Origin of the sequence: Streptomyces natalensis ATCC 27448 (assembly GCF_000935125.1) — a bacterium.
GTDB classification, from domain to species: domain Bacteria; phylum Actinomycetota; class Actinomycetes; order Streptomycetales; family Streptomycetaceae; genus Streptomyces; species Streptomyces natalensis.
The window spans coordinates 173,015-288,357 of the sequence record NZ_JRKI01000045.1; the positions used below are offsets into that span (position 1 = coordinate 173,015).

Annotated in this window: 77 protein-coding genes and 1 pseudogene (2 of these 78 running past the window's edge); 28 read left to right on the top strand and 50 right to left on the bottom strand. The window is 68.9% G+C overall.

The features are described from left to right. Positions 1–1,090, bottom strand: partial view of an aconitate hydratase AcnA gene (acnA, locus tag SNA_RS29445; RefSeq protein ID WP_030065994.1) — the start only. It extends 1,625 nt beyond the left edge of the window; the window shows 1,090 of its 2,715 coding nt (coding positions 1–1,090); it begins with the start codon at positions 1,088–1,090; its stop codon lies off the left edge, out of view. A 342-nt stretch (positions 1,091–1,432) separates the two neighbouring features. Between acnA and SNA_RS29450 the strand changes: the two genes are divergently transcribed. The 3 genes from SNA_RS29450 to SNA_RS29460 all read left to right on the top strand — a co-directional run bounded on the left by SNA_RS29450 (position 1,433) and on the right by SNA_RS29460 (position 4,551). Beyond that, the gene (locus SNA_RS29450; protein ID WP_063894109.1) at positions 1,433–1,828 is read left to right on the top strand and encodes a PASTA domain-containing protein; all 396 of its coding nucleotides are present in this window, start codon (positions 1,433–1,435) and stop codon (positions 1,826–1,828) included. Positions 1,829–1,936: 108 nt separating this feature from the next. Next, positions 1,937–2,824: an RNA polymerase sigma factor SigJ gene (sigJ, locus tag SNA_RS29455; RefSeq protein ID WP_030065996.1), complete on the top strand. Its 888-nt coding sequence runs from the start codon at positions 1,937–1,939 to the stop codon at positions 2,822–2,824. Positions 2,825–3,021: 197 nt separating this feature from the next. After that, positions 3,022–4,551, top strand: coding sequence for a helix-turn-helix domain-containing protein (locus SNA_RS29460; RefSeq protein ID WP_030065997.1), 1,530 nt, complete (start codon positions 3,022–3,024; stop codon positions 4,549–4,551). A gap of 151 nt (positions 4,552–4,702) precedes the next feature. On the opposite strand, the gene SNA_RS29465 is transcribed toward SNA_RS29460, so the two are convergent. From SNA_RS29465 to SNA_RS29480, 4 genes are all read right to left on the bottom strand, one after another. After that, the gene (locus SNA_RS29465; protein WP_338059833.1) at positions 4,703–5,875 is read right to left on the bottom strand and encodes a tyrosine-type recombinase/integrase; all 1,173 of its coding nucleotides are present in this window, start codon (positions 5,873–5,875) and stop codon (positions 4,703–4,705) included. A 358-nt stretch (positions 5,876–6,233) separates the two neighbouring features. Beyond that, on the bottom strand, positions 6,234–7,325 hold the full coding sequence (locus tag SNA_RS29470; protein ID WP_044367613.1) for an IS630 family transposase: 1,092 nt from the start codon (positions 7,323–7,325) through the stop codon (positions 6,234–6,236). Between the two features lie 153 nt (positions 7,326–7,478). Further along, entirely contained in the window at positions 7,479–8,057 is a 579-nt protein-coding gene (locus SNA_RS29475; RefSeq protein ID WP_030066001.1) for a GNAT family N-acetyltransferase, read from the bottom strand. A 10-nt stretch (positions 8,058–8,067) separates the two neighbouring features. After that, positions 8,068–9,498 (bottom strand): NsdA family TPR-like regulatory protein, encoded by a 1,431-nt coding sequence (locus tag SNA_RS29480; RefSeq protein ID WP_198535157.1) that lies wholly within the window; start codon positions 9,496–9,498, stop codon positions 8,068–8,070. A 347-nt stretch (positions 9,499–9,845) separates the two neighbouring features. Here SNA_RS29480 and SNA_RS29485 point away from each other — a divergent pair, with 347 nt between their 5' ends. Both SNA_RS29485 and SNA_RS44470 read left to right on the top strand, forming a co-directional pair. Continuing rightward, positions 9,846–10,295 (top strand): ATP-binding protein, encoded by a 450-nt coding sequence (locus SNA_RS29485; RefSeq protein WP_241779888.1) that lies wholly within the window; start codon positions 9,846–9,848, stop codon positions 10,293–10,295. An 87-nt stretch (positions 10,296–10,382) separates the two neighbouring features. Next, positions 10,383–10,616: pseudogene (locus SNA_RS44470) on the top strand (NAD(P)-binding protein); the annotation flags it as partial. Here SNA_RS44470 and SNA_RS44475 read toward each other — a convergent pair. Beyond that, on the bottom strand, positions 10,533–10,769 hold the full coding sequence (locus tag SNA_RS44475; protein ID WP_241779889.1) for a hypothetical protein: 237 nt from the start codon (positions 10,767–10,769) through the stop codon (positions 10,533–10,535). The pseudogene SNA_RS44470 and the gene SNA_RS44475 overlap by 84 nt on opposite strands. Positions 10,770–10,803: 34 nt before the next feature. Here SNA_RS44475 and SNA_RS29490 point away from each other — a divergent pair, with 34 nt between their 5' ends. Both SNA_RS29490 and SNA_RS29495 read left to right on the top strand, forming a co-directional pair. Next, positions 10,804–11,193 carry an NUDIX domain-containing protein gene (locus SNA_RS29490; protein ID WP_157880142.1) on the top strand — a complete coding sequence of 130 codons (390 nt, stop codon included), beginning with the start codon at positions 10,804–10,806 and terminating at the stop codon, positions 11,191–11,193. Then, positions 11,183–11,578, top strand: a complete 396-nt coding sequence (locus SNA_RS29495; RefSeq protein WP_030066005.1) for a phosphotransferase — start codon at positions 11,183–11,185, stop codon at positions 11,576–11,578. Before SNA_RS29490 ends, SNA_RS29495 begins: the two co-directional genes overlap by 11 nt. Before the next feature lie 366 nt (positions 11,579–11,944). Here the strand turns inward: SNA_RS29495 and ddaH are convergent, their stop codons facing one another. The 3 genes from ddaH to SNA_RS40660 all read right to left on the bottom strand — a co-directional run bounded on the left by ddaH (position 11,945) and on the right by SNA_RS40660 (position 14,321). Then, entirely contained in the window at positions 11,945–12,784 is an 840-nt protein-coding gene (gene ddaH / locus SNA_RS29500) for a dimethylargininase (RefSeq protein ID WP_030066006.1), read from the bottom strand. 256 nt (positions 12,785–13,040) lie between these two features. Beyond that, positions 13,041–13,685, bottom strand: a complete 645-nt coding sequence (locus tag SNA_RS29505; RefSeq protein ID WP_030066007.1) for an FMN-binding negative transcriptional regulator — start codon at positions 13,683–13,685, stop codon at positions 13,041–13,043. Positions 13,686–13,763: 78 nt separating this feature from the next. Then, positions 13,764–14,321, bottom strand: coding sequence for an LmbU family transcriptional regulator (locus tag SNA_RS40660; protein WP_241779891.1), 558 nt, complete (start codon positions 14,319–14,321; stop codon positions 13,764–13,766). Between the two features lie 608 nt (positions 14,322–14,929). Here SNA_RS40660 and SNA_RS29510 point away from each other — a divergent pair. Then, positions 14,930–16,108 (top strand): IS701 family transposase, encoded by a 1,179-nt coding sequence (locus SNA_RS29510; RefSeq protein WP_078970291.1) that lies wholly within the window; start codon positions 14,930–14,932, stop codon positions 16,106–16,108. Positions 16,109–16,281: 173 nt separating this feature from the next. On the opposite strand, the gene SNA_RS29515 is transcribed toward SNA_RS29510, so the two are convergent. From SNA_RS29515 to SNA_RS29575, 14 genes are all read right to left on the bottom strand, one after another. Next, a complete protein-coding gene (locus SNA_RS29515) occupies positions 16,282–17,571 on the bottom strand; it encodes a cation:proton antiporter (RefSeq protein WP_044367618.1) in 1,290 nt (429 codons plus the stop codon). 179 nt (positions 17,572–17,750) lie between these two features. Beyond that, complete coding sequence (locus tag SNA_RS29520) at positions 17,751–18,965, bottom strand: alpha/beta fold hydrolase (RefSeq protein ID WP_044367621.1); 1,215 nt, start codon at positions 18,963–18,965, stop codon at positions 17,751–17,753. A gap of 38 nt (positions 18,966–19,003) precedes the next feature. Then, positions 19,004–19,951, bottom strand: a complete 948-nt coding sequence (locus tag SNA_RS29525) for a chlorinating enzyme (protein WP_104532101.1) — start codon at positions 19,949–19,951, stop codon at positions 19,004–19,006. A gap of 2 nt (positions 19,952–19,953) precedes the next feature. Further along, on the bottom strand, positions 19,954–20,235 hold the full coding sequence (locus SNA_RS43460) for an acyl carrier protein (RefSeq protein ID WP_051877293.1): 282 nt from the start codon (positions 20,233–20,235) through the stop codon (positions 19,954–19,956). Between the two features lie 27 nt (positions 20,236–20,262). Next, positions 20,263–21,825: an amino acid adenylation domain-containing protein gene (locus SNA_RS29530; RefSeq protein WP_051877294.1), complete on the bottom strand. Its 1,563-nt coding sequence runs from the start codon at positions 21,823–21,825 to the stop codon at positions 20,263–20,265. Between the two features lie 145 nt (positions 21,826–21,970). After that, positions 21,971–22,672 carry a thioesterase II family protein gene (locus SNA_RS29535; RefSeq protein WP_051877295.1) on the bottom strand — a complete coding sequence of 234 codons (702 nt, stop codon included), beginning with the start codon at positions 22,670–22,672 and terminating at the stop codon, positions 21,971–21,973. Between the two features lie 95 nt (positions 22,673–22,767). Beyond that, positions 22,768–25,059, bottom strand: coding sequence for a S9 family peptidase (locus SNA_RS29540; protein ID WP_030066013.1), 2,292 nt, complete (start codon positions 25,057–25,059; stop codon positions 22,768–22,770). Positions 25,060–25,077: 18 nt separating this feature from the next. Continuing rightward, the gene (locus SNA_RS29545) at positions 25,078–26,271 is read right to left on the bottom strand and encodes a cytochrome P450 (protein WP_030066014.1); all 1,194 of its coding nucleotides are present in this window, start codon (positions 26,269–26,271) and stop codon (positions 25,078–25,080) included. A gap of 429 nt (positions 26,272–26,700) precedes the next feature. Continuing rightward, positions 26,701–26,904 carry a ferredoxin gene (locus SNA_RS29550; protein WP_030066015.1) on the bottom strand — a complete coding sequence of 68 codons (204 nt, stop codon included), beginning with the start codon at positions 26,902–26,904 and terminating at the stop codon, positions 26,701–26,703. A gap of 3 nt (positions 26,905–26,907) precedes the next feature. Then, positions 26,908–28,110 carry a cytochrome P450 gene (locus SNA_RS29555; protein WP_030066016.1) on the bottom strand — a complete coding sequence of 401 codons (1,203 nt, stop codon included), beginning with the start codon at positions 28,108–28,110 and terminating at the stop codon, positions 26,908–26,910. 383 nt (positions 28,111–28,493) lie between these two features. Next, on the bottom strand, positions 28,494–29,285 hold the full coding sequence (locus SNA_RS29560) for an ABC transporter permease (protein ID WP_030066017.1): 792 nt from the start codon (positions 29,283–29,285) through the stop codon (positions 28,494–28,496). Further along, a complete protein-coding gene (locus SNA_RS29565; RefSeq protein WP_241779892.1) occupies positions 29,285–30,262 on the bottom strand; it encodes an ATP-binding cassette domain-containing protein in 978 nt (325 codons plus the stop codon). The genes SNA_RS29560 and SNA_RS29565 overlap by 1 nt, the downstream gene beginning before the upstream one ends. Before the next feature lie 166 nt (positions 30,263–30,428). After that, on the bottom strand, positions 30,429–31,304 hold the full coding sequence (locus tag SNA_RS29570) for a DUF4097 family beta strand repeat-containing protein (RefSeq protein ID WP_030066019.1): 876 nt from the start codon (positions 31,302–31,304) through the stop codon (positions 30,429–30,431). Between the two features lie 51 nt (positions 31,305–31,355). Beyond that, on the bottom strand, positions 31,356–31,880 hold the full coding sequence (locus SNA_RS29575; protein ID WP_030066020.1) for a hypothetical protein: 525 nt from the start codon (positions 31,878–31,880) through the stop codon (positions 31,356–31,358). Between the two features lie 419 nt (positions 31,881–32,299). On the opposite strand from SNA_RS29575, the gene SNA_RS29580 reads away from it, so the two are divergent. Beyond that, positions 32,300–33,436: an acyltransferase family protein gene (locus SNA_RS29580; RefSeq protein ID WP_241779893.1), complete on the top strand. Its 1,137-nt coding sequence runs from the start codon at positions 32,300–32,302 to the stop codon at positions 33,434–33,436. A gap of 107 nt (positions 33,437–33,543) precedes the next feature. On the opposite strand, the gene SNA_RS29585 is transcribed toward SNA_RS29580, so the two are convergent. From SNA_RS29585 to SNA_RS29595, 4 genes are read right to left on the bottom strand one after another with little or no spacing between them, the layout of a single operon-like run. Further along, entirely contained in the window at positions 33,544–33,771 is a 228-nt protein-coding gene (locus SNA_RS29585) for an MbtH family protein (RefSeq protein WP_030065796.1), read from the bottom strand. A gap of 54 nt (positions 33,772–33,825) precedes the next feature. Continuing rightward, entirely contained in the window at positions 33,826–35,175 is a 1,350-nt protein-coding gene (locus SNA_RS29590; RefSeq protein WP_044367628.1) for a lysine N(6)-hydroxylase/L-ornithine N(5)-oxygenase family protein, read from the bottom strand. Between the two features lie 10 nt (positions 35,176–35,185). Then, positions 35,186–43,333, bottom strand: coding sequence for an amino acid adenylation domain-containing protein (locus SNA_RS38720; protein WP_052809011.1), 8,148 nt, complete (start codon positions 43,331–43,333; stop codon positions 35,186–35,188). Between the two features lie 3 nt (positions 43,334–43,336). Then, positions 43,337–62,377, bottom strand: a complete 19,041-nt coding sequence (locus SNA_RS29595) for a non-ribosomal peptide synthetase (protein WP_338059834.1) — start codon at positions 62,375–62,377, stop codon at positions 43,337–43,339. 317 nt (positions 62,378–62,694) lie between these two features. On the opposite strand from SNA_RS29595, the gene SNA_RS29600 reads away from it, so the two are divergent. The 6 genes from SNA_RS29600 (at position 62,695) to SNA_RS29625 (ending at position 69,251) form a co-directional block, all read left to right on the top strand. Beyond that, positions 62,695–63,885 (top strand): LeuA family protein, encoded by a 1,191-nt coding sequence (locus tag SNA_RS29600; protein ID WP_051877259.1) that lies wholly within the window; start codon positions 62,695–62,697, stop codon positions 63,883–63,885. Continuing rightward, the gene (gene leuC / locus SNA_RS29605; protein ID WP_241779894.1) at positions 63,882–65,327 is read left to right on the top strand and encodes a 3-isopropylmalate dehydratase large subunit; all 1,446 of its coding nucleotides are present in this window, start codon (positions 63,882–63,884) and stop codon (positions 65,325–65,327) included. The genes SNA_RS29600 and leuC overlap by 4 nt, the downstream gene beginning before the upstream one ends. Continuing rightward, on the top strand, positions 65,324–65,962 hold the full coding sequence (leuD, locus tag SNA_RS29610) for a 3-isopropylmalate dehydratase small subunit (RefSeq protein ID WP_030065784.1): 639 nt from the start codon (positions 65,324–65,326) through the stop codon (positions 65,960–65,962). The genes leuC and leuD overlap by 4 nt, the downstream gene beginning before the upstream one ends. Beyond that, positions 65,959–67,131: a pyridoxal phosphate-dependent aminotransferase gene (locus SNA_RS29615; protein WP_044367630.1), complete on the top strand. Its 1,173-nt coding sequence runs from the start codon at positions 65,959–65,961 to the stop codon at positions 67,129–67,131. Before leuD ends, SNA_RS29615 begins: the two co-directional genes overlap by 4 nt. A 38-nt stretch (positions 67,132–67,169) precedes the next feature. Next, positions 67,170–68,369: a cytochrome P450 gene (locus tag SNA_RS29620; protein ID WP_044367632.1), complete on the top strand. Its 1,200-nt coding sequence runs from the start codon at positions 67,170–67,172 to the stop codon at positions 68,367–68,369. Positions 68,370–68,543: 174 nt separating this feature from the next. After that, complete coding sequence (locus SNA_RS29625) at positions 68,544–69,251, top strand: TetR/AcrR family transcriptional regulator (RefSeq protein WP_030065781.1); 708 nt, start codon at positions 68,544–68,546, stop codon at positions 69,249–69,251. 689 nt (positions 69,252–69,940) lie between these two features. Here SNA_RS29625 and SNA_RS29630 read toward each other — a convergent pair. Continuing rightward, positions 69,941–70,759, bottom strand: a complete 819-nt coding sequence (locus SNA_RS29630; RefSeq protein ID WP_030065780.1) for a hypothetical protein — start codon at positions 70,757–70,759, stop codon at positions 69,941–69,943. A gap of 112 nt (positions 70,760–70,871) precedes the next feature. Beyond that, complete coding sequence (locus tag SNA_RS29635; RefSeq protein ID WP_241779895.1) at positions 70,872–72,215, bottom strand: hypothetical protein; 1,344 nt, start codon at positions 72,213–72,215, stop codon at positions 70,872–70,874. A gap of 535 nt (positions 72,216–72,750) precedes the next feature. Here SNA_RS29635 and SNA_RS29640 point away from each other — a divergent pair. Further along, the gene (locus tag SNA_RS29640; protein ID WP_030065778.1) at positions 72,751–74,151 is read left to right on the top strand and encodes an MGMT family protein; all 1,401 of its coding nucleotides are present in this window, start codon (positions 72,751–72,753) and stop codon (positions 74,149–74,151) included. Positions 74,152–74,257: 106 nt separating this feature from the next. Beyond that, positions 74,258–75,247, top strand: a complete 990-nt coding sequence (locus SNA_RS29645) for an IS481 family transposase (protein ID WP_030065777.1) — start codon at positions 74,258–74,260, stop codon at positions 75,245–75,247. Between the two features lie 314 nt (positions 75,248–75,561). Here SNA_RS29645 and SNA_RS40670 read toward each other — a convergent pair whose 3' ends face one another. Further along, the gene (locus SNA_RS40670) at positions 75,562–76,314 is read right to left on the bottom strand and encodes a tyrosine-type recombinase/integrase (protein WP_420823523.1); all 753 of its coding nucleotides are present in this window, start codon (positions 76,312–76,314) and stop codon (positions 75,562–75,564) included. A gap of 122 nt (positions 76,315–76,436) precedes the next feature. On the opposite strand from SNA_RS40670, the gene SNA_RS29655 reads away from it, so the two are divergent. Together SNA_RS29655 and SNA_RS29660 are read left to right on the top strand one after the other, a co-directional pair. After that, positions 76,437–77,375, top strand: coding sequence for a MerR family transcriptional regulator (locus tag SNA_RS29655; protein ID WP_030065775.1), 939 nt, complete (start codon positions 76,437–76,439; stop codon positions 77,373–77,375). A gap of 72 nt (positions 77,376–77,447) precedes the next feature. Further along, on the top strand, positions 77,448–78,362 hold the full coding sequence (locus tag SNA_RS29660; protein ID WP_030065774.1) for an IS982 family transposase: 915 nt from the start codon (positions 77,448–77,450) through the stop codon (positions 78,360–78,362). 29 nt (positions 78,363–78,391) lie between these two features. Here SNA_RS29660 and SNA_RS40675 read toward each other — a convergent pair whose 3' ends face one another. The 4 genes from SNA_RS40675 to SNA_RS29680 all read right to left on the bottom strand — a co-directional run bounded on the left by SNA_RS40675 (position 78,392) and on the right by SNA_RS29680 (position 81,796). Next, the gene (locus SNA_RS40675; protein WP_051877256.1) at positions 78,392–78,907 is read right to left on the bottom strand and encodes a secondary thiamine-phosphate synthase enzyme YjbQ; all 516 of its coding nucleotides are present in this window, start codon (positions 78,905–78,907) and stop codon (positions 78,392–78,394) included. Between the two features lie 234 nt (positions 78,908–79,141). Then, on the bottom strand, positions 79,142–79,633 hold the full coding sequence (locus SNA_RS29670) for an imine reductase family protein (protein WP_157880144.1): 492 nt from the start codon (positions 79,631–79,633) through the stop codon (positions 79,142–79,144). Between the two features lie 195 nt (positions 79,634–79,828). Next, positions 79,829–80,908, bottom strand: a complete 1,080-nt coding sequence (locus SNA_RS29675; RefSeq protein ID WP_078970294.1) for a methyltransferase — start codon at positions 80,906–80,908, stop codon at positions 79,829–79,831. A 90-nt stretch (positions 80,909–80,998) separates the two neighbouring features. Then, on the bottom strand, positions 80,999–81,796 hold the full coding sequence (locus SNA_RS29680) for a hypothetical protein (protein WP_078970295.1): 798 nt from the start codon (positions 81,794–81,796) through the stop codon (positions 80,999–81,001). A gap of 314 nt (positions 81,797–82,110) precedes the next feature. Here SNA_RS29680 and SNA_RS29685 point away from each other — a divergent pair, with 314 nt between their 5' ends. Both SNA_RS29685 and SNA_RS29690 read left to right on the top strand, forming a co-directional pair. After that, positions 82,111–83,544 (top strand): pyridoxal-dependent decarboxylase, encoded by a 1,434-nt coding sequence (locus SNA_RS29685; protein ID WP_030065769.1) that lies wholly within the window; start codon positions 82,111–82,113, stop codon positions 83,542–83,544. 75 nt (positions 83,545–83,619) lie between these two features. Continuing rightward, the gene (locus SNA_RS29690) at positions 83,620–84,936 is read left to right on the top strand and encodes a flavin monoamine oxidase family protein (protein ID WP_030065768.1); all 1,317 of its coding nucleotides are present in this window, start codon (positions 83,620–83,622) and stop codon (positions 84,934–84,936) included. A gap of 63 nt (positions 84,937–84,999) precedes the next feature. Here the strand turns inward: SNA_RS29690 and SNA_RS29695 are convergent, their stop codons facing one another. Further along, on the bottom strand, positions 85,000–86,013 hold the full coding sequence (locus tag SNA_RS29695) for a class I SAM-dependent methyltransferase (RefSeq protein ID WP_037789546.1): 1,014 nt from the start codon (positions 86,011–86,013) through the stop codon (positions 85,000–85,002). A gap of 519 nt (positions 86,014–86,532) precedes the next feature. Between SNA_RS29695 and SNA_RS29700 the strand changes: the two genes are divergently transcribed. After that, positions 86,533–88,221 carry a carbamoyltransferase N-terminal domain-containing protein gene (locus SNA_RS29700; protein WP_044367634.1) on the top strand — a complete coding sequence of 563 codons (1,689 nt, stop codon included), beginning with the start codon at positions 86,533–86,535 and terminating at the stop codon, positions 88,219–88,221. Between the two features lie 235 nt (positions 88,222–88,456). On the opposite strand, the gene SNA_RS29705 is transcribed toward SNA_RS29700, so the two are convergent. From SNA_RS29705 to SNA_RS29715, 3 genes are all read right to left on the bottom strand, one after another. Further along, complete coding sequence (locus SNA_RS29705) at positions 88,457–89,218, bottom strand: DeoR/GlpR family DNA-binding transcription regulator (RefSeq protein WP_030065766.1); 762 nt, start codon at positions 89,216–89,218, stop codon at positions 88,457–88,459. A gap of 158 nt (positions 89,219–89,376) precedes the next feature. Continuing rightward, on the bottom strand, positions 89,377–90,192 hold the full coding sequence (locus SNA_RS29710) for a VOC family protein (protein ID WP_030065765.1): 816 nt from the start codon (positions 90,190–90,192) through the stop codon (positions 89,377–89,379). A gap of 245 nt (positions 90,193–90,437) precedes the next feature. After that, positions 90,438–91,571, bottom strand: coding sequence for an acyl-CoA dehydrogenase family protein (locus SNA_RS29715; protein ID WP_030065764.1), 1,134 nt, complete (start codon positions 91,569–91,571; stop codon positions 90,438–90,440). 336 nt (positions 91,572–91,907) lie between these two features. On the opposite strand from SNA_RS29715, the gene SNA_RS29720 reads away from it, so the two are divergent. Next, positions 91,908–93,515, top strand: coding sequence for an AMP-binding protein (locus tag SNA_RS29720; RefSeq protein ID WP_044367636.1), 1,608 nt, complete (start codon positions 91,908–91,910; stop codon positions 93,513–93,515). A 4-nt stretch (positions 93,516–93,519) separates the two neighbouring features. Beyond that, positions 93,520–94,365 (top strand): PaaX family transcriptional regulator, encoded by an 846-nt coding sequence (locus SNA_RS29725; protein ID WP_044367638.1) that lies wholly within the window; start codon positions 93,520–93,522, stop codon positions 94,363–94,365. Positions 94,366–94,377: 12 nt separating this feature from the next. Here SNA_RS29725 and SNA_RS29730 read toward each other — a convergent pair whose 3' ends face one another. Next, positions 94,378–95,103, bottom strand: a complete 726-nt coding sequence (locus SNA_RS29730) for an HAD family hydrolase (protein WP_237289569.1) — start codon at positions 95,101–95,103, stop codon at positions 94,378–94,380. Between the two features lie 489 nt (positions 95,104–95,592). Here SNA_RS29730 and SNA_RS29735 point away from each other — a divergent pair, with 489 nt between their 5' ends. Next, complete coding sequence (locus SNA_RS29735) at positions 95,593–96,360, top strand: TetR/AcrR family transcriptional regulator (protein WP_078970296.1); 768 nt, start codon at positions 95,593–95,595, stop codon at positions 96,358–96,360. On the opposite strand, the gene SNA_RS29740 is transcribed toward SNA_RS29735, so the two are convergent. Beyond that, positions 96,317–97,336 (bottom strand): MDR family NADP-dependent oxidoreductase, encoded by a 1,020-nt coding sequence (locus SNA_RS29740; protein WP_044367640.1) that lies wholly within the window; start codon positions 97,334–97,336, stop codon positions 96,317–96,319. The genes SNA_RS29735 and SNA_RS29740 overlap by 44 nt on opposite strands. A gap of 170 nt (positions 97,337–97,506) precedes the next feature. Here SNA_RS29740 and SNA_RS29745 point away from each other — a divergent pair, with 170 nt between their 5' ends. Next, positions 97,507–98,124: a ScbR family autoregulator-binding transcription factor gene (locus SNA_RS29745; protein WP_030065758.1), complete on the top strand. Its 618-nt coding sequence runs from the start codon at positions 97,507–97,509 to the stop codon at positions 98,122–98,124. 3 nt (positions 98,125–98,127) lie between these two features. On the opposite strand, the gene SNA_RS29750 is transcribed toward SNA_RS29745, so the two are convergent. Both SNA_RS29750 and SNA_RS29755 read right to left on the bottom strand, forming a co-directional pair. Continuing rightward, positions 98,128–100,410 (bottom strand): bifunctional salicylyl-CoA 5-hydroxylase/oxidoreductase, encoded by a 2,283-nt coding sequence (locus tag SNA_RS29750; RefSeq protein WP_044367642.1) that lies wholly within the window; start codon positions 100,408–100,410, stop codon positions 98,128–98,130. Next, positions 100,395–101,222 carry an enoyl-CoA hydratase family protein gene (locus SNA_RS29755; RefSeq protein WP_030065757.1) on the bottom strand — a complete coding sequence of 276 codons (828 nt, stop codon included), beginning with the start codon at positions 101,220–101,222 and terminating at the stop codon, positions 100,395–100,397. The genes SNA_RS29750 and SNA_RS29755 overlap by 16 nt, the downstream gene beginning before the upstream one ends. 414 nt (positions 101,223–101,636) lie before the next feature. Here SNA_RS29755 and SNA_RS29760 point away from each other — a divergent pair, with 414 nt between their 5' ends. Then, positions 101,637–102,083, top strand: a complete 447-nt coding sequence (locus SNA_RS29760; protein WP_030065756.1) for an ATP-binding protein — start codon at positions 101,637–101,639, stop codon at positions 102,081–102,083. Here the strand turns inward: SNA_RS29760 and SNA_RS29765 are convergent. The 4 genes from SNA_RS29765 to SNA_RS29780 all read right to left on the bottom strand — a co-directional run bounded on the left by SNA_RS29765 (position 102,061) and on the right by SNA_RS29780 (position 108,177). Continuing rightward, positions 102,061–103,554, bottom strand: coding sequence for an amino acid permease (locus SNA_RS29765; RefSeq protein ID WP_044367644.1), 1,494 nt, complete (start codon positions 103,552–103,554; stop codon positions 102,061–102,063). The genes SNA_RS29760 and SNA_RS29765 overlap by 23 nt on opposite strands. A 182-nt stretch (positions 103,555–103,736) precedes the next feature. Continuing rightward, positions 103,737–104,741: an ornithine carbamoyltransferase gene (gene argF / locus SNA_RS29770; RefSeq protein WP_030065754.1), complete on the bottom strand. Its 1,005-nt coding sequence runs from the start codon at positions 104,739–104,741 to the stop codon at positions 103,737–103,739. A 267-nt stretch (positions 104,742–105,008) separates the two neighbouring features. Further along, positions 105,009–106,244: an arginine deiminase gene (locus tag SNA_RS29775; RefSeq protein WP_030065753.1), complete on the bottom strand. Its 1,236-nt coding sequence runs from the start codon at positions 106,242–106,244 to the stop codon at positions 105,009–105,011. Positions 106,245–106,533: 289 nt separating this feature from the next. After that, the gene (locus tag SNA_RS29780; RefSeq protein WP_078970297.1) at positions 106,534–108,177 is read right to left on the bottom strand and encodes an MFS transporter; all 1,644 of its coding nucleotides are present in this window, start codon (positions 108,175–108,177) and stop codon (positions 106,534–106,536) included. 95 nt (positions 108,178–108,272) lie between these two features. Between SNA_RS29780 and SNA_RS29785 the strand changes: the two genes are divergently transcribed. Beyond that, positions 108,273–109,295, top strand: coding sequence for a GlxA family transcriptional regulator (locus SNA_RS29785; RefSeq protein ID WP_044367646.1), 1,023 nt, complete (start codon positions 108,273–108,275; stop codon positions 109,293–109,295). Positions 109,296–109,324: 29 nt separating this feature from the next. Here SNA_RS29785 and SNA_RS29790 read toward each other — a convergent pair whose 3' ends face one another. The 4 genes from SNA_RS29790 to SNA_RS29805 form a co-directional block, all read right to left on the bottom strand. Next, a complete protein-coding gene (locus SNA_RS29790; protein ID WP_241779897.1) occupies positions 109,325–112,252 on the bottom strand; it encodes a polynucleotide kinase-phosphatase in 2,928 nt (975 codons plus the stop codon). Further along, positions 112,249–113,793: a 3' terminal RNA ribose 2'-O-methyltransferase Hen1 gene (locus tag SNA_RS29795; RefSeq protein ID WP_044367648.1), complete on the bottom strand. Its 1,545-nt coding sequence runs from the start codon at positions 113,791–113,793 to the stop codon at positions 112,249–112,251. The genes SNA_RS29790 and SNA_RS29795 overlap by 4 nt, the downstream gene beginning before the upstream one ends. Before the next feature lie 83 nt (positions 113,794–113,876). Next, a complete protein-coding gene (locus SNA_RS29800) occupies positions 113,877–114,800 on the bottom strand; it encodes an LLM class F420-dependent oxidoreductase (RefSeq protein ID WP_030073133.1) in 924 nt (307 codons plus the stop codon). 240 nt (positions 114,801–115,040) lie between these two features. Continuing rightward, positions 115,041–115,343: the 3' portion of a DUF6099 family protein gene (locus SNA_RS29805; protein ID WP_030073135.1), read on the bottom strand. 153 nt of this gene lie beyond the right edge of the window; 303 of the gene's 456 nt are visible here — the last part of the coding sequence; the start codon falls outside the window, past its right edge — the gene reads right to left on this strand; its stop codon occupies positions 115,041–115,043.

Below are 115,343 nucleotides of genomic sequence, written 5' to 3' on the forward strand. Positions count from 1 at the left end.
AGGGGACGACCGTCGACAGGTCCAGCTCCAGCTTCTCGGAGAAGTCGGGCTCGGCGGCCGGGTCGAGCCAGAGGCCCTGCTCCTTGGCGTACGCCTCGACGAGCGCGACCTGCTGGGCGTCGCGGCCGGTCAGGCGCAGGTAGTTCAGCGTCTCGTCGTCGATCGGGAAGATCGCGGCGGTGGAGCCGAACTCCGGCGACATGTTGCCGATGGTGGCGCGGTTGGCCAGCGAGGTCGCGGCCACACCCTCGCCGTAGAACTCGACGAACTTGCCGACGACGCCGTGCTTGCGCAGCATCTCGGTGATGGTGAGCACGAGGTCCGTGGCGGTCGTACCCGGCTTCAGCTCACCGGTCAGCTTGAAGCCGACCACGCGCGGGATCAGCATGGAGACCGGCTGGCCGAGCATCGCGGCCTCGGCCTCGATGCCGCCGACGCCCCAGCCCAGCACGCCCAGGCCGTTGACCATGGTGGTGTGCGAGTCGGTGCCGACGAGGGTGTCGGGGTAGGCCTGGCCGTTGCGCACCATGACCGTACGAGCGAGGTGCTCGATGTTGACCTGGTGGACGATGCCGGTGCCCGGGGGGACGACCTTGAACTCGTCGAAGGCGGTCTGGCCCCAGCGCAGGAACTGGTAGCGCTCCTTGTTGCGGCCGTACTCCAGCTCGACGTTCTGGCCGAAGGCGTCCTTCGTGCCGAACTTGTCGGCGATGACGGAGTGGTCGATGACCAGCTCGGCCGGCGCCAGCGGGTTGATCTTCGCCGGGTCGCCGCCCAGCTCCTTGACGGCCTCACGCATGGTGGCGAGGTCCACGACGCACGGCACGCCGGTGAAGTCCTGCATGATCACGCGGGCCGGCGTGAACTGGATCTCCTGCGACGGCTGCGCCTGGGAGTCCCAGTTGCCGAGCGCGCGGATGTGGTCGGCGGTGATGTTCGCGCCGTCCTCGGTGCGGAGCAGGTTCTCCAGCAGCACCTTCAGGCTGTAGGGAAGGCGAGCGGAGCCCTCGACCTTGTCCAGCTTGAAGATCTCGTACGACTCGTCGCCCACGCGCAGCGTGCTGCGGGCGTCGAAGCTGTTCGCCGACACGACAGTCTCCTTCATGCATGAATTCGCGCGTACCACCGCGCTGTGCACCCTATGCGACTGCCGTCGCGGGGTGCCGTCACAGGTGCTTGCCAATCCGCTGAGGTATGCCTAAGTTAGGTATGCCTCACTAGCGCGACAGCGGTACGTCTTTCGGCAGATATCTCGATGTCGAGATAACTCTAGTACATCGGTGCGTCGAGGTCATGCCCTGGCCACTGTGACCTGTCACCGCGCGAGGGCGAGCGAGCGTCCGGGCCCCGCGCCCGGTCCGTCGGCGCCGGCGCTGGGCCGATCGGGTCGGCGGGGGCGTGAGGGGAGCGCGGAACGGTCATTTCTTGCGGCATGAAGAAGACCGTTGTCACCGCAGCCCTCGCCCTGGCCGCGGGCGTCACCCTGGCCGTTCCCGCCCAGGCCCACGCCGGCCTCGACACCCACACCGGCACGATGCCGGATGTGAAGGGCAAGGACCTGGTCACCGCGTACCAGGCCCTGCACTACGACCTGCGCGTCCGGTTCTCGGACGGACTCGGCAAGGGCCGCCATGTGCTGTGGCCCGCCGCGTGGAAGGTGTGCGACCAGCAGCCGGCCGCGGGGGCCCAGATGGCGGGGCCCCATATGGACGAGCTGAAGATCACGCTGACCGTGGTGAAGGAGGAAGAGCGGTGCAGCACCCCCAGGGACGCCAACCGCCACCGGGGCAGCGGCAGCCGCCGGGCGATCGGCAGAGAATGGGCATAGTGGGGCGGGGTGGGGGACGGCCGGGACCTGGTGTCGCGGGCGTGGTGTCACATCCGCCGGAGCTCGTCCGTCACAGAGGTGAGGGACCGTAACGGAGGAATGTGCGCGATGGACGAGTCGGGTGGGCAGCAGCAGTGGCTGGCGGAGCGGTTCGAGGAGCACCGCGGCCATCTGCGGGCGGTCGCCTACCGGATGCTCGGCTCCCTGACCGAGGCCGAGGACGCCGTACAGGAGACCTGGCTACGGCTGAGCCGCTCGGGTGCGGACGGGGTGCAGAACCTGGGCGGCTGGCTGACGACCGTCGTCGGGCGGGTGTGCCTGGACATACTGCGCAGCCGCAAGGCGCTGCGCGAGGACCCGCTGGAGACCCACGTTCCCGAGCCGGTCATCAGCCGCGAGGAGGGCATCGACCCCGAACAGGAGGTGCTGCTGGCCGACGCGGTCGGGCTGGCGCTGCTGGTCGTCCTCGAAACGCTCGCCCCGGCGGAACGGCTGGCGTTCGTGCTGCACGACATGTTCGCGGTGCCCTTCGACGACATCGCGCCCATCGTGGAACGCAGCCCCGCCGCCACCCGCCAGCTCGCCAGCCGCGCCCGCCGCCGGGTCCAGGGCACCGCGGCCCCCGACGCCGATCTGCCCCGCCAGCGCAAGGTCGTGCACGCCTTCCTCGCCGCCTCCCGCGACGGCGATTTCGATGCGCTGCTGGCGGTCCTCGACCCGGATGTGCTGCTTCGCGCGGACGGCGGTGCGGTGTCGCCGAACCTGTCGAAGGTGGTGCGCGGGGCGCGCGCCGTGGTGGAACAGGCGCTGTTGTTCTCGCGGTTCGCCCTCACCTCGCGGCCCGCCCTGGTGAACGGCGTGCCGGGTGTCGTGGCGGTCCGCGAGGGGCGGGCGTTCTCGGTGCTGGGCCTGACGATCGCCGACGGCAGGATCGTCGAGATCAACATCCTCGCGGATCCGGAGCGGCTGGCGGGGGTCGATGTGGCGGCTCTGTGACGGCGGCGCCACCCCGAGGTCACCCGTACGGCGGCACGCGCGAACACCCCATCGGCCATGGCACCTCCCCTCGCTCGGCCAGCAAAACACCAGAACAACGGGCGAACACGGCACAGATCGACAAGACAGGAAAAAACACGACAATCCGACAAACGTCAATGCAGGCATCCATCTCATATCTGAGATACGGTCACTCCATGGCAGACGACTACCTCGTACGCATCGGCAGGCTCATCCGTGACGCCCGACAGCACCGGGGCTGGACACAGACGCAGCTCGCCGAAGCGCTCGGCACCAGTCAGAGCGCAGTGAACCGCATTGAACGTGGCAACCAGAACATCAGCCTTGAGATGATCGCCCGTATCGGCGAAGCCCTGGACAGCGAGATCATCTCGCTCGGTTATGCCGGGCCGATGCATCTCCGAGTGGTCGGCGGCCGCCGGCTGTCCGGCAGCATCGACGTCAAGACGAGCAAGAACGCCTGTGTCGCGCTGCTTTGCGCCACGCTGCTGAACGCCGGAAAGACAACTCTGCGCCGGGTGGCGCGCATTGAGGAGGTCTACCGCATCCTGGAGGTGCTGGGCAGCATCGGCGTCCGCACCCGCTGGATCAACAACGGCAGCGACCTGGAGATCGTCCCGCCCGCCGAGCTCAACCTAGAGGCGATGGACACCGAGGCCGCGCGCCGTACCCGAAGCGTCATCATGTTCCTCGGGCCGCTGCTGCACCGGATGGACCACTTCAAGCTTCCCTACGCGGGCGGTTGTGACCTGGGGACCCGTACGGTGACGCCGCATATGACGGCGCTGCGCCACTTCGGGCTGGAGATCACCGCGACCGACGGTACGTATCTGGCCGAGGTCGACCGCAGCGTCGAGCCCAAGCGCGCGATCGTGCTGACCGAGCGCGGGGACACCGTCACCGAGAACGCCCTGCTGGCCGCCGCCCGGCACGATGGCATCACCGTCATCCGTAACGCCTCCTCCAACTACATGGTCCAGGACCTCTGCTTCTTCCTGGAGGAGTTGGGCGTCAAGGTCGAGGGCGTCGGCACGACCACGCTCACCGTCCACGGCGTCACACACATCGACCGGGACGTGGACTACGCACCGTCCGAGGACCCCGTCGAGGCGATGAGCCTGCTGGCGGCGGCAGTGGTCACCGAGTCGGAACTGACGATCCGCCGGGTGCCGGTGGAATTCCTGGAGATCGAGCTGGCGGTCCTGGAGGAGATGGGCCTCGACCACGAGCGCAGCACGGAGTACGCCGCCGACAACGGCCGCACCCGGCTGATCGATCTGACCGTCCGCCCCTCCAAGCTCCAGGCCCCGATCGACAAGATCCACCCGATGCCGTTCCCGGGCCTGAACATCGACAACGTCCCCTTCTTCGCGGCCATCGCGGCCAGCGCCCAGGGCCAGACCCTCATCCACGACTGGGTCTACGACAACCGCGCCATCTACCTGACCGACCTCAACCGTCTGGGCGCCCAGGTCAAACTGCTCGACCCGCACCGGGTGCTGGTCGACGGCCCCACCCGCTGGCGCTCCTCGGAGATGATGTGCCCGCCCGCACTGCGCCCGGCCGTCGTCGTCCTCCTCGCGATGATGGCCGCCGAGGGCACGTCCGTTCTGCGCAACGTCTATGTCATCAACCGGGGTTACGAGGATCTGGCGGAGCGGCTGAACTCCATCGGCGCGCAGATCGAGATCTTCCGGGACATTTGACATGAGAATGCCGCCGCACCCTATCTGACCTGTGCTGATGTGGGTCCGGAGGGGGTGCGGCGGCATCTGTGGGATTTCTCTGGGACTTTGCGGCTGAGCCGGGGCTCCTACGGACCTCATCAGTCCGGGCCCGACGCCATCCTGCCCGCGGCTACGCGAAGATCGCATCGATGGCGGTGCTGCCCCGTGCTCCCGCGCGGGGCAGGAAGTGGGAGTACTTCCGCAGCGTGAACCCGGGGTCGGAGTGGCCCAGCCAGCGTGCCAGGGAGACGACCGATTCGCCGGCCTCAAGTTCCTCGGAGGCGTAGAAGTGGCGCAGGGCGTGGAAGCCGTGCTCCCGGGACGGCTCCCACACACGGGACCCATCCGCGTCGCTCTTCTCCAGCGACGCAATCACGCCCGCCTTGGCCAGAGCGGGCTTCCACACGTGGGAGTTGAAGTAGTTCCGGTTGATCGCCTTCCGCTCGCGCCCCGTCACCAGGAGGCTGTACGTCCTCGGCCGCCGGTGCTTGGCTTCCACTGGTGTCTCCGGAGGGCGCGGGTCGTCCCAGGGCAGCGTGACCGGCACCGGCACGAAGTCCGCCATGTGCTGCCGCACAGCTCTGGCCACGCTTGAGGGCAGGGGAACGTCTCGGACCTTGCGTCCCTTGGGCAGCGCAAAGCACAGCTTCGTCCGCACCATCTTGATCTGGCGCCGGACATGGACGACTTCCTCCTCGAAGTCGATGTCGTCCAAGCAGAGGCCGAACGCTTCTCCTGGCCGGAGTCCCAGGCCGGCACCAATCTCGACGAGGACCTGGTAGCGCTCCGATAGAGCTGCGCGTACGGCCAGTACCCGCTCTGGCGGCCACGCTTCGACCCTGCCCGGTGCGGCGGCTGGGGGCCGGACCGTAGTCGCGCGGCATGGGTTGCGTGCGAGGCGACGGTCCTCGACAGCGGCCTGGAGCACGCCGGAGAGCGTCGCCCAGACGAGACGGATCGACGTGGGCCCGAGATCCTTCTCCAGTCGCTTCTTCCAGCTTCTCAGGACTTCCGTACCCACGCCGTTCAGCGGCAGAGCGCCAAGGTGCGGGAGGATGTGCCGACGCACACGCTGCTCGATGCGCTCAAGGGTGGACGGGTCGCCGCTCTGTGTGGGCCACCAGTGGGTCTCGATGTAGTCCTTGAGAGAGATGGCCCCATCGCGCGGATCGACGAACTCGCCTCGCCGCGCATCGGTCTGAGCCTGGGCGAGCCAGGTCTTGGCGTCCTGGACCGTGTCGAATGAACGGTCCTTGACGCCCGGGATGCCCTTGACGCGATAGCGCGTGCACTTGCCGTACATCGCTGTGCGCTCACGCTTACCGGTTTCGGGGTTGGGGCGCTTCTTCAGCCACCGGTCCTCTATGTAGCCAGCCAGAAGGAACTCCTTGACGAAGGGGATGGAAACTGCGGTCTACGGCGTGTGCCGCATCAGGTGCTGGAAACGCGACCGGACCGATGCTGAGGAACCGCACTCAGGGGGCTCAACGCAGTGTTGGAGCGCGAGTCGGCCTGTTCACAACGAAGTCAGTCCGGCGCTGACCTGCACGGATTGACTTCATTGGCAACGGACATCGTTCCTTGAGGGAACGCACCGTCCGTTCCTTGGGGGAACGCCCGGTCTGTTCCCTCGAGGGAACACCTGTGACGTGCTTACGCCCCTAGTGTCCTGAGTCGGAGATTCGTCGGCAGTAAGCGGCGACTTTGTCGAGGATCTCGTCGGCGGTCTTCGTCCAGATGAACGGTCGTGGGTGGTCGTTCCAGTCGGCGAGCCAGGTGCGGATGTCGCGTTCGAGGGCCTGGACGGAGCGGTGAACTCCCCGGCGGAGCTTCTTCGTGGTGAGTTCGGCGAACCACCGCTCCACCAGGTTCAGCCACGATGAACCGGTCGGGGTGAAATGCAGGTGGAACCGCGGGTGGGCGGCCAGCCAGCGCTTGATCACCGGCACTTTGTGCGTGATGTAGTTGTCCAGGACCAGATGGACCTCGAGGTCGTCGGGCACCTCACGGTCGAGCTTGACCAGAAACTTCCTGAACTCCGTTGCCCGGTGCCGGCGGTGGAGCGAGCCGATGACTTTGCCGGTCGCGGTGTCCAGAGCCGCGAACAGGGTGGTGGTGCCCGCGCGGACGTAGTCGTGGCTGCGGCGCTCGGGCACCCCGGGCATCATCGGCGGCACCGGCTGGGACCGGTCCAGGGCCTGGATCTGCGATTTCTCGTCCACACACAGCACCAGAGCCCTCTCCGGCGGATCGAGATACAGGCCGACCACGTCACGGACCTTGTCGATGAACAAGGGGTCCTTCGACAGCTTGAACGCCTCGGCCCGGTGCGGCTGGAGGGCAAAGGCCCGCCAGATCCGTGAGACCGCTGACTGTGACATCCCGGTCGCCGCGGCCATCGAGCGGGTCGACCAGTGGGTGGCGTTCTTCGGTGTCTCCTCCAGCGTTTTCACGATGACGCGTTCGACGTCGGCATCGGTGATCTTCCGTGGGACGCCGGGCCGCGGCTCGTCGCACAAGCCATCCAGCCGCCGTTCCAGGAAGCGCCGGCGCCAGAGGCGGACCGTGTCCGCGGTGATGCCCAGCCGTCGGGCGACCCCCGCGATCGCATGCCCGTCCGCGCTCTCCAGCACGATCCGCGACCGCAACGCCAACGACTGGGCGCTCGAACGACGACGCACCCACGACTGCAACACCGCCCGCTCGGCATCCGACAACACCACCGGCGGGATCTTCGGTCCAGGACGACTCACACCAGACCAACGACAAATCTCCGACTCAGGACACTAGCTCGTTCCCCTCGTACGGCTAGGTTCGCTGTCAAACGCGATGAGATGGCGGCGGACAGTTGAAGTGGCCACTGTCGCGGCCCTCGGGTCCAGCTCGGGCATACGCGATGAGCACCGCTACCCGCGATCCCCAATCGCTGCGAAGGCTCCTGCCGCCCGCCATTCGTGATCGAGGATGGAGTAGGTGACCGAGTCCCTCCAAGCTCCCCGCACGAAGACATGCTCGCGAATGCGGCCTTCCTCGGTCATCCCCGCACGCAGAAGCGTCTTGGCGGAGGCGGCGTTCAAAGGGGCACGTGCGGCCCAGATGCGGTGCAGATCAAGGTGGTTGAAGGCGAGGGCGCACATCAAATGGACGGTTTCGGCGCCGAGGGCCGCGCCCCAGGTGTCGGGGCGCAGGGCGAAGCCGATGGTGGCGGCATTCTGGGCATGCGGATCGAGTGCCAGGCGGGAGAATCCCACCAGGTCACCCTCGTCTGGACGCACCACGGCAAGGGCGTATTCGGTGCGGGGTTGCTCGTCGGCCGAGGCCATGGAGCGGGAGACGATCTCTTCGACCTGCTCGCGGGTGCGGGGCTCGAAGCTCAGATGGCGTGTGGCTTCGGCGTCGCCGTAGATGGCGTGGACGGCGTCCACGTCGTCGCGGGTGAGTTCGCGCAGCTTGAGCCGGGGACCGGCGATGTCGACCGGGTGCATGGCCCGGACCCTACCCGCAGGCGGTGCTACCTGGGCAGGGCGGCGACGGGGGCTGCCGTGAATGCCTCGATCTCCTCACGGGCCCCGTGCGGGCTTCGGGTGTGGTGAGCCAGCGGGGATCGCGCAGCGCGGTGTGGACCTGCCGCACCGAGGCGACAATGCCGTTGATGCGCTGTTCGGTGGGCAGGTCGAAAACGGGCCGGAGGGCTTCGTCCACGCCGTCAAGGGTTCCGGCGTGGACGCGGGCGAGAGCGAGGTCGGTGTGTGCGCCGGCCTGGTCGCCGAACGCCCAGTCCTCGAGGTCTGCTTGGCGGTATGCGGCGACGGCTGCTTCGGCCTGCTGCTCGGCCTCTGGAGCGTCGGAGAGCCAGGCGGTGGCGTCGGCGGCGTAGTAGAGCTGGCGTGGTACGGGGAAGGTCATGATGCCGCCGAATTCGTCGAGGTCATCGGCGGTCGCCGCGTCGCGTGCTCGTTCGGCCTGCGTGAGGGACTCCCGTACGGTCGCCACGTCACCCAGTGCGGCGCCGGCGCGGGCGTGGAGGCAGGACAGCCATACGACGCTGGTGCCGGTGACGCCTTGCGCCTGGGAGGTGCCGAGGGCGGCGTACTTGGACGCTTCCTGGTGCCGGCCGTCCCAGTAGGCGATCAGGGATTGCGGGCCGCGGACCCAGGCTCGCATGGCGTGGTGGTCGGCGTTGTCCGCACATACGTAGGCGGTACGGGCCTGCATCATCGCCGAGCGCGGGTCGCCGAGGTCGTGGCTGGCCTTCGCCAGCATTCCGGAGGTGACGGCGGAGAGCAGATACAGCTCGCGGGCCTGGGTGGGGCGGACACGGCCGTGTTCGAGGAAGTGGAAGGAGAGGTCCTGTACCTCGACAAGGTCGCCGAGGAGGGTGGCCAGCGGCAGTCGCGGATAGGCGACGGAGAGCCGTCGCACCTCCTGCTGGAGCTCATCGAGGGTCTCGGGACCTATGCTGCTGCCTTCTGCCATCGCACTGAAGCGGAATGCACGACGAGCCGCCATGGCGACCTGCCTCTCTAACATGTCCCGGCCGGCGCTGTCGCGTGAACCGGGGCGGCTGGTGAACTCGACGCCGTCGAAGCCTCGTTCCTCGCTGGTGAGTTCCAGGGAGGGCGAAGACGGCTGCGTCGGCATGACGAGCCCGAGCCGGGGGCTGGCATCGGGGGCCGCGCCACTGTCGTCGGCCGGGCTGAGCAGAGCATCGACGGGGTATCGGAACATCGCCTCCAGCACCCGGCACAGGGCCGGGTAGAGGCGGGTCTTCACCTCGCCGCCGTACCACCGCTCGAACTGCCTCTTGGAGACCGTCAAGCCAACCAGTGCCGGATCCCTCTCCTGTTCGGCGAGTTCATTGGCCGTGCGCTCGAAGTGGAGCTTGAAGGTCTCGAACACCTGCCAGTGGCGGCTGGTCACCAACACCCTTAGCAACGTGGGCGTTTGAGCCATCTATCCCCCCGATGGGTTCCGGTCGGCTCGTCGGTTCGACCGTAGTCCCGCAAGGCCGTCATCCGGCGCGAAAGGTGCCTTGCGCAAGGAGATGACGGTGAAGACGACGGCATCGTGACGGTACCCATGTCACCCGCCGCCTCAAGCGCGCATCAGACGTCGGCACCCGCGTCGTGGTGATGCGTGCTGCTTCACCGCCAGGCTCGGTGCCCGCCCTGGACATGAGCGATGAGGTGGTGATCCACCGTGCCAGCAGCAGGAGACAACAGACGCAGCAGGAGATCGATTCCCGTACGGAGGCACACAGCACGGAGGCCAGCGTGAGCGGAACCGATGTGCACCCGTGCCGGGAGCGGACCTTCCCTCACCACGGCTCATCCGTAGGTGAGGCACGGAAGTTCGCCGTCGAAGCCCTCTCCTCGTGGGGAGTGCGCCACCGGCTGGATGACGTGTGCCTGTGTCTGTCGGAAGTTGCCACCAACGCGCTCGTGCATGCGGCGCCACCCAGCTCAGGATTTCAGGCGCGGCTGAGCATCGATGCCGCCGGGATACGACTGGAAGTCCATGACCAAGGCGCCGGCCGGCCCCATCGACGGAACCCGAGTCCCGATGATCCGCGCGGCCGTGGCCTTCTCCTGGTCGAGGAGCTCTCCGATGCATGGGGAGTGGCCGACCACCAGATCGGCAAGACGGTCTGGCTGACCTTCAAGATCGCCACCGGGGGCCCGCGCGTCCCAGAGCCCCCGGTCCTGACGGGACCGCCCCTCTGAATGGCTTCGCCGATCCGCAGCACCTGCACAGCCGGACGTCTCGCAGGACAGGCCGAGCACGAACTTCCCTCCCAGAAAGAGAAAATCATGCCCCAAACCCGACAGCCATTACGACCAGGCCACATCGTCATTCTCGGTGCCGGCCCCTGCGGACTGGCCTGTGCGGACGAACTCGACCGGCTCGGCCACCGCAACTGGACCGTGCTGGAGGTAGCCCCCACCGTCGGAGGACTGGCGTCATCGGTGGTGGACCGGGCGGGCTTCACCTGGGACCTCGGCGGCCATGTGGTCTTCTCCCACCTCGGCGAATTCGACCGGCTGCTGGACGAACTCTTCGCCCCTCACGAACTGCTGCACCACGACCGGTCCTCGTACATCCGATTCCGCGACCGCTGGGTGCCCTACCCCTTCCAGCAGCATCTCCACTGCCTGCCGCGCGCCGACGCCGAGGAGTGCCTGCGAACGCTGACCCACGCCTGCCAGCAGCGTGAACAGAGCCTGCCGGACGGTGCGGACTTCGCGATTCCTCCCCGGGGGCGGCCAACACCCCGGCGAAAACCTCAGCCACGCCGTCCGCCGCGAAGTCGACGAGGAAACCGGCCTGACCGTCACCGTCGACCGGCTGCTGTGGCTGCGCGAATACATCGGCGCCAACCACGACCATCCTGTGCAGGAAGCCAAGACCCATCGCATCGAAGCGATCTTCCTGTGCACCCCCACCAGCGACCCTCACCAACTCGGCGGCCACAACCAAGACGACGTGCAGACCGGCCTGGAATGGGTGCCGCTGCACAAAGTCCCGGACCTCAACCTGCTGCCGCACACCATCCGGCAGCCCGTCGCCGACCTCTCAAAGACCCCCACGGCTCCCGATGCCTACCTCGGCGATGTCGCCTGACGCCTCCATTCACGGCATAGACGGCCGCGTACCGCCCGGCGCCCGCGAAATCACCACCGGCCAGGCCAACCGCGTCTGGTCGGTGGACGCACCCACCCCGTACATCCTCAAGCAGTACGGTGACCCCGCCCGCGCCGCCAACGAAGCCGCCGCACTCCGCCTACTCGCCGAGCACGGAGTAACCGGACCCCAGCTGCTCGCTGCCGAGGCGGAGGCCACACCGTCGTGGACCGCCCAGTCCCTGGTCATCGCACAGCCCAAGCCGTACGCCTCGGCCTCGACGACCCCACACCCGTCCTCGCCATCGCCGAAGAGTCCGATCCCGCCGCCGAAGGACGGCTCCACCTCTACTGGCACATCCACCTACTCGCCGATGCCACGCTGAGCACCGACCCAGCCGTATGAGAGCGAGCCGCAGCGAGGCTGCCGAAGACCGCCTGAAAGCGGCGCCATCAAAATGGCTACGCGTGAGCCGCGTTGGAGATTGCCGTGCGCGGCAAGGTACCCGCGTGCGGCGGCAAGGCCGGCCTGCCCGGCGGCTTCATGCGGTGAAGGCTGGGCCCAGAGCATGGCTAGAGGACAGCCGTTCCAAGGTAGATTGCCGTAGCGCGCTGTACGACTTCATGGGCGCGTTCATCCGCACCCGTCGCTGGCCCAAGTCTCCTGGGGCGAGTGGGTGGATCGCCCGGCAGGAACCGGACCCTCGGCGGCCGTCTGGATGAGGTCCCTGAATTTCTTGCGCGTATTGGCCTCAGTCCCGAAGTTCGAGCGTGCAGCACTTCACGCTGCCACCGGCCTTGAGCAGTTCGGTCAGGTCCACGCCGATCGGCTCGAAGCCTCGCCCAGCGAGTTGCCGTGCGAGTCCCGTGGCTGTCGTCGGCAGCAGCACATGCCGGCCATCAGAGAGCATGTTCAGGCCGAAGACCGCCGCGTCTTCGTCGGTGGCGACGATCGCGTCTGGGAACATCGCGCGCAGCACTGCCTGGCTCCCCTCGGAGAATGCCTTCGGGTAGTACGCCACTTCGTCCGCAGACAGCACCGACAGCACAGTGTCCAGGTGGTAGTACGACGGGTTCACGAGCTGGAGGCTGGTGACCGGCAGCCCGAAAAACTCCTGCGCCTCGAAGTGCGAGCGCTGGTCGGTGCGGAAGCCCGTACCGGCCAGCAACCTGCCGCCAACGACCAGGTAGTCACCCTCGCCCTCGTTGATGTACTCGGGCCAGTAAAGCTCCTCGTAGCCCTGCCGCTGGAACCATTCCAAATAGGCAGGGCCCTCCGCAGTACGCTCGACGTGGCGAAAGCGGGCGCCAAGCACCTTGCCGTCGATGACGGTCGCGCCGTTGGCGGCAAAGACCATGTCGGGTAACCCGAGGACCGGGTCTATCTCCAGCACGGTGTGGCCAAGCTCCTTGTACAAGGCGCGCAGCCCCTCCCACTGCCGGAGTGCGAGCCTGCCGTCCACAGGCTTGCCCGGGTGCATCCACGGGTTGATGGAGTAGGTGACATCGAAGTGGCGCGGGGGGCACATCAGGAATCGGCGTGGGGTTGCCGTGCGGGTCCTGGGGGGTATGGCGGACTGGTTCGCAGTCATGTGCGCTGCTCTCCTGACTAGAGGAAGCGGGGGGAATGTCGTCATTGCCACCGGCTCTGACGGGCAGGTGCGGAAGCCGACGAGGCTGCCGTCCGGGCTGTTCCAGTCGAGAAGCCATCATCCGGACAGCGCATCCGGTCCCGTGAGGCCGGGTTCGCGTAGTCTTCTGAGCGTTGTGCCCTCAGGGGCAGCGTCCGCGTCCACCAGCGGTGTCGGCACCATCACCGCCGACGGCCAGCTCGGCACCGACCGGCGATCAGGGAAGCTCGCTCATGAGCTCGGCTGTCTCACGGTGGCGGCCACACTCCCGCCGGGCGAAGGCATCCCGCACACGGTCACGAATATCGGGCTCCTGCTCCTGGCTGAGCTTGAACATCCCCTCACCCTTGGACACCGTGATCCTGAACGCCCCCACACCGGACACAATTTTGCGGAAGTAGTCCACGGATTCGGACATGTCCCAACCAGTTCCGAGTTCTTCCTCATAAGCTCTTACCGTGGATTTCACTACGCCCAGTGTCTCTTCGAGTGAATCAATTTTCTCTACGACACCATGCACATGCACTGCTGTGAAGTTCCAGGTAGGAGCAGCCGGCGTCTTGTCGTAAATCGTCGGAGAGACGTAAGCGTGAGGGCCAGTGAACGCAAGCAGCACGACATCACCTGTTTCAAGCGCCGCCCAATGAGGATTCTTCCTGTTCATATGCCCAAGGAGTTTTATCCCTGACATATCGACCGCGCATTCGTGGACTGTCTGCGGGTCCTCAATAACGGGCAGATGCGTCGCAAACGGCCTGTCACTCACATTGCCATTACTTACGAGTAGCGCCAAAGGATTACGGCGAACCAGGTCGATCATCCACGAACAATTTGGTTCTCGGTATATATCAGGGACGAACATAAGGAATGCAACCTTTCGACTCTCAGTCCTACAACCCCGGAGCTGTCCGGCGGCGCGAGCGCTAACCTGCCGTTCCCGTCAGGCCCTCACTCCCGGCTGCTCTTCCAAATCATCCAGAGCCCGACTGGCCTCGTTGTCAAGTGTCGCCCACACCCATTTTTCGAATTCGATTCCCGCATGCAGTGCGGCCTTACGCCAACTCTCAATCCGATGACTTGGCACCACCAGCCGACGGGTCACGGCGGGACGCGGTTGGCCACCGGAGCCACCATCGCTGGCGTCACGGATGGAGTTCCGGAGTTGCTTGGTGGTCCACTTCATTTCTTCGGCACGGTCGAGCCACCATTCCTGCTCGTCGACCGTAAGCGAAGCAACCTCAGCATGATGCTGGAAACTCAACTTGGCCCGCCGCCGACTGAGTACGAACCGACGTGCAACCCAGGCATAATTGCGCAACGTCTGGTACTTAAGGCCAGCGGCACGAATGCCACGTTGATACCGGTCGACGTAGTGGTCCTTCCCGTATACGAGCCAGTCGCCGAGCCACCACGAGGACGAGTCCAGGACCCCCGAGAGCCGACATCCGGCCTGCTCCCAGTCCTCGAAGCTCAAGTCGGGCGGCATCTGCAGACCCACTCGCGTCGTCAGCACCTTTGTATTCCACGCTGCCTCGCCACCCGACCTTTGACGGCCGGGCCCTAGTACAGGACTGGGGCGCTGCACATCTCTCGACGGGTGCACGTCGCTGCTCGCATTCATCACGCCTCCACACTGAAAGAAGAATCGCGCGGACGAATTTCCCTAGCTCTTTGAGCGGGCGCGCATATGCGAAATTGCGACTTGCGCAAGGCGTCGAACACCTCAGCGGCCATCGCGTTCAGCGGCAACACTGAGACATAAAGATTGACAAAGTCGAGCGCACAGCAGCATAGCAATAGACATCACTGACTCGCCGCGTTAACGACAGTGCCCCGTCCATCGTTGACCGATGCGCGCCCCATCGATTCGAGTAGAACCCAACAGGCACTGCAACGGCAAGGAAGAAAGCGTCCGGCACTGCAACTTGCAAATGTTAGCTACTTTAAGCATTCACCTGATTTCGGAGTGCAATGTTGCTCCAGATCTCGCCAATTGCCACGATGCGCCACTTCTCGTCGTTAATAACTCATCAAGATGCCGAGACGTTGATCGGAAGCGGGATACCCTGCCCGCCGACCGCAATCACAGGGGAAACACGGGGAAACATGTCGTTCAGCGCAGCTGACTGGATAGATTCAGCCAATGAGTCAGCGACCTCAGAAGCCGAGGCAGCCTCGCTCGGAAATTTCACCTCGCAGATTTTCAGACATCTAACGAGAGTCGACCAGCACAGATTGGCCAAAATGTACCTGGCCGCCCTCCTCGCCACTCCTGGCAAGAAGTCCATTCGCCGATTAGCCGATACTGTCTCGGCCTCGCCGGCCACCGCGCAGTCGATGCGCCAGTTCGTGAATCTCAGCCCGTGGGACTGGAACCCGGTCCTGCGCGAGCTCACCACATGGGCCGAAAGACACGGTTCAGTCCCCGCATGGACGATCGGCCGCGCGCTGCTGCCCAAGCGCGGCGAGCAGACCGTCGGCGTACACCGCTACTTCGACCCGGTCTCCGGCCGCACCCTCAATTGTCAAGTGGGGCTTGGCCTGTTCTTGCGCGTCGGCACGACACACGTGCCCGTTGAATGGCGATTGCTCCTGCCCCAACCCTGGGCCGACAACCGCCAGTTACGGCAACGCGCGCGCATTCCGGACACCGAGTACTACCGCCCGCTGTGGGCACATGCCCTCAGCCTGGTGGACGCGCTGGCCGAGCGCACCGCTCCCGCTCCCCTCGTGGCCGACATGAGGGACGACCCCCACGTTCGGCCGCTGATCCGCGCGCTCGCCCAACGCGGCCACCACCTAGTCATCGCGGTACCACAGCACCTCGAGATACTTCCCGGCGAACGCGGCCTGAGCGACTCTCCGCCCCTAAGCGCCCGGGCCTATCTCTCCTCCGGGACCACCCGGGACGTCATCACGCGGGGCGTGGATGCAGGGCGGCGCGTCCGTATCGTCTGCGCGCCGGCCCGCCTGCCGGATGCCACCGGTCTCCCCGTTGACCCGACGTACCAACTCTTCGCCGAGTGCGGCCCGGACAACCGCCCTGGCTCGGTATGGATCACCACGTTCCCCGAGCGGTCCCTGGCTCAGGCAACCTCGCTCAGAGCTCTGGCAGATGAGACAGCCTCGACGGTCTCTCTCATGGAACGCTCCGTCGGCCTCCTCGACTTCGAAGGCCGTTCCTTCCCGGGCTGGCACCACCACATGACCCTGGCGTCCGCCGCCTATGCCTACCATCGCCTAGGCAGGCATGCGGCAGCACCCGGTCTCCAGGCCCTCGCTTAGCGGGGCACGCGATGTGTGCCGGGCGGGCACCGCATGTAAAACCACCCGCCCGGCACCCAGTGTGCGACTACAGCTCCAGAGGCGATTGTTCGCACTGGGGTGGCCAGGGTGGTTTACCAAAAAGCATGGACCAAGGCGATCGGTCAGACGGCAGTCGGCCACCGAGGAAGGGCCTACGCTCCCACTGTGACGGTCTCCCGGCGCGGGCGGGGGCGTACACCACGGCCACGGTGCTGTGTCCAATCGAGTAGTGACAGCAGGGGGCCGGTAAGGGCGGTGGTGACGAGTGCCATCACCACCAGCGCCAGGAACATCGGTGCTGTCACGATCCCAGCGCTGTAGCCGACTTGAAGGGCGATCAGCTCGGTGAGCCCGCGAGTGTTCAGGAGGATGCCGACGCGCGCAGCCGTTACGGGGGACTCCCCTCCCAGGCGCGCTCCGAGATAGCCGCCGCCGATCTTGCCAATGATGCCCAGCACCGTGCTCAGGACCAGCAGCGCCCAGGGCGCCGAGCCGAGCGCGGTGGTGAGCACGGTGATCCCCGTGACCACGAAGAACACCGGCACGAACAGTCGGCCGACCCGGGTCACACGGGACACCACCGCGGACCCGTCCGGCGACGTGCCGGCGGGTATCGCGAGGCCGAAGAGCGCGGCACCGAAGATCATCGACAGGCCGAGCCACTCCGTCGTTAGCGCCGCCGCGATCGCGGCGGCGCCGACCGCCACGGCCGCCAGGCGCGGGAAACGGACCATCGCCACGCGGGCGAACTCGGTGCGCAGCACACCCCTGATAAGCAGCACCACGACCAGCGCCGCGGCCATGACCGCCAGCACCCGCAGCGAACCGACCGCGCTGCCCGCGCCCAGCCCGATCACGATGGACAGCAGCACCCAGCCCACGGCGTCCAGGATGATGGCGCCGGTGAGGGCCAGCCGCCCCGCAGGGGAGGCCGTCAGGCCACGGTCCTCCATGATGCGCGCCAGCACCGGCACCGCGGTGATCGACAGCGCGACTGCGATGAACAGCACGAACGCGGGCAGCGGCGACGTGCCGCGCAGCGTCGGATCGTCGATGAGCAGCACCCACCCAGCAAGCAGACTCCCCGCCAGCAGCGAGGGCACCAGCGCGCCGAACACGATCCAGGACACCGTACGACGGCCGAACCCCAGTGGCCCGGCACGCAGTTCGTGTGTGAGCCCCACCAGGATCAGCGCCAGCCCGCCCTCGCCCAGCAATTTCAGCGCGCCCCTTATATCGTCAGGTAGCAGCAGACCGAACGCGTCCGCCCCAGCCAGTGCGTGCAGGGCGGGCCCGGCGAGCAGGCCCCCGGTGATCTCGCCGATCACCTCCGGCTGGCGCAGACACCGGGCCAGGGCGCGGCCGAGCCAGGCCAACACGAGAACGGCCACCAGGCACACGGCCACATGGGACAGGAACAGGGCGGCCTCGCCCACACTCATCAACAACGTCCCTTTCTGCGCTCAAGATGGCGGAAGCAACTTGGGTAGACGCCAGCCCGGTCCTGGCCCGCGTCATGGGCCCAGGGCGGTGATGCCACGCCAGCGTCCTGTGGATATACGGGCGTTGACCGCCATCGCCTGGTGCGGTCGCCGCGTCCGGTCCCAGTCAGGCGGTCCGGTCAGGGCGTACCGGGCCGGTGCTGCGCCATGAAGTCCGCCGCGACGCGCAGCAGCGCGTCCTCGGCGCTGAACAGCGAGATGTGGTCCCCGTGCGCCTCCACCCGAAGCTCACCGTTCGGCAGGCCCGCGGCCACCCGTTCCGAACCGGCCGGGTGGGCGATGTCGTCGTCCCGGCTGGTGACCACCAGCGCGGGCTGCTTCACCCTGGCGAGATACGGTCCGACATCGGTGCTGGTGATCCCGGTGTTGAGGCGGCAGTACCGGTAGAGGAGTTCCGGGCTCGCGTACGGATACAGCACGAGATGGGCCACGTCGGCGGGGGTGCTGGTGAGCATGGCCTGGCAGAAGGCGGCGTGCACCGCCCGCGCGGCGGCGCGGCTGCGGGCGGCGGAGGTCATCAGCTCGATCAGCCCTTCCTGGTGCTTGGTCTTCGCGCCGCCGTCGGTGAATTCATACGCTCCGTGCCACAGGCTCAGCGAGGAGATCCTCCCTGGCTGGTCGGCCGCCGCCGCCAGTGCGATCACCGCGCCACCACACAGGCCGACCACATGGGCGCTGGTCACGCCGTAGTGATCCATCACCGCGAACAGGTCGGCTGCCTGCGCCCCGATGTCGACGCCGTAGTCGCCGTCGTGGTCGGCCGCGCCGAACAGCCCCCGGCTCTCCCAGGTCAGCACACGGCGGTCGCGGGCGAGGAAGCGGACCCAGGATTCCGACAACGCGGCCGGCATGCCGCAGGCGGGTACGAGGACAACGGTCTCGGCGCCCTGGCCCGCGGCGTAGACGTGCAGTGGCACCCCGTCGATGGAGGTGATGGCCTCCTTGTGGGAGAACTCCTCGAAGCTGTCCGACAGGGTCGGGGCGAGCACCTGGTCCACCTCGCCGAGGCGGTCCACTGGCACCGCCGGGGCGGAGCGCATCCACTCCGCGAGCGCCAACCGCTTGCTGACCACGCGCTCGAACAGCTGGAGGTCGTCGAACGCCGTGTCGCGGACGAGTGTCAGCCCCGCGACCCCGGCACGACGGGCGACCCGATCCAGCAGTCCGCGCAGCGCCCGCCACTCCCCGGCCGACAAGTCGGCCGGGGAGACCGTGGCATCGCGGGCGGCCGTAACGACCCGGACTGGTGCAGCCAAGCCCTCGACGAGGGGCTTCACCGACAGTACGGACTCCGCGAGCCGCGCGATGGCCCTTCTCGTGTCGCGTCCCAGCATTCGACGACCTCCTCTTGCCTACCCTTATGTCAACAAAGTCACCGGACGGGGAACTTGTGACCCCTCGTGGTCGTGGTCACCTTCCGGTTGTGCGTGTAGGTGTCTTCGCCCGACACGAGCACCGCGCCGTACTCGCTCAAGCTCACTCGGCCGCCGTACTCGTCGACGTCGTCGGTGTCCGGGTAGACCGCCACCGAGGTCGGTACGTACCGGCCGGCGAAGCCCAGCCGCATTTCCTTGTCCATCGCGGAGTGCGGCTTGGAGGCGTGCATCATCGTGGACCAGAACATGACTGCCTCACCCGGCTTCATGACCATGGACACCGCCCGGTCTTCATCGGGCCGCCAGTTGGGGTCCTTTTGCAGTTCGCGATAGTCGTAGCCGTAGAAGCCGCGCGAGACGCCGTCCTTTGCCTGGTCGTTGATCTTGTCCGGCTGGTAGTGCATCTTCTTTGTCTCGTCGTAGAACATGGTGCGCTGCGTCCCGGGTATGAACTGCAGGCAGCCCGTCTCCTCGGAGGCTTCGGAAAACGCCGTCCACACCGTGATCGTGCCGCCGAATTCCTTCTCGGACTCCGGCCATACGATCTGCGGCTTGCCCGAGGCGAAGGCGAAGGTGTCGGCCTGGTGCCAGTCCGTTCCCTCATCTCCGGGGTATTTCGGGAAGAACTCCGAGCGCCAGCACAGCGCGTTCGGCCCGAGGACCGCCGTCACCCGGTCCACGATCTCCGGCCGGCAGATGTGGTCGGCCAGGAACGTGGAATCCAGATGGCGGTCGTAGTTGGCAATGTTGGTGTTTCCGGCCTGCGCGTCGTCCTCTTCGTAGACGGCTTTGCTCCGGTCCATCAGCTGGAGCCGCTCGCGTCGCCAGAGCCGCTTCATCTCCTCGACTTCGTATACCTTGAACGGTCCCAGGTAGCCGAGCTGGTGGAACCGGGCGACTTCTTCGGGGGTGGGGGTGAAGCTCTGCTGCACCGTGTTCGTCATCGTCAGTCCCTTACCGTGAGCAGCTCTTGGCTTGTGATCTGCGCCTCTACAAGCGCCGACAATGAGTCGATGCTCGCTTCCTCCAGCGCCGTGACATCAACAGTGATTCCATACTTCTCGTTCACCTGGGCCACGATCCGGATAAACGCCAGCGAGGTGGCGCCCTGGTCGAACAGGTCGACGGCCGAATCGACCGCCTCCCTTTCCAGTACAGTCCGGACGATGACGCCGATCGACTTCCGGATGCCGGAGGCGGATTCGCCGGTCCTGGGCAGTGCGGTCATGTTGTCGACTCCCGTTGTGCGACGGAGTTACTTTCCCAGCACATCACGATTCACCTTTCCTTGTAGCGTCATTGGAATCTGCGCCACAATTTTGTATGCGGAAGGCCGAAGATGCCGCGGCAACGATGTTCGCGCATGCTTCTCTGCCGCAGCGACAAGGAGGGAAGTGCTCCGCTCACTGAGATTCGAGGTGTGAGCGGGCAACAGATAGGCGATCAGCCGGATATCACCATCCCCGAAGTCCCGGGACGTGACAACAGCTCCCGCGATATCCGGTACGTGTGAGAGGGATTCTTCTATCTCACCGGGCTCAATCCGGTATCCACGGACCTTCAGTTGGCTGTCCATCCGCCCGAGGTAGACCAGTTCGCCGTCGGGCCGCCGCATGGCCCGGTCGCCGGATCGGTAGATCCGCTCCTCGCCGAGTTCCGCCGCGGGGGACACGAAGCGCTCGGCGGTGAGCTCCGGTCGGTTCAAGTAACCGCGAGCCAGCCCGGCCCCGGCGATGTACATCTCGCCGGGCACTCCGTCCGGCACCAACCGCCCGTCGCCGTCCACAACATAGACCCGCAGATCGGGCAGGGGCACACCGATGGGGCTCTCGCCACCCTCGCCCAGGTCCGCGGCGGCAATCCTCCGATAGGTGCAGTGCACCGTGGTCTCGGTGATCCCGTACATGTTGACCAGGGCCGGCCGTCTATCCCCATGCCGCTCGATCCACGGGGCCAGCATTCGCAGGTCCAGCCGTTCCCCGCCGAAGATCACCAGCCGCAGGGCCAGACTGGACGTGCTGTTCTCGCCCGAGGGCAGGACGGTGAGCAGTTGGTGGAACGCTGAGGGCGTCTGGTTCAGGACGGTCACCCGCTCGGAGCGCAGCAACGAGACCAGCTGCGCGGGCGAGCGCGAGACCGTCTCGGGCGCCAGAACCAGCCGTCCGCCGTACAAGAGCGCGCCCCAGATTTCCCACACCGAGAAGTCGAAGCTGATGGAGTGGAAGAGCGTCCAGGTATCGCGGTGGTCGAACGCGAACCAGGGCTGGGTCTGTTCGAAGAGCCGTACCGCGTTGCGGTGTTCGACGGCGACACCTTTGGGTGCTCCGGTCGAACCGGATGTGTAGATGACGTAGGCGAGATCGTGCCCGGCCGCCTCCGTCCGCTTCCCGCCGCATTCCGGCGCGGCGGCGCCGGCTTCGCCGGTGACGCGGTCCCCTTCGATCCATACGATCGCCGGATGGCGCCCGGTCATCAACTCCGCGGTGTCCGCCGCGGCCACCACGATCGGTGCCGCGCAGTCGGCCAAGAGGTAGTCGATGCGTTCCGGCGGATAGCTGGGATCGATGGGCACATAGGCGCCGCCCGCTTTCAGAATGCCGAGCATTCCGGCGATGGCCTCTGGACTTCGACGCGCGCACAGCGCGACAAGGACATTGGGCCGTACGCCCAGCTCAGTGAGCCGAGCGGCCAGGAGGTCGCTTCGCTCATCGAGCTCCCGGTAGGAAATCGGCCCGTTTCCCGTGGACAGCGCGATCCGTTCCGGAGCCGCGCGAGCGCGTTCCTGGAAGATGCTGTGCAGACAACTGCCCGGCAACATCACGGATTCCCTTCAAAGTTGATGGGTGACAGTGGGAGGTGATGCGTCGCGGCGGCACGTGACCGGATCCCTTCACCGGCGCGCTCCCGCTCACGGCCGTCCTGTCGCCAGGACATCTACTCCCGAACGCAGCAACTCCGGGTGACTACCTGCCGTTTGACCAGTGCGGCGCGCCCGGCAGGTGCGCGGCGAGTGCCGCAGTCACGTCGGCTTCGCCGTCGAAGAGGTAGAAGTGGCCGCCCTGCAGCACGATCACGTCGAAGCGGCTGTTGGCGAACGCAGACCACGCCTCCAGGCCACTGCGGTCGACCTCGGGGTCGGCGTTACCGCTGAGGGCAACCAACGGCGCTTTCACCGGGAGCGGGTCATGGCGTTCGTATCGCTCGCTCAGCCGGTAGTCGGCACGGATCATCGGCAGCAGCACTTTGACGAGCTCCGGCTGTGCGAGCAGATCGGCAAGAGACGCATTGACCCGTTTGAGGTCCGCAATCAGCTCGGTGTCGCTCAGCTCGTGGATCCGTCCCCGCCTTTTGCGGTGGGGCGGGGCAGCCCCGGAGACCGCGAGGAGATCGATCACCTGGCCGTGGCGGCGCTCCAGTTCGGCCGCCACCTCGTAGGCAATGTAGGCGCCCATGCTGTGACCGAAGAGCATCAGCGGTTCACCGATCCACGGCTCCAGCACCTCCACGATCCGCTCAACCATCGTCCCCATGTCGTCCACGAGCGGTTCAACGAAGCGGTCCTGCCGTCCGGGGTACTGCACGGCATACACGGCAACGTCGGACGACAGCCGCGCGCCCCAGGAACGGAACTCATGGGCCGTTCCTCCCGCGTGCGGCAGGCACACCAGCCGTAACCGTGGCTGCTGTACGGGGGTGTTGCACAGGCGCAACCAGCGTTCGGGCGAAGTCGGATTCGCAGTTCTCAAGGGACTCTCTCCCGTCATCCGAAGAGCTCGTCGACGGTGTCCATGTCCAGGGACACAGGCGTGAGCCGATAGCCGGCGGGCGGTTCGACGCCCATGAGGTGACGGACCAGGAAGTCCCATCGACGCCGGTTGAGGTAGTGGTCATAGCCGACGTAGACATGGTCCGCGCCGGGAATGACGAGCAGTTCGAAGTCCTTGTCCGCCGCGATGAGGCGTTCGGCCAGGCGCAGGGTCAGCTGCGGCGAAACGCTGTCATCCAGACCCCCGTGCACCAGCAGCAGCTTGCCCATGAGCCGGTCCGCGATGTCCACATTGGACGCCTCGGCGTAGGCCGCCGCGTCGAACGGGCCGTTGTACGCCTCCGCCACACCGAGCTCGGCGTAGCGGATGTCGTGCATGCCGCCTTCGGCGACCCCGGCCTTGAACACATCGGGGTAGTCCAGCATCGCCCGCACGGTGGCAAATCCGCCGGCGGAGGTGCCGAATGCCCCGACGCGGTCAAGGTCCATCCACGGGCGAGTTAGGGCCAGTTCACGCAACGCCGCCACATGGTCGGCCAGTCCCACGGCGTCGGCGATCCGGCCGTAGGAGGCATCGTGGAATGCCTTGTCACGTCCGGGAGAACCCCTCCCATCGACGGCGATCACAACGAACCCGAGGGCAGCGAGGACCTCTGCGTCATAGCCGTAGAAGCCTGGGTCGAAAGACGGGCTGACACGGTTCGCGTTCGGGAAGCAATAGGGATGGTCAAGCACGGGGTATCGCTTAGCCGGGTCGAAGCCATGGGGCCGGTAGAGCATGCCGTAGATGTCGGTTTCGCCGTCGGCCGCAGTGATACGGAACCGCTCCGGAGGGCTCCAGCCGGTCTCCACCAGTCCCGATATATCGGCCCGTTCCAGCTCGACCAGCACGCGGCCATCCCAGCCGCGCACGGTGGTGACCGGCTCGATGTCATTGGTGGACGCCGAGTCGATGAAGTACGCCGCACCCGGCGGCACGGTAACCTCATGATCGAGGTCGTCGTCGCTCACCCTGGCGAACCCAGAGCCGTCCAACCCCACCCGGCACACCGTTCGGCGATAGGGGTCCTCCTCGACCAGCCCCGACGCCAGGAAGTACACCATCCGCCGCTCTTCGTCGACGTGCAGGATCTGCCGCACCGCCCAGGACCCCGACGTCACCTGCGCCCGCAGCTCGCCGTCCTGTGTCCCGTATAGATAGAGGTGGCCCCAGCCGTCGCGCTGGGAGTACCACAGCACCTCCTGTCCCGCCGACAGCACCTCGACCATGGGTGCCTGCGCGAAGTACTGCCCCGGTTCCACCCGCGTCGGGCCCGACTCCGAGAGCACGGTGCGTACCTCGCCGGAATCCGGGTCCAGCCGCCGCAGGCTCAAGACCTTCGTGTCTCGCTGCTGGTCGAGGTAGTACACGGCCGAGCCGTCCTTGGCCCACCACGCCCACTGCCGGGCAATCGGCGACATCATCGACATCGCGACGGGCTCGGCCTGCGCGGGTACGGCCTTTCCGCTCGCGATGTCCAGCACCACCAACTCGGCCATCGGCAGCCGCTCGTCGCCGGGGAAGGCGAAGCGCTGGGTCAGCAACTGTGGCGCACCACCGTCCGGGGGCAGGGCCTGTACCAGATGGGTCCGGCGGACGCCGCGCTGGTCGCTGCGATGGGTGAGGACGCGGGTGGAGTCCGGCGACCATGCGAGAGCGGGCGGCAGATGCGGGATACCAATCTTCGGCAGCAGCGTGGAGTACATGTAGTAGTCCGGGTTGGCGCCGTAGTCGCGGTCGTGCGTGCCGTCGTCGGTCAGCGCCCAGTCCTTGGAACCGTCCAGCGACCGAGCCCGAAGGTCGTTTCCGTCGCGGAACACCGCGTGCCGGCCGTCTGGTGCGACGACCTCCAGCACATTGCGGGCCGGTGAACTCTCGGTCCTGGCAGAGGCGTAGTCGCCGAGTGCGCAGGTCCACCGCTCGCCGAACGCATGGAATGCGATGGCGTCGGCAGTCGGCTCGAACGCAGCGAACGGCAGCGCGACCGGGTCGACCTCTCGGCCGGATGCCGCAGCCAGCGCGCTAGCGAGCCGTTGGTGGTCGAACGCGGGGTGACGGGTGCCTTCGACCGGGTCGACGAGGATAAACCGCCGTCCTGCGGCAGAGTCGACCGTGTACCAAAAGCGCGCCCCGCCGTCGATCCACCTCGGCCGGATCTTCCCACCGAGGACGAGCTTGCTTCGGTTGTGCCGCAGCAACTGCTCCGCCGTCCGATAGGCATGGGGGTCGAGTCTGGTCGGGTGCATCGTGCTCTCCTCGGGCGATCAGCCGACGATGACCGGGAGCCTGGTCACGCCGTTGAGATTGGGGCTGGTCATGAACGTGGGCGGGTCCTGCGGGTCGCAGCGCAGCTGGGGGAAGCGGTCGAAGAGCGCGTTCATCGCGACCCTGCTCTCCCGCCTGGCCAGGGCCGCGCCGATGCAGAAGTGGACGCCTCGGCCGAAGGAGAGGTGCGGGTTGGGCTCGCGAGCCGGATCGAAGGTGTATGGGTCAGTGAAGACCTGCTCATCGCGGTTGGCCGTGGGGATCCACACTGCCACCATCTGGTCGGGCCCGATGGTGGCGCCGCCCAGTTCGGTCTCGGTGTTGGTCACCCGCACCATCGATGCGATCGGCGCGAAGTAGCGCAGCGACTCCTCAAGCAAGGTAGGAACCAGGGCGCGGTCCGTGCGCACCGCCCGGTCGACTTCCGGGTAGGCGTCCAGGCACAGCACGGTGCTGCCGATAAGCAGGGTGGTCGTGACGTGCCCGGCGACGAGCATGGCGTTGGCGAAGTTGGCGATCTCGTTCTCGGTCAACCGCTCCCCATCGACCTCGGCCTCCACTAGCCCGGTGACCAGATCGTTCCGTGGGTTGGTACGGCGCTCCTTCGCCAAGTCCCTCAGATAGTCGGTGAGATGGCGCGCCTGCTCCATAACAGTTTCGATCTCGCTGTCGAGGCCGTCGCGTTCGAGCAACGAGAACTCTGTGGTGCCGCTCAGCATCCTGTCCACCCACCCGTTGATCAGGGCGTGGTCGCTGGCCGGCACACCGAGCAGTTCGGTGATGACTGTGATCGGCAGGGGGTAAGCGAAATCGGCGACCAGGTCGAAACTCTGCTGTCCCTCGACCTTGGTCAGCAGGGTGTCCACGATGGCGTGGATACGGGGCTCCAGCGCATTGATCGCCCCGGGTGTGAAGGCGTGGCTGACGAGCTTGCGCAGCGCCGTGTGCCGCGGCGGATCCAGCTGGGTGATCGTGCCCTCGTCGAACTCACTCCGCTCGGGGATGAGGCGGCCGGTCTCGGAGGAGAAGAGCTGCGGATTGTTCAGTACATGCAGGGCCTCGGAATATCCATGGACGTTCCACAAGCCGGTTGTGTCGTCGTACGCGACTCGCTCGGGCACGAGGTCCTTGTCGCCGTACAGCCAGAAGAAGCGCTTTGCGTCTAAGTTCCATCGTTCGGCAAGTGCGGACATGCTTTCCCCTGTCGTCACCAATTCCGCTGCGCACGCAGCTGAATTCATTGAGCATTTCTTACGACGTCACCCCAGTAACGCTGGAGGCTAACGCTCAGGAATTCCGCCGGAGGAAGTCTCTCAAACCGTAGCTGCCCGTGTCGATATTCCAGCTATCCGAAGACAGCGTATCGGAAAAGGAGACCGCTGCCGGTCGTGGCTCGTCCGCGGCGTGGGCACACGGGAATCCAGCGAAAATGAGCGCGATGGGCCAGAATACGGCTAAGGCCGTCGAGTCCGTGAGGGTCTTCGCGCCAGACTCAGCTTCCGCCGTCCAGTCGGCGGGGCGCAAGGCATTCGCTACTCGGGGCGGATGTCCTGTCGGCGGGACAACCTTAGGGACACCGGAAATCCGGGGCGCCATGGCGACGTGACATGGCGCCAGTTCCGTCAGCCGGGCCCGATCTCCTCGGTGATCACCCCGCACGGGCATACCTCGATGGCTTGACGGACCGCCTCATGGAGGGCAGGTGACGGCGTGGGATCCAGCAGCAGCACCCGCCCGTCCTCGTCGTCCTGATCGAACACCTCAGGCGCCGTGATGACGCACATACCCGAACTGCAGCAGCGTGCCCGGTCCGTGCTGAGGCGCATCGGTTACGCCTCGTCCCAGGTGACCGGGAGCCGCTGCACACCGTAAACGCTGCCGGTGTAGACCTGCACGTCCTCTGGCCGAACCGCCAGGCGCAGGGTAGGAAACCGGGTCAGCAGCGCGGGGTAGGCGACACGCATTTCGACGCGGGCCAGCTGCTGGCCGAGGCACTGGTGGATGCCGTGGCCGAAGGCCATGTGCCCGATGGCGCGGCGCCGCAGGTCGAGGCAGTCAGGGTCGGCGAACCGTGCCGGGTCCCGGTTGGCGGCGTGCAGCGAGACGGTGACCGTGTCGCCCGCCTTGATCAGCTGCCCGCCCAACTCGACGTCTTCGAGCGCCGCCTTCGCCTCAGTGTGGATGACGGTGAGATAGCGCAGCAGTTCCTCGACGGCGCTGTCGGCGAGGTCCGGGTCGGCAGACAGGGCGGAGAACTGGTCGCGGTGGCTCAGCATGGCGAAGACGCCGAGCGCGATCATGTTCGCGGTGGTGTCCAGGCCCGCACCCAGCAGGACAGTTCCGATCGCCGCGAGTTCCTCGTCGGTAAGATCCGTCGTGGTCAGGTCGCTCAGCAGGTCATCGGCCGGCTTGGCACGCTTTGCGGCGACCAGCTCGTGCATGTACTCATCCATCGCGGTTACCGCGGCGTACACCTCGTCTTCCGTGGCATCGAGCGAGTTCATGATCCTCGCGTCACGCTGGAACGCATCGCTGTCCGCAGCGGGCACACCGAGCAGTTCGCAGATGGTCAGCGCGGGTATGGGGTATGCGTAGGCACTCACCAGATCGACCGACGGCCCCTGCTTCTCCATAGCGTCCAGGTGCTCGGCGGTGATCTGCTCGATGCGGGCAGTGAGCTGCTTCATCCGGCGAACGGTGAACTGACCGGTCAGCAGCTGCCGATAGCGGGTGTGCTCGGGCGGGTCCATCGCATGGAAGTGCCCCACCGGGGCGGGGGGCAAGACGATGTCCGCCCCGCCGGGAAAGGGGAAGTGAATGAGCTCCCGCCGCGTACTGAACCGTGTGTCGGCCAATACTTCGCGGGCGAGCGCATAACCGGTCACTAGCCAGCCCACATGCCCGTCAGAATAGGACATTCGACTGATCGGGTGTTGCTCGCGTAGCGGGGCGAGCTCTTCCGGCGGATCGAAGGGGCAGCCAGAGGGGCGCGTAAACGGTAACGGCGCTGCCTCGGGGAGGGTTTCGCTCACGTTGATTCCTTACTACCTAATGAATCGGGTCGGCACGGCGTTACGTGAATCTGCATTTGCCGTGTGCCGACTTGCTGACCGCGCTGATGCTATCGACACGGAGATCGTCATGTAAACGGTCCGCTATTCCTGATCCATATTCCCGATGCCGGGATAATCGAATGGGTCGGTCACCGTCGGGGTGCGGCGCAGGTCATCAGGATGGGATCTGAGCTGGCCGCTGGTGATTGGGTTCCAGCGTGGACAGCACGTGCGGGCAGCGCGTCGCAGCGTGTCCTGTCACCGGGACAACCGGGTGGGTGCCCGACCGGAGCGGAGCTCTGCAGCAATACGCCGGTAGGCCGCCCGCTCTTGGAGCGGACGGCTCACCGGCAACCGGTCGGTCAGGTCATCTGGGGATCGCGCTTGAACAGCCTCGCCGACCACAAGTAGCCGACCAGCGCGATACCGAGGCACCAGGCGATCGCGATGATCCAGTCGTTACCGATCGGCCGGCCCAGGAACAGACCGCGGAGCGTGTCGGCGATCGGCGTGAACGGCTGGTACTCGGTGAACCAACGCAGGCCCGAGGCCATCGATTCGGCCGGGACGAACGCGCTGGACAGGAAGGGCAGGAGCTGCAGAAGCATAGGGGTGTTGCTCGCGCTTTCGACGGTCTTGGCGGCCAAGCCGAATGCGACCGCGATCCAGGTGAGCGCGAAGCTGAGCAGCGCCACTAGGCCGAGCGCGGCGAGCCACCCGCCGATGCCTGCTGAGGGCCGGAACCCGGCGACCAGCGCAACCGCGAGCATGATGACGACGCTGACCAGCGCCTGAACCACACTTCCGACGACATGTCCGACGAGGACGGACGTGCGGGCGATCGCCATGGTGCGGAACCGATTGATGATCCCCTTGGTCATATCCATGGCCACCGAGACCGACGTCGACATGGCCGCCATGACCAGTGCCAGCAGAATGATCCCCGGCGAGAGGTAGTCCACGTAGTCAGTGCCCGCGTCCTTGCCGACAAGGCCCTTGCCCATCACGCCGCCGAAGGCGAAGACGAAGAGCAGGAACATCAGCGCCGGGATCACCACGGTGGCGAGCAGCATCGACGGATAGCGCGTGATGTGCCGCACGTTGCGGCGCACCATCGTCCACGAGTCGCTCATGGCGTACGACATCAAAGCCATCAGACCGTCTCCTTCTCTGCGTTCTCCGCTTCGTTCTCCGCCGCGGGGCGGCCAGTGAGGGTGAGGAAGACGTCGTCAAGGTCGGGAGTGTGGATGGAGAGGTTTTTCGCCACCACCGAGGCCGCGTCGAGCCGATCGAGCAGGCTGCGCATCTCCCCCAGGTCACCGTTGCTGGGCACCCGCAGCGTGAGCGCCTGGTCGTCGCGGGCGGACTCGCCCAGGACGCGGACGGCTGCGTCGAGTTCAGTGATGTCGCCGAACGTGAGAAGGATGTGGCTGCCGGGAACCAGGCTTTTGAGCTCGTCGGGTGTGCCCTGGGCGACCAGCTTGCCGTGGTCGAGCACCGCGATTCGGTCGGCGAGTTCGTCGGCCTCTTCGAGGTACTGCGTGGTCAGGAAGATGGTGATGCCCTCGTTGGCGACCAAGCCACGGATGATCTCCCACATGGTGTGCCGACTGCGGGGGTCAAGACCGGTAGTCGGCTCGTCGAGGAAGATGATGCGCGGGTTGCCGACCAGGGTCATCGCCAAGTCGAGCTTGCGGCGCATACCGCCGGAGTAGGTGCTGGCGACCTTCTTCCCGGCGTCTTCGAGGTCGAACTGCTTGAGGAGTTCGTTGGCGCGGCGTCGGCTCGCCCGACGGTCGAGATGGTGGAGGTCGCCCATCAAAAGAAGGTTTTCCTCCCCGGTGAGCATTTCATCCACCGCTGCGAACTGTCCGGTCACACCGATGGACCGGCGCACCGCATCGGGGTCTTTGGCCAGGTCGTGGCCGGCGACATGCACAGTCCCGGCGTCGGGCCGGATGAGCGTGGACAGAATCTGCACCATGGTGGTCTTGCCCGCGCCGTTCGGGCCTAGCAGCGACCAGATCCGCCCGGAGGGCACATCGAGGTCGATTCCGTTGAGAACAATTTTGTCACCGTACGACTTCCGTAAGCCGAGCGCGGTAATCGCCGGTGGAGGGGTGGTTACCAATTCTCTCTCCTTTCGCATTGCTGAGCTGGTGAAATATGCTCTTTGGGGCAGAAGCGTTGTGCTCTTCGCGGCCGGAGCTAGCGCAGCGGCGCGGTGGCGGGGCAGGCCCGTGGGTCGCTGGCGCCACATGGCGCCATCACGCAAGGCTTGGCGACGCTGTGGCGCCTTACTCGTGTGCTGACGGGCTGCGCTGTGGCGCGCGGCGGATGACGACGTCGCCGGAGCGGGTATGGGCGCGCACCTTGACCTTCTCCGCGAACTGCTCGGGACCATCTTGCTGGGCAAGGGAATTGCGTACGCTTCCGGTCCTGCTGCGCGCGTCGATCCAGGCGGCGGAGCCCTCTCGAATGCCGACGTCGAGCTGTCCCTCCGCGGTCATCAGCTCTGCCCGGCCGCGCGCCACCTCGCCGATCCGGATGCTGCCGCCGGAGGTCTGGGCGGTGACGTTCGCGTCAGCACGGTCGACGGCGATGTCTCCATTGGCCGTACCGATTTCCAGGTCCTGGGTGGCATAGCCGACCCAGATGTCGCCGTTACCGCTGTCGATCGCAGCGGTGCCGTCGATCTCGCCGATCCGCACCCGACCCGACGCCACGCTGACCGTGGCGTGCCCGCTTACGTGCTCGACCGTGAGCGGACCGTCCGCGCTGTCTGCGTGCAGCGCGCCGGTCCGGTCAAGCCGGACGTGGCCCGACGCGGTGTGAACGCGGCACTCGCCGAGCGAGCCCTCGGCGCGGATCTCCGCCTTCGCCGTCGTGGCCTCCAGGCTGGAGCCGGCCGGCAGCTCAATCGTCACATCGACCGAGCTCTCCGTCCCGATGATGCTCTTCAGCCCGCTCGGCTCCGGAGCGATGACCACCAGCCTGCCACCGGAAAAATCGACCTGGGTTTGCTCAGCCACCTTGGCATCGGATGCGCTGGCCTTGTTGCCGGGGTTGATCTGTACGGCGGTGTCGGCGCGGTCGCTGGCGACAATCCTCACCTGACCACTGGTGACACCGAGGACGACCGTGATGGGGTCGGGTGTCGGGAAGGTAGGCACTGTGTGGTCCCTCTCTGTGGATGGTTTGCTCTGCGGGGTGGCCGGCCAGGTTCAGCCGACCCAGCCGGTGAAGCGCTTGTCACGTCCGGCCGCGCGACGCGCCCGCCGGTGATTTTGGGTATCAGCCAGGGCCGCGGTGGTCACACCGACCAGGTAGGCGTTGACGGACAGCCCCTCCTCGGCAGCGGCCTCCTCGATGCGCTGCTTCAGCGGCTCCGGCGGCCGGAAGTTGATCCGGGATACGGGGCCTTCCAGACCGCTGGGGACCAGTGGCTGGCTCTCGGCCACAGGGCGACCCGGCGGCGCGGTGATGCCGTCGCCCGCGAACTCCTCATGGGCGTCGGGGAGCGTGACCACGAAATCCGGATCGCGCCCACGCAGCCGGACCTCCACTGAACCGGGCACCAGGTCCTGGGTGATCTCGTCCGCCGCGGCCGACAAAACCTCGAGCATGGTGAGCCGGGTCGCTGCCGCGACCGAGGCGACCAGCCGCTCGGCCAGGGCCGTGGCTTCATCCGACTTCGCAGCGGCCATGAGCTCGCTGCGGAGGTTGTCGATGTATGGCGTGAGGTCCATGGCGCCATCATGCGCTCGCCATGGCGCCATGTCAAGGCGCCATGGCGCCACGGCGAGAGGAGTGCCGTGGCGCCACTCGGCTCCGTCTGACCGTCAGGGCAGCAGCCGACGGCGAGCGGCGAGCACCTTCCCGCTTGTCCTGGCGACAGGACGCTTGCGAGCGCCTTGGGCAGCCGATTGCAGACACTGCCAAATTGGCCGCGACGCCATTTCCCCTTGGCCGAGTCGAATAGCGGGTTGTGCGCTGGCTCGGCTGATAAGTAGTTTGGAGATTTCCCGCTGGTACGGGCGCCCTGCCCACCCGGCGTCACTATTGTCGAAATACGCGACCCTCGCCTTCCCTGCCGACGGGCCGGGTCCCTCAAAATCTGAGGTCGAATCCAGTGCCAAATTCACCAAGACATCCATTCGCCGCCAGGTTGCCGTCTCTGACCGGATTACGATTTATCGCGGCTCTGCTCGTATTCGCCTTCCACGCTACGTGGCGGAGCAACTACATCACTGGCTCTGCCGGGGAGGTACTGGGGAAAGTATTCGCCAATGCCGGTTCCTACGGGGTCACATTTTTCTTTGTCCTCAGTGGTTTTGTGCTGACCTGGTCGGCGCGGCCGAACGACACCGCGCCACGCGTCTGGCGACGCCGGTTCGTGAAGATATTTCCCAACCATCTCGTGACGTTCGCTATGGCCGCGGCACTGATGCTCATCACGGCACAGCACTTCGTCCATCTGGATACCTTCGCGGGTCTTTTCCTCGTGCAGGCATGGGTCCCCGACATGACGGTTCCGACCGCCATGAACCCCGTCAGTTGGTCGCTATCCTGTGAGCTGTTCTTCTACCTGTGCTTCCCGGCACTGCTGTGGGCACTGAACCGGGTGCCGGTGCGCGCGCTGTGGGCGCTGGCGGGGTCGCTGGCCGCGCTGACTGTGCTGGCGCCGGTAGCCGCGCAGCATCTGATCGGCGGCGTCCCCCTGCCGCCCATCGCGGATGGCTCACTCTCCTTCGAGCAGATCTGGTTCGTGTACTTCTTCCCGCCGGTCAGGGCACTCGAATTCGTCCTGGGCATGGTGACCGCGCGGCTGATGTGCGAAGGCGTCTGGCCACGGCTGGCCCTGCTGCCGGCACTGCTGATCGCCGTAGGCGGCTATGCGATCAACTCCAACGTCCCCTACCTGTACGGCACTGGCGGCATGGCGGCGGTCTGGCTCACACCGCTGGTGGCGGCTGCCGCCGACACCGATCGGCACGGAACGAAATCACCCTTCCGGGGAAAGACGCTGGTAAGGCTCGGCGAACTCTCCTTCGCCTTTTACATGGTGCACGGGCTGGTCATCACGTACGCGCACACGTGGTTTGTCGCGAGCGGCCAGCCGTCAGCGGGTGCCCGGGGCGGGATCCTGCTCGCCGCGTTCACGGTCTCCCTGCTGCTCGCCCATCTCCTCTTCACCTTGGTTGAGTCACCAGCCGTCCGCAGATTCAGCACGGCACGACTGCGGCGCCCGGGCCTCACCCCCGTCATTCCCGACCCACAGAAGGCCCTTGAGGTCAAGGAATAGCCCTTGGCCTCAGACTCAAGCGACACAAGACCGCTCGGATCACGTCGGGCGGTGAAAAGGAATCGGGGCGGGTGCGCCATGGCGCACCCGCCCCGAGGTCTATTGGGCTAGGACGCGGCCGCGTCGGCGGCCATCGCCTGGCGCAGCCCAGCCGGACGCATGTCCGTCCAGTTCTCCTCGATGTGGTCAAGGCACTGCTGGCGGCTCTCGGGCCCCAGGACCACCCGCCACCCCGCGGGCACCTCGGCAAAGGCCGGCCACAGCGAGTGCTGGTCCTCATCGTTGACCAGGACGAAGAACGTGCCGTCCTCGTTGTCGAAGGGGTTGGTGCTCATGGTTGTTCTCTCCCTCTGGTTCGATCTCGTTCGGTGCAAAAACGTGCTGCCGGGTTACGGACGACTGCTCAGCGCGGCGGGCCCGCCTGAGGTCGAGTCGGTCTCGCGCGGCAGCCGCTCGACGATGGAATCGGCAATCTCGCCGCCGCGCACGGCCACGTTGGACAGCAGCGAGGACGAGAGCCCGTGAGTGTGCTCGGTGCCTCCCTGCACATAGAGGCCGCAGTTCAGGGGGGTCGAGGTCGCCAGCCTGTAGTCGCGCTCGACAACGTAGCTGCCGTCCTGGTCGCGGGCACAGTAGGCATCGAGATCGCCTAGCAGGTCGCCCGGGGCCATCGCGTCGTACCCGGTGGCAAAGACCACCAGGTCGACGGTGAACTCGGCGGCCTGGTCGCTGGCCAGTGAGTGGACGGTGACCTGGGTCGAGTCCCCGATGTCCTTGACGCCAGTCACCCTAGAGAGGTTGATGAACTCCAGCCTGCGGTTGCCGCTGACTTCGTCGTCGTACGCCCGCTGGTACAGGTCGTTGATCACCTCGTCGTCCACCACGGAGTAGTTCGTGTTGCGGTGGTAGCGCCAGATGGCGTCCTTGGCCCGCTGCGACCCGCCGTGGAAGTCATCGATGGCGGACGCGTCGAAGACCTCGTTGGCGAACGGGGTGTTCTCGGCGATCGAATATCCGTACGACGGCAGGATCGCGTACACGGCTGCGCCGGGCAGCGTGTCGTAGAGGAAGCGGACGACCTCGGCGGCGCTCTGCCCCGCGCCGACGACGGCGACCCGCCGGAGCGCCGCGCGGTCGCAGGTGCCGAACCGGCCGAGGAACTCCGAGCTGTGCCATACGCGCTGGTCGCGTTCGATGCCGACGGGCATCCGTGGGACCAGGCCCGTGGAGATGACCACGTTGCGGGCCGCGACGGTCGACACCGCGCCGCCGCTGCCCGCCTCGCGCACATCGACGTATACATGGTCGACCGGGGCGGCCGGGTCGGCGCGCGGTGGCAGTCTGAGTGCGATTGCCTCCGCGCCATAGGTGACCCGGTCCGTGAACGCCGACTCCGCCCACTGGAGGTAGTCGTGGAACTCCCGCCGCGTGGGGAAGAAGTCCTGTCGGTTCACAAACCGCGCCAGCCTCTCCTTTGCGTGTAGGTAGGACACGAAGCTGAATCGCGAGGTGGGATTGCGGAACGTCGCGAGGTCCTTCATGAAGGCGACCTGCATCTTGGCGGAGGGCAGGAGCATGTCGCGGTGCCAGCCGAGCGTGGTCTGGCGCTCGAAGAAGGCGGCGGTCACCGGGCGCTGGTGCTCTTCCAGCGCAATGGCCAAGGCCAGGTTGGCCGGGCCGAACCCCAGCCCCACCACGTCATAGCTGCCAGAACAGCGGCCGGACTCAGAACTTCTCATAAAGGCCCCCTCACAGTGGGTTGTCGATGTCGGCGAGCACCCGGTCGATCACCGCGCAGATCGCGGCCGCGTGCTGGGGCCGGGACATGTCGCGGTGCTCGCAGGGGATCTCGTGCTCGTGGATGTCGCGTACGTACGGCGCCCATTGGGCGGCGAAGCCGTGGTTGCCCACCGTCGCGGTAAAGAACAGCAAGTCGCCGTCGAACACGGGGGTGGTGAAGGCGTCGAGGAGCGCCGCGTGCTCAACGGTGACACTGGCCATGGTCCTGAAGAGCGAGCGGAAATCGACCCCGCCCGCCGCGCTGCCCAGGTAGTCATGCACCAGTTCCTGCGTGCGTGCGTCCTGGAGGATGTCGTCCTCGTCGAAGGCGCTGTCGGCCCCGCGCCCGCCGGAGGCGGCACTGTCCAGCATCGCCAGCAGGCCCACCTCGTGCCCCCGCCGCCGCAGTTCCACGGCCATCGCGTGCGCGAGGGTGCCGCCACTGGACCAGCCCATCAGGTAGTACGGGCCCTCGGACTGGACCGTGGCCATGTGGTCCAGATAGGTGTCAACCATCTCCTCAACGGAGCGCGCCCTCGACCGCGTCGGATCGTACTCGGGCGCCTGGAGACCGTAGAGCTGCCGGTCCGGCAGGTAGTCGACGAAGCCCATGTATGCCCAGCACAGCCCGCCACCGGGGTGGATCATCCACAGCGGTGGCCGGCGCCCCTCCGTTGTGATCGGCAGCACCGCGGCGAACGGGTCTTCTGGCGTGTCCGGCGCGGTGCCGGACCGCAGCCGCAGGGCGAGGTCGGCCACCACCGAGTGCTGGAACACCTCCCGGACCGGCACTGACACCCCCATGACCGCGGCGATCCGGCTGACCAGACGGGTCACCAGCAGCGAGTGGCCGCCCAGAGAGAAGAAGTCGTCGTCGACGCCGACCCGGTCCGCCCCGAGCACCTCGCCGAACAGCCCGGCCAGGGCTTCCTCATCGAGTGTGCGCGGCGCCCGGTACTCAGCGGCCGCGAAGACCGGCTCGGGCAGGGCCGCGCGGTCCAGCTTCCGGTTGGGCGTCAGCGGAAGCCGGTCAAGGAGGACGACCGCCGAGGGCACCATGAAGTTCGGCAGCGTCCCCGCCAGGTACTTCCGCAGGTCGCCGGGTTCGGGCTCGGCGGCCACCACATAGGCGACCAGGTGCGTTCCGGTGTCCCGGACCCTGCGAGCGATCACGGCCGCCTGGGTCACCGACGGGTGCGCCAGCAGCGCTGCTTCCACCTCACCGGGCTCGATGCGGAACCCGCGGACCTTCACCTGGTTGTCCGCGCGACCTCGGAACACCAGCTCCCCGGCAGCGGTCCATGCCGCCAAGTCCCCGGTCCGGTACATCCGCTCGCCCGGCCCGCCAAATGGGCAGGCCACAAACCTGCCGGCCGTCAGACCAGCCCTGCCCGGATAGCCGCGCGCCAAGCGGGCACCGGTGACGTACAACTCGCCCACCACACCGGGCGGAACCGGCCGCAGCCCCGCATCCAGCACGAACACCCGCATGTTGTCCATCGGCCGCCCGATCGGCACCTCCGCGCCCACCTGCTCTGGCGACAGCTCATGCACGCTTGAGCAAACGGTGACCTCGGTCGGCCCGTAGGCGTTCAGGAACACCGTGTCCGGGCAGCTCTTCGCGGCCCGCTCGACCACAGCGGGCGAGAGCCGTTCACCGCCAATCCACACCTCGCGCAGCCCGGCCAGGCACGCGGGGTCCTGGTCGACCAGGTGGTGGAAGACCGAGGTGATCAGCAAGGTCGTGGTGATCCGCTGCTCGGCCACCAGGGCCGCGAAGACGCCGGCGTCGTCGATGTCACCGGGCGGCGCCACCACGAGCCGGGCGCCGCGCAGCAGCGTCGGCCACAGCTCCCAGGTCATGGCGTCGAAGGTGTGGGGGGAGCGCAGCAGGACGCTCTCCTCCGCCGGACGCCGCCAGCGCCGGTCCGCCGCGAGCTGGACCACGCCGCGGTGGGTGATCCCGGTGCCCTTGGGCAGTCCGGTAGATCCCGAGGTGTACAGCACATAGGCAAGGCGGTCGCAGTGGCTGACGCGGTCCACCCGCGGGCCGGGCGCACCGGTGACCGCGGCGAGGTCGTCGAAGACCACGCGCGGGCAGTCGTCCTGGGCCGGGCGGGCGGCGAACTCGGCGGTGGATACGACGAACAGCGGCCGTGCATCACGCAGCATGAACGCCTGCCGCTCCGCCGGGTATTCGGGGTCGATCGGCAGGTAGGCGGCGCCGGACTTGACCACCGCCAGCAGGGCAACGATCAGGTCCAGCGACCGTGGCAGGGCCACGGCTACCACGGACTCAGCGGCGGCGCCTCGTCGGACCAGCTCAGCAGCCACCGTCTCGGCCCTGCTGTCGAGCTCGCGGTAGGTCAGGGACTCCCCGCCCGCCGTAACCGCAACCGCGTCCGGGGTGGCGTCCACCTGCCGCGCGAACAACGCCGGGATCGTGCCGCCGGGCTCCGGTACGGATGTGTCGTTTAGCTCCCTTACATGCCGCAGGAGTTCGCCGGGCTCGAGCACGTCGACCGAGCCAGCGGGGCGGGCCGGGTCTGCGGTGACCTGCTCAAGGACGTGGAGGAACCGGTTGACGAGCTTGGCGACGGTGTTCCGGTCGAAGAGGTCGGTGTCGTACTCCAGAAGGCCGAGGGCGCCGCCCCGCACGTCGGGGCTCAGGAGGAAGGACAGGTCGAACTTGGCGGTAGCGGTGCCGGGGACCGGTTCGATGCTGACCGCGAGGCCGGGCAGGCGAAGTTCGGCCCGCGGGTTGTTCTGCCAGGCCAGGACGACCTGGAAGAGCGGGTGGTAGGCGGCAGAGCGGTCGGGGTTCAGCAGCTCGACCAGGCGGTCGAAGGGCGCTTCCTGGTTGTCGTACGCGGCCAGGGCCTTACCCCTGACCTGATCGAGTATCTGCTCGAACGTCGGGTCGCCGGTCAACCGCACCCGTAGCACCCAGCTGTTGACGAAGAACCCGACCAGATCGGTCAGCGCCTGGTCTGTTCGGCCCGCGATCGGCGAGCCGATGGTTATGTCGTCGCCGCTGCCCAGCCGATGTAGCAGGGTGGCCAGGGCGGCTTGCAGCACCATCGAGGCCGTCACACTGCGGCCGCGGGACAGCTCTTCCACAGCGGCGAGCAGGTCCGGCCCGACCTCGAACTCGATCTGGTCCGCGCGACGGGCTCCCATGGCCGGGCGCGGACGGTCCACCGGCAACGGAAGCGGCTGGGGCGTTCCAGTCAACTCCCTTTGCCAATAGCCCTCTTGGGCGGCCATCACACTGCCGTCCTCGGAGTCCTGGCCGAGCATCGCCCGCTGCCAGATGGCGTAGTCCGCATATTGCACGGGCAGCGGGCTCCATTCCGGCGCCTGACCGTCCCGGCGCGCGGTGTACGCCGCCGTAAGGTCGTTGACCAGCGGGGCTGCCGAGCCTCCGTCGCCGGCGATGTGATGGAGCACCAGCGCGAGGACGTGGTCGTCCTCGGCACAGCGCAGCACTGTGGCTCGTAAGGGCATGTCAGTGGAGAGGTCGAACCGGTGCCCGGCCGCAGCCCGCATGGCGTCGGCGAGGCCGTCGGACGCGACCGGCGTGACCGGCACGTCCAGCGGCACCTCTTCTGCCGGGATGATCCGCTGATACGGCATGCCGTCCTCGTCCTCAGCGATCAGCGTGCGCAGGCTCTCGTGCCGCACGACCAGGTCGAGGAGCGCCGCCCGCAGCGCCGCCACGTCAAGCGCGCCGCGCAGCCGCAGCATGGTGGGCATGTTGTAACTGGTGGAAGGCCCTTCGAGTCGGTGCAGGAACCACATCCGCTGCTGTGCGAAGGACAGCGGCACCCGCTCCGGGCGAGTCTGCCGCACCAGGGGCTGGCGCGCGCCCGGCCCCGCGGCCAGGTGCGCGGCCAGCCCGGCCACCGTGCCGGACTCGAACACGGCCCGGACCGGCACCTCGACGCCCAATTCGGCGCGGATCCGACCGACGAGCCGTGTCGCCAGCAGGGAGTGGCCGCCCATCACGAAGAAGTCGTCGTCGACGCCGACGCGGTCGAGTCCCAGCACCTCGGCGAACAGGCCCGCCAGGATCTCCTCCTGCGGGGTTCGGGGTGCTCGCCCGTCCGTCGTACCCGCGTAGTCCGGGGCGGGCAGAGACCGCCGGTCCAGCTTGCCGCTCGGTGTCAGCGGAATGCTGCCGATGGCCACGACGGCCGAGGGCACCATGTAGTCGGGCAGCCGCTCGCGCGCGTATCCGCGCAGGGCAGTGAGCAGGGAGCCGACTTCGCGCACCCCGGCCGGGTCGTTCGACAGCGCCCTGCCGGTGTGACCACCCGGGAGATAGCTGCCGGTGAACACCCGCCCGGGCGCGGGGCCGCCCGGCCACACAACGGCGTCGAACCGGTCGACCGCGTGGGACCAGGTCACCAGCGACCCCCAGCCCTGGGCGGCGGCCCAGTCCTGGACCTCCTGCGGGTCGATACCGGTTTCCCCGTCGGTGACCTGTCCTCCCTCGCCGATTAAGCGGGCGTTGGGGATGCCCGTGATGCGTACGGGGGTGTCGTGCTTGAAGCGGCACCGTCGGCCCACGCCTGCGAGGTCCCCGACCTCGGTGCCCCACTCAAGCGTCGGCAGCTCGCCGAGGGGGACCGGACGCGCCGGGGCCTTGTGCAGGACGACTTCGTAGCGGTGCCGGGTCAGTTCGTTGTGGGCAGTGCCGGACTTCAGCCGGACATCGACGGCGGCAGCGCCATTGCGCTCGCCCCACCGTGTGAACCACTCGGGAGCCAGTACCAGTTCCTTCTCCACGAACACCGCGTGCTCCACCGCGGCCCGGAGCGCGCTGGTGGTGGCGCCGGGGTACCTGGCCTGCTGCACGGCGCGGTGCAGCAGGCCCAGCGAGCCCGCGTACCGCACATCGCCGATGACGACCCGGCCTCCTGGGGCCAGCAGCTCCATCGCCTGGCTCAGCACCCGATCGAGGTAGTCCGCGTCCGGGAAGTACTGCACCACCGAGTTCAGGACGACCGTGTCAAACCGTCCCGCCGGAAGGCCCGAGACATCGTCCGCGGCCTGGTGGCGCAGGTGTACCCGGTCCGCCCACGCAGCCGCGTTCACCTGGCTGCGCAGCCCGTCGACCGCGGCGGCGGAGAAGTCCGTGCCCCAGTACTCCTCGACGTGCGGGGAGATATGGGCAAGCAACAGGCCCGATCCAGTGCCCAGTTCGAGTACCCGGCGCGGGGACCAGCACAGGATCCGCTCGACGGCGGCGTCCCTCCACTGCCGCATCTCTGCCAGAGGGATGGCCTTGCCGGTGTAGCTGGAGTTCCAGCCGGTGAAGTCCTCGCCCAGGCCACCGTCTCCGGCGGCGTACATACGCTCGTAGACCTGCTGCCACTCTCCGACCTGTTCGTCGGCGGCCGAGCCGGCCCCGGTCACGTCCGGGACGACATAGGCCACTAGGCGCTGATCGCCTGCCTGGTCCTCGCGGGAGACCACGACCGCCTGATCCACAGCTGGGTGTCCGGTCAGGACGGTCTCGACCTCCCCCGGTTCGATGCGGAACCCGCGGACCTTGACCTGGGTGTCCGCACGGCCCCGAAATGCCAGCTCGCCCGTGGGGGTCCACGCCGCCAGGTCCCCGGTCCGGTACATCCGCTCGCCCGGCCCGCCAAATGGGCAGGCCACGAACCTCCCGGCGGTCAGACCGGGTTGGCGCAAATAGCCGCGGGCCAGGCCGGCGCCCGCCACGTACAACTCGCCCACGACACCGGGCGGAACGGGCCGCAGCCCCGCATCCAGCACGAACACCCGCATGTTGTCCATCGGCCGCCCGATCGGCACCTCTGCGCCCACCGGCTCCGAGGAAACCGGGTGGCAGGTGGCGAACACCGTCGTCTCGGTGGGGCCGTATCCGTTGACCACCGTCAGTCCCGGACAGGCGGCCAGGACGCGCTCCACCGCGGCCGGGGAGACCGCGTCGCCGCCCACCCAGACCTCGCGCAGCCCAGCCAGGCACGTCGGGTCCTGATCGACGATCACCGAGAACAGCCCGGCGGTCAGCCACAGCGCGGTGAGCCGCCGCTCAGCCACCAGCGCGGCCACGGTGGCGGCGTGGAGGTCTTCCGGGGGGCTGATCACCACCCGGCCGCCGCCGAGGAGGGGCGCCCACAGTTCGTAGGTGGAGGCGTCGAAAGTGTGCGGGGAGTGCAGCAGTACGCGGGCGTGGGCGCCGCCGCTCCAGCGCCGGTCAGCGGCCAGGCTCACCACGTTGTGGTGGGTCACCGCGATGCCTTTGGGTACCCCTGTCGAGCCCGAGGTGTACATGACGTAGGCGAGGAGGTCGCTGCGGTCCGCCGGGTGCGGTGCCTGGTCCACGGCGGTGCGCAGCGCGTCGACCGGCATGCTGGGCAGGCCATCCGGCACGGCGAGTTCCCCGTCAGTGATCACGACCGTGGGGTCCGCGTCGCGCAGCATGAACGTCACGCGCTCCGCCGGGTAGCCGGGATCGATCGGGAGGTAAGCGCCGCCTGCCTTGAGCACCGCCAGCATGCTCACCACGAGGTCGGGTGAGCGCTTGAGAGCGACCGCCACGAGGGACTCCGGGCCCACCCCTCTGCAGATGAGGTGGTGCGCGAAGGTATCGGAGAGCTGGTCGAGTTCCCGGTAGGTCAGCGTGGTCTCACCGGCCTCCAGCGCGATGGCATCGGGGGTGGCGGCCACCTGGCGCCGGAACCGTCCATGGATCGATCTGTCCGGCACGGGCACGGCGGTGTCGTTGAGCCCGTGCAGCAGCCGTTCCCCTTCGCCGGGCTCGAGGACACCGACGGAGCCGATGCTTCGGCCGGGGTCGGACACCACCTGGCGCAATACGCTCCGCAGCCGCTCGGCGATCCGCTCGACTGTGCCGCGGTCGAACAGGTCGGTGGCGTACTCGATCACTCCGTATACGCCCCGTCCCGTCGCGTCAGGGGCGAAGTTGAAGAACAGGTCGAACTTCGCGGTGGTGGTGGGCACGGGCTCAGCGATGACCTGCAGGTGCGGCAGTTCCAGGTCGAGCCGGGTGAAGTTCTGCCAGGCGAACATCACCTGGAAGAAGGGGTGGTAGGACAGCGAGCGGTCCGGGTTGAGCAGTTCGACCAGCCGCTCGAAGGGTGCGTCCTGGTTCTCGTACGCGGCCAGCGCCTTGTCCCGCACCTGCTCAAGGACACGTCCGAACGACGGGTTGTCGGCCAGGCCCACCCGCAACACCCAGGTGTTGACGAAGAACCCGACCATGTCGGCCAGGGCCTCGTCCATGCGGCCCGCGATCGGCGAGCCGATGGTGAGGTCCTCGCCACCACCAAGCCGGTGCAGCAGGACCGCGAGCGCGGCCTGGAACACCATCGACACGGTCATTCCGCGGCCGCGGGCTAGTGCCTCGATTCCGGCGAACAGCTCTGGCTCGACGGTGAAGTCGACGACGTCGCCCTGGTATCCCGCCAGCGCAGGCCGTGGCCGGTCCAGCGGCAGCGGCAGCGGCTGCGGTACATCCTCGAGCTCCTGCCGCCAGTACCTGACCTGTCTGGCCAGCACGCTGTCCTCGTCGGACTCCTCACCGAGCAACTCGCGCTGCCACAGCGTGTAGTCGACATACCGGACCGGGAGCGGCGTCCAGTCCGGCGCGCCGCCGCTCAGCCGTGCGGTGTATGCGGTGGTGAGGTCGCGGATGAACGGGGCGACCGAGCCGCCGTCGGCCGCGATGTGCTGGATCACCAGCGCGAGTACGTGCTCCTCGTCGGAGCGGCGCAGTACGCGCGCCCGTACGGGGATCTCGGTGCCCAGGTCGAAGGGGTGCTCGATCACCTCGGCGATGGCGGCGGCCTCATCCTCCGGCCGCACGCGCACCAGGGGTATGTCCAACGTCACCTCGCCGGGCGGCAGCACGCGCTGAAATGCGGTGCCGCTCTCGTCCTCGCCGATCAACGTGCGCAGGCAATCGTGCCGGAGCACGACGTCCCGTATCGCCGCGCCGAGCGCCTCGACGCCGAGGCTGCCGCGCAGCCGCAGCACCACGGGGATGTTGTAGGTGGCCGACGGGCCGGTGAAGCGGTACAGGAACCACAACCGGCGCTGAGCGAAAGACAGCGGAACCATTCGTCACTCCTCAGTCATCTTGCGCAGGCGCGGCCTGCGGGAGGCAGCCATGTCCGTCCACTTGGCCGCCAGCCCGGCGACCGTTGGGGACTCGAACACCAGCCGGATCGGCACTTCTACGCCCAGTGCGGCACGGATCCGGGCGATCAGCCGGGTAGCGAGCAGCGAGTGCCCGCCCAGAAGGAAGAAGTCGTCGTCGATGCCGACCCGATCGACCCCGAGCACCTCGGCGAACAGCTCCGCCAGGGCCTGTTCCCGTGCGGTGCGCGGCGGGCGGTACTCGTTCACCGCGTCGAACTCCGGGTCCGGCAGCGCTTGCCGGTCCAGCTTCCCGTTGGGCGTCAGCGGCACTGCGTCGATCACCGTCACCACCGCGGGCACCATGAAGTCCGGCAGCCGCTCTCCGGCGAAGCGGCGCACCGCGGCGCCGTCCAGTGGCTCCATGCCTTCGGCGGGTGTACCGGGCCGGACCGGTACGACGTACCCGGCCAGCTGCTTGCCGCCGCCCATCTGAAGGTCACGGGCAACCACCACCGCCTGCGACACCCCCGGATGGGATGCCAGGACGGCCTCGATCTCGCCCGGCTCGATACGGAAGCCGCGCACCTTCACCTGGTCGTCGGCGCGCCCCAGGTACTCAAGCACCCCGGCCGGGGTCCACCGCACCACGTCACCGGTGCGGTAGAGCCGGCTGCCGCCCCGTTCCGCGTCGAAGGGGTCCGGCACGAACCGCGTCGCGGTCAGCGCCGGTTGGCCGAGATACCCCCGAGCCAGTCCCGCGCCCGCGATGTACAACTCGCCCGCCACACCGGGCGGAACCGGTCGTAGCCACTCGTCCAGCACGTACATCCGAACGTTCCCCAGCGGGCCGCCGATCGGCACCGAGCCGGGGCCTGGCGCGCCGCCGGCACCCGTGTCGGGGACGGCACTCGCGTCGGGAACGGTGTACGTCGACGCGTAGAACGTCTCGGTGGGCCCGTATCCGTTGACGATCCGGACGCCGGGCATCGCGGCCCGGGTGCGGTCGAGAACCGCCGGGGTCAGCGGCTCACCGGCGAAGACGACTGTGTCAGCGGTGACCGTGGTGCCGAGATGGTGCAGCAGCTCGTCGAAAGCGGAGGGCGCACTGGACAGTACGCTGCCCGACCACGCCTCGCGTTCGCCAAGCGCCAGGATGTCGCGGACCACCTCGACGCTGCCGCCGGTGCCCAGGGTGGTGAAGATCTCGAAAACCGAGACGTCGAACGAGACCGAGGTACTGGCCAGTACCCGTGGGGCGGCGCCGGTTCCGAGCAGGGACGCCATCGTACTGACGCTGTTGACCACGTTGTCGTGAGTCATGGCGACACCCTTGGGCGTGCCGGTGGATCCGGAGGTGTAGATCACGTAGGCCAGGTTGCCGGGTCGTAGGGCACCGATGCGGTGGGCGTCGGTGGGGTCTGGCGCCGTATCGCCCCCGGCCCCGTCAACGAGCAGCTCCTCCTCAACGAGCAGGCACGGTAGCGCCGTCGTGGGAAGCCCGCCCGCGGTGGCCTGGTCAGTGAGTACGGCCACCGACGCGACGTCGGTGAGCATCAGCCGCACCCGGTCCGCTGGATAGGCCGGGTCGACAGGCACGTATGCGCCGCCGGCCTTCAGCACCGCCAGCATCGCCACCACCAGGTCTGCCGACCGGGGCAGCAGCAGCGCCACCTGCCGCTCCGGGCCGACGCCGTGCTCGATGAGACGGTGCGCCAGCCGGTTCGCCCGCGTGTTCACCTCCTGGTAGGTCAACGTCGCACCGTCGAAGACCACGGCGACGGCGTCGGGTGTAGCGGCGGCCTGCCGCTCGAACAGTGCGGGAACGGTCAGTGCCGGTACCGGCTCCGCCGTGTCGTTGACCTCGTGCAGCAGCCGGTCGCGCTCGGCCTGCCCCAGCATGTCCACCAGCCGGACCGGCAGGCCGGGGTCGGCCGCCAGGTGCCGCAGCACTCGCCCGAGGCGGGCCGCGATGTCCTGCGCGGTGACCCGGTCGAACCAGGTGTCCTGGTACTGCAGGCCCACCCGCAGGTAGGGGGCGGCGTCGGCCGCCACCATCAGCGGGTAGTGGGTGCCGGTCAGCGGGCGGATACCGGTGATGGCGATGCCCGCGGAGGTATGCGCATCGGTGAGGCCGACGCGGTCGACCGGAAAGGACTCGAAGACGACGATGCTGTCGAAGAGGTTGCCCAGTCCGGCCGCTTCCTGGATGTCGATCAGCCCGTAGGAATGGTGGTCAAGGAGAGCGGCCTGCCGGGCCTGGAGGTCGGTCAGCAGCCCGGCCAAGGTGTCCTGGGGCGCACACCGCACGCGTACAGGAACGGTGTTGATGAACAGACCGACCATGGAATCGGCGTCCGCGACGGCGGGGGGACGGCCGGACACAGTGGCGCCGAACACCAAGTCCTGGCGTCCCGTCAGCTGTCCCAGCACGATCGCCCAAGCGCCCTGCACCACGGTGTTAAGCGTGATGCCCAACTCGGCAGCACGTCGTGACAGTTCCCGGGCCACATCCGATGGCAGGGCGACCTCGACCTGCCCATACCCTTTCTGTGCTGCCCCCGGACGGGCGTCGGGGACCAGCGTCGTCGGCTCCTGGAGCCCGGCGAGCTCCTCCGCCCAGGCCCGCGCTGACTCCTCGCGGTCCCGCTGCGCCAGCCATGCCAGGAAGTCCCGGTAGCTGCGGGTGCGCGGCAACACCGAGGTATCCGCGCGCGTGCCGTAGAGCCGCAGCAGGTCCTGCATCAGCAGCGGCAGCGACCATCCATCGAACAGGGCATGGTTCGCGGTGAAGACCAGCTCCGAGCGGTCGGGGCCCATGCCGACCCAGGTCATCCGCAGCAGCGGGGGGACAGCCGGATCGAAGTGGGCAGCCTGGTCCTCAGCCAGCAATCGCTCGAAGGCCCGTTGGCGTTCGTCCTCGGCCAGCTCGCTCAGGTCGAGCTGTCGCCACGGCAGTTCCACGCCGTCCAGCACCAGCTGCACCAGATGGCCAGCCGAATCGTTGACGAACGCGGTCCGCAAGGCGGCAAACCGGTTCAGCAGGGCCTGCCCCGCCGCCCGCATCCGCGCCGGGTCCACCGGTCCGGCTAGGTGGAACACCAGTTGCATGTGGTAAGGGTCGGACGAGGTGTCGGCCAGCATGCTGTGGAAGAGCATGCCGGACTGCATGGCGCTCAGTGGCCAGACGTCGACCACGCCCGGGTGCCGCTCCTCCCACTTGTCGATGTCGTACTGGCTGACAGACACCAGTGGCAGATCGGACGGCGTGAGCCCACCGGCTCCGGGCTGGGCGACATGCCGGGCCAGTCCCTCCAGCGCGGCGCACCACAGGTCCGCCAGCTTGCGCACCTCGCCGCTGGAGAGCACCCCGGTGGGGAAAGTGAACACCGTAGTCAGTCGCGGTCCTTGGTCGGTGTCGATGACGGCCGCGCTCACTTCCAGGGCGGACATCACTGGCATATCCGCGTCGGGCGTGGGCGCGCCGATCCCGGGCACAGCGCTCCAGCCAAGGTCGCGCACCGTCTCGGGCATATCGGATGAGGTGAACTGACCGAGGTAGTTGAACCCGATCTGCGCCTGCGGGCAGCCCGCGAGCTCCGACCCGGTCTGCGGGTTGAGGTAGCGCAGGAGGCCGTAGCCGATCCCCTTGTCCGGGATCGCCAGCAGTTGTTCCTTGACGGACTTGATGAGCCTGGCCGCGGCCTCGCCGCCGCCGAGGACCTCCTCGACGTCGATCCCGCCCACTTCCAAGCGGACCGGGAACATGCTGGTGAACCACCCCAGCGTGCGGGAAAGGTCCGCGCCTGGGACCACCTGCTCTTCCCGGCCGTGCCCTTCGAGCCGCAGCAGGACCGAGGTGTCCTCGGTGTCCCGCCACTGCCTGACAGCGAGCGCCAGCGCCGCGAGCAGGCCGTCGTTGACCCCGCCGTGGAAGGCCGCGGGCACCGTGGTCAGCAGGGCTTCGGTCGTCGGGGCGGACAGTTCGGCCCGTACGGTGTCCACCGTGGACGTCACATCCACTGCAGGGTCCAGCCGCCGGGAACCGATCACCGGGTCCGGCCCGCTGAGCTGACCGCGCCACACAGGCAGTTCAGCCTCCCGGACGGGGCGGGACGCCTCTTCCACCACTGCGTGCGACCACCGCCGCGCCGAGGTCGCCACCTCGGGCAGGGCGGCCGGACGGCCGTCGCGCACCCTTTCCCAGGCGGCGGCGAAGTCTGGGAGCAGGATCCTCCAGGACACCCCGTCAACCACCAGATGGTGCAACACCACCAGTAGCCAGCCGGGGCCCTCGTCGTGCCGGAGCCAGACGAACTGCGCCATGACACCGGCGGCCGGTTCGAGCCGGCCGGCGGCCGCATCCAGCTCCTCGGCCACCCGCCGCTCCCACACATCAGCCGGGTCCCAATCGGCCAGGCCCATCCACAGGCCGACGTCCACCGAGCCCGGCGCGGTAACGACCAGGCCCTCCTCGGGCTCAGTCACCAGGTGAGACCGGAGTACGTCGTGGCGGTCAACGACCGCGGACACCGTCGCCAGCAGCCCGTCCCAGTTGATGTCCTTTGGCAGGTCGAGGGCCATTGCCATCGAGAATCGGTCATGGCCGCCGCCAAGTTCGAGCAGGTGCCGGGCGGCGGGCAGGTGCGGCATCCAGCCGGTGCCGCCGCCGTCCAGCTCCGGCAGGCCCTGACCTGCGCTCGGTGTCCCGTTCGCTAACGCGGACTCAGCCAGCTCGGCCACCGTCCGGCACTCGAACACCTGCCGGGGTGTGACCTCAACGCCCAGCGCTCTGGATCGGGTTACTACCTGGATCGAGCGAATGCTGTCGCCGCCGATGGCGAAGAAGTCGTCGTCGATCCCGACCTCGGCCAGGCCGAGCACCTCGGCGTACACCTCGGCCAGGATCTGCTCCTGCGCCGATCCGGGCGCGCGGTAGGTGGTGCCGGTGAACTCCGGCTCGGGCAGGGCGGCCCGATCCAGTTTCCCGTTCGCAGTCAGGGGCAGCCGGTCCAGCACGACGAACGCCGCGGGCACCATGTAGTCGGGCAGCCGCGCTGCTACGAAGCCGCGCAGCTCCCCCGCCGACACACCGGCTGTCAGGTCGACGCTGTCGGCGGGTGCGGCCCCGGCCGGGACCACGTATCCCAACAGTCGCTTGCCGCCGCTCCCGCTCTCCGTGGCGATCACCACAGCCTGGGCCACGCCGGGGTACGCGGTCAGGGCCGCTTCGACCTCGCCGGGCTCGATCCGGAACCCGCGCACCTTGACCTGGGCGTCCGCCCGACCGGCGTACTCCAGTTGTCCGTCCTGGTTCCACCGCGCGAGGTCGCCCGTGCGGAACATCCGCGCCCCCTCCGGGCCGAAGGGGTCCGGCACGAACCGCTCGGCGGTCAGACCGGGGCGGCCGTGGTAGCCACGGCCCACCGGCCCGGCGACGTACAGCTCGCCAGCCACGCCCGTGGGCACGGGGGCCAGCCCGGCACCGAGCACGTACATGCGCATGTTGGCCAGTGGCCGCCCGACGGGCACGGTGTCCGTGTCCAACTGCTCTACATGCGAGGGCACTTCGAAAGTGCTGGCGTAGAAGGACTCGCTCTGCCCGTAGGCGTTGATCAAGCGTACGCCGGGTAGCTCGGCGCGTACTCGCCGCACCAGTCCCGATCGCAGCGCCTCACCGGCGAACACCACCGTGTCCACGGTGGTCCGGTCGGCGATCCGCTCGACCAGATCGGCGAAGACCGACGGGACCGTACTGATCACGCCGCCGCTCCAGCCACCCCGCTCGTCGAGCACCAGCACATCCCGTACCAGCTCGACGGTGCCGCCCGCGCACAGCGTGGTAAACAGCTCGAACAGCGAAACGTCGAAGTTGACCGAGGTGCCCGCCATCATGCGGGTCCCGCGCGTCACACCGGCCGCCGAGATCAGTGCCAGCACGCCGTTGGTGACGCCCTCGTGGGTGATGCCCACGCCCTTGGGCGTCCCGGTCGACCCGGAGGTGTACATCAAGTACGCCAGGTTTTGCTGGCTTACAGCCGCCCGGGGGCGGTTGGGCTCGCCGCGCAGGTCATCCAGGTAGAGGCGGGGGGTGTCGTCGTGCGGCAGGACCTCCTCGGTGGCGGGGTCGGTCAGGACCAGCCGCGGACGGGCATCGGCCAGCACATGGCCCAGCCGGCCGCTGGGGTACGCCGGGTCGATCGGCAGGTAGGCGCCGCCGGTCATGAGGACGGCAAGCAGGGCGGCCACCAGGTCCGGGGTGCGTGGCAGCGCGACGGCCACCAGTGTCTCGGGCCCGACCCCCTCCCGCGCGAGGGCCTGGGCCAGGCGCCCGGCTCGCGCGGCCAGTTCCCGGTAGGTCAGCTCCGTGTCGCCGCACACCACTGCGACAGCGTCCGGCGTCTCGGCGGCCTGCCGGTCGAACAAGTCCACCACGGTCAGCGCGGGCAGCGGCGCCGCGGTGTCATTGAAGTCCCGTACCAGCCGGTCTCGTTCGCCCTCATCCAGGATGTCGACGGAGCCGATCCGAACGGCGGGGTCGTCGACGACCTGGCGCAGTACCTGAACGAACTGGGCGGCGAGCCGCTCGACGGTGTCCTGGTCGAACAGGTCCGTGGCGTACTCGAAGACGCCGAGGGCGCCGCCGTCGGCTGGGTCGGGGGTGAGGTTGACGAGCAGGTCGAATTTGGCGGTGGCCGCCGGGACCGGTTCCTCTTCGATCCGCAGCCCGCGCAGGTCCAGGTCGAGCGGGACGGTGTTCTGCCAGGCGAACATGATCTGGAACAGCGGGTGGTAGGCGGTGGACCGCTCGGGGTTGATCAGCTCCACCAGGCGCTCGAACGGCGCGTCCTGGTTGTCGTATGCCGTCATCGCCTTGTCGCGCACTTGGTCCAACAGCTCTGCGAAGGACGGGTTCCCGGACAGCCCCACCCGCAGTACCCAGGTGTTGACGAAGAAGCCCACCAGCTCGGCCAATGCCTCGTCGGTACGGCCCGCGATGGGCGAGCCGATGGTGACATCGTCGCCACCGCCCAGCTGGTGCACCAGTACGGCCAGCGCGGACTGCAGCACCATTGAGGCCGTCGCCTCACCGCCACGCGCCAGCGCCTCTACACCGGCCATCACGCCGGGGTCGATGGTGAAGTCGACCCGGCCGCCGCGGTGGCTGGCCACCGGCGGCCGGGGCCGGTCGGTGGGCAGGGCCAACGGCACCGGCACGTCAGCGAGTTCCCGCCGCCAGTAGTCGGATTGCTGGGCCAGGATGCTTCCGGGGTCGCTCTCCTCACCCAGCAGCCGCGACTGCCAGAGCGTGTAGTCGGCGTACTGCACCGGCAGGTCCGGCCACTCAGGTGGACGGCCCTCGCGCCGCGCAGCATAGGCGACCGACAGGTCGCGGGTGAGCGCGGCGGCCGAGCCGCCGTCGGCGGCGATGTGGTGAATCACCAGCACGAGGACGTGCTCGTCCCGGGCGAGGCGGAGCAGCCGTGCGCGCACGGGGATCTCTACGTACACGTCAAAGGCTTGGGCGATCAATTCGGCGACCGTGCCGGGCACCTCGTCCTCGGTGACCGGGAGAACCGGCAGGTCCAGCGCCACCTCGTCGGCGAGCAGCACCCGCTGGTAGGCGACGCCGCGCTCGTCCTCGGCGATCAGCGTCCGCAGGCTCTCGTGCCGGCCCAGCAGGTCGAGCAGCGCGGCGCCCAGTGCCGCCACGTTCAGCTCCCCGTGGAGCCGCACCACCAGCGGGAGGTTGTAGGTGGCAGACGGGCCCTCGAACCGGTCGATAAACCACAGCCGCCGCTGCGCGAACGACAGGGGTATCCGCTCGGGGCGCTCTGCCCGCGTCAGGGCAGGCCGTCGTGCTTGATCTCCGGCCACCAGCCGGACCGCCAGCCGTGCGACCGTCGTTGCCTCCAAGACGGCCCGGATCGGGACCTCGGTGTCCAGCTCTGCCCGGATGCGACCGACCAGCCGGGTGGCGAGCAGCGAGTGCCCGCCCAGTGCGAAGAAGTCGTCGTCGACGCCGACCTGTTCGACGCCGAGCACCTCGGCGAACAGCTCCGCCAGGGCCTCTTCCCTGCGGGTTCGCGGGGCCCGGTACGCAGTGCCGGCGAACTCCGGCTCCGGAAGGGCCCGGCGGTCCAGCTTCCCGCTGGGCGTCAGAGGGAACCGGTCCAGGACGACGACACCTGACGGCACCATGAACGCGGGTAGCCGCGCCGCGATGAACGCCCGCAGCTCGTCGGCGGACGCCGGGGCGCCGAGCACCACGTACGCCACCAGCCGCACGGTCCCACTGGTCGTGCGGGGGACGACGACGGCCTGTCCGACGGCCGGGTGCGCGGCGAGCGCGGCCTCGACCTCGGCGGGCTCGATCCGGTAGCCACGGACCTTGACCTGCGCATCGGCGCGTCCGGCGTACTCCAGCTCGCCGTCAGCGTTCCAGTGGCCGAGGTCACCGGTGCGGTACATCCGCGAGCCCGGGGGGCCGTACGGGTCCGGTACGAACCGCTGCGCGGTCAGTCCGGCGCGGCCGTGGTAGCCCCGGCCCATGCTCGCCCCGGCGACATACAGCTCGCCCGTCACGCCCTCGGGTACCGGAGCCAGCGTGTGGCCGAGCACGTAGACGCGCACATTGCCCAGCGGCGTGCCGATCGGCACGGAGCCGGTCGACGGTCCGTCCTGATCGGCGGGCATGGTGAACGCGGTTGCGTAGAAGGTCTCGCTCTGCCCGTAGGCGTTGATCACCCGTGTTCCAGGGAGCGTCTTCTGGGCCTGCACCGCGAGCCTGGCGGGCAGCGCCTCGCCCGCGAAGACGACGGCGTCGGCGCTGACCCGTCCGGGCAGCCGGTCCGCCAGCTCGGCGAAGGCCGAGGGGACAGTGCTGATCACGCCGCCCGCCCAGCTCTCCCGCTCGCCGAGCACCAGGACGTCGCGAACCACTTCGACGGTGCCGCCGGTGGCCAGCGTCGTGAACATCTCGAAGACCGACACATCGAAGCCGATCGACGTACCGGCGAGCATGCGCCACCCCGCGGGCACGCCCAGGCGGTCCACCAGCTGCGCCACGCCGTTGACCACATTGCCGTGGGTGATCACGACGCCCTTGGGCGTCCCGGTCGAGCCGGAGGTGTACATCAGGTAGGCCGGGTTGTCCGGCCGTGCGCGGTGTGCCGGATCGGTGGCCGTGGTCGCGGCGAGTTCGTCGAGCCGTGCCCGGGGTATGTCGGGACATGGCAGGACCGCCGCTGTGGCGTCGTCGGTGAGGATCAGCCGCGGGCGAGCATCGGTGAGGACAAAGTCCAGTCGGGTGCCCGGGAAATCGGGGTCGACGGGCAGATAGCTGCCACCCGCCTTGAGCACCGACAGGATCGCCACGACCAGGTCCGCTGAGCGGGGCAGGGCTACGGCCACGACGGCTTCGGGCCCCACACCGTGCGCGATCAGACCGTGTGCCAGCCGGTTGGCCCGAGCGTTGAGTTGCTGGTATGTCAGCGTCGTGGTCTCGTCCACAACCGCGACGGCCGTGGGAGTCTGGGCGGCCTGCCGTGCGAACAGATCGGGGAGCGTCACGGCGGAAACGGACGCGGCGGTGTCGTTGTACGCGTACAGCAGGCGCTCTCGCTCCCCCGGCGCCAGCACGTCCGCCTCGGCGACCGGCCTGTCTGGTGCGCCGGTGAAGAACCGCAGCACGCGGGCGAACCGGGCCGCGATGGCCTCGGCTGCCTCCCGCTGGAAGAGACCTTGTCGGTACTGCAGCGACAGGCGCAGGTGCGGGTCGGCGGAAGCCATCACGGTCATCGGGTAGTGGGTGACGGTGAACGGGCGGATGCCGGTGACCTCGATCCCGGCCGCGGCGTTGGCGTCGCTGATCCCGGCACGGTCCACGGGGTAGGACTCGAAGGCGACGAGCGTGTCGAAGAGGGCGTCGAGTCCGGTCAGCCGGTGGATGTCGGTGAGCCCGTAGTGGTGGTGCTCCAGGAGGGCGGCTTGCCGGTCCTGCAGCCCGGTCAGCAGCCCGGCCGCGGTGTCGGACGGTGTGCACCGCACCCGTACGGGCACGGTGTTGACGAACATCCCCACCATCGAGTCGGCTCCCGCGACGGCGGGGGGACGGCCGGAGACAGTGGCGCCGAACACCACGTCCTGACGGCCAGTCAGCGCAGCGAGCAGGAGTCCCCAGGCGCCCTGCAGGACCGTGTTGACCGTGACGCCCAGTTCGGCGGCGCGGCGGGACAGCTCCTGGGAGTCCGCTGCGGACAGGGGGACGTCGATGTGTCCGATCTCCGCTGTGGCCGGTGCGGCCGCCAATGATCCAGACGCCGTCGCCTCGGACGCCGCCGGGTCCGACGCTGGCTGTTCCGATACCTCCGGTTCGGACTTCGTCAGTTCCGGCGCCGAGGTTTCGGACGCTGTACGCGCGACGACCAGCGTCGGCTCCTCGATCCCATCCAGCTCTTCGGCCCAGACGTCCGCGGCCTCGTCACGGTCCTGGCGGGTAAGCCACTCCAGGAACAGCCCGTAGTCGCGGTGCCGTGGCAGTGCCGAGGGGTCACCCCCGGTGGCGTAAAGGTGCAGCAGCTCCTTCATCAGGATCGGTAGGGACCAGCCATCGAACAGCACATGGTGTGAGGTGAGTACGAGTTCGGCGCGTTCGGGTCCGGTTCGAGCCAGGGTCAGCCGCAGCAGAGGCGGCGTGTCCAGCGCGAAGTGGCTCGCGAGACCCTCGGCCAGGAACCGCCCGAGCGCCTCGTCGCGCTCGGGGGCCGGCAGGTCGCGCAAGTCGAGGTCCTGCCAGGGCAGGGTGACCCCGTCGACCACGATCTGCACTGGCTCACCGCTTGCGGCGCTGACGAACCCGGCCCGCAGGCTGGCGTGCCGGTCCAGCAGCGCCTGACCGGCCACCCGCATCCGCTCGGGGTCAACCTGTCCGGCCAGGTGGAAGACCAGCTGGACCTGGTAGGCGTCGAACGACGAGCCGGCCAGCGAGGCGTGGAAGAGCAGCCCTGACTGCAGCGGGGTCAGCGGCCAGATGTCGGCGAGCCCCGCGTGGCGGGCCCGCCACCGGTCGATCTCGCGCTGGCCCACCGCGACCAGCGACACGTCCGACGGCGTGAGTCCACCGGCTTCGGGCGAGGCCGCGTGGCGCGCGAGCCCTTCCAACGCGGCCTGCCATGCGTGCGCCAACTCCCGTACCTGTTCGCGGGAGAGGACACCGCTGGCGAAGCTGAAGGTGGCGCTCAGGCGCCGGGCGCCACCGTCGCCGGTGACAGCGGCGGTCACATCCAGCGCGGACATCATCGGCAGGTCCGCGGCCAGCGGCGCCAACAGGCCGCCCGCTTCGGGGGCGGGTGCCCATCCCAGGCCACGCACCTCCTCGGGCAGGTCTGCGGACGGAGAACCACCGAGGTAGTTGAACGTGATCTGCCCCGCTGGGTACGGGGCCAGTTCCGCCCGCGTCCGGGGGTTCAGGTAGCGCAGCAAGCCGTATCCGATGCCCTTGTCGGGGATCGCCAGCAGCTGTTCCTTGACGGACTTCATCAGGTCACCGGCCGCCGGGCCGCCAGAGCAGACCTCGTCGGGGTCGTGGGCGCCGACGTCGAGCCGGACCGGGGACATGCTGGTGAACCAGCCGACCGCGCGGGACAAGTCGGCGCCCGGAACAACCTGTTCCTCGCGGCCGTGGCCTTCGAGGCGGATCAGGACCGAGGGGTCGCCGTCCGCCCGCCACTGCCGGACCGCGACCGCCAGCGCGGCGAGCAGCCCGTCGTTGGCACCGCAGCGGAAGGCCGCGGGCAAGGTGGTGAGCAGGAGCCGGGTCACCTCGGCGGACAGCTCAACCTGCACGCTGTCCCCAGTGGACATGAGGTCGATCGAGGGGTCCAGGGGCCGCGTTCCCAGCAGCGGGTCCGGGCCGGACAGTACGCGCTTCCACAGCACGCTTTCCGCCTCCCGGCCGGGCCGGGCGGCCTCCTCGATCAGGGCGTGCGACCAGCGCCGTACGGACGTGGTCTGCGGCGGCAGCTCGACGGCACGTCCCTCGCTCACCCGTCTCCACGCCGTGGCCAGGTCGGAGAGCAGGATCTGCCATGACACACCGTCGACGACCAAGTGGTGTAGGACGACCAGCAGCCGGCCCTGCCCCCGGGGGGAGCGGAACCAGACGAACCGCGCCATATGCCCAACCGTCGGCTCCAGCTGGTCCGCCGCGGCGCGCAGCTCTCGGGCCAGCACGCGATCCCAGTCGGCGCCGGACCAGCCACCATCCCAGTCGGTCTGGCGGATCAGGCCGTCCACGGTCACGGGGTCGCCGACGACGAGCCCGGCCTCGGGCTCAGCCACCAGCCGGGACCGCAGCACCGGGTGGTGGCTCAGCACCGCGGTCAAGGTCGTCGACAGGCCCACCATGTCGATGCCATCCGGCAGTTCCAGCACCATGCTCTGGGAGAACGCGTCGCAATTTCCGCCCAGTTCGAGGACGTACCGCGCGATGGGGGTCAGCGGCATCCACCCCAGGGCACCGCCGTCGAGCTCTTCCAGGGCCGCGCCGCGGACGCCGGCGGCCACTCCGGCCACCTCGGCGAGCCGTGCAACGGTCCGGCACTCGAACACCTGCCGGGGTGTGATCTCGATCCCGGCGGCCCGCGCGCGGACCGCTACCTGGATGGACCGGATGCTCTCGCCACCCACCGCAAAGAAGTCGTCGTCGGCACCGACCCGGTCCAGGCCGAGCACCTCGGCGTAGATCCGAGCGAGGGCCACCTCCGTCGCCGATGACGGTACCCGGTAGGCCCGGCCGGTGCGTTCCGGCTCGGGCAGGGCGGCCCGGTCCAGCTTCCCGGCCGCCGTCACGGGCAGGCTGTCGAGCACCACGATCGCGGCGGGCACCATGGAATCAGGCAGCCGACGCGCCACGAACGCCCGCAACTCCCCCACCGTGACGCCGGCGTTGAGGTCGACATCGACGTCACCGATACTCACCGCACCGCTGGTGTCAGCGGGCCCGACCGGCGCGACATAGGCCACCAGTCGTTTCTCGCCGAGGTGGTCCCTGGCCACCACCGCGGCCCGGGCAACACCCGGGTAGGCGAGCAGGGCGGCCTCGATCTCAGCGGGGTCGATCCGCACACCGCCGATCCGCACCTGAGCGTCGGCCCGCCCAGTGAACTCGATTCCTCCCGCCCGGTCATAGCGCGCCAGGTCGCCGGTACGGTACATGCGCGAGCCCGGTGGACCGTACGGATCGGGCACGAACCACCGCGCGGTCAGCCCCGGGCTACCGTGGTAGCCACGGGCGACGCCCGCTCCGGCCACGTACACCTCACCCACGGCGCCCGGGGGCAGCGGGGTGAGGCCCGGGCCGAGCACATAGGCTCGGACGCCGTCGATCGGCCGTCCCGCCGGAACGGCGTCCTGGTCCGCGAGGGCCTCGGTGAGGTCGAGGTGGCTGACCTGCACCGTCGTCTCAGCGCTGCCGTAGGTGTGCACCAGTGTGGGTGCGCCGGGCAGTTGGCTTGGGTGCCACCCCTGGAGCCCAGCCGGGTCGGTCTCCTCGCCGCTGAGGAACACCCAGCGCAGCGCCGAGCTCAGGCCGTGCTCGAAGGTGGCTAGGGCGGACCGGGTCAGCTCGTGGAAGTCGGAGTGCACCAGGCTCAGCACCGTGACTCCGTCGCAGACGACGAGATCCCACAGCGCCTCGGGGGAGCTCGCCACGTCGCTGGGCACGGCTACGGCCCGGCCCCCGTGCAGCAGGGCGCCCCACATCTCCCATACCGAAACGTCGGAGGCGGGCGAGTGGCTCCAGGTCCAAACGTCGTCTGGGCCGAAACCGCACCGGGCCCGCGCCCCCGTGAACAGGGACAGGACGTTGCGGTGGGTGAGAGCGACGCCCTTGGGCTGCCCCGTCGGGCCGGAGACGTACAGAAGACAGGCCAGTCCGTCTGGCCGCGCCGGGCACGGGGCGGCGTCGGGGTGACCGTCCTCGGGATGGACTTCCTCCGTGATCAGGAGGTGGGGCAGGTCGCCGCCGGGCAGCACGGCCGAGGTCGCCTCGTTGGTGACTATCACCCGCGGGCGCGCGTCGGACAGCACGAACTGCGTGCGGGCGCCGGTGTCTTCGGGGTCGACCGGCAGGTACGCGCCGCCGGATTTGAGCACCGCCAGCAGCGCCACGGCCAGCTCGGGTGAGCGTGCCAGGGCGACTGCCACGACCGTCTCCGGGCCCACGCCATGCCGGATGAGCTCGTGGGCCAGGCGGTTGGCGCGGGTGTCGAGCTCCTGGTACGTCAGGGCCGTCCGGTCGGCGAGCACGGCGACGGCGTCCGGTGTCGCGGCCACGCGCCGTGCCAGTTCCTCGGGGAGCGTCGTCTCAGGAGCCGCTGCATCGGATGCGTGAGCCGCCGTGACGGAGGCGGGTGCCACCGCTCCGGTGTACCCCTCGGTGAGCCAGGCCCATTCGCTCGTGTCCAGCACGTCGACGGTCCCGACCGGCCGGGCAGGTTCACCAACGACCTGCCGCAGGACTCGGATGAACCGTCCGGCGATCCGCTCGACGGTCGCCCGGTCGAACAGGTCGGTGGCGTACTCGATTCCGCACCGCAGGCCCTGCCCATCGGGGTCAGGCCCCAGGTTGAACAGCAGGTCAAACTTCGCGGTGCCGGTGGAGGCCACGCTCCACTCCGCCCGTACGTCGGCGAGGTCGAAGCCTGGCAGGGTGTCCTGCCAGGCGAACATCACCTGGAACAGCGGGTGGTAGGCCAGTGACCGGTCCGGGTTGATCAGCTCGACCAGCCGGTCGAACGGCACGTCCTGGTGGTCGTAGGCCGCCAATGCCTTGTCACGGACCTGCTCAAGGATCCGCTCGAACGGCATGTCCCCCGCCAGATGCACCCGCAGCACCCAGGTGTTGACGAAGAACCCGATCAGATCCGCCGACGCCTCGTCGGTACGGCCCGCGATCGGCGAACCGATGGCGATGTCGTCACCGCTGCCCATCTGGTGCAGCAGCACGGCCAGGGCGGCCTGCAGCACGATAGAGGCGGTCACGCCGTGCTCGCGGGCGAGCTCGTCCACCTGGGCGAGCAGCTCCGGCCCGACGGTGAAGTCGAGCAGGTCGCCGCGGTGGGTAGCCACCGGCGGCCGAGGACGGTCTACGGGGAGCGACAGCGGCTGCGGAATGTCCGCCAACTCTTCTTTCCAATAGGAAAGTTGGTGGTCCAGCAGGCTCTCCTGGCCGGCTTTCTCCGCCAGCAGCTGGCGTTGCCACAGCGCGTAGTCAATGTACTGCACCGGCAGGTCCGACCAGGTGGGAGCGTGTCCCGCGTGCCGGGATGCGTACGCGGCCGACAGGTCCCGCCCCAGCGGCACCACGGACTCGCCGTCGCCCGCGATGTGGTGGAGCACCAGCACAAGGACGTGTTCCCGGTCGGAGAGGCGCAGCAGGTCCGCCCGCACGGGGAGGTCGCGGGTCAGATCGAAGAGACGGGCCGCCGACGCAGTCACGGCTTCGGTGAACGCGGCGGGCGACACAGGCACGACCGGCAGATCGACCGCAGCCTCGTGCGCGGGAACCACCCGCTGGTAGGAGACTCCCTGCTCGTCCTCGGCGATCAGGGTCCGCAGCGCCTCGTGCCGGGCGACCACATCCCCCAGCGCCGCGGTGAGCGCCGCCACGTCCAGCTCTCCGGTCAGGCGGAACACGGCCGGGATGTGATAGGTGGCCGACGGGCTCTCGAACCGGTGCAGGAACCACAGCCGCTGCTGCGCGTACGACAGTGGCACCCGGTCCGGGCGTGGCATCGGCTCCAGCGGCGGGCGCACCGGCGCGCCGGTGTCGAGCCGCTCCGCAAGGTCGGCGACGGTCGGCGCCTCAAAGACCTGGCCTATGGAGATCTCGGCCCCCAGCTCGGCGCGGACCTGGTTGACCAGCCGGGCGGCGAGCAACGAATGCCCACCCAGGAGGAAGAAGTTGTCGTCGATGCCTACCCGGTCCAGCCCGGTCAGCTCGGCGAACATACGCGCCAGGGCCTCTTCGCGTGGCGTCCGAGGCGCCCGGTACCTCTCGGCGCCGACCTCGGGGGCCGGCAGTGCCGCACGGTCAAGCTTGCCGTTGGGACTGACCGGCAGCTGGTCCAGCAGGACGAAGACCGCGGGCACCATGAATTCAGGCAGCCGTTGTGCCACGAACTCGCGCAATTCATCGGCGGTCACGGAGTCGGCCGGGGCCGCATAACCGACCAGTTGCTTTCCCCCTCCAGCGCCGGGGTCCTCGCGGGCGATGACCCCGGCGCCGGTGACGCCTGGGTGGGTCTCCAGCACCGCCTCGATTTCCCCGGGTTCGATGCGGAATCCTCGGATCTTCACCTGTTCGTCCGCGCGACCGAGGAAGACCAGCTCGCCGGACGGCGCCAGGGACACGATGTCGCCGGTGCGGTACATCCGCTCGCCCGCCTCCCCGTACGGGCAGGCCACGAACCGCTCCGCGGTCAGCCCGTGCCGGCCGACGTACCCGCGGGCCAGTCCGGAACCGGCCAGGTACAGCTCACCGGCGTTGCCCGGCGGCACCAAGCGCAGCGCCCCGTCCAGCACATAGACCCGTGTGTTGTCCGTCGGGAGGCCGATGGGGATCTCGTCGCCGATCGGGTCACCACCCGTGACCGAATGGCAGGTCGCGGCGACGGTCGTCTCCGTCGGCCCGTACACGTTCACGAAGGTCGTCGTGGGGCAGGCCCGCACTGCACGCCGGATGGTCGCGGGCAAGGCGCGCTCCCCACCCGTGACCACATGGGTCAGCCCGGACAGACACGCGGGATCGTGCTCGACGATGAGGTTGAGCAGCGCCGCGGGCAGGCAGACCGCGGTAATCCGGCCGCTGGCGAGGATCTCGGTGAGTGTGGCGGTGTCGAGGTCGCCGGGAGGTGCCACGACCACGGTGCCACCGTGCGTCAACGGCACCCACAGCTCGTACGTCGACGCGTCGAAGGCGTGCGGCGAGCGCAGCAGCACCCGCTCGTGGCCCGAGCTCCACCCCCGGTCCAGCACGAAGTCCACCATGTTCCGTTGCGTCACCCCGATGCCCTTTGGCGCACCCGTCGAGCCCGAGGTGAACATGACGTACGCCAGCCGGTCCACGGGGCCCACGCTGCCGACCACCACGTCCGGCAGCGCGCCCAGGCGGTCCAGGAGCACCGAGGGGCAGGTGTCTTCGGGGACGACACCTGCGTGCTCGGTACGAGTCAGCGCCAAGACCGGGCGGACGTCCGACATCATGAGCTCAACCCGCTCGACGGGGTGCGCGGGGTCGATCGGCACGTACGCGCCGCCCGCCTTGAGCACCGCCAGCAGTGCCGTCACCAGCTCCAGCGACCGGGGCAGCACCACCGCCACCAGGCTGTCCGGGCCGACGCCCCGACGCCTCAGCTCGGCGGCGAGGCGCCCGGAGCGTTCCTCCAGTTCCCGGTACGTCAGAGAGGTGCCGTCAGCGGTTACGGCGACCGCGTCAGGTCTGGCCTCGGCCTGCCGCCGCACCAGGTCGGGGATCGTCAGCTCGGGGTTGGGTGCCGCGGTGTCGTTGAGCTGGGTCAGCAGGTCCCGGTGGTCAGGCCGCAGTATGTCCAGGCGGCCTACGGGGATGTCGGGTCGGTCCACCGCGGCACGGATGAACTCCACCAACTCACGGCATATTGCAAGCAGTTCGGCTTCAGTGTGGAGGGCAGGCGGGGCGTCCATGCGGATGTGCAGGTCGCCGCCTTCGCGCCCGTCGTAGTACGTCGAGATGCCCAGGTCCTCGACGATGCCCCACGACCCGAGGAGGAGGTGCGCCTGGCTGCCCGCGAAGTCCAACGCCTCCACGAACGGCATCACGTTGACCAGGGGGCCGAACGGGCTGCGCCCCGAGCCGGTCGCCCCCGTGCCGCGCTGGATCTCGGTGATGTGGTGTTCGGCGTGGCCGAGGAGCACACGGACGTCCTCGCCCACCGCCGTGGCAATGTCGGCGAAGCTGGAGGACAGCGGGACGCGGGCCCGGATCGGAACGATATTCAAGGTGAGGCCGGGGGTGTGCCCCAGCGCCCCGCGCCGGTTCTTGACACTGAGTGAGAACAACGGATCCGACAGTCCACAGCGGCGGCCGAGGTATACGGCCGCGGCCGAGACCAGCAACGTGGACATCCGTACGCCGATCTGCGCGGCTGTACGCTCCCACTGTGCCGCTTCGGCCCCGGGCACGGTGACCACGCGGCTCACCATCCCGATGGCACCGGCCAGTCCAGCCCAGCTGTCCGCCGGCTCGACGCGCTCGCCGGAGCCGGGGCTGAGCGCGCCGGGCGCTCCGGCGCCAGGACGCGGCAGCTGGGCGGGAGTTGGCGAGTCCGCCAGATAGTCCTTCCAGAACCGTGCGTCCTCGGCGAACCGCGGAGACTTGCGGTAGTTCCGGTCTGCTTCGTAGAGCGCCCGCGGGCCCTCGAACTGCGACGGCGGCACCGGCTGCCCGTCGTGGAGCGCCGTGTAGACCTCGGCCACCCTGCGCGACAGCAGGGAGACCACGCTGAAGCCATCGGCGACCGTGTGGTGGAAGATCACGACCAGGAGGCAGCGGGCGGGCGCGAGCCGGATGCTGCCCACCCTGAAGAGCATGTCGTGGGCTAAGTCGAAGGGTTCGCGCACCAGGCCGGTCAGCAGCGCGCGGGCCGCCCTTTCCGGGTCCTCCTCCGCGCTGACGTCGACAGCGAACGGCTCCAGTCGCCCAGGGGCTGAAATCACCTGCCGCAGGCCGTCCGCTTCCTCCCGGAAGTTGACCAGGGTCGCTTCGGTCTCGCTGAACACCCTGCGCAGCGCAACGTCAAGGACACCGAGGTCGATCTCCCCCGCGATATCCCAGAGCATGGTCGGATTGTTGGAAACCTCAGGTGTCATTTTCTGGGCCAGCCACAGCCCTTGCTGCGCTGATGACACGCCAAACGAAAGCAAAATGGCCGTCCCCTCGGTCCGTCGCAAAGCCCACTCGGAGTAGACGCAGGCATTCCTCACTCTCAGGGGCGCGTGACCGGCTGGTCAAGGCCAAATAGATTCCACCGCATAAAGCGGTTCGGCGGGCGCCTGTCCCGTTGACAGGACAGCTCAACGGGATATCTCCACGCGCCAGCGTGAGGCACGTCTTGCCTCCGCAGCAGCTCAACGAGCTTGGACAATGAAGATCTTGACAGTCCACGCCGGGCGGAGATAATTTCCCAATTCGCTCCCTCAACACCCTTGTGCCGCCGGTTAGGTTTCTCTAAGAGTGGGCGGCGCTCCACCTTTCACTGGAGAGACACCAACCATGTAACGGAGCATGGAGGTAGATTCTCGTGCCGACTCATGGCGGATTACCGTTGAGAAGAACAAGAATTTTCGATACCACATTGCGCGATGGCGAACAGGCGCCGGGAAATGCGATGCGGCCCCACCAGAAACTCGACATCGCGCTGGCGATCGAGGCACTGGGCGTCGATGTGATCGAGGTGGGTTTTCCGAGTTCCTCGCCGAGCGACCGCGAGGCCGCCCGGCTGATCGCCGACGCCCTGACCTCCGCCCGCGTCGCTACGCTCAACCGACCTTTATCCGAGGACATTCGCCTCGCCGTTGAGTCGGCCGGCGCCGAGCGGCACCACCTGCAGATCATGGCGACCGGCAGCGAGATTCACCTCCGGCACAAGCGGGGCATCCAACAGGCCGAAGCGCAAGACCAGGTGGTCGAGGCGATCGGCTTCGCCAAGTCACTGGGCGTCAAACATGTAACGCTGGCCATCGAGGACGCCTCGCGCGGCTCCGACGGCCTGCTGCGGCCCCTGATCATGCAGTCCATCTTGGCGGGCGCGGACACGGTGACAGTCGCCGACACCACCGGCTGCATGGTGCCCGCCCAGTACGGCGGCCTGATCGCCCGTATACGGTCCTGGATCCCGCCAGAGATTGTGGTCTCCACGCACTGCCATGACGACCTCGGGCTGTCACTGGCCAACGCCCTGGCTGGAATCGAGGCCGGGGCCGACGAAGTGCAGACCACCCTGGCCGGCATTGGCGAGCGGGCGGGGAACACCCCGCTGGAGGAACTCATCGCGGTGCTCACGTACAACGGCGAAGCGATCGGCGCCACCACCTCCGCAAAGACCGAGGGCCTGTACGCTGCGTTCGGCCTACTGTGCGATGCAATCGGGCTCTCCGCCCCCCGCAACAAGGCCATCTTCGGCGTAAACTCCTTCGCCACGCAGGCCGGGATCCACCAGGCCGGGATCCTGCGTGCGCCCCTCACCTACGAGTACGTCGAGCCCGCGCGGTTCGGCCGGGAGCGCACGATTCTGGTCGGCCGACACTCGGGCCGGGCCATACTGCGCCACGTCCTCCAGGAGATGAAGCTGCCGGTCGACGAGCTGCTCGTGGACCGTCTCTACGAGGAATACGTCGCCCATCGCACCAACGGCGAGTGCGTCAGCATGGCCGACCTGCGGGCGATCATCACCGAGCGGCACGCTACAAGCTCCAAGGCGTTGACCCGATGACCATAGCAAGCACTGCCGCCGGACGAATGGCCACGGGAAGAACGCTGGTTGAGAAGGTCTGGGACAGCCATGTCGTGATGCGCGCTCCCGGCGAGGCAGATCTGCTCTACATCGATCTGCACCTGATCCACGAGGTGAGTTCGCCGCAGGCGTTCGACGGCCTGTGCCTGTCCAGCCGCACAGTGCGGCGCCCCGACCTCACCCTCGCCGTCGAAGACCACAATGTCCCGACCGACTCGCTGCTCGTCCTCGACCCAATGGGCAAAGCTCAGGTCGAGACCCTGCGGAAGAACTGCGCCGCCCATGGAATCGAGCTGTTCCGCCTCGGGGACCGCCGACAGGGCATCGTGCACGTGGTGGCACCGGAGCACGGGTTCATCCGCCCGGGGATGTCGGTGGTCTGCGGCGACAGCCACACCTCCACCCACGGCGCGTTCGGCGCGCTGGCCTTCGGCATCGGGACCACCGATGTGGAGCACGTGCTCGCCACCCAGACGCTGCCGCTTCCACGGCCGCACACCATGGCGGTCGAATTCACCGGAGTGCCCGCTGCGGACGTCACGGCTAAGGACCTGATCCTGGCGCTGATCGCACACGTTGGCGCCAACGGCGCACACGGACACGTCATCGAGTACCGGGGCCGGGCCATCGAACTGCTATCGATGGAGGGCCGGATGACCCTGTGCAACATGAGCGTCGAGGCCGGGGCCCGTGCCGGGCTGATCGCACCGGACCAGGTCACCTACCGGTATCTGAAGGGGCGTCCGGGGATGCCGGACGGCACTACCTGGGAGCGGGCCGTGGCCCACTGGGAGACGCTGCGCACCGACGAGGACGCCGTCTTCGACAGGGTCGTACGGATCGATGTCTCGGCCCTGACCCCATTCGTCACCTGGGGCACCAACCCAGGCCAGGCCGTCCCCCTCGCCTCCCGCGTCCCCACCCCGGAGTCCTTCGCCGACGCCCAGCAGCAGGCGGCGGCCCACCGTGCCCTCGCCTACATGGGGCTGGCCTCCGGCACCCCGATGGACTCGATCGAGATCGACACCGTGTTCATCGGCTCGTGCACCAACGGGCGCATTGAGGACCTCGAATCCGCCGCCGCTGTGCTGCGGGGCCGCTCCGTGGCGCCCGGCGTGCGGATGCTGGTCGTTCCCGGCTCCACGGAGGTCCGTCACCAGGCCGAAGTCCGGGGTCTACACCGGGTCTTCACCGAGGCCGGCGCGGAGTGGCGACTGTCCGGCTGCTCCATCTGCCTGGGCATGAACGCCGACCGGCTGACCGGACCCGCCCGCTGTGTGTCCACTTCGAACCGGAACTACGAGGGCCGTCAGGGCCTGGGGGTCCGTACTCACCTGGCGTCGCCCGCGGTCGCGGCGGCGACCGCCGTGACCGGAAGGCTGACCGCGCCCAGCTGCCTGCCGCAACGGGGGACCGTGTGAAACCGCTGCTCGAACACACCGGATACGGGGTCGCACTGCGCCGCGGCGATGTCGACACCGACCAGATCATCGCCGCCGAGTACTGCAAGCGGCTGACCAAGAGCGGATACGCGGATGTGCTGTTCGCTGGATGGCGGAAGGATCCCGCGTTCGTACTGAACCGGCCGGCGAGTTCGGACGCCAGCATCCTGGTGGCGGGCCACAACTTCGGCACCGGCAGCTCCCGTGAGCACGCCGTGTGGGCGCTGCGGGACTGGGGTTTCGCGGTGGTGATCGCGAGCAGTTTCGGAGATATCTTCCGGCGCAACGCGTTCAAGAACGGTCTGCTCGCGGTCGAGTTGCCGACCCCCGTGGTGGCCGAACTGGCCGACCGTGTCGACGGCGATCCCCGCGCCAAGATCACCGTGGACCTGGCCGGCCTCGAAGTCCGCTCCGGCGGGCTGCGCCACGCGTTCGCCGTGGAAGCGAGGGCACGTCAGCTCCTGCTTGAGGGACTCGACGAGATCGCGGTCACCTTGGCCCAGGACCGCGCCATCACCACGTACGAAAAGTCGCGAGGGGACTGGCTGCCTAGCGTGCCTAATACGCCGCTTCGGCCAGTGTGCCCGTCCACGGCGAAGAGGCGGCTCATATGACGCAGTTCCCGGTGGCTGCGCGCGTCGGCAAGCTGGCGCGCAGCGGCCTGTTCAAGCTGCTCAGCGAGGGGCATGGCGAGAAGGTGGTCGACCTCGCCCTCGGTGTACCGGGAGCGCCCGCGACTCCGCCACGGCTGATCGAGACGGCCTGCGCGGCCCTGCGAGAGGGAATCAATCAGTACGAGGTACCGGACGGCAATCTCGAACTGCGGCGCCGAATAGCGGCTGCGCTGCCCACGCCCACGGATCCGCTCACCGAATTGACAGTCACGGTCGGTGCCAGCGAGGCGCTTTCCGCGGCCGTGCTGGCCACCGTCAATCCGGGCGACGAGGTCATCGTCTTCGAGCCATTCTATGAGAATTTCCTCAGCGCGATCGCGCTGGCCGGTGGTGTTCCCCGCCCGGTGCGGGTGCACGCGCCGGATTGGCGCTATGACCCCGCCGAATTACGAGCGTCGTTCGGCCCACGTACGACAGCGATCGTCCTCTGCACGCCGAACAATCCCACCGGCCATATGCTCACGCCACAGGAGTTCGCCGAGATAGCGGAACTGTGCGAACGCTGGAACGCTGTCGTCATCTCCGACGAGATCTACGCGGGATACGTCCATGAAGGAAGGCAGCATGTATCGGCGGCCGACCTGCCCGCCCTTCGCGAGCGCGGCATTGTCATCGGCAGCCTCTCTAAGAGCCATGCGGTCAGCGGCTGGCGCATCGGCTATCTGCGCGCCTGCACGGCGCTGACCAGCGCCGTTCGCCGGGTCCACGAGGCGGTCTGCGGGGGCGGCGCGACCCCTCTGCAGGAGGCGGCCGCGCGCGCCGCCGCGATGGAACCGGATTTCCTCACACCGCGCTCAGATCTGAGCGTTCAGCGGAATCTAGCGACCTACATCTTCTCCGCGGCCGGTTTTCGCTGTTTCCCACCGGACGGCGGGTGCTACGTGATGGCAGATATCCGGCACATCACGGATGAGGACAGCGAGTCTCTGGCCTATCGCCTCGTCCGGGAAGCCGGGGTTATGGTCGCGCCCGGCACGTTCTTCTACGCGGGCAGCGCGGCAGGCGCGGGACTCATCCGCATCGCGTTCAACCGCCGAATCGAAACCCTCAACGAGGCCGAGCGCCGTCTGTCGGCATACCGGCCACGCGAACACGCTCAATCGTCTTGATAAGGCGCCCCCACCCAGCATTGTGAAAAGGACATCCGATGGCCACCCTCGCCGACCGATGGAACATCCACCCAGCGCATTTCTGGCTGCGCGGCCAACAACCAGATCAGCCCATCCGATTCGACGAAGAACTGGGGATATGGAACGTCTACGGATACGCGGAGGCCGTGAGAATCCTGGGCGATCCAGCGATCTTCTCCTCCGATACAAAACGGCTGTATGCCTCTGAAGCCGTCAATGAACATAAAGAGGGCAACCTGATCCAGATGGATGCGCCGGAACACGGCAAGCTACGCACACTGGTTAGCGGCGCATTCAACCGGAAGATCGTCGCCGACCTCGAACCTCGAATCCGCGAGGTCACCCGCGAACTGCTCGACGCGGTGCCCGACCCGTCAGAGCTCGAAGTGGTGACCGATCTCGCGTACCCGCTTCCAGTGATCGTCATCGCCGAGCTGCTGGGTGTGCCGAGCAGCGATCGCGACCTGTTCAAGCAATGGGTGACGGTGATGCTGGAGGGCACCGGTCAGCTCTCCCTGCGCGACCGCGACCTCAGCGAGGAGGACGAGCGCGATCAGCGGGCGGTGATCGAGCAGTGGCAGCCGATGTTCGACTACATCCGCGAGCACGTTGCCGAGCGTAGGCGGCAGCCGCGCCAGGATCTGCTGACCCAACTGGTCACAGCGGAGGTCGACGGTAACCGGCTGACCGACAACGAAGTGGTAAATTTCGCGGTCCTGCTGCTGGTCGCCGGGCACGTCAGCACCACCCTGCTGCTCGGCAACACCCTGTTGTGCCTCGACGCGCACCCGGAGTGGGCGGCGCGGGTACGCGAGGATCGCTCGCTGGTGCCGAGCGCGATTGAGGAATCGCTGCGCATGTTCAGCCCGTTCGCGGGCGTCACGCGGTCCACATACACCGAAGTGGAGATCGCCGGGCAGCGGGTACCCGCGGACCAAATGATCATGGTGTGGCTCGCGGCGGCGAACCGGGACGCGCGCCAGTTCGCCGACCCGGACACCTTCATCCCGACCAGGGACCCCAACCCGCACCTCGGACTCGGGCGCGGCATCCACTTCTGCCTCGGCGCTCCCCTGGCAAGACTGGAAGGCCGCGTCGCTCTAAACATGCTGATGGACCGCTTCCCAGTACTGCGCACCGACCCCGCCAATCCCCCGACCTTCGTCCCCACACCTAACATGACAGGCGTCCGCACTCTCCCCATGCGTACCATCTGACACTCCTTACTTGGCCCCGCACGCGGCGGCCCCCGGCTGGCTGGAAACTTCCTTACGCCGGCGGCGCCACGCGCTCCAGCGTTGACTTCGTGATCAATCGCAAACTGGTCACGAAGTCAGCGGGGGGTACGGGCAATGCAATGGGGAAACGACTGTGGAGCGGGAGAATAGGGCGTGGAACGGGCGGAACGCGCCGAGCGCATCTTGGAGGCGGCGGCCGAGCTGCTGCTCGCTTGGGGTTACCGGCGGGTGACGATCGATGAGATCGCCCGCCGCGCCAAGGTCGGCAAGGGAACGGTCTACCTGCATTGGAAGACCAAGGACGCGTTGTTCCTAGCCGTCCTGGTCAAGGAACAGTTCCATAGCCAGCGCCGCCGGTTGCAGCGGATGCGCGACGACCCGCTGGAGATCCTGCCCGGTCGGCACGCTGGCGGCATCTTCCGGGAGTTCCTGGGGCAGCCGGTGCTCCGTGCCCTGTACACCGACGACTCCGATCTCCTCGGCCGACTCAACGACATCGCGAAGAAGGAGTTCGCGCAGCTGATAGCCGAAGGCGACCGGGTGCTCTGCCGCCACCTCGAAGTTCTGCGCGAGCACGGCCTCGTACGCGACGACGCCGACATCCGCCACCAGCAGTACACCCTGATGGCGACGCTCATCGGCTTCTTCACCTCCGAGGGGATGCTCGCGGACCGCGCCCCGGACACCCCGGAGGTGCGGGCCGACATGCTCACCCAGATGGTCCGCAGCGCCCTGGAGGCGCCGGACCCCGATCTCGTACGCGCCACCGCGGCGGCCGCGGCTGCGCCCAAAGTCATCGCCCTCTACGAGAACATGGCAGAACTCAGCGAGCAGGAGATGCGCCGGCAGCTCCGCAGCTGAGAACGGCCCAGGTCGAGGCGGACACCACCGCGCGGCGGGACCTCCTTCCTCATCGACCATCTGCCCTGGAAGGACCCCGCCATGTGTCCAGCCACCAAGCCCCCTGGGAATCCGTTACACCGCTCTTTCGACACGGGGGCCTTGTCCGTGAGAGCAACCAGGACACCGCCTGCGCCGGGTCCCGCTTGCTCACCGTGGCCGACGGCTTCGGCAGCGGAGGAGCCCCCGCAAGCGCCGTCGTCGACGCGTTCAAGCGCCTCTCATGGCAGCCAGCACATCGCGGCCGACTCCACGGCGCCTGCTGGCTTGGCTCCGCGAGGAACATCACGCTGCCTACAGTTGCGTGAGACATCGATCGCCAACCCGTCCCTCTAAACCGTAGGCACCGCAGGTCAGGGCACCGACCTGCCCACAGTCATCTGAGAAGCCGCGCAGGGCGCCAGCCGCCCAAAGAGCCGGTGCCGGCTCGCGGCCAGGGCCTGGCCGACGGGCCACCCAACACTGGGCCCCACTGCTTCCCGAAAACGTGGAAAATCCAGCTGCCGGCCCGGCAGGCCAGCTCATCGACGCAGGTCAGAAGCCATCCCAGCCAATCACGGCTAGGTGCCTTCTAAGCGCTGCTCCATGCCTCAACTCAGCCGACAGGTCTCCAATCCGAGCTATAGCCGGAGCCGAAGCTACGCGTGCGATCAACCGTCGGCGTGAGTACCCCGATCCAAATCAACCAGCTGGTCCCGCAGTCGTGCGGCTTCGGCTTCTGCCTGCCGGAGCCTCCGTTCCAGGCCAGCGCGGGTCGGTGGTTTCTGCGGTTGCCGTCGCTCCGGCTCTGCCTCGCGTGGGATCAGCCAGCCGACGCGCTGGTCCGCCACAATCCAGTGCACGTAGCAACAGGTGTAGCAAAGGCACTCGGGTTCTGGGCTGGGCCAGCCCTGTGAGAGCATCCGACGCATATGGTCATGCTCGCGGGGAGCATGACCAGTCGGGTTGGATGCCCAGAACTCCTCGAACTCCTTGGTCATCTCCGCGACTCGCTTGGCGCTGCACCGATGAGGTCCCTCTTCGGGTTTCCACTCCAGGTCGGGGGCGATGACGTCGGTGATGTGCCCGCAGGCCAGCTTCACCTTCCAGAAGGCGCTGGTATGCGGCTCGTCATGGCGGATCAGGGCCCAGGTCTCAGGATCTATCCCATCACGAGGTTCCGCCGGGTCGGCGGGAAAAGTCCGCTTCCTGCGCTCGCCCCACTCCACGATGTCCCGGTACGGAGCAGGCGGAGCGTCATCGTGGACGCAGAGCATCTGGCCCTTCTGCAGCCACTCGCACTCGGGGCCGCGCCACTGCCGATCACTCGGCAAGCACTCCTCGCCGAGCGTCAGCACCTCGTTGATGCAGCCACAGTCCAACTGAACACGCCACCGGTAGCACTCCTTCGCCTCTGGCACCAGCAGCGCCCCTAAGGCAGGAGGAAGTCGGTCACGGAACTCGGCATTGGCCTCCTCGAACTCGCGCAAGGCTTCCTTGCGCGACCTCGCTCTTCCGGGCAACGACCGCCGCACCGCGTCAGACGCCGAGCGCGAGATCGCGTCGGGGCTACCGTCAGCATCAGTTGGATGGTTAGTCATGTCAGAAGTTCCCCCAGCCCGATTGAGACTCCGGTCCGTACGGGCCCCACCCCGTCAGATAAGGCTTCAGGTCATCGGGCTTCGGCTCTCGTGGAGTTGGCATCCCTGGAAGTCGAAGCAGCGGATCAATCGCTTCGACGTGGCTCCGAGCCCAGGCCAGCCATTTCCGTGCTGAGGCAACTTCTGACTCGTCAGGCTCCGCTGCCTCTGCGATGCGCCGTTCCAACGCCTCGCAGTACTCGCGCAGGACAGCCGCTTCCTTCCACTGCGCGGCCTGTCCGCTGAGCACATGAGCCAGCTGGGCCTGAACGGCCTGCTCCTTCGCCGCAGCCATGGCCTCATGCCATCGAGCTTTGCGCTCTGCCTCCGCACGCGCCTCGTCCACCTTTCGCTGCGCATCCTCGACCGCGCGGGATTCGACTTCCTGAAGTACTGCGCCCAGGACGTCCTCAAGTACCCAACGCTTACGGTCGGCCCATTGCCTGCGGCGAGCGGAACCGCTGTAGCCGAGTTCGAGCATGAGCTTTTCGCTGCGCTGCGGATCCGCGGCCTGCGGACTCTCCTGCTTGATCGTGATGGTGTACGTGAACTCGCCGACAATCAGGTTCAATTCGCCTTCACGGCGCGAGTACTTGGGCGGCTCATAACACCCGTTGTAGGAGTATCCGCGGTTGCGGTGGCAATCAGGGACAGGGTGCTCCTCCACCCTGTGTCCCCGCCGTTCGGCTTCAGCAGCAAGCCCCTGGAACACACGAAGGGCACGGCGGCGTGGTTCTGCCGGCATCACGAGCCAGCCTTCGTCATCGCGCAGTGCGGCCACGACCGGGTGCGGTAAGCGCAACTGAACGGGGACTGGAACCTGGGGCGCGTCTTCCGGCGCCTGCTGACCGGAGTTGGGATGGGGGCCTTCGAGAAGTGAAATCTGCAGGTCCCGGATGCGGTTGAACATGCGGGACTTCTCGATGCGCTTGCCGGACGGGACGAGTCCGTGTCGCTTCGCGAAATCAATGACGCGCCGCCACTCCACCACTTGGACTTCGTCGGGTGCGTGGATGATGACCTGCCGCTCCGCGACAAGCCGTTCGATGAGCTGAGTCGCCTTCGCCCGCCGCGCTACAGGGATGGGCCTCTCGCTGTACGACGCCACGCCCTTCGTTTCCTTCTCGGCGCCCTTGCCGATGCCGCGTGTGGTCGCGGCACCCCGTTGCTCGGTCGCACGCTCCACCTTCGTGGGGCGACTCTGCGACTCACGGGCCGACATCGTGGTCTGCTCTTCCTCAGCCGTGCGCCCCGGGCGATCCGGGTGGTGACCGTGCTTGAGGTAGAACTTCCCGGCCTCGGTCACCTCAGCCGACAGAACTCCGCGGCTCCGTCGTACCGCCAGCAGTCCGCGGTCGCGCAGTGCGTAGGCAGAGCGCCTGTCGCTCAGCTCCTGCGCGCTTAGCTCCTCGCCCGCGTCCAGGCGACCGAGAAGTGCTCGTTGCCGATCGTTCAAAGGGGACCAGCGATGCATGGCATCAGCTCACACGCCCCCGCCCAGGCAGGCAATCACTCGTTCGGGTCGGGCCACCTCAACGGCAAGCCACTCCCCTGTCTACACCACCCCACTCCAAGCCTATGACCAGCACAGACTCCCGCCCCCCCGGTAGCGATCCTGCTCGAACCTCATTCGGGACGAAGAGATCGTGGGTTCACATCCAGCCACCCCGAGTGGCGTTGCCCCTGCCTCGGAACTGCTGGACAGCCGACCTCGGAGGAGACCCCAAGCCCTCTGCGATCCGCCGCAAGGAACTCTCCCCCTCCGGTAGTGCGCCCTGCGCGTAGGCTCGGGGCGGACGGCGTGACAGTGCCGGGTCCATGGAATGGGGCAGGGGGACAGCGTGGATCATCTCTTCACCGTCGACGGGTGCTCGGCCACTCCTGTCCCACCGACCGCGCTCGCTGCCGAAGGGCTTTTCGAACGGCAGCACCTTCAGGAGTGGGTGATCGCGCATCCGGCGGTGCTCGGCGACGAGGTGCTCGTCATCACCTCCGAGTTCGACCGGTGGGCCGACACGGACGGCGTGCCCGCGTGGGACCGGCTGGACATCCTGGGGCTGGATGCCACGGGGCGTCTCGTAGTAGTGGAGCTGAAGCGGGGAACGGCGGACCGCGATGTACACCTTCAGGCGATCACCTACGCCGCTCTAGTGTCACGGTTCGACCTCGACACGTTGGCCCAGGCACACCGCGACTTCCTCAAGGGCAGGGGTGAGAGCCTCGACCTGGAAACGTGCCGGCAGCGTCTCCTGGAGCATGTGGACGGGGACTGGAGCCCCGAACTGCTCCAACGTCCCAGGCAGGTGATCATCGCCGCCGACTTCCCCAAGCAGGTCACTCACACCATGGTCTGGCTGTCGGAGATGAATCTCGACATCGACCTCATCCAGGCGGGTCTCTGGAAGGTCCAGGACCAACTCGTCGTCGGCTTCACCAAGCTCTACCCCACCCCGGAGGTCGAGGAGTTCACCCTCGCCCCGGCCCGGAACGAGGCCAAGGCAGCAGCGCAGAAGCTGGAAGAGCGTTCGGGTGCCCGCAAGGCCGTGCACGTCATCGTCGAGGCCGGGCTGTTGCCGGACGGGACCCGGATACGGCTGGTGCCGAGACACGGCGCGACGGAAACCATCCGCGAGGCCATTCATGTATGGATGGGCGAGGACAGCAGTCGCGGGGCCGCCACGTGGACCAACGGCAGCGCCAACCAGCTGACCTGGGAGGCCGATGGCAGGCGGTACTCACCGACCGGGCTGGCCAAGCACATCTTCACCAGCGTGACCGGCCGCAAAGCCGACGGAATACAGGGCACGACCTGGTGGGATGTCGACACGAACCATGTCCCGGACACGGTTGATCCCGACGACTGGGCAGCGCTGGCGGGCCTCAGTCTGGTACGTCTGGCCAAGCAACTCAGCGGCTCCGGCAAGGACTGGACAACCCTCCACAGTCTGCTGGCCTCCCTGCCCTCCGGACGGTGGACAACCTACGGGGACGTGGCGATCGCGGTCGGGAGCGCTGCTCTGCCGGTCGGCACACACCTGTCCACCTGCGGCCAGTGCCCCAACCCATGGCGAGTCCTGAACGCTGCGGGACAAGTCAGCGCCGGCTTCAAGTGGTCCGACCCCACCCGCACAGACTCCCCCGCCGATCTCCTGGCGGCCGAGGGCGTCAGCTTCGACACGGGGACAGCGGATCCGAGCACCCGCCTTCCCCTGGAGACCCTGAAGAACCTCCTCGACGACTGATCCCGACCGTCGCGGAACCTGCCGTGGAACCGCAAAGCGGTGGCCCTAGGTATAAAACTGCCGGACATTGGTGACACATGGATCTCCGACTACGACGGAGCCAGCCATGCCCCCTTCACCGCAACAGCAGCAGGATCGCCGGGCCCAGCGACGTCTGGCGGTCCTGCGCCACGCCGAGGAAGTCACTGGGAATGTCTCGCTGACCTGCCGGTACTACGGGATCAGCCGCAACTGCTTCTACAAGTGGCAGCGGCGCTACCAGGAGGAGGGCATCGAGGGCCTGCGCGACCGTTCCAGCGCACCGCACCACAGTCCCCATGCCACCGACGCCGACATCGTGAACAAGATCGTCTACCTGCGGCAGAACTACCACTTCGGCCCGATGAAGATCCGGATGTACCTCCAGCGGTACCACGACATCGACATCGCCTGCTCCGCCGTCTACCGCATCCTCAAGCGGCTGGGTCTCAACCGGCTGCCCGCATCGCAACGCTACAAGCGCCACGACAGGCGCTATACCCGCTACGAGAAGCAACTGCCCGGCAACCGGGTCCAGATTGACGTCAAGTTCATCGAGCCGATCGGCGCGCCTGCCCCGACGGCCCAGCAGCCGGCCCCCGTCGTCGGCACGACGCCCAAGGTCCGCCGTCGGGCCAAGTACTACCAGTTCACCGCGATCGACGACTGCACCCGGCTGCGCGTGCTGCGGATCTACCCTCGGTGCGACCAGAAGACAGCCGTCCAGTTCCTGGACTACGTCCTTGAACGACTGCCTTTCCGCGTCGAGGTCATCCAGACCGACAACGGCGCGGAGTTCCAGTCCGCCTTCCACTGGCACGCGCTCGACAAGGGCATCGCCCACACCTACATCAAACCGGCATCCCCGCACCTCAACGGCAAGGTGGAACGCTCACACCGCATCGACGCCGAGGAGTTCTACCGCATGCTCGCCGGTGTCGTCATCGACGACACCGGCAAACTGAACGAAAAACTCCGAGAATGGGAGGACTACTACAACTACCACCGCCCGCACGGCGCTCTCGGCGGCCAGACTCCCTACGAACGCCTGAAGCAGAAGACTCAGACCCAGATGTAACCAAGCTCTGGCAGATGCACACCTAGGCGGAGCCGAACGCGTGGGAGTCCCCTGAGATTTTTCTGGGACTTCCGGCTGGATCAACGGGCATGAACGTGAAACAACCGAAAGGACATTTACGCAGGTCACCGCTGCGCACGAGTCCGTCGCGGCAGGTCACGGGGATGCCTGGTCTCTTCCGGGACATCTGAACGGCGGATGCCGCCGCACCCTGTCTGACCTGTGCGAATACGGGCCAGGAGGGGGTGCGGCGGCACCTCTGAACTTCTCTGGGACTTTGCGCCAGGACCGAGCTTCTGCCGGTCGGCTTGCAGCTACGCGAAGACCGCGTCGAGGGCGGCGCCGCCGCGCGCACCGGCGCGGGGCAGGAAGTGTGCATACTTCCGGAGCGTGAAGCCGGGGTCGGAGTGGCCGAGCCACCTGGCCAGGGAGACGACCGACTCGCCGGCCTCCAACTGCTCGGAGGCGTAGAAGTGACGCAGGGCATGATAGCCGTGCTCCCGGGAGGGCTCCCAGGCTCGGGATCCGTCCGGTGCGCTCTCCTCCAGCGCGGCGATCACGCCGGCCTCGGCCAGGGCGGGCTTCCAGACGGAGGAGTTGAAGTAGTTCCGGTTGATCGCCTTGTGCTCGCGGCCCGTCACCAGGAGGTTGTACGTCCTGGGCCGACGGTGCTTGGCTTCTACCGGGGTCTGCGGCGGGCGCGGATCGTCCCACGGCATGGTGACCGGCACGGGTGCGAGGAACTCCACGTGCTGCCGCAGTGCCTTGGCCACGCTTGAGGGCAGGGGCACCTCGCGGACCTTACGCCCCTTGGGAAGCGCGAAGCACAGCTTCGTCCGCACCATCTTGACCTGGCGCCGGACATGGACGATCTCCGCGTCGAAGTCGATGTCCTCCATCGACAGGCCGAACGCCTCTCCCTGTCGCAGGCCGAGGCCGGCGCCAATCTCGACAAGCACGCGGTAGCGGTCCGGGAGAGCTGCGCGTACGGCCAGCACGCGCTCGGGCCGCGAGCGGTGGCACACGTCTGTGCCATCGCTCGCGGGGTGTGTGTAAGGCGAGCCCATCGTCCGGGCTGTCTGTGGAGACCACGTGACGCGTGCCCAGCAACTTGGAGGGTGCCTCGGCCGGGGTCCAGCTGTGGAACAGCCTTGAGTCTCCAGTGACTGGAGACAGCAGAGTAGGGGACATGGACGCGATGACCCTCTACTCGATCGGGGAGCTGGCCCGGCGGACCGGCTTGTCTGTGAGGACCATCCGGTTCTACTCCGATTCGGGGGTGGTCGCGCCGACCACTCGAAGTCCCGCCGGCTATCGGCTCTACGACCTCGACGCACTGCGCCGCCTGGAACTCCTCCGTACCCTGCGTGAGCTGGGTATCGACCTGGCCACGATTCAGCGGGTCATGGACCGGGAGCTCTCGGTGGCGGAAGTCGCGGCTGCGCACGCCGACGCCATCGACGTCCAGATCCGGGCGCTGCAACTGCGTCGGAGTGTTCTGCGAGTCGTGGCCGGCCGCGGTTCCGATCCCGAGGAGACCACGCTTATGCACAGGCTCACGCAGTTGTCCGTCGAGGAGCGACGACGTTTGATCGACGACTTCGTGGAGGGCACATTCGGCACGGTGGACGCCGACCCGGCCGGGGTGGCCATGGTTCGTGCTGCCACTCCCGATCTCCCCGACGACGCGTCCAGCGAGCAGGTCGCCGCCTGGGTGGAGATCGCCGAGTTGGTCAGCGACGACGAGTTCCGGACCCGGATGCGCCGAACGACCTTGTACCAGGTCGCCGGGCATACGCCCGCCATAGAGACCGAGGCCGGCGAGGAACTGATGACCTTTACCCGTCAGCAGGTGACCGAAGCCATGGAGTGCGGCATCGACCCACTCACCGACAGGGCCGCCCCCGTCGTCGACGACCTTGTGGAACGCTTCAGCGAGGTGTTCGCGCACGCTCCTGACAAGGAGTTCCGGTACTGGATGGCCCAGAGGTTCGAAGAAGCGCACGATCCCAAGGTTGACCGGTATTGGCGGCTGGTCTGGATCGTCAACGGCTGGCAGGTAGTACCGAACCTGATCCCGGTGTACTCCTGGCTCATCCAGGCCCTGCGGATCGACCGCGACGTATAGTCACCGCGCTGGGGACAGCCCGGATCAAAGGATCGCCTGCGGACATGACGCGAGGGCGTCCACGGTCAGTGTGTGAAGACAGACCTGGACACCCTCGCCACTGCACTCCATGCCCGGATTGACGACGAGTTGAAGGCTTCCCCGTGGTTGCTCCCCGCCCGGCCGGCCGCCGGGATCGCTCCAACGCTCAGCGACGCTGAACTCCTCACGCTCGCCGTGATGTCTGCCCTGCTGGGCTACACCTCCGAGCGGCGCCGGCTGCGCCGGGCCGGACGGGACTTCCGCCATCTGTTCCCGTATCTGCCCGGCCAGTCCGGCTACAACAAGCGTCTACGGGCCGCGTCGTCGCTGCTCACACACATGATCCGTGCCCTGGCTGCGGACACGAGCCTGTGGAGCGACGACGTCTGGGTCGTCGACTCGACGCCGGTCGGCTGCGGATGCTCCCGTGAGACGGCCAAGCGCTCGGACCTGGCCGGCTGGGCCGAGTACGGCTACTGCGCGTCGCACTCGCGGTACTTCTGGGGCCTGCGGCTGCACCTGGTGTGCACCCTGGGCGGGCTGCCGGTGCTGTTCGCGCTCACCGGCGCGAAGGCCGACGAGCGAGAGACCCTGCGCGACCTGTTCGACACCGCGCCCGACGTCATGGCCGCCCACCCGCGGCAGACGATCATCGGCGACAAGAACTACTACGGCCGCGAATTCGAGGACGACCTCACCGAACGTCACCTCGACCTGCTGCAACCGGCCCGCAAGGGAGCACCCGAGCGGGCCGGAGTGCACCTGTTCAAGCCCTTGCGCCAGGTCATCGAGTCAATCAACCAGACCTTCAAAGGCCAGCTCGACCTGGAGCGACACGGGGGCAAGAGCCCGGCAGGAGTCATCGTCCGGGTCTTGTCCCGCGTCCTTGCCCTGACGGCAGCGATCTGGCACAACGACAAGACCGGGCAGCCCGTCAAACAATCACTGATCGCATACGACTACTGACCGCGACCCCAACCGTTGGACTCATTCATCTAGGCAGTGTGGAGACGGACAAGGAGTTCTCGCGTGCGGGGTCCGTCGTACTCGGCCAGCATGATGGCCTGCCACTGGCCCAAGTAGAGATTGCCGGCGGTGATGGGGATGTGCAGCTCAGGGTGGGTGGCGAGCATGGCGCGGGCGTGGGAGTGGCCGTTGTCGCGTTCGGCGTGCAACAGTCTTTCCGCAGGGGTGCGGTCTTTGTCGTGGGAGTAGTGGTGGTTGTCGCTGTGCGGGGCGATGCGTTCCAGGACCTCGCGCATGTCGGTGTCCAGGCCGGTGTCGCGTTCGTTGATGATCAGGCCGCAGGTGGTGTGGCCGCAGTAGACGTGCAGGGTGCCCTCGGCGACGGCTGATTCGGCGACCAGTTGCTTCAGCTCGCCGGTCAGGTCGGTGATGCCTTCGGGGTCGTCGATGGTGACGCGGAGTCGGGCCGAGACCGCGATCGAGCTGCCCGGGGGCAGGGCGTCGTGTGAGGTGACGTCGATGCGTGTGCCCGAGATGGTCGTCATGGCGCCTCCGGAAGAATGTGAGCTTCCACGGGGATTGTCCGCACCGTGACTGTGGCAGGCCGATGGTGGCCGGGTAACTGTCATTCTGGCCGACCTGGCTGCGGGCGCGGTCCACCGCCGCCTTGGCCGGTGACGACGGCGCTGGATTGGCCCCACGAAGCAGTTCCACCAAGGCATACAGCAGTGAGTGCGAGCGGTGCGGCTCCGGGCGGAGACGCACCGCTCGCGGGTCGGTCACAACTCCTTGGAAGGCTTCTTGAGGAGTTCGATCACGGCCATGAAGTTGCTGTCGCCGTACCCCGCTGAGGTCGCGTCCTCGGCGAGCTTCTTGAGCTGGCCGGGCAGCTCGGAGCTGACGCCCTGCTCCTGGCTGGTGCGGTAGATGTGCTCCAGCGCGGTCAGGTTCATGCGCATCGTGCCGCGGTCGCCGGGGTAATGGCCTTTGCCGATGTCCGGCGCCTCCAGACGGAGGTAGGGCGTGACGACGTTGGGCAGCAACCAGCCGGTCGCGATCTCGGAGAACTTCTCCACTTCGACGTTCGCCGAACCGACCAGGGCGGCGGCGTGCAGGAAGCCCTGGACCGAGGCGTACAACAGGCTGAGCAGTGCGGTGTTGTAGAGCACGGCGAGGCTGGGGTCGGCGCCGAGGTAGCGGGGCCCGCCCATGGTCGCCAGGGTTTTCCGATGGCCCTCGAAGATCGACTGGGAGCCGCTGTAGACGAACACGGAGTCGGGACTGCCGACTGCCTGCGGAGGGACCAGGATGGCCCCGTCGAGGTAGTGGACGCCCTTTTCCTCCGCCGTAACCGGTGCATGATCCTGACTCGCTGAATGCCGATGGGCCACAAAACACCCTCACATCCTGACGGCCTTCGCCGAGACCCCGACGACCGCTGCGGGTATCAACTCACGTATCGCCCTTCAGGCGGGGGCCACCTGCATCAGGCTGACCGGGGCCTGCGGCAGGTGGACCGCATGGAGCCGCAGCCCGGCGCGGGTGTAGAGGTCTTTGAACTCCGCGCGGCTGCGGACCCGGGCGCTGCCCATGCACATCTGGAACAGGTCGACCGTGCGGCCCATGTGGAAGGGGTGCCCTGACGGGCCGGTGTCGGTGCCGTGGTCCACCAGGCAGTCGAGGACCAGGACCCGACCGTGCGGGGGGAGCACGGCCGCCACATTGCGCAGCAGCCGCACCGCGTGCTCGTCGTCCCAGTCCATCAGCACGAACGACAGCAGATAGGTGTCGCCGTCCCCGGGTACGGCCTGGAACATGTCTCCCCCGACCACGGAGCACCGGTCGGCCAGCCCTGCGTCCGCCAGCGCCTGCTGGGCGTCGTCGACGGTGGTCGGCTGGTCGAACAGGGTGCCGCTGATGTGGGAGTTGGCGGTGAGGATGGCTGTCAGCACCTGTCCCAGGCCGCCGCCGATGTCGACGATGCGGTGTACGTCTCGATAGTCGTACGAGAGCGCGGTGGGGATCTGGAGCGCGTTGGCCACCGACACCATTCCGGCATCGAACACCCGCCGCTCCTCGGGCTGTTGGTCCAACCAGTTCCAGTAGTAGTCGGTCCCGAGAACGTTCTTGATGGGGGTGGCGCCAGTGGAGACGGCATGCTGGAGCTGCTCGGAGACCCGCCACATCCACGGCTCGTTCTGGAGCACCGCAAGGTCTCGCATGGACTGGGGGTGGTCGGTGCGGAGGTGCTGCCCCAGCTCGCCGAGGGCGAACAGGCCGGGCGAGACCTGGCTGACGACCCCGACGCCGGTCAGTGATCTCAGCAAACGGCGTAGTCCTTGAGGATCGCAGTCGGTTCGGGCTGCCAGATCGTCCACGGTCAGGTGCTGACCGTCGAATGCGTCCGCGATGCCCAGTCGCGCGAACACGCTCACGGCTTGCCCGATCCAGAACCCCAGGGTGAGTTCCACCAGCCGCACCGCGGCCGGGTCGTGAACCTGTATTCCGCTGTCGTGTGACCGACTTCCGGCATTCGTCGTGGTCATCGGTTCGTCACCGCCTTTCCGACACGCAAGAGATTGCAAAATCAAGCGATATATGCACTTTGACGGGGAGGCTATCGTCGTTGGATATCCTCAAGTGCCGTTCAAGAAGGAACGGACTTCACTGGCCATTTCATCGACGGATTGCGCCATGAACAGCTTGCCCTGGTAAGCGGAGATGTCGTAATCCGATTCGATCATTTCCGGGATGGAGAATTTCTCGACCGGGCAGCGGTCGAGCTTGGCGAGTTCCCCGCTCGATGACAGGAGAGCCGCCCCGTATGCCTTGGTCCGGCCGTCCTCCTGCACGAGTCCCGTCTCCATCGTGAACCAGAAGACCTGGCTGATCGCCTGGAGCTCCTGATTGGAGGTGGCGTTGTTCGTGGCTTCGCCGAAAAGTCGGTAAAGGTCGGCGAACAGCGGGTCGGAGAGCATGACGACATGCCCGACGAGTTCGTGCAGCATGTCGGGTTCCGGGCTGTAGTGGGGCCGGCTGGGGCACCGCAGGTACAGGGCCGTCGAGAAGATGTCGTCGGCGAAGCGCCCGTAGAAGTTCTCGATCGGGATCAGCCCGTCGACCGGGAGCAGCCGGAAGCCCGCGGAGTTGTTGAGGCGCTGCCCGACGTCGTCGATTCTGGCCGTGTGGGTGACGGGCAGCGGCAGCCGGTCCTTGGCCTGGAGATAGCGCGAACTGGCGACGCGGGGGTGTATGGCGTTGAGCTTCGACACCATCGTGCTCCACAGCAGGTCTTCCTCCGCGCGGTAAGCCACCGGATGAGAGTTGAGCCCGCCCGCTCTGCGGATCGCCTCCGATATTTGTTTCCTGCGCCGGGCGCAGGACTTATCAATCCGCTCTCCCGCCTTCAGATGGTGCTCATTCGCGCGAGTCATGACTGTTCACCAACTCCTGGTTCACTGAATTCAGCGCCTTGCGTACGAAGAAATTCCCCTCCCCGGGGCGCCCGTTGAAGGATCTCCTAGCGGGCGACCTGTTGCCTCACCAGGCGGCCATTGGAGTGAACTCCGTCCCCGCAGGCTCCGTCTTCTTGCGTAGTCCTGCTTGACTGGAGTACCGCAGGCATTCACACAGAGATCGCCGGGCGCAATGGCAGGAAAGACGGTCCGGACTCTGGCGGGAGGCGGGCTGAAATTGCGCGCTAAGCCATGTGGATTACGGTGTGGGAGGCAGTGTCGTGTGTGGGCATATGACGCCGGATGAGTTCCGCCGTCACGGCCACCAGGTGATCGACTGGATCGCCGCCTACCAGGAGAAGATCGAGTCGTACCCGGTGCGGTCCCAGGTCGCACCGGGTGAGGTGCTGGACGCGCTGCCGCAGAGCCCACCGGAGACGGGCGAGGGGTTCGAGGGGGTCCTGGCGGACCTGGACCGGGTGCTGATGCCGGGTATCACGCACTGGCAGCATCCTTCGTTCTTCGCATACTTCCCGGCCAACGCCAGCGGCCCGGCGATTCTGGGCGACCTTCTCTCGTCCGGGCTGGGCGTTCAGGGCATGCTGTGGGCGACCAGCCCGGCCTGCACCGAGCTGGAGACCCGGGTGGTCGACTGGCTGGCGCAGCTGCTGGGACTGCCGGAGGCGTTCCGGGGCAACGGCGTCATCCAGGACTCGGCGTCCAGCGCCTCGCTGGTGGCAGTCGTTGCCGCGCTGCACCGAGCGGGCGGGGGGAAGCCGGGGCGGGACGGCATCGAAGCGCGGTACACGATCTACACCAGCTCACACACCCACTCCTCGCTGGAGAAGACCGCACGGATCTGCGGCATCGGCGCGGCTGCCGTGCGGGTGGTGGACGTCGATCCGCAGACCCTGGCGATGGACCCGGCCCGCCTGGAGACGATGATCGCCCAGGACCGCGCGGCCGGTGCCGTTCCGCTGCTGGTGTGCGCGACGGTCGGCACCACCTCCACCACCGCGGTCGACCCGGTGCCCGAGATCGGCGCGGTGTGCCGCCGCAACAGCGCCTGGCTGCACGTGGACGCGGCCTATGCGGGCGTGGCGGCGGTGTGTCCGGAACTGCGGTGGCTCAACGACGGACTGGCTCAATACGCCGACTCCTACGTGACCAACCCGCACAAGTGGATGCTCACCAACTTCGACTGCACCGCGCTGTGGGTGGCCGACCGCGCACCGCTGGTGGGCGCGCTCTCGGTCCTCCCCGAGTACCTGCGCAACCAGGCCACCGCCTCGGGTGAGGTCATCGACTACCGCGACTGGCAGATCCCGCTCGGCCGCCGCTTTCGCGCGCTCAAGCTGTGGTCGGTGATCCGCTGGTACGGGGCGCAGGGGCTGCGAGAACACATCCGCAGCGGTATCGGCCTGGCGCAGCAGCTGGCCGGGTGGATCGAGGCCGACGCGGCATTCCACCTGCACCCCCACCACCCGCTGGGCCTGGTCTGCTTCCGCCCGCTGTGGCCGCAGCTGCCCGACGCCGAGGCGGACGCGGCCACGCTGCGGATCATGCAACGGCTGAACGACTCCGGCGAGCTGTACCTCACCCACACCAAGGCCGGCGGCCGGGTACTGCTGCGCATGGCCATCGGCGCACCGGGCACCGAGCAGCGGCACGTGCGAGGCGCCTGGGACCGGATCGCCGCCGCGGTGCGCACCGAAGCCGCACCGTGACGCCCACGCCCAGCGAGGCGCCCGAGCCGCTTCGCACCGCACGCCGAATCCTCGGCCGACCTTTCAGGAGCACACATGCACGACGTGATCATCATCGGCGGCGGCATCTCCGGCGCCACCGCCGCCCGCGAACTGGGCACAGCAGGGCATCCCGTGGTGCTGCTGGAAGCCCGCGACCGCCTCGGGGGACGGACCTGGACCAGCACCTTCCCCGGCACCGACACACCTGTCGACCTCGGCGGCATGTGGCTGGGCCGCCGTGACACCTTCCGAAACATCTACGCCGAGGCCGCCCGCTACCAACTGCCCGTCGTCCAAAGCCCGAGCACGACCGTCAGCAGCCTGTTCATCGACGGCATTCGCCACACCGACCCGCAGGCACTGCCCCCCGGCTACGGCGCCGAAATCGAAGACGCCATCCGGCGCATGACCGATACCGCCCAGGCCACCGGCCCCCATCTCCACGACCCCGACCGCACCCGTCCCCTCGATGTGTCGATTCGCCAGTACCTGACCACGCTCGGCCTGTCCGCCACAGCGCTCGCCACCCTCAGCCAGCAGGCGTCGGTGCACTACGGTGCCCCCGCCGACGAGATCTCCGCCCTGTACCTTCTCGGTGAGATCGCCACCCGCTACACCCTGTTCGCGCAGCAGACGCTGGCGCTCGATGTCCTCGACAGCTTCCGCGACGGGACGAAGGCCCTCCTGGACGCCCTCATCGCCGATGCCGGCGCCGAGGTTCACCTGTCCTCACCCGTGCGCCGTGTCGCCCAGGCAGCCGACCACGTGGAGGTCATCACCGACGCCGACGAGCGGTTCGTCGCCCGTACCGCGATCGTCGCCACTCCGTTGAACTGCTGGCACGGCATCGACTTCCACCCGGCCCTGCACCCCGCCAAGCAGGCCGTCACCTCCCAAGGGCACGCCGGGCACTTCGCCAAGGTCTGGCTGCTGGCCGAGGGCCTGCCCGATCCGTCCTTCTTCGCTGCGGGAACCCCGGACGGATTCCAGTGGATCCGCACCGAACGGGTCACCGCCCAGGGCAGCCTGCTCACCGGCTTCGGTGACCCCGTGGCCTCCCCCGACCTGTACACCCTGTCCGGAGCACAGAAAGCCCTCGCCGCCTACGCACCAGAGGCCCGAGTCAAGGCCGTACACAGCCACGACTGGAACGAGGACCCGTACTCGCGCGGCACCTGGATCGCCTACCGCCCCGGCTGGATCACCACACACGGGCCCGCCATCAGCGCCCCCGAAGGACGCATCGCCTTCGCCGGCGGCGACACCTCCACCAGCTTCAACGCCCTGTGGATGGACGGAGCCGTCGAAACCGGCATCCGCGCCGCCGCCCACACCCGCACTCTGCTCACAACACCGGGCACCGACCGCTGATTCCGGGCGACGTGCTGTGGGTCGAGCCGCATAGCGGTCTGCTTGCGGGGATCGGCGCGAGCCTCAGCGTGCGCCGGGCTCGGGGCCGTCGCCGAACGGCAGCAGATTGCCCGCGATGCGGGGTACGCAGCGGTCGAGCCCGGCGCCTCGACCGGCGAGGACCTCGAAGCCGGTCGGCCTCAGCCGCAACTCGATCGCCCGCAGCCGGTCGAGGTTCCCCAACGTACGGACCCGCTCCCGCAGGGCCGGTCGGTCGAAGAGGTCCTCCGGGCGTACGAACACCGCACCACCGCGGGCTTCTGCCTCCTCGCCCGCGAGATCGACGAGGCTGATGCCGCCCGGGTGGAAGACCCGGTCCGCGGCCAGCCAGCTCACGGGCAGGTCCGCGAACAACTCGGCCATGTCGGCGAAGCGCATCGGCAGGACCACGGGGTTGAGGTAGGCGTCGGCGTCCGCGACGTCCTGTTCAGCCGCGGTGAGTGCGGTACCGGTCCAGCCGGTGGGGAAGCCGTAGTCCGCGAGCGACAGTTCGAGTCCGAGGTCGCGGATGGTGGCGAGCCCGTCCTCGGGGCTGTTGGGCGGCGTGAGCAGTTGCACGAGCTCCCGGTCCAGCATCCGGCCGAATTCGCCGACCGTGTCGTACAGCCACAGATAGATCAGTCCATCGTCCGCGAGGTGCTCGGCGAGCCACCGCAGTCCGGCCCGCGGCGAGGGGAGATGGTGCAGGACTCCACAGCAGACCACCATGTCGAACCGGCGCCGCAGGCTCAGTTCGGGCATGCTGCCGTGAACGAACTCGACGTTGGTCACCCCGTACCGCTCGGCGGACCGTCGCGCGATCTCAAGGGAGCGGCGGCAGGCGTCCACCCCCGTGAACCGGGCCCGGGGGTAACGCCGGGCGAGCGCCAGCAGGATGGAGCCGGTTCCGCACCCGGCGTCGAGTACCTCCCAGCCCGCCAGCTCAGCGTCCCGCAAAACGAAGGGGAGTTGGTCGGCGATCATGTCCATGAGCGGAGCGTCCTCCGCCGGGGACGGGAAGGGAAAAGCCTCGTAGAGCTGTGCGACGTCGCTCGTCATCTCGGGTGTCACCTTCCTGCTTTCGATTTCCGGAGTGTCGAGAGCCGAAAATATCGGTCACTTTCCGAGGGCCGCCGGAAAGTCTGAGTCGACATTTGAAGCGCCCCTGAAGCGCCTCAAAAGGATCTCAAAAACCCGATGTCCATGTTCGCTACGTTCGGCCATTCGGGTGAAATGGGCGGCTTCGGGATATGAAGTGCGCATTCGCGGGCACACCGCTGTATGCCCGATGCGTGTGCCCCCATTCACCACGGTTACCGCTGGTCAACGCTGCGGAGCGGACCGTGATCCTGTTTGCGGAAAACCCGGGGAATCCGTGAAACCCACCATCGGCGAAGCGTGGTGAAGCATCACCCGCGAATTCTCCGCTGGCGAATCCTGGAAAGCCGTGCCGAGAATCCCCTGGAGGAGATCGGTACGAGGAGAGTCGAGCACGGCTTTGGGTCGTGAGCCGTACGCGGACATCGCCGACACCTATGACCGCTCCGTCGCTCGGGCGACGGAAGAGAGGCTGAAGCAATGCTGATCTGCGGGCTGAAGCTGACACACGACGGCGGGGTCGCCGTCATCGAGGACGGCACGCTGCTGTGCAGCATCGAGATGGAGAAACTGGACGGCAACCCGCGCTACCAGCCGCTGGACCGGCTGGAAGCCGTCGAGGACGTCCTGGCCGGGCAGGGAGTGAGGCTGTCCGACCTCGATGCCGTCGTGGTCGACGGGTGGATGGCGGCGCCGGGTGACCCGACACCCATGCTGCGGGAGCTGACGCACCATGGGCGGCAAGTAGCAGTCAAGGTCGCGCCGTACTCCGAGGCGGACGGCACCGCCGGGCCGGCCCTGCACCGCTACGAGTTCGAGGGCCTGCCGCTGGGAGACCGTGTCGTCCGGTACGCCAGTTACCACCACGTGACGCAGCATCTGCTCGGCGCCTACTGCACCAGCCCGTTCGCCGCCCGCGGCGAATCCGCACTGGGGATCGTCTGGGACGGCGGCACCGTTCCCCGGTTGTACAGGGTGGACACCGCCCCCTTCCGGGTACGGAGCCTGGGGCCCCTCTTCCCCCTCTACGGCAATGCCTTCGCCGACTACTGCGCCCAGTGGGACCCGTTCCGTTCACAGGCGGCGCCGCAACAGGACAAGCAGGACATCTCCAACGCCGCCGTCCCCCGGAACCTCGACGTGGCAGGCAAGGCGATGGCGTATGCCGCCCTGGGACGGGACGAACCGACGCTGTACCGGATGTTCGACAACCAACTGGACTGTATTCCGTTCACGTTCGACACCGGGATCGAGCTGGCCGAGTGGTTCCGCGAGCACCGCGCCGAGGTGCGGCCCGGCGGCTCGGAAGCCGACTTCATCGCGAGCTTCCAGGGCTATGTCGGCACCAGGCTGCTGACCGCGCTGCGCGAGCGCGTGGCGGAGCTCGCTCCCGACGTGCGCAGCCCGAACCTGTGCCTGTCGGGCGGGTGCGCCCTCAACATCAAGTGGAACAGCCTGATCCGGAACAGTGGCCTCTTCCGCGAGGTATGGATTCCGCCGTTCCCGAACGACTCCGGCGCCGCGATCGGCACGGCAGCCGCGGAGATGGTGAGTCAGCAGGGCAGAACCGCCCTGGACTGGGACGTGTTCCGCGGCCCCCGGCTGCTGCCGGTGACCGAGGTGCCCGGGTGGACATGGGAGTCGTGCGACGCCGCCGGGCTCGCCAAGGTGCTCCACGAGACCGCGCAGCCGGTCGTGGTCCTCAACGGGCGGGCCGAGTTGGGGCCCCGCGCGCTCGGCGGCCGCAGCATCCTCGCCCCGGCCAACGATCCCAAGATGAAGGACCGGCTCAACGACCTCAAGGGCCGCGCCAACTACCGTCCGGTCGCCCCGATCTGCAGGGAACACCGGGCACCGGAGATCTTCGCCCCCGGCTGTCCGGACCCGTACATGCTCTTCGACCACGAGGTGCGCCCCGGGTGGCACGACAAGATTCCGGCCGTCGTCCACCTCGACGGCACGGCACGGCTCCAGACCGTCACCGAGCACCACAACCCGCTGCTGGCGGCGGTGCTCACGGAGTACGAGCAGCTCAGCGGCGTACCGGTGCTGTGCAACACCAGCGCCAACGACAAGGGGTGCGGCTTCTTCCCCGATGTGCGCGCAGCGGCGCGCTGGGGCCGCGCGGACCTGCTGTGGTCGGACGGGCGGCTGTACTCCCGGCGGTGACTACGCGCAACGCTGCTTCGGCAAAGCTCGGCATGGGCGCGGATGATCAACGGCCGCTCCACCTCCTGGGAGAAATCCGGGAGGACTGTGGATCATCTCTTCACCGTCGACGGGTGCTCGGCCACTCCTGTCCCAACGACCGCGCTCGCCGCGGAAGGGCTCCTCGAGCGGCAGCACCTTCAGGAGTGGGTGATCGAGCATCCGGCGGTGCTCGGCGAGCGGACGGCGCCAGACGTCAGACCCGGAGGACCCGGGGCCCCAGGAGCGCGTAGCGGTGGGCCTCGGCGGCGGACAGGCCGGTGTCGGTGATGAGGGTTTCGAAGTCCGAGATCTCGGCGAAGCGGCAGAAGCTGCTGGCGCCGAACTTTCCGTGGTGGCCCAGGAAGATGCGCCGCCGGGAGACCTCCAGGGCCTTGGCCTTCACATCGGCGACGGTCGGGTCGGGGGTGGTCAGACCGGACTGCCGCGAGATGCCGTTCGATCCGAGATACGCGAGGTCGATGACGAAGCCCGCGAGCATCGAGCATGCCCAGGAGCCGACGCTCGCGAGGGTGCGGGCGCGCACCCGCCCGCCGAGCAGCAGGACCGTGATGTGGGGGGACTCGGCGACCGCCGTGGCCGTCGGCAGCGATGCGGTCACCACCGTCAGCGGCCGGTCGGTGGGCAGCAGCCCGGCGAGGATCTGGGGCGTGTAGCCCTCGTCGACGAACACGGTCTCGGCGTCGCCGAGCAGCTTCGCGCCCTGCGCGGCGATCCGGCGTTTGTTCTCCACGTGCAGGGTGACCCGCTGTGCAAGGTCCGTCTCGAACCCGGCGCTCTCCACCGGATAGGCGCCGCCGCGGGTACGGCGCACCAGGCCGCGGCGCTCCAGCTCGGCCAGATCACGCCGGATGGTCTCCGCTGCCACCCCGAAGTCGGCGGCGGCGTCGGTGACTTCGAGCCTGCCGTTCCGCCTCGCAAGGGTCAGTAATCGGTGGTGCCGCTCTTGTGGACGCATCCCCGCACCCTCCCCACGCCCCTGCACCTCGCAGGACGGGGGCAAGGTAACAGGCGGGCCGGTAACGGCTTTTGGCGCCGCTCCGCAGACCGCGGGCCGCGGCGGTGGCCCCACGGAGGGCGTCCCTCAGGCCAGGCGGCCCCAAGGCCACCGGTCTCTCACCCGGCGGCCGCCTCCGGCGTCTGCTCCTGGGGCCTGAGCACCACGAACTCCGCGCCCGTCGGGTCGGTGCACACGGCCAGCCGACCGACGCCCTCGGCGGTCTGCGGGCCCATGGACACCGCACCGCCGTGCCGGGTCACCAGGCCGACGGTGGCATCGCAGTCCGCGGTGCCGAACACCGGGTGCCAGTACGGCTTTCCCCCGCTCTCGAAGAAGTCCGGAGGGACGCCCATGATGCCGCCGTGCATCCGCTCCTCGCCGGCGCCCTCGGGGCCTATCAGGGTGTAGGCGCCGCCCCCGCCCGGCAGCGATATCTCCTGGGTGGTCCAGCCGAACAGCGAACGGTAGAAGGCCTGCGCGGCGGCCGAGTCGGTGGTGAAGAGCTCGACCCAGCCGAGGCTGCCGGGGGCGTCCGTCAGCTCCAGTCCCGGGTATCTGCCGGGCTGCCAGATCGCGAACTCCGCACCCTGCGGGTCGGTGAGCTGGGCGAAGCGGCCCTCGGTGGCCCCGACCTCGGCCGGCTGCGTACGGACCGCGCCGCCGGCCTGCTCGGCCACCTTGATCGTGGCGTCCGCATCCGGGGTGTTGAAGTAGATGGTCCAGGCGGGGCGGGCGCCGGCCTCGGTGAGCGGGCCGACCGCGCCGACGACCTTGCCGTCGAGGCGGAAGAGGGTGTATCCGTCCGGCTCCTCGCTGTAGGGCGCGGCCTGCCAGTCGAACACGGCGCGGTAGAAGGCCGCCTCGGACTCGACATCGCGGGCACCCAGATCGAGCCAGCAGGGGGAGCCGGGGACGAAGTCAGTGGTGATCATGGGCCCTTCCCTTCACAGTTCCCGGGTGGCGCCTTTGCGGTACGGTGCCCGGCCGACCGCGTGCCCGGCTTCGTATCGGCTTCGTACGCGGGTGTGCATCGGCTTCGTTCCGGCCTCGGATCCGGCCTGGTTTCCAGACTGACATCCGCCACTGACAATCGCCCGTCGACCGCCGGTCGACCGCCCTTCGACCGCCCGTCGACCGCGGTCCGGGCCGCAGTTCAGCCCGGACTCCGGGTCCGGTTTCAGGCCCTCGTGCGGTACAGCTCCTTGGCGATGAGCGAGCGCTGCACCTCGGTGGCACCCTCGTAGATGCGCGGTGCACGGACCTCCCGGTAGAGGTGTTCGAGCAGGTGGCCGCGGCGCAGGGCGCGGGCGCCGTGGATCTGGACGGCGGTGTCCACTGCGTACTGGGCGGTTTCCGTCGCCAAGAGTTTGGCCATCGCCGAGCGCCGGGCGATACCGGGCGCGCCGGTGTCGTACGCCGAGGCCGCCGCGTACACCAGCAGGCGCGCGGCCTCGATGCGGGTGGCCATCTCGGCGAGCTGATGGCCGACGGACTGGAGGTCCCGCAGCGGACCGCCGAACGCCGTGCGGGTCTGCGCATGCGCCAGCGCGGCGTCCAGCGCGGCCTGGGCCATGCCGACGGCGAAGGCGCCCACGCTGGGGCGGAAGAGGTTCAGGGTGGCCATCGCGACCTGGAACCCGCCGTCGACCTCGCCCAGCACATCCGCCCGCGTGACCGGTACCCCGTCGAAGACCAGGGTGCCGAGCGGATGCGGGCTGAGCATCTCCAGGTGGTCGCCGGTCAGGCCCGGACGGCCGGCGGGGACCAGGAAGGCGGTGACGCCGCGGGCGCCCGGTGCGCCGCCGGTGCGGGCGAAGACGGTGGCGAAGTCGGCCTCGGGGGCGTTGGAGATCCAGCATTTCTCGCCGGTCAGCCGCCAGCCGTCGGGGCCGTCCGGTTCGGCGGCCAGGGACAGGGCCGCGGCGTCCGAGCCCGCACCGGGCTCGCTCAGCGCGAAGGACGCGACGGCCCGCCCGGCGGTCACCTCCGGCAGCCACCGGGCGCGCTGGGCGTCGGTCCCGGACTGCACGACCGGATAGGTGCCCAGCCCCTGGAGGGCGAGCGCGGTCTCGGCCTCCGTGCACTCCTGGGCGAGCGATTCCCGCAGCAGGCACAGGTCCAGGGCCCGCAGCCGTCCGTCGGCGGGGAACAGCCGCCGCAGCAGGCCGAGTTCGCCGAGTGCGGCGACCAACGGGCGGTTGATCCGCCCGGCTTCGCCCCGCTGTGCGAGCGGCCGCAGCCGCTGTGCCGTCAGCTCCCGTAGCTCGGCGCACCATTGCTGTTCGTCCGGTCCCAGCGCAAAGACGGTCACGCGGCGGCTCCCTGGTAGCGGCGGTGGCGGTCCGGCGGCGGTCGGCCGCCGCCGCGGCACACGTGGCCGCCGCGTATCGCGGTCTGTTGACTGCCGTCACGAACACGTTACGCTGACGAAGGATCCGAACGGCAGCCCCCGAACACCCAGCGAGCACCTCCCGTCCCCCGCCGGGGACCGGGCCGCACCCCCGTCCCGAGCACCGCCGCGCACGTGCGAGCACCGCCTCAGCCCTCCGTGACCGGCCGCCGCCAGGTTCCCGCACCAGCTCTGCACGGTCCCCCATTCCTCCTCGGCCGCTCGCCGGCCGCCTCGCCGTCAGGGGGCGCATCCGCCATGGAGCTACGGCCCTCGGCCCACGCCGACACCTTTGCGCGCGACCGGCTGCCGCCCCGCGAGCAGTGGCCGCAGCTGACCGATCTGGGCTATCCCGACCGGCTCAACTGCGGCGCCGAGCTGCTGGACGCCACCATCGGGCGACTGGGCCCCGACCGTCCCGCGGTCCGCGATGCCGGCGGGGTGGTGTGGACCTACGGTCAGCTGCGCGAGCAGGTCGATGCCATCGCCCAGGTGCTGACCGGGCGGCTGGGCGTACTGCCCGGCCACCGCGTGCTGCTGCGCGGTCCGACCACACCGTGGCTGGCCGCCTGCTGGCTGGCGGTGATGAAGACGGGCGCGGTGGCGGTGACGGTCCTGGCCTCGCAGCGTCCCGAGGAGCTGGCCACGATCTGCCGGCTCGCCCAGGTGCGCCAGGCGCTGTGCGACCGGCGCGCGGTGGCCGATCTGGTGCGTGCCGAGGTCCCGGACCTGCGGATCACCACGTACGGCGGGGACGGCGCCGAGGACCTCCAGCGGCTCGCCAAGCCGGGATCCGGGCCGTACGAGGCCGTGGCGACCGCCTCGGACGATGTCGCGCTGATCGCCTTCACCTCGGGCACCACCGGCCGCCCCAAGGGCTGTCTGCACTTCCACCGGGACGTGCTGGCCATCGCCGACACTTTTTCGGCGCAGGTGCTGCGCCCGCGGCCGGACGACGTCTTCGCCGGCAGCCCGCCGCTCGGTTTCACCTTCGGCCTGGGCGGCCTGGTCGTCTTCCCGCTGCGGGCCGGCGCCTCGGCCTTCCTGGCCGACTGGGGCGGCCCCGACCGGCTGCTCGCCGATATCGCCGCCCACCGGATATCGGTCCTGTTCACCGCGCCGACCGCCTACCGCGCGATGCTGGCCCGCCTGCCGGGCCACGACCTGTCCTCGCTGCGCCGCTGTGTGGCGGCCGGCGAGAATCTGCCCGCCGCGACCTGGCAGTCCTGGTACGAGGCGACGGGCCAGCGGATCATCAACGGCCTCGGGGCCACGGAACTGCTGCACATCGTCCTCTCCGCGGCCGACGACGCGATCCGGCCGGGCACCACCGGGCTGCCGGTGCCGGGTTTCGAGGCGCGGGTGGTGGACGCGGACGGGGCGCCGGTGCCGGACGGCGAACCGGGACTGCTGGCCGTACGCGGCCCGACCGGATGCCGCTATCTCGCCGACGCCCGGCAGACGGAGTACGTACGGGGCGGCTGGAACTACACCGGCGACACCTACGTCCGCGAGCCCGACGGCTACTTCCGCTATGTCGCCCGCGCCGACGACATGATCGTCTCGGCCGGCTACAACATCGCCGGCCCGGAGGTGGAGGACGCGCTGTCGGGGCATCCGGATGTGACGGAGGCGGCGGTGGTGGGGCGGCCCGATGCGGAACGCGGGGCGGTGGTCGTGGCGCATGTGGTGCTGCGCGAGGGCGTGGCCGCGGGAGAGGAGACCGTCGCGGCGCTGCGCGCCTTCACCAAGTCCCGGATAGCGCCGTACAAATGCCCGCGCGAGTTCGTCTTCCACACCGCGCTGCCGCGCACCCCCACCGGCAAACTCCAGCGCTTCCGGCTGCGCGCCGGCGATCTACAGTGACCCGGTGATCGACCAGCCAGCGCAGTACACCCCGCGGTCCTTGATCGTCACGTTCTACGGCGCCTACGGACGGGGCGGGCCCGGCGAAGCGAGCGGTATCGCCGGGCCCGTGCCGATCGCCGCCCTGATCCGGCTGCTGGGGGCGGTCGGTGTGGATGCGCCGTCGGTGCGCTCGGCGGTCTCCCGGCTCAAACGCCGCGGGCTGCTCGTCGCGGACCGTACGGCCTCGGGGGCGGCGGCCTACGGCCTGTCCGGCGACGCCCGCCAGCTGCTGGAGGACGGCGACCGGCGGATCTACGGGCGGCCCGCGGCGCGGCTGTCCGACGGCTGGGTGCTGGCCGTCTTCTCCGTCCCCGAGGAGGAGCGGCACAAGCGTCATCTGCTGCGCTCCCGGCTGGCCCGGCTCGGCTTCGGCACCGCCGCGCCGGGCGTCTGGCTGGCGCCCGCGCACCTCTACGAGGAGACCCGGCACACCCTGGAGCGGCTTCAGCTCGCCTCGTACGTCGATCTGTTCACCGGCACCCACACCGGTTTCGAGCCCACCGCGCAGGCGGTCGCCAGGTGGTGGGACCTGGGGGCCGTCGCCGCGCAGCACCGCGCCTTCCTGGACGTCCATGAGCCGGTGCTGCGGCGCTGGTCGCGGCGGCGCGCGGTGGACCCGGCGGCGGCGTACCACGACTACCTGCTGGCGCTGGACGCCTGGCGCCGGCTGCCGTACGCGGATCCCGGGCTGCCCGCTCCCCTCCTGCCCGAGGACTGGCCGGGCGGGCGCGCGGCCGAGGTGTTCGACCGGCTGCACGCCACGCTCCGGTCGGCGGGCGCCCGTTACGCCCGCGAGACGGCGGCCTGAGTCACCGGGGCGTCAGCGGCGGCGCGGCGGCCCGGCCATCGCGGCGGCCGAGCGCGGCCGGGCGGCGGCGATCACCGAGACCACGTCCTTGAAGGAACTGCACATCCGGGTGCCGGCCACCCCGGCCAGTTCGCCGAACTTGCCCACGCCGTAGGTCACCGCCACCGGCTCCATGCGCGCGGTGACCGCCATCCGCATGTCCCCCACGGTGTCGCCCACATAGGCGCTCTCCCAGGCGGCGACCCCCAGCCGGCCGGCCGCGCGCAGCACCATCTCCGGGTGCGGTTTGCCACGCCGGACCATGTCCTGGCCGATGACCGGGCCGACCAGATCGCGGATTCCCATCACGTCGAGCAGCGCCTCGGCGCTGCGGGTGCTCTTGGACGTGGCGACGGCCAGTTCCACGCCGTGGGCGCGCAGTGCGGACAGGCCGGCCGTGACGCCGGGGAAGAGCAACTGCGGGCCCTGACAGAGCACTTCGTAGGAGAACAGCTCGCGGTAGCGGCCTATCGCGGCCTGGACCCGGCCGTCGTCCTCGGGCCGGCCCAGCAGCCTGCCGAAGGCGGCGGACGGGGGTTTGCCGATGGCGGCGGCCGCCTGCCGTGCCGTGACCGCACAGCCCTGTTCCGAAGCAACCTTGACCAGCAGTTTGCTGATCGCGGGGAGGGTGTTGGCCAGTGTCCCGTCGAGATCGAAGACAGCGGCCCTGATCGTCTCGCCGCCGGCGGTCCTCCGCACGCCTCTGACGGGACGTTCGCGGAGTTCCGTTGATACACGCATGGCTGGAGACCTTTCCGGGTTCCGGTGGATGCAGTGGCTCGGGTGACGTACTGGCTCGGCTGTTTCGAACGGCCTGCTGTCGGCGGCGGGTGGGCTGAGGCGGTCTCGCCATGACGCACCGCTGTCCCAGGCGGTGCGTAACAGTCGAGGCGGCTCAACGGAAGGAAATCGTCCCGTTTTTCGCCTCGGCAAGATTTAAAAACCGTCCGCGCTGTTTGTCAATGTGCCCCTGTCACGACTCCAGGGTCGACAGCGCCGCCCCTCAAGCCCCAGACTGTGAGGCATATGGCGCTCCCGGACGGCTCCACCACGGGCCCGCGCCCCAGCGATGGCTTCACGCCGCGGCAGGCAGTTCCGGCCAATTCCGCTCCAGAGATAGAACCGCATGGTCGGTTTTTTTGTACACTACAACCAGCTTGCAGCCGTACTAGAGACGGGACGGACACCGTGCCCACGCAGCATCGCGCCATCCAGAGCCGCCAGGCGCTCATCCGCTCGGCCGCAGAGACTTTCCTGGAGAAGGGAGTGCCCGCCGCGGGCATGGTCGAAGTCAGCCGCCGCGCCCGCCTGAGCAAGGGCGCCCTCTACTTCCACTTCACATCCAAGGACGACCTCACCCTCGCCGTCCACGACAGCGCCCTCGCCGCCCTTCAGGAGGTCGAGAGCACCCTCGCCCGCTCCCCGAAGCCGCTGGTCCCCGCCGTAGGCGACTTCGCCGTCGCGCTCTTCGAGCGGGTCCAGTCCGACGCCGTACTGCGCGCCGGGCTACGGCTGCGCTCGGACACCGTCCCGGGGCTGGACCTGCCCGCCCTGGAGCAGCTCTGGTACGCGCTCTTCCTCGACAAGGCGCGGGCCGGCGGGGCGTACGGCGCGGCCTACGCGGGCGACGCCCCGGGCGCCGCGGGAACCGACCGCGAACCCCACCGCACGGCGCGGCTGCTCACGACGGTCGTGGCCGGGCTGCTGCACCTGGGCGGGGAGGACCGCACCTGGTGGGACAGGACGGCCATCCTCGGGCTGTGGGACGGCCTCGTGGCCGCCCCGGGCGGTGAGGAGCGGGCCCGCGGCCACGTCCCGGCCTCCGAGCCGGGCCCGACGGCCAAGGTCCCGCCGCACCCCGACGTGACGGCCCCGGAGGCCGCGGTCCGGCACGACGGCGCCGACAACGGCCTCACAGCTCGATCAGCACGGATCCGGTGTGACGCCCCTGGATGAGCTCGCACAGACCGCGCGGCGCCTGCTCGATGCCCCGTAGCAGGGTGTACGGGAAGACCAGCGAACCGTCCCGCAGGCCCCGGCCGAATTCCCGGTTCCATTCGTCGATGAGCTCGGGGTGGGCATACCGCCCGAAACCGCGCAGCGTGATCCGGCGCGTGATGATCAGGCCGGCGTCCAGACCGACCGGGGAGGCGATGCCGCCGTCCCCGGCCAGCTGGGTGGACAGCGCACCGACGAGCGCGAAGCGGGCGCCGGGGCGGGCATGGGCGAGCGCCGCGGTGAGCTGTTCGCCGGCCACGGTGTCCAGCAGGACGTCGATGCCGTCGGGCGCCGCCCGGCGCAGCTGGCTCTCCAGGGGGCCGGCGCCGCGCACGACCGTGTCGTCGTAGCCCAGTTCGGCGCGCAGCCGCTGGGCCTTGCGCTCGGAGCTGGTGCTGCCGATGACCCGGCCGGCGCCCAGCCGGCGGGCGATCTGCCCGGCGAGGCTGCCGACGCCGCCCGCCGCGCCGGTGACGAAGACGGTGTCCCCCGGCCGTATCTCCGCCGCCCGGGTCAGGGCGCCCCAGGCGGTGGCGCCCTGCGACAGCGCCGCGGCGGGCGTGGGCAGCACCTCCGGATCGATGCGCTGGAGCGCAGACTCCTCAACCAGGGCGAACTCGCGCCACCCGTAAGGGTGGTGAACCAGCTCCCCCGGAGTGAATCCACCATCGGGCGCCGAGACGACCTCGCCGACCGCGGAACCCCACAGCGCGCGGCCCGGTTCGAACGAGGGCATCGGCAGTGTGACGCCCGTCATCTGGGTCCGCATCGCCGCGGTGACCGCCATCAGACGGGTGCGCACCAGCACCTGGCCGGGCCCTGGCTGCGGCACCGGCACCTCGGCGACGTTGAAGTGATGGAGCGTCAGTTCGCTGTCGACATGGGAGGCCAGGCGCACCTCCCGGTGGGTGGCGGGTATGGCGTGGGGGGGCATCGATCGCTCCTTGGGGGTCGTGGGGCGGCGTCGGATCACTCCGGCGTGCGGCGTCGCGGTCCGATAGCGCACGGCCTGCTTCTTTATCATGCGAAAGGAGTCCGGACGGCACGGGGTGAAGGTTTCTGCCCGGACACCACAACTCCAAGTAAGCATTCGGAGGATGGTCAGTGGCCAAGCAGGAACGCGCGGTGCGCACCCGGCGCGCCGTCCTCGAAGCGGCGGCCCACGTCATCGGCGCACACGGATACCAGGCAGCCACCATGGCCGAGATCATCCAGCGGGCCGGGGTCACCAAGGGCGCCGTCTACTTCCACTTCACCTCCAAGGACGCGCTGGCCCGCGCGGTCGTCACGGAGCAGAGCCGCCCCTTCCTCCCCCAGGTCAGCGAGTCCCGGCTCCAGGACGCCATCGACTTCACCCACCGGGTGGCGCTGGCGCTGCGCAGCGATGCCCTGTTGCAGGCCGGTACGCGGATCGCGGTGGAGACGACCTTCAGCGAGGATCCGCTGATGCCGTACCGCGCCTGGACCGACATCATCACGACGATGTTCACCGAGGCCCGCGGCAACGGGGAGTTGCTGCGCAGCGTGGTGCCGGACCGGGCCGCGGAGTTCTTCGTGGCCGCCTATATGGGCGTGCAGCTGTTCTCACGGGCCGCGACCAACCGGGCCGATCTGCCCGAACGCGTCACGGCCCTGTGGCGGCACACCCTGCCGGGGCTCGCCTCGCCCGGCGCGCTGGGCCATCTCGATCCGCAGGGGCGCAGTGTGCAGGCCGCGGTCTGAGCGTCACCGCAGGGTGAGGCGGGGCTTGGGGGCGTCGGTGCGGCCGGTGGGCGGGGTGCGGCTGCCTGCCTGGTAGGGCAGCGGCCAGGGGGCGCCGGGGCCCGCGTAGCCCTGCTCGGCGGCGGCGTGCAGGGTCCAGTGCGGGTCGTACAGATGCGGCCGGGCCAGTGCGCACAGGTCGGCGCGTCCGGCCAGCACGAGCGAGTTGACGTCGTCCCAGGAGGAAATGGCGCCGACCGCGATGACGGGGGTGCCGAGGGTGTTGCGGATCCGGTCGGCGAACGGCGTCTGGTAGGAGCGGCCGAAGTCGGGGCGCTCATGGGAGACGACCTGTCCGGTGGAGACGTCGATCGCATCGGCTCCGTGTTCGGCGAAGGCGGCCGCGATGGCGAGGGCGTCGTCGGCGGTGGTGCCGCCGTCGGCCCAGTCGGTGGCCGAGATCCGGACCGTCATGGGGCGCTCGGCCGGCCACGCCTCGCGCACCGCGTCGAAGACCTCCAGGGGGAAGCGCAGCCGGCCGGCCAGGGAACCTCCGTAGGCGTCCGTACGGTGGTTCGTCAGCGGGGACAGGAAGCCGGACAGCAGATATCCGTGGGCGCAGTGGAGTTCGAGGAGGTCGAACCCGCAGCGGGCGGCGCGGGCCGCGGCGGCCGTGAACTGCCCCCGGAGGACGGAGAGTTCGGCCGCGGTCAGCTCCTGGGGGCGCTGGCTGCCGGGCCGGTACGGAAGGGGGGATGCGGCGACGAGCGGCCAGTTGCCCTCGTCGAGTGGCTGGTCGATGCCCTGCCACATCAGCTTGGTGGAGCCCTTGCGGCCCGCGTGGCCGAGCTGGACGCCGATGGCCGTGCCGGGCGACCGGTCGTGCACGAAGTCGGTGACGCGGCGCCAGGCGTCGGCCTGGCCGGGGGTGTAGAGACCGGCGCAGCCGGGAGTGATCCGGCCCTGTTCGCTGACGCACACCATCTCGGTCATGATCAGCCCGGCGCCGCCCAGCGCCCTGGCCCCCAGGTGGACGAGGTGGAAGTCGCCGGGGACGCCGTCCTGCGCGGAGTACATGTCCATGGGGGAGACGACGACGCGGTTGCGCAGGGTCAGGCCGCGCAGCCGGAACGGGGTGAACATCGGCGGGGTGTGCTCGGAGCAGCCGTACTCGCGCTCGACGGCCGCGGTGAAGCGGCGGTCGCGCAGGCGCAGATTGCCGTGGGTGACGCGGCGGCTGCGGGTGAGGAGGTTGAAGGCGAACTGATACGGCGGCTGGTCGAGGTAGGTGGCCAGCTCCTCGAACCACGCCAGGCTGGCGCGGGCGGCGCGCTGGGTGGAGGCGACGACGGGGCGGCGCTCTGCCTCGTAGGCGGCCAGCGCGCTCGCGGTGTCGGGCTGTTCCTGGAGGCAGGCGGCCAGCGCGAGGGCGTCCTCGACGGCGAGTTTGGTGCCGGAGCCGATGGAGAAGTGCGCGGTGTGCGCGGCATCGCCGAGCAGCACCGTGCTGCCGTGCGACCAGCGCGCGTTGACGACCGTACGGAACGCGGTCCAGGCGGAGTTGTTGGAGTGCAGCGGACGGCCGCTCAGCGCCTCGGCGAAGGTCTTGGCGCACCACGCCGCCGACTCCTGCTCATCGGCCCGGTCGAGCCCGGCGGCCCGCCAGACCTCTTCCCGCATCTCGACGATGACGGTGCTGGCATCGCGCGAGAAGGGGTAGGCGTGGAGCTGTACCACCCCGTGCTCCGTTTCCGCGATCTCGAACCGGAAGGCGTCGAAGGCGAAGTCGGCGGCGAGCCAGATGTAGCGGCAGCGGTGGGTGGTCAGCCGCGGGCCGAAGGCGGCGGCGTGGGCGGTGCGGGTGGTGCTGTGCACCCCGTCGGCGGCGATGACCAGGTCGTGGGTGCGGGCGAGTTCCGCGGCGGGCGGGGCCTCGGCGCGAAAGCGCAGGTCGATGCCGAGGGCGCGGCAGCGCCGGTGCAGGATGTCCAGCAGCCGGCGGCGGCCGAGCGCGGCGAAACCGTGGCCACCGGAGGTCAGGGTGCGGCCCCGGTGGACGATGTCGATGTCGTCCCAGCGGACGAACTCCGCCTGGAGCGCGCGGTAGACCTCCGGGTCGGCGTGCTCGATGCCGCCGAGGGTCTCGTCGGAGAGGACGACGCCGAAACCGAAGGTGTCGTCGGGGGCATTGCGCTCCCACACGGTGATCTCGCGGGTGGGGTCGAGGCGTTTGAGCAGGGCGGCGGCGTAGAGCCCGGCGGGCCCGCCGCCGATGACCGCGACCCGCACGGCTACTTCCCCTGCCACTTGGGCGTCCGCTTCTCGGTGAAGGCGGCATGGAATTCGGCGTAGTCGGCGCTGTTCATCAGCAGTGCCTGCGTGGCGGCGTCCATCTCGACGGCGGCGGCCAGCGGCATGTCCAGCTCGGCGGTGAGCAGCGCCTTGGTCTGGGCGTGGGCGAGCGCGGGGCCCTGTGCGAGCCGCCGGGCGAGCGCCGCCGCCGCCTCGTCGGCACTCCCTTCCTCGGCGAGCTCGCTGATCAGCCCGATCCGTTCGGCCTCCGGGGCGCGGACCGTGTCGCCGAGCATCAGCAGCCGGGTGGCATGACCGAGGCCGACGACGCGGGGCAGCAGGTAGGCCGCGCCCATGTCGCCGCCGGACAGGCCGACCTTCGTGAAGAGGAACGCGAAACGGGCGGAGGGATCGGCGACCCGGAAGTCGGCGGCCAGCGCCAGCACCGCCCCGGCGCCCGCCGCGACGCCGTGCACGGCCGCGATCACCGGGAACGGCGCCTCCCGCAGCGCCCGTACGACCTGCCCGGTCATCCGGTTGAAGTCCAGCAGCTGCCCGGTGTCCATGGCCAGGGTGGCGCCGATGATCTCCTCGACGTCCCCACCGGAACAGAAGCCGCGCCCCTCGCCCCCGAGGACCAGGGCGCGTACGGAACGCTCCCGCGACAACTCCGCCAGCAGATCCCGCAGATCCGCATAGGCCTCGAAGGTGAGCGCATTGAGCTTCTCGGGGCGGGTGAGGGTGACGGTGACGACGCCGTCGTTCCTGGTCACCCGGAGGTGCTCCCAGGCGCGGGTGGACTGGGCGGATCCTGCGAACGGACTCATCGGGCTGTCTGCCCCCTCTGGCCGGACGGCTGATACCTGCGGTCGGTGGCCGCGCCGGGTGTCGGCGCGGGTGGCGCTGGGGTGCTCGGCGTGCTTGGGGTGCGGGGGTGCTACCACTCGAAGTTATCAGTCGTTCGTTACGGCCGTCACGAGGACGATATAAACGGGCGATTTAAACGGGCGATGCAGACCGGCGGTATCAACCGTCCCTCACGGGTCGGCGGGTGCGGGGCTACGTTCCGACGTGCCGGGACACACGGGCCCGGGACAATCGACCCTGGAGCGACGGGCCGGAAGTCCCGCCTCCCTGGGACACAGGTCCCGATGGTCCCGGCCGCCCGGCCCTGCCCGGCAGCCCGTGCGCTTCCTACCGTTGAGGCAGTCCCCTCGGGCCCCAGCGAACGGAACAGCTCCATGACGGAGATCGCCGAACCGCTTCTCCCCCCTGCCTGGCGCATCACGCTGCCGCACGCCCCCGACGCCGTCCCCATGGCCCGCGCGCTGGTCCGCACGGCCCTGCACGATCTACGGGCCGCCGCCGACGGCGACGCGGCCGAGCTGCTGATCGCCGAACTGGTCACCCACGCCGTGGAGCACACCCGGGCCACCCACCCCATTCACCTCGTGGTGGAACGGGTGACGGCCGGCTGCCGGGTCGCGGTGCACGACGGCGCTTCGAGACCCGTCGACGGCACCGGGGCCGGGGAAGCCGGTCACCGTGGGGAGAACGGCTCCCGTGAGAAGAACGGCTCGCGGGAGGAGAGCGGCTCCCGCGAGGCGGCCGGCTCCCCCATGGGCAACGACTCCCGGCCGATGCCGGACGGCAAGGCCGTCTGGTTCACCCTTCCCGCGCTGCCATAGCCGGAGCCGCAGCCGGAGTCGCAGCAACTGCGCCCGCCGGCCCGCCGCCGTCCGGGGACTGCACGAGCCGGGACCGCCGCCGCCCGTAGCACGCGTACACCAGCGCGCCGACGACCAGGAATCCGGCGAACTGGAGCCAGGTCGCCAGGCCGGTCCCGTAGATCAGATAGCCGCAGAACGCGATGCCGAGCAGCGGGCTGGCCGGGAAGAGCGGTACCCGGAAGCGGCGCGGCAGATCGGGGCGGGTGCGGCGCAGGACCAGTACACAGACATTGACCACGGCCATGACCGCCAGCGTTCCGATGGTGGTCAGGTTCATCACCACATCGAGCGGCACGACCGCGGCCGGGACGGCGAAGAGGACCGCGACGATCCAGGTGCCCGCGACCGGTGTGGCGGTCCGGGGCGAGATCCGCTCGAAGATCCGCGGGATCAGGCCGTCCCGGGACATCGACATCAGGATGCGCGTCTGGCCGTACATCACCGCAAGGACGACGGAGGCGATGGCGACGACGGCGCCGAAGGCGATCACCCCGCCGCCGAAGGTGGAGTGGGTGACCTTGTTGACGATCAGCGAGAGCGCGGCGGGCCGCCCCGCGACCTGGTCGGAGGAGAGCGCGCCGATGGCGGCGAGGGCGACCAGGCAGTACAGCGCGGTGACCACGCCGAGGCAGATCAGGATCGCGAGGGGGATGTTGCGCCGCGGGTTCTTGACCTCCTCACCGGCCGTGGTGATCGCGTCGAAGCCGATGTAGGAGAAGAACGCGACGGAGGCGCCGGAGGTGATCCCGGCGATGCTCTGGGGGGCGAACGGCGTCAGGTGCCCGGCCCGGAAGGCGCTGAAGCCGATCGCGCAGAACAGCACCAGGATCGCGAGCTTGAGGACGGCCATCGCGGCGGTCGCGCGGGCGCTCTCCCGGATGCCGCGGACGAGCAGCAGCGCGGCGAGCAGCATCACGACCACCGCCGGGAGGTTGACGATGCCGCCGTCACCGGGCGGGTTGGAGAGCGCGGCGGGCAGCTGCCAGCCGATCGTGCTGCCGAGGAGTTCGTTGAGGTACTGCCCCCAGCCGACGGCGACCGCCGAGACCGAGATGCCGTATTCGAGCAGCAGACACCAGCCGACGAGGAAGGCGGTGCGCTCGCCGAGGGTGGCGTAGGCGTAGGAGTACGAGCTGCCCGAGACCGGGATGGCGCCGCCCAGCTCGGCGAAGGAGAAGGCGGTGAAAACGCAGGTGGCGGCCGCCAGGACGAAGGAGACCAGAACGGCGGGGCCGGCCTCGGCGACGGTGTCGGACAGGCCGACGAAGATGCCGGTGCCCACGATGGCGCCGATGCCGAAGCACACGAGCTGGAAGAGCCCCATGCTGCGCTTGAGGCCGTTGCCTTCGAGGTCCGCGCCGGATTCGGCGACGAGGAGGTCGGGGGACTTGATGCGCAGTCCGGACGAGCCTGGGAAGGGCGAGCGCATGGGTGGTTCTCTCTCTGGTGGTGCGATGCGCGCGGCGGGGTGGGCCACACACGGATCGGGGTCCGGACCGGTGGGTCCGAACCCCGTGAGCGGCTCGATGGTAACCGCAGGAACTGCATGATCGCCCGTTGAGGCGTATGGCTATGCAGGTGGCGGTGACGGTGCGCAGACGCGGGATTCCGTCACTCGGCGAGCGTCGCCACCAGGACCGCCTTGATCGTGTGCATCCGGTTCTCCGCCTCGTCGAAGACGACGGAGTGCGCGGACTCGAAGACCTCGTCGGTGACCTCCAGCGACTCCAGCCCGTGCCGCTCGTGGATCTCCCGGCCGACGGCCGTGCCCAGGTCGTGGTACGCGGGCAGGCAGTGCAGGAACTTCACCTCCGGCTTCCCGGTGGCGCGCAGGACGTCCATGGTGACGGCATACGGGGCGAGCAGCGCGATCCGCTCGTCCCAGACCTCCTTGGGCTCCCCCATGGAGACCCAGACGTCCGTGGCGACGAAGTCCGCACCGCGCACACCCTCGGCGACGTCCTCGGTGAGCGTGATCCGGGCGCCGCTCTCCTCGGCGAGCTGCCGCGCCTGGGCGATGACCACCTCCTCGGGCCACAGCTGCTTCGGCGCCACGATCCGTACGTCCATGCCGAGCAGGGCGCCGGTGACCAGGTAGGAGTTGCCCATGTTGTTGCGGGCGTCGCCGAGATAGGCGAAGGCGGTCTCCGCCAGGGGGCGGCCCTGGCCGTGCTCGACCATGGTCAGGACGTCGGCGAGCATCTGGGTGGGGTGCCAGTCGTCGGTCAGTCCGTTGAAGACCGGAACCCCGGCGTGCGCGGCGAGCTCCTCGACGTCCGCCTGGCTGCTGCCGCGGAATTCGATGCCGTCGAACATCCGGCCCAGCACCCGGGCGGTGTCCTTGACCGACTCCTTGTGCCCGATCTGCGAACCGGACGGGTCGAGATAGGTGGTCGAGGCGCCCTGGTCGGCGGCCGCGACCTCGAAGGAGCAGCGGGTCCTGGTCGAGGTCTTCTCGAAGATCAGGGCGATATTGCGGCCCTTCAGGCGGGGAATCTCGGTCCCGGCGCGCTTCGCGGCCTTGAGTTCGGCCGCGAGGTCGATCAGCCGGCGGAATTCCTCGGCGCTGAAGTCCAGCTCCTTGAGGAAGTGGCGGCCGGTGAGGTCTATCGCCATGGTGGACTCCTGGTTCGCGGCAATCGGGGTGGACGGACTCGGACCATGGAATTATATACGAGCTTACGTATCTCTATACGTCCGCCCGGTCCACCCGGTCCGCGCCCTCCTTGCGTACCCCGATTCCCGGGGCCCTGCCACCGGGGCGCCGGCCGGTGAGTCCGTCACCTGCGGGCCCGTGCGCCGTCAGCCCGCGAGCGCCTACGCCCGTGCGCTCCGTGCGCCGTCAGCCCGCGAGTCCCTGCGCCCGCGCACCCCGTCCGCCCGTCACCCCACCCCCGGTACCGCCTCCCGCGTCACCGGACAGCTCATGCACCGCGGCCCGCCCCGCCCCCGTCCCAGCTCGCTCCCGGGGATGGTGATCACCTCGATACCGCGCTTCCGCAGGAACGTATTGGTCGTGACGTTCCGCTCGTACGCCACGACCACGCCCGGCTCCACCGCCAGTACATTGCAGCCGTCGTCCCACTGCTCGCGCTGCGCGGAGTGCACGTCCTGGGTCGGCGTCAGCACCCGGATGTCGTCCAGCCCCAGGGCGGCCGCTATGGCGCGGTGCATATGCTCCGGCGGATGGTCGGTGACCTTGAGGTCCTGCTCGCCGGAGCCGGCCTCGATGGTGTACGAGCGGAGCATGCCCAGGCCCGCGTACTGCGTGAAGGTGTCGCCGTCGATCATGGTCATGACGGTGTCCAGATGCATGAAGGCCCGCCGCTTGGGCATGTCGAGGGCCACGATCGTGCGCGCGGAACCCGCCGCGAACAGCCCGCGCGCCAGCAGTTCCACCGCCTGCGGGGTGGTCCGTTCGCTCATCCCGATCAGGACCGCCCCGCTGCCCAGCACCAGGACGTCGCCGCCCTCGATCGTCGAGGGGTAGTCCGCCTGGCCCTCGGACCAGACGTGGAAGTTCTCGCTGCGGAAGAGCGGGTGGTGGCGGTAGATCGCCTCGTAGTGCACGGTTTCGCGCTGCCGGGCGGGCCAGCGCATGGAGTTGATCGAGACGCCGTCGTAGATCCAGGCGGAGGTGTCGCGGGTGAAGAGGTGGTTGGGCAGCGGATCGAGCAGGAAGTCGTCCATCTCCATGACGTGGAAGCGGACGGAGATCGGCTCGGCGTGCCGTTCCAGGAACTCCCGCTTGGTCATACCGCCCACCAGCGCCTCGGCGAGTTCGGACACCGGCAGTTCGTCGAACGCCGCCCGCAGATGGTCGGTGGCCAGCGGCCCGTACTCCTTCTCGTCGAAGACCCGGTCCAGGACCAGCCGCCGCGCCTCGGGGACCTCCAGGCTCTCGGCCAGCAGATCCCCGAAGAGGTGGACGGCCACGCCCCGGTCCCGCAGCACATCGGCGAACCCGTCGTGCTCGGCCCGCGCCCGGCGCACCCACAGCACGTCGTCGAAGAGCAAGGCGTCCTTGTTCGACGGGGTGAGCCGCTTCAGCTCCAGATCCGGGCGATGCAAAATGACCCGGCGCAGCCGCCCGGCCTCGGAGTCGACATGGAATCCCATCTCCCCATCTTGGCCGCTCCACGGCGCCTGGGAACCTTACGGGACGATGTCGGCCGATGTTGGGGGGTGGCGGGGGCCGAAGGGTGCCGGTGAGGGGGAGGACCGCGGCCGGGCGCGGAGCGGCACCTGCGCACGGGGGGTGCGTCGGCGCGCCGGTCGGGCATTCCGGCCGGAAATCCGGCCCCGGATTCCGGTGGGGGGTTCCGGTCCCGGACAGGCATTCCGGTCCGGGATTCCGGTCCTGGTCGGGCATTCCGGTCCGGCAATTCGGGGCCCGCTCAGGGATTGTTCAGGGCCCGCTCAGGGACCGCTCAGGGACTTCTCCGGGTTTTCTCCGGGTTTTCTCCGGGACGGACCGTCCGTCGCCGCCGCACCACCTGGGGAGGCTCAGGAGTGGGGCCCACATCCGGGGAGGGGGCCCGCATCCGGCCCCAGGAGTCACAACCCACCCCCGCCCCGCCCCCGCTCCCCCCTTCGGCCCGGCCACCCCCTCACCGGCCCGCCCGCTCCGTCCCACCCGCAGCGCCGCCCCCACGGCTGCCACCGACATCGCCGCCGCCACCAACCACCCGGTCCTCAACTCCCCCATCGCCGGTGCCTGTTGGCCTCCCATGACGGCAATCAGTACGGCCACCCCCAGCGCCGTGCCCCCTTGCCGCGACACCATCAGCACGCCCGATCCGAGGGAGAGTTGGCGGGCCGGCAGCAGTCCCGCGGCCGCGAACATCACCGGCTGATAGAGCCCGGTGCCAAGGCCCGCGAGTATCAGGCCGGGCAGGAAGCGCGCCGCATACCCGGCGCCGCCCCCGCTGCCGTCCGCCGCGACCGCCCACCACAGATCGGCGGCCACGAAGGACAGCGCCCCGATCACGCCCGTCAGCCGCTCCCCGAGCGCCGCCACGATCCGGCCCGAGAGCGCCGACACCACCAGCACGGTCAGCGGCCACGGGGCCAGCGCGAGCCCGGCCGTACGGACCGAGTAGTGCCAGACCTCGGTGAACAGCAGGGTCGCGCCCAGCATCATGGCCGCGTACGCAACGAAGTAGCCGAGCAGGCCGAGCGTGGCGGCGGTGAAGCCGGGCGTACGGAAGAGCCCCGGGTCGACGACGGGCTCGGCGGCCCGCCGGACATGGCGTACGCCCAGCGCTCCCGCCAGTCCGCCGACGGCAAGGGTGACAAGCGTGGCCGGCGCGCCATATCCCCATTCGGGGGCCTGGACGCATGCGGTCACCAGGGCGCCGATGCACAGCAGCACCAGCGCGGTCCCGGGCAGGTCGAGCGCATGCCGTTCACCGCGCGGGGTGCGGGGCAGCAGCCGGACGCCCGCGGCGACCGCGACCAGCACCACGGGAACGTTGACCAGGAAGACCAGCCGCCAGTCAAAGGCGGCGAGCAGGCCGCCGAGCACCGGGCCCGAGCTGGCCGCCACGGCGCTGACCGCGGTCCAGGCGCCGACCGCGCTCGCCCGCTCGTGCGGCGGGAAGGCGGGCAGCGCGAGGGAGAGGGACGTGGGGATCAGGACGGCGGCCGCGATGCCCTGGAGCACCCGGGCCGCGATCAGCAGCGCCAGCGTGGGTGCCGCGCCGCAGGCCGCCGAGGCGGCGCCGAAGAGCACCATGCCGATCAGGAAGCTGCGCCGCCGGCCGGCCTCGTCGGCGATCCGGCCGGCCGGTACGAGCAGCGCGGCGAGCACCACGGTGTAGCCGTTCAGCACCCAGGACAGTGCGGAGGCGGGCGCCGGCGCGAAGTCCCGTCCGATCGCCGGGAAGGCGATGGTGACGGCGATCAGATCGAGTACGGCCAGGAACTGCGCGGCGGAGGCGATGGTGAGAATCAGCCAGCGCCGCGGATCGGGTGCATCGGACGCGCCGCCGCTGGCACCGGCGTCCGCGGACGCACCCGTACGGCGGCGTCCGGAAAGAGAAGTGGTCATGGCGATAAAGCCTGGTCGCCGCGCACCGCCACCACGAGTGGCAGTTCTGACAACACCCGCTACATTGCTGCCACTTGTCCTGGCATACTCGTCGGATGCCCACCCTCGCCGTCGCCGCCACCCACGGCATGCCGTTCTTCGAACTCGCCATCCCCTGCCACATCTTCGGCACGGACCGCATGGACACTCCCCCGGACTGGTACGACCTGCGGGTCTGTGCGATCGGCACGGACGGCGAGGCGCCCCGCGCGCAGTCGTGGTTCACCACCCACACCCCGTACGGTGTCGAGGAGTTGATCGATGCCGATACCGTTCTCGTACCGGCATCCTCCGATGTGCACGGCGATCCGCCGGACGTCCTCGTGGCGGCGCTGCGCGAGGCCCACCGGCGCGGGGCGCGGCTGGTGTCCCTCTGCTCGGGCGCCTTCACCCTGGCTGCGACCGGACTGCTCGACGGCCGGACGGCGGCCACGCACTGGATGTACGCCGATCTGCTCGCCGAGCGCTATCCGGCGGTCACCGTGGACCCGGCGGTCCTGTACGTCGATCACGGCGATGTGCTCACCGGTGCGGGCGCCACCGCCTCCATCGATGTCTGTCTGCACCTGATACGCAAGGACTTCGGCACCGAGATCGCCAACTCCCGCGCCCGCCAGCTGGTCGCGCCCGCGCACCGGCCCGGCGGCCAGGCCCAGTACATCGAGACGCCGCTGCCCGAGCGCCGCGACGACTCCCTCGCTCCGCTGCTGCACTGGGCCGCCGAACGGCTGCGGCAGCCGCTCACCGTCGCCGACCTCGCCCGTCAGGCGAACACCAGCCCGCGCACCCTGGTCCGCCGCTTCCACGCGGCCACGGGCACCACCCCGATGCAGTGGTTGCAGGTCCAGCGCATCGCCCGCGCCCGCGAGTTGCTGGAGGGCAGCGATCTCGCGGTGGAGCGGGTGGCGGAGATCAGCGGCCTGGGGACCGCCGCAAATCTCCGCCGGCACTTCACCCGCGCGATGGGCGTACCACCGGTGGACTACCGCCGGTCCTACCGGGCCGACGGGACGGGCCGGACAGGCACGGGCCGGACAGGTGGGACAGGCTCCGCAGAGCCCGCGGGCCCTGCGGCGTAAGGGGCCACCCCGCTGCCCCGGCCGGCTCGCTACAGGCGCGGGTCCACCGGCTCGGACTCCAGGGCGAGGACCGCGAAGACCGCCTCGTGGACGCGCCACAGCGGTTCGCCGTCGGCCAGCCGGTCGAGGGCCTCCAGGCCGAGCGCGTACTCGCGCAGCGCGAGGGAACGCTTGTGGCCCAGGTGGCGGACGCGCAGCCGCCGCAGGTTCTCCGGGCGGGTGTACTCGGGTCCGTAGATGATCCGCAGGTACTCGCGGCCCCGGCACTTGATGCCCGGCTGTATGAGCCGGCCGTCCTTGCCGCGTACCAGCGCGTGCAGCGGCTTGACCACCATGCCCTCACCTCCCTCCCCGGTGAGGTCCAGCCACCAGGCGATACCTGCCGCGATCGACGCCTCGTCCTCGGTGTCGACGACGAGCCGCCGGGTCGGCGCGAGCAGCCTCGTACGGCCGCCGCCCGGGACCGCGGCCGGCGCCGACAGCGCGTCCTGCGGCTCTGCCCCGGCCTCCGCCTCCGGCCCTGCCCCCGACTCCGGCGCGGCCTCTGCCTCGGCTGCGATGAGCCGGTCGATCATGGCGAGTTGCTCGGTGTGCGGCAGCCCGGCCAGGCTGCGTCCCTGTACGGCAAGGATCTGGAACGGGGCGAGCCGGATGCCCGCCAGCTGATCGGTGCCGGCGGGCCGTTCCGCGCCGACGCGCCAGCAGTAGCGCCGGTATGCCTCCGTGAACGCGGCGGCGTCCGACGCCCGCTCCCGCTGCCGGCCGAGCAGCTGCGTCACCTCGACACCGCGGGCGGCGGCCGCCTCCAGCGCCCCGAGCGCCCCGGGGAACACCGCCCCCGACGCCGCACCGACGGCCGCGTACTGCCTGCGCAGCAGACCGGTCGCCTTGAGGGACCACGGCATCAACTCGGCGTCCAGCAGCAGCCAGTCGGTCTCCAGCTCCGCCCACAGCCCGGCCCGCTCGGCGCTCTCCCGGACCCTGTGCAGAATCCGCTCGGTCGTCGCCGGGTCGTCGAAGAAGGGCCGTCCCGTACGGGTGTAGAGCGCGCCCGATACGCCACCGGGCACCCCGAAGCGTTCCCGGGCCACGCTCTCGTCGCGGCAGACCAGGACCACCGCGCGGGAGCCCATGTGCTTCTCCTCGCACACCACCTCGCGCACCCCGTCCGCCCGGTAGGCGGCGAACGCCTCGGCCGGATGCTCCAAGAAGCCTTCCTCATCGGCGGCTCCACCGGCGGTTTCGCCACCGGTCCCGGCCCGGGAGGTCGCGCAGGGCGCCATCGTCGGCGGCAGGTACGGCAGCAGCCGGGGGTCGATCGCGAAGCGGCTCATGACCTCCAGCGCGGCCGCGGCGTTCTCCTCCCTGACCGCGAGCCGGCCCATGTGGCGGGTTTCGACGATGCGCCGTCCGGCCACATCGCCCAGGTCCAGCGGACGGCCGTCCGCACCCCCGGGCGCTGTCGCGGCCAGCGGTTTGGCGGGCTCGTACCAGACCTTCTCCGCCGGGACGTCCACCAGCTCGCGCTCGGGCCAGCGCAGCGCGGTCATGGTGCCGCCGAAGACACAGCCGGTGTCGAGGCAGATGGTGTTGTTGAGCCAGTTGGCACGCGGGGTGGGCGTGTGACCGTAGACGACGGCGGCGCGGCCGCGGTACTCCTCGGCCCAGGGGTAGCGCACCGGCAGACCGAACTCGTCGGTCTCGCCGGTCGTGTCACCGTAGAGCGCGAACGACCGCACCCGGCCCGATGTCCGGCCGTGGTATTTCTCCGGCAGCCCGGCGTGGCACACCACCAGCCCGCCGCCGTCCAGGACGTAGTGGCTGACCAGGCCGTGGAGGAACGCCGCGACCTCGGCGCGGAAGGCGTCGTCCTCCGTCTCCAGCTGCTCGATGGTCTCGGCGAGACCGTGGGTGTGCTGGACGTTGCGTCCCTTGAGGTAACGGCCGAGCTTGTTCTCGTGGTTGCCGGGCACGCACAGGGCGTGTCCGGCCTTGACCATGCCCATCACCAGACGCAGCACTCCGGGACTGTCCGGCCCCCGGTCGACGAGGTCGCCGACGAAGACGGCCGTACGGCCCTGCGGATGCACGGCGTCGACCGGCCGGCCGAGGGCGTCGCGCTCCAGGGCGTAGCCCAGCCGGCCGAGCAGGGTCTCCAGCTCGGAGCGGCAGCCGTGGATGTCGCCGATGATGTCGAACGGTCCGGTGAGATGGCGCAGGTCGTTGAACCGCCGCTCGGTGACGATCTCGGCGGCGTCGATCTCCTCCGGGCCGCGCAGGAGATGCACCTTGCGGAAGCCCTCGCGCTCCAAATGGCGCAGGGACCGGCGCAGTTCGCGCTGGTGGCGCTGGATGACCCGGCGGGGCAGCCCGGCCCGGTCGGCGCGCGCCGCATTGCGGGCGGCGCAGATCTGCTCGGGTACGTCGAGCACGATCGCCACCGGCAGGACGTCGTGCTCGCGGGCCAGCCGTACGAGCTGGGCCCGGGCCTCGGACTGCACATTGGTGGCGTCGATGACGGTCAGCCGACCGGCCGCCAGCCGCTTGCCCGCGATGTAGTGCAGCACATCGAACGCATCGCTGCTGGCGCTCTGATCGTTCTCGTCGTCGCTGACCAGCCCGCGGCAGAAGTCGGACGAGAGGACCTCGGTGGGCCGGAAATGCCGTGCGGCGAAGGTGGATTTGCCCGATCCGGTGGCGCCGATCAGCACCACGAGCGACAGATCGGGCACCGCGAGCGTACGAGCCGCCCGCTCGGACCGTACCTGAGGCCGCGCCTCGCCCCCCTGCGCACGCCCGCTCCCCTGCTGGTCGTTGCGCCGACCCTCGTCCGGAGGCTGCTTCACGTTGCCGTCCTTGATGTGGTGGTTGTCCTCGTGCCCGTTCCGGTCCTCGTACTCGTGCTCCTGCCCGTGCCCGTTCTGGTGCTCGTGCCCGGTACGGTCGTCGTCCGTCATGCCGCGGCCTCCTTTCCCCTCATCGCACCGCTGCCACTGTCACTGCCGTTGCTGTTGCTGTTGCTGCTACCCCTGTCCTCCTTGCTGCCGGCACTGCCGTTGTCACCCTCCAGGCGGAAGTGCGCCAGCTGGGTCGGCGGCCCGACCTCGGGGTCCTCGGGGCCCACCGGGGCGAAGGCCACCGCGTAGCCGTGCCGTGCGCCGACCTCCCGCGCCCATGTCCGGAATTCCTCCCGGGTCCACTCGAAGCGATGGTCCGCATGGCGCACCTGGCCGGCCGGCAGGGACTTCCACCGCACGTTGTACTCGACGTTCGGTGTGGTCACCACGACCGAGCGCGGCCGGGCCGCCCCGAACACCGCGTACTCCAGCGCCGGCAGCCGCGCCGGATCGACATGCTCGACGACCTCGCTCAGCACCGCCGCGTCATAGCCCTTGAGCCGGCTGTCGGTGTACGCCAGCGACCCCTGGACGAGCCGTACGCGCGCCGACTGCCGTTCGGACATCCGCTCCAGCCGCAGCCGACGCCGCGCCTCGTGCAGCGCCCGCATGGACACATCCACTCCGACGATCTCGGTGAACTGCCGGTCCTTGAGCAGCGCACCGACCAATTGCCCCTGTCCGCAGCCCAGATCAAGCACCCGCGCCGCCTTGGCCGCGCGCAGCTCCGCCAGGATCGCCTCCCGCCGCTGTACGGCGAGCGGTACCGGTTTCTCCTCGGTGTCCACCTCCTCGTCCACCGCGTTGTCGATGTCCTCGGCGTCCGTGTCGTCCGACTCGGCCAGCCGCTCCAGCTCCAGTCGTTCCATGGCCCGGCGCGTCAGTGCCGCGCGCCGCGCCAGATAGCGGCCGACGATCACCCGCTGCTGAGGGTGGTCCTCCAGCCAGCCCTCGCCGGCCCGCAGCAGCTTGTCGACCTCATCGGGCGCTATCCAGTAGTGCTTGGCGTCGTCCAGCACCGGCAGCAGCACATACAGCTGCCGCAGCGCCTCGGCGAGCCGGCACTCCCCCTCCAGCACCAGCCGTACGTAACGCGAATCGCCCCACTCCGGGAACGTCGCATCCAGCGGCACCGGCTCGGCCTCCACCGTCCAGCCCAGCGGCTCGAACAGCTTCTGCACGAGCTCCGCGCCGCCCCGCGCGGGCAGCACCGGCACCTCGATCCGCAGCGGCATCGGCTGTCCTGGCAGCTCCGGACGCGCAGTGCACTGCCCCTTCATCGCGCTGGCGAAGACGGTGCGCAGCGCCACGGCCAGCAGCGAGGACGCCGCGTACGGACGGTCGTTGACGTACTGCCCGAGTGCCGAATCCGGAGTGCCACCACGGCCCTTGCCCTGCCCGCGACGGACCAGGGCGACCGGATCGACCTCCAGCAGCAGCGCCGCCGTGCACCGTTGCGCGTCGGCCTCCGGGTAGAGGACATACGCGGTTCCGTACGCCGTCGAGAACTGCTGGGCGTTGTCGGGATGCTTGTGCAGCAGGTATCCGAGATCGGTCGCGGGACGGTCGGCACTGCCGGTGGTGGTTATCGTCAGGAACACGCGATTGAGTATCGCGTCCCGCGCTCCGCTGCCCCACCGGTTTTCCGGTGGCGTCCGCCCCCGGGAACGCCCGGAGGCCGTTCTCAGCCCAGCTGCGACTGCACCTGCGAGGAGATCAGCTCCAGGTGATCCAGGTCGTCGAGGTCCAGGATCTGCAGATAGACCCGCGATGTGCCGAGCGCGGCGTACCGTCCGATCTTGTCGACGACCTCGGCGGGCGAGCCCGCGAGGCCGTTGGCCTTCAGTTCCTCCACCTCCCGTCCGATGGCCGCGGCACGTCGCGCCACCTCGGCATCGTCCTTGCCGACACACGCGACAAGGGCATTGGAATACACCAGGTCATCGCCCTTGCGCCCGGCGGCTTCGGCGGCCGCCCGCACCCGTCCGAACTGGCGCTCACTGTCCTCGATCGAGGCGAAGGGGATGTTGAACTCGTCGGCGTACTGCGCCGCCAGCCGCGGGGTACGCCTCGCACCGTGTCCGCCGATCAGCACCGGTACCTTGCGCTGGGCGGGCTTGGGCAGCGCGGGCGACTTCGCCAGCTGGTAGTGCCTGCCGTTGTAGGAGAACTCCTTTCCTTCCTCGGTGGCCCACAGGCCGGTGATGATCGCCAACTGCTCTTCCAGGCGCGCGAACTTCTCCTTGGGGAACGGAATGCCGTACGCCCTGTGCTCTTCCTCGAACCACCCTGCACCGAGGCCGAGCTCGACCCGGCCGCCGGACATCTGGTCGACCTGCGCCACCTGGATGGCCAGCACCCCCGGGAAGCGGAAGGTGCCCGCCGTCATCAGTGTGCCGAGGCGGATGCGCCGGGTCTCACGGGCCAGGCCGGCCAGGGTGATCCAGGCGTCCGTCGGGCCGGGCAGCCCGTCGGTGCTGCCCATCCGCAGGTAGTGATCCGACCGGAAGAATGCGTCGAATCCGAGGTCTTCGGTGGCTTTGGCGACGGCAAGAAGGGTGTCGTAGGAAGCCCCCTGCTGGGGCTCTGTGAAGATTCGTAGGTCCATACCTCCATCCTGCACACTCGACGGCGGGCCAACCGTCCGGGCGGTTCGATGCACCAGGTCGGGTCACCTGCGGCCGCCATGGGCCGCGGGCTGCGGTGATGCCGGTGCTGGGGTGGGCGTGATGGCTGGGCGGTGGCCGTGGCGGCTGCGGTGACGGGGAGGCGGGCGGGGCCGCCCGGGGCGCGGTGGCAGAGGTCAGATCAGGGCAGGCCAGATCAGGTCGGGCACTCCCGTCCTAGGTCAGGCGAGATTCCGTTCCCGTGCCTCCAGCTTCTCCAATATCCCGGACACGTGATCCCTCGACTCATCGGCCGTGTCCATGGCCTCGACGCAAGTCCAGTACATCCCCTCCTCATCGGCCGAACACACCACACCCACCAGTGCCTCGCAGACCTCTTGCAGCAGCCGGGCCAGGCCGGTCAATGCGGTTTTGACATCGCGTACTTCGGTCAGCTGCGCCGCACGCAGCCCGCCGACGGTCGGCGCTTGGAAGAGCAGTCCCCCGCTGAACCGCCCGCCCGCATCGCCCAGCCCCCGGGCTCT

Coding starts and splice junctions, on each gene's coding strand:
- SNA_RS29465 (WP_338059833.1), bottom strand. CDS start 5,875: ATGTACGGCAAGTGCACGCGCTATCGCGTCAAGGGCATCCCGGGCGTC.
- SNA_RS29785 (WP_044367646.1), top strand. CDS start 108,273: ATGCCCACCCTCGCCGTCGCCGCCACCCACGGCATGCCGTTCTTCGAA.
- SNA_RS29680 (WP_078970295.1), bottom strand. CDS start 81,796: ATGACTCGCGCGAATGAGCACCATCTGAAGGCGGGAGAGCGGATTGAT.
- ddaH (WP_030066006.1), bottom strand. CDS start 12,784: ATGACTGCGAACCAGTCCGCCATACCCCCCAGGACCCGCACGGCAACC.
- SNA_RS29710 (WP_030065765.1), bottom strand. CDS start 90,192: ATGATCACCACTGACTTCGTCCCCGGCTCCCCCTGCTGGCTCGATCTG.
- SNA_RS43460 (WP_051877293.1), bottom strand. CDS start 20,235: ATGACCGCACTGCCCAGGACCGGCGAATCCGCCTCCGGCATCCGGAAG.
- SNA_RS29655 (WP_030065775.1), top strand. CDS start 76,437: ATGGACGCGATGACCCTCTACTCGATCGGGGAGCTGGCCCGGCGGACC.
- SNA_RS40675 (WP_051877256.1), bottom strand. CDS start 78,907: ATGACGACCATCTCGGGCACACGCATCGACGTCACCTCACACGACGCC.
- SNA_RS29590 (WP_044367628.1), bottom strand. CDS start 35,175: ATGAGAAGTTCTGAGTCCGGCCGCTGTTCTGGCAGCTATGACGTGGTG.
- SNA_RS29525 (WP_104532101.1), bottom strand. CDS start 19,951: ATGACGAACACGGTGCAGCAGAGCTTCACCCCCACCCCCGAAGAAGTC.
- SNA_RS29585 (WP_030065796.1), bottom strand. CDS start 33,771: ATGAGCACCAACCCCTTCGACAACGAGGACGGCACGTTCTTCGTCCTG.
- SNA_RS38720 (WP_052809011.1), bottom strand. CDS start 43,333: ATGGTTCCGCTGTCTTTCGCTCAGCGCCGGTTGTGGTTCCTGTACCGC.
- leuC (WP_241779894.1), top strand. CDS start 63,882: ATGACCATAGCAAGCACTGCCGCCGGACGAATGGCCACGGGAAGAACG.
- SNA_RS29800 (WP_030073133.1), bottom strand. CDS start 114,800: ATGGACCTACGAATCTTCACAGAGCCCCAGCAGGGGGCTTCCTACGAC.
- SNA_RS29790 (WP_241779897.1), bottom strand. CDS start 112,252: ATGACGGACGACGACCGTACCGGGCACGAGCACCAGAACGGGCACGGG.
- SNA_RS29530 (WP_051877294.1), bottom strand. CDS start 21,825: ATGTTGCCGGGCAGTTGTCTGCACAGCATCTTCCAGGAACGCGCTCGC.
- SNA_RS29675 (WP_078970294.1), bottom strand. CDS start 80,908: ATGACCACGACGAATGCCGGAAGTCGGTCACACGACAGCGGAATACAG.
- SNA_RS29450 (WP_063894109.1), top strand. CDS start 1,433: ATGAAGAAGACCGTTGTCACCGCAGCCCTCGCCCTGGCCGCGGGCGTC.
- SNA_RS29690 (WP_030065768.1), top strand. CDS start 83,620: ATGCACGACGTGATCATCATCGGCGGCGGCATCTCCGGCGCCACCGCC.
- SNA_RS29775 (WP_030065753.1), bottom strand. CDS start 106,244: ATGGGATTCCATGTCGACTCCGAGGCCGGGCGGCTGCGCCGGGTCATT.
- SNA_RS29545 (WP_030066014.1), bottom strand. CDS start 26,271: ATGTCCGCACTTGCCGAACGATGGAACTTAGACGCAAAGCGCTTCTTC.
- SNA_RS29510 (WP_078970291.1), top strand. CDS start 14,930: ATGTCGTTCAGCGCAGCTGACTGGATAGATTCAGCCAATGAGTCAGCG.
- SNA_RS29550 (WP_030066015.1), bottom strand. CDS start 26,904: ATGCGCCTCAGCACGGACCGGGCACGCTGCTGCAGTTCGGGTATGTGC.
- sigJ (WP_030065996.1), top strand. CDS start 1,937: ATGGACGAGTCGGGTGGGCAGCAGCAGTGGCTGGCGGAGCGGTTCGAG.
- SNA_RS29620 (WP_044367632.1), top strand. CDS start 67,170: ATGGCCACCCTCGCCGACCGATGGAACATCCACCCAGCGCATTTCTGG.
- SNA_RS29560 (WP_030066017.1), bottom strand. CDS start 29,285: ATGGCTTTGATGTCGTACGCCATGAGCGACTCGTGGACGATGGTGCGC.
- SNA_RS29755 (WP_030065757.1), bottom strand. CDS start 101,222: ATGAGTCCGTTCGCAGGATCCGCCCAGTCCACCCGCGCCTGGGAGCAC.
- argF (WP_030065754.1), bottom strand. CDS start 104,741: ATGGCGATAGACCTCACCGGCCGCCACTTCCTCAAGGAGCTGGACTTC.
- SNA_RS40670 (WP_420823523.1), bottom strand. CDS start 76,314: ATGGGCTCGCCTTACACACACCCCGCGAGCGATGGCACAGACGTGTGC.
- SNA_RS29520 (WP_044367621.1), bottom strand. CDS start 18,965: ATGCTGGGACGCGACACGAGAAGGGCCATCGCGCGGCTCGCGGAGTCC.
- SNA_RS29615 (WP_044367630.1), top strand. CDS start 65,959: ATGACGCAGTTCCCGGTGGCTGCGCGCGTCGGCAAGCTGGCGCGCAGC.
- SNA_RS29685 (WP_030065769.1), top strand. CDS start 82,111: ATGACGCCGGATGAGTTCCGCCGTCACGGCCACCAGGTGATCGACTGG.
- SNA_RS29475 (WP_030066001.1), bottom strand. CDS start 8,057: ATGCACCCGGTCGACATCGCCGGTCCCCGGCTCAAGCTGCGCGAACTC.
- SNA_RS29645 (WP_030065777.1), top strand. CDS start 74,258: ATGCCCCCTTCACCGCAACAGCAGCAGGATCGCCGGGCCCAGCGACGT.
- SNA_RS29780 (WP_078970297.1), bottom strand. CDS start 108,177: ATGACCACTTCTCTTTCCGGACGCCGCCGTACGGGTGCGTCCGCGGAC.
- SNA_RS29460 (WP_030065997.1), top strand. CDS start 3,022: ATGGCAGACGACTACCTCGTACGCATCGGCAGGCTCATCCGTGACGCC.
- SNA_RS29720 (WP_044367636.1), top strand. CDS start 91,908: ATGGAGCTACGGCCCTCGGCCCACGCCGACACCTTTGCGCGCGACCGG.
- SNA_RS29495 (WP_030066005.1), top strand. CDS start 11,183: ATGTCGCCTGACGCCTCCATTCACGGCATAGACGGCCGCGTACCGCCC.
- SNA_RS29700 (WP_044367634.1), top strand. CDS start 86,533: ATGCTGATCTGCGGGCTGAAGCTGACACACGACGGCGGGGTCGCCGTC.
- SNA_RS29740 (WP_044367640.1), bottom strand. CDS start 97,336: ATGCCCCCCCACGCCATACCCGCCACCCACCGGGAGGTGCGCCTGGCC.
- SNA_RS29765 (WP_044367644.1), bottom strand. CDS start 103,554: ATGCGCTCGCCCTTCCCAGGCTCGTCCGGACTGCGCATCAAGTCCCCC.
- SNA_RS29540 (WP_030066013.1), bottom strand. CDS start 25,059: ATGCACCCGACCAGACTCGACCCCCATGCCTATCGGACGGCGGAGCAG.
- SNA_RS29515 (WP_044367618.1), bottom strand. CDS start 17,571: ATGAGTGTGGGCGAGGCCGCCCTGTTCCTGTCCCATGTGGCCGTGTGC.
- SNA_RS29705 (WP_030065766.1), bottom strand. CDS start 89,218: ATGCGTCCACAAGAGCGGCACCACCGATTACTGACCCTTGCGAGGCGG.
- SNA_RS29575 (WP_030066020.1), bottom strand. CDS start 31,880: ATGGACCTCACGCCATACATCGACAACCTCCGCAGCGAGCTCATGGCC.
- SNA_RS29505 (WP_030066007.1), bottom strand. CDS start 13,685: ATGTTCGTCCCTGATATATACCGAGAACCAAATTGTTCGTGGATGATC.
- SNA_RS29760 (WP_030065756.1), top strand. CDS start 101,637: ATGACGGAGATCGCCGAACCGCTTCTCCCCCCTGCCTGGCGCATCACG.
- SNA_RS29695 (WP_037789546.1), bottom strand. CDS start 86,013: ATGACGAGCGACGTCGCACAGCTCTACGAGGCTTTTCCCTTCCCGTCC.